A 115,343-nucleotide genomic window follows, 5' to 3' on the forward strand; every position below is an offset into this window, starting at 1 on the left:
ACGGCATCGGCGCCATTTTCTATTTCCGCTAACATGAATCCCATACCGTCACCATCAGGAGGGACATAGGTGTCTGCATCGCTTAAAAAAACCTGCTCACAGGTAGCATAGTTTAATCCATTCATTAAGGCGCCACCTTTCCCGGTATTCTTTTGCGTCACGGTAATCAGGCGTTCTCCCCATTTTTCTTTCACTTTATGCATAATGATTTCGGTATCATCAGTGGAACCATCGTTTACACATATGACTCGATGAAAATAGGGATTTAATAACAAGTTTTCCAGCGATTGTGCCAGGCAAGGACCTTCGTTATAGGCCGGAATAATGGCGTCAATACTGTCGTTACGTAAACTAGGTTTTCGTTTTAAGGTTGTGAGGAACCAAAGTAATATACATAGGCTCATCATAATAAAAAATATTGTTTTCATATAATTAGAGAATCATTTTGTGAACAACAAAACCTTCAGATAATTCACATCCGGCCTGTTGCCCTCGGAATTGAGCTACGGTACGCAGACGTTCTGTACGCATATAATCACGTTGCTGCTGGCTTTGGTGAAATGAAAGCGCACGAAGTTTTTGAATGAAACAGTTTTCACTGACCTTTTCAAAAACTTGGGGAATAAACGTCAGCCAGGTACTGGGGGTTTCATAACCGAGAACCTGGGGAATATTTCGGCAAGCAACGATAGAAGCCTTATGTACCGCGCGATGATCCTGATGCCGGTCAGAATCATGCATAGTATAAGTTCGCACGATGTTGATTTGTTCGGGAATGTGATTTGTGATGACGTCTTCAAGTGATTTGATCATCGTATCAACAAAGTACGGTGTGCGTGTGTCCTCAAAATGAAAATGAAAAATCTGATGGCAGCCTAATGATGTTAATGCCGATTGAGATTCTGCGTGTCGGTCGGCTTTTAAAGCGCACCCTTCAGCCCCTGCGGTCATGACGACGGCAGTAACGTGATAGCCTTCTTTTATTAAGCGGGATAACGAGGCACCACATCCGAGTTCGATATCGTCCGGATGCGCACCGATTGCTAATATCCCTTTTTGGTATGATGTAACCATGATCAAATCCTTCACTTTTCTATGAGAGTGTTATCTGGGTGTTCAATGAATATAAACACAATATCTGTTTTTCAGATATTTTAAGCTCTTGTTGGAAAGACGGGATGGATTAGTGTTTGCCGTAATAAAGATATTACAGTGTGTAATTTGATTAGTCAAAAAATAATATTTATTGAAAGTTAGGATGTTTTTTCTTAATCAATAAAAAAAATGAATGCATTAATTTTTTTACTAGTTTGATTTTTCTGAATGATTTATTTTTTGTAATTAGATAATGAAGTTATTAAATTGTACTGTAACTATACCTTCAAATAGAAGAATGGAATACATATGTCATTTTGGTATTCATTTACGAATAATTGATATTGATTGTAATGATGAATTTCAGATGGGATATTACTTTCAGAATGAATCATAAACAGCAAGACGCTGAGCGCTGGTACTCGTTAGAATCTTTAGGCTGGCGATAAAAGGCCGGATGGTTTACGCCACCCGGCATGGAACAATAAAGTTAGCGCAGGATTTTTTTCTCAGCCAGATCCAGTGCGAAGTAGCTGAAGATCAGATCCGCGCCAGCGCGTTTGATCGAGCCTAAGCTTTCCAGCACCACTTTCTCTTCATCTATGGCACCCGCGAGGGCTGCAAACTTGATCATCGCGTATTCACCGCTGACCTGATAAGCGCCAATCGGCAGCTCGGTGCGCTCGCGGATATCGCGCAGAATATCGAGGTATGCGCCAGCCGGTTTGACCATCAGGCAGTCTGCGCCCTGGGCTTCATCCAGCAGCGATTCGCGGATCGCTTCCCGACGGTTCATCGGGTTCATCTGATAGGTTTTACGATCGCCCTTCAGCGCGGTACCTGCGGCTTCACGGAATGGGCCATAGAAAGAAGAGGCGAATTTGGTGGAGTAGGACATGATCGCGGTATCGGTAAAGCCCGCGGCGTCCAGCGCCTGGCGAATCGCCTGCACCTGGCCGTCCATTGCGGCGGAAGGGGCGATGAAATCTGCGCCCGCAGCGGCGGCAACGACCGCCTGTTTGCCGAGATTGGCAAGGGTTAAATCGTTATCAACGCCGTGCTCGCATAATACGCCGCAGTGACCGTGAGAGGTGTATTCACAGAAGCAGGTGTCGGACATGACGATCATCTCCGGTACGGTCTGCTTACAGATACGCGACATGCGCGCCACCAGACCGTCTTCTTTCCAGGCATCGCTGCCGGTGTCATCGGTGTGATGAGAAATGCCGAAGGTCATAACCGAGCGGATGCCTGCATTAGCAATGCGTTCAATTTCGCGCGCTAGATGCTTCTCTGGAATGCGCATCACGCCGGGCATGGCCTCAATAGCTTTGTAATCGTCGAGTTCTTCTTCAACAAAGATCGGCAACACCAGGTCATTTAAGCTGAGTGTTGTCTCTTCAAACATAGCGCGCAGCGCGGGTGATTTGCGCAGGCGGCGAGGGCGTTGGATTAGGTCTGTCATGGTATGCCTGATGTTTGTGGAATCGAAGGCCGTAGTATACCCGAACCTGAGGGTGGGGGGGTTACGAAAGTTGGCGTTATATATGGATTTTCCATCGTGGAAGGCTGAATCATTAGAGCCATTTATTCATATTTATGGCAAATTATTTATATTCATTATTTTGTTTGTTTCTATTTTTATTATTTTAAATATCGATACGTTTATTTTTGTAGAGCTGGAAATAATTACTGTTCATTTATTGTTTATTTGTTTGGGTGAGTGGTGAGTTATTTATTAATTATATGTTTCAGATATATCCTGTGAGGTATTTAATTGAAAGGATGAGTGTTTTTGTCTTTTGTGTCAGAGGAGGGAGTATTCGTAGTGTTGTCCGGTTTCGGACGATTAGCAAAGAATAATTGAACCTTTCCTTTGTGAAACCGCATAATCGTCCCCGCGAAACATAATATGTTTTCTTTGCATTGATAATTGATGGATCAACTATATTACGTCCCTGAGGAGGGATGACAAATGCACACTTGGAAAAAGAAACTTGTAGTCTCACAATTAGCATTAGCCTGTACTTTGGCAATCACTTCTCAGGCGAATGCTTCTACTGATATTTCTGGAACCACGTACACAACGTTCACCCATTATAATGACGCATCACATGTTGATGACGTTTACTTCGATGGATATGTCGGTTGGAACAATTACGGCACTGATAGGGAAGGTGCGAATAAGCAGGTCATTTCTTCCCAAGCTGACTCGCTGATTAAAATTTCGCGGATCTGGGCCGATTTTTTTCCCGCAAACACATCGAATCAGCCTATTTAGGCTATTTTTTCCACCATTTCTGGCGTTATTTCCGGTTTTTACTGAGATCTCTCCCACTGACGTATCATTTGGTCCACCCGAAACAGGTTGGCCAGGGTGAATAACATCGCCAGTTGGTTATCGTTTTTCAGCAGCCCCTTGTATCTGGCTTTCACGAAGCCGAACTGCCGCTTGATGATGCGAAACGGGTGCTCCACCCTGGCACGGATGCTGGCTTTCATGTATTCGATGTTGATGGCCGTTTTGTTCTTGCGCGGATGCTGCTTCAAGGTTTTTACCTTGCCGGGACGCTCGGCGATCAGCCAGTCCACATCCACCTCGGCCAGCTCCTCGCGCTGTGGCGCTCCTTGGTAGCCGGCATCGGCTGAGACAAATTGCTCCTCTCCATGAAGCAGATTACCCAGCTGATTGAGGTCATGCTCGTTGGCCGCGGTGGTGACCAGGCTGTGGGTCAGGCCACTCTTGGCATCGACACCAATGTGGGCCTTCATGCCAAAGTGCCACTGATTGCCTTTCTTGGTCTGATGCATCTCCGGATCGCGTTGCTGCTCTTTGTTCTTGGTAGAGCTGGGTGCCTCAATGATGGTGGCATCCACCAAAGTGCCTTGGGTCATCATGACGCCTGCTTCGGCCAGCCAGCGATTGATGGTCTTGAACAATTGACGGGCCAGTTGATGCTGCTCGAGCAGGTGGCGGAAATTCATGATGGTGGTGCGATCCGGCAGGGCGCTATCCAGGGATAATCGGGCAAACAGGCGCATGGAGGCGATTTCGTACAGGGCATCTTCCATGGCACCGTCGCTCAGGTTGTACCAATGCTGCATGCAGTGAATACGCAGCATGGTCTCCAGCGGATAGGGCCGTCGGCCATTGCCCGCCTTGGGATAAAACGGCTCGATGACAGCGGTCATATTCTGCCATGGCAAAATCTGCTCCATGCGGGAGAGGAAAATCTCTTTTCGGGTCTGACGGCGCTTAGTGCTGAATTCACTATCGGCGAAGGTGAGTTGATGGCTCATGATGTCCCTCTGGGATGCGCTCCGGATGAATATGATGATCTCATATCAGGAACTTGTTCGCACCTTCCATAGTATTTATAATGGTGATATTTATCCGGTAATCAATAACGCTACTGTCAACGGCGTTATTTCTACTTATTATCTGGATGATGGACTGTCAACTAACGGCAATTATAACAGCCTGACTATTAAAAACAGTACCATTCACGGAATGGTGACATCCGAATGTATGACCACGGATTGTACTAACCGTACGGGTACCGACTATTACTACGACCGTCTGGCAATGAACGTCATCAACTCCACTATCGATGACAACTACGAACATTATACCTACAACGGTACCTATAATGACGTGGCTGATACGCACGTTGTCGACGTTTATAACCTGGGTACGGCTATCACTCTGGATCAAGAAGTTGATCTGTCTATCTCCAACAACTCTCACGTCGCGGGTATTACCCTGACTCAAGGTTATGAGTGGGAAGATATTGACGATAATACCGTCATCACCGGCGTAAACAGCGGCGAAGTGTTTAACAACACTATCGCTGTTACCGACTCGACCCTCACCTCCGGTTCCTGGTCTGATGAAGGAAGATCCGGCTGGTTTGGTAACACCAGCAATGCGAGCGACTACAACGGTAACGGTTGGAACGCGAATGATATCGCATTGGCGGTTATTGCTAATCCCAATGCAGATAACGCGATGCAGACCACCGCCACGTTTGATAACGCTACGCTGATGGGCGATGTGCTGTTCTCCAGCAACTTTGATGAGAACTTCTTCCCGAACGGTGCTGATACTTACCGTGATACCGATGCCGATCTGGATACCAACGGCTGGGATGGTACTGACCGTCTGGATCTGACCCTGAACCACGGCAGCAAGTGGGTTGGTGCAGCAATGTCCGTCCATCAGGTTGACGTTGATGGTGATGGCGTTTACGAAAGCTATGCTGAGGGCACTGACGCCACCGCTACGCTGATTGATATCGCTGCCAACAGCCTGTGGCCTTCTTCAACCTACGGTATCGATAGCGACACAACCTCTTATGACGAAAATGGTCATGTGGTTGGCAATACCGTTTATCAGAGCGGTCTGTTCAACGTGACGCTGAACGGCGCTTCCCAGTGGGATACCACCAAAACTTCTCTGATTGACACTCTGAGCATCAACAGCGGTTCCGTTGTCAACGTGGGTGATTCTGCGCTGGTTTCTGACTCCATCACTCTGACCGGTGCTTCCGCACTGAACATCAATGAAGATGGTCGTGTTGCGACTAATACGCTGTCTATTGACAACAGTACCGTAACGATTGCTGATGATGTCTCTGCTGGCTGGAATGTGCTTAATGCCGCGCTGTATGCCAATACCATTAACGTCACCAACAACGGCGTTCTGGATGTGGGCAACAGCACCGGGAACGCGCTGCAGGTTGATACCCTGAATCTGACCAGCTACACCGACGCTTACAACCATGTTAATGCGGGTGTTTTCGACATCAACAGCGCTAACTATGTATTAAATGCTGACCTGACCAACGATCGTACTAACGATACGCGCCAGGCTAACTACGGTTATGGCGTGATCGCGATGAACTCTGATGGTAATCTGACTATCAACGGTAACGGCGATTCCGACACCTCAGGCGATCAGTCTGAAGTTGATAACTACGGTGATCACGTAGCAGCGGCAACCGGTAACTATAAAGTTCGCATCGATAACGCCACTGGCGCAGGTTCTGTTGCTGATTACAAGGGTAACGAGCTGATCTACGTTAACGACACGAACAGCACCGCAACTTTCTCTGCAGCCAACAAAGCAGACCTGGGTGCTTACACCTATCAGGCTCAGCAGCAGGGTAACACCGTTGTTCTGCAGCAGATGGAGCTGACCGACTACGCGAACATGGCGCTGAGCATTCCGTCTGCCAACACCAATATCTGGAACCTGGAACAAGACACCGTTGGTACTCGTCTGACTAACGCGCGTCATGGTCTGGTAGATAACGGTGGTGCATGGGTGAGCTACTTCGGCGGCAGCTTCGATGCGGATAACGGCAACATTAACTATGATCAGGATGTTAACGGCATCATGGTCGGTGTTGATTCCAAAATCGATGGTAACAACGCTAAGTGGATTGTCGGTGCTGCGGCGGGCTTCGCGAAAGGTGACATGAGTGACCGTACTGGTCAGGTAGATCAGGACAGCCAGACTGCCTATATCTACTCTTCTGCTCGTTTTGCGAACAACATCTTTGTTGACAGTAACTTAAGCTACTCCCACTTCAATAACGATCTGTCTGCCAGCATGAGCAACGGTCAGTATGTTGATGGCAGCACCTCTTCTGATGCCTGGGGCTTTGGCTTGAAACTGGGTTATGACCTGAAGCTGGGTGACGCAGGTTACGTAACCCCTTACGGTAGCGTATCCGGTCTGTTCCAGTCTGGTGATGACTATAAGCTGAGCAACGACATGAAAGTTGACGGTCAGTCTTATGACAGCATGCGTTATGAACTTGGTGTAGATGCGGGTTATACCTTCGCCTACAGCGATGACCAGGCGCTGACCCCGTACTTCAAACTGGCCTACGTTTACGATGACTCTAACAACGATTCTGATGTAAACGGTGATTCTATCGACAACGGCGTAGAAGGTTCTGCGGTACGCGTTGGGCTGGGTACTCAGTTCAGCTTCACCAAGAACTTCAGCGCGTACACCGATGCTAATTACCTCGGTGGCGGTGATGTCGATCAAGACTGGTCTGCAAACGTTGGTGTTAAATATACCTGGTAACAACTTTCTTGCAGAGAAATAAAAGGTAATTTTATTTAGAAATAATGCCCGTCACGGATTTGACGGGCATTTCTTGCAAGGAATACGCACATGCTATCTTCAAATAAACCTCTTCTTGAGTTTGGTAAGCTTGATAAATGTTTAGCGAAATATGGTAAACACTTTGAGTGTGATAACGACAAAGAAATAATTTTTTCCAGCGATATTAATAGTGACGATACTTTTGTTATTTTAAGTGGTGTTGTTTCCCTGCGTAGAGGAGAAAGCGTGCTGGTCGGGATTGCACAGGCGCCTTTTATTATGGGCCTTTCTGATGGCGTGATGAAAACAGATGTACAATACAGATTAATAACCGAAAGTAATTGTACGGGATACCACCTGCCTGCTTCGCAAACGATAAATATAATTGAACAATGCCAGCTTTGGCGTGAAGCCTTTTGCTGGTTAGCATGGCAAAATTCCATGTTTGAGTTGCGCGATCTGCAGCTGATCGGCAATAACTCCTACGATCAGATCCGCGCGACGCTGATATCCATGATGAAATGGGACGACGTACTGCGTTCGCGTATCGGCGTCATGAACTATATTCACCAACGCACGCGAATTTCACGCTCAGTTGTCGCTGAGGTTCTCGCAGCATTGCGTAAAGGTGGTTACATTGAAATGAATAAAGGCAAACTGGTGAGCATTAACCGTTTGCCTTTTGAATATTAAGTCAGGATGCAGGAATAACCTGCGGTTTGTTCCCGCTCAACTCTGCAACCAGATCGTTGATACCGTCGCTCATATTGGTAAATCGGGTTAGCGGAGAGCGGGTCACCACGATAAATGCCCCGACGTTTTGCTGTGGGATCATCGCCATATAGGTAATGAAGCCGCCGCCGCCACCGGTTTTTTGAATAATTCCTGGTCGCCCATTCTTCGGCGCCATATAGACCCAGCCCAAACCCAGCGCATCGGCTCTACCCGGAACATCCATCCCTATCACTTTGGTTAACTGCGTACGCTGATAAATCAGCGTCTGCATACGGTCGGCCTGCTGGCTACGATGGTAAAAATCAGATGAGAGATACTGCTGCATCCAGCGCATCATATCGCCGGGCGTTGAATAAACACCGCCGCTGCCCATTGCCGCCAGGGTATTGTTGCAAGGACTGGCGCCTTTTTCCGCGACCATCAGGCGTCTGCATTGATCGGGGGATGGGGTAAAGGTGGTGTCTTTCATCCCCAGCGGGCGGGTGATTTTTTCTTCAAACAGCTGTGGATAAGGCTTTCCGGATGCGGTTCCCAGCGCATCGGCCAGCAGGTCAAACGCCAGGTTGGAATAAGAAGCCTGCGAACCCGGTGCGGCTTTAAGCGTGGCGGTTGAGAGATAGCTCCAGCGCTGTTCACGGGTTGGCCAGACAAACACCGGGCGCTTCGCCGCGCCGCCAGGCTGTTCGCGCGGCAGCGCGCTGGTATGCGTCGCCAGATTCACCAGCGTAATCGGCGTGCCCTGATAAGTCGGCACGCGCGCGCCAGGCGGCGCATATTTGCTCAATGGATCGTTGAGTTTAACCGTACCCTGATCGAGTAATTTCACCAGCATTTCGCTGGTCATTAATTTAGTAATAGAGGCAATTCGAATAACGGAATCCAGCTGCGGATGAACGTTATTGCCAGGGCGTGTTTCGCCGAAGCTGCGAAATACGCGCTGGTTGCCATCAATCACCACGAGCGCCATCCCCGTAGCACCGCTGCCGTAAAATATATGGTCGGCATAACGATCGACGATATCAGAGGCGAAGACCGGATCGGTTATAGGCTGTGCCGCCTGGACAGATGTCAATGACGCCGCACACAGCGCGGCAGAAAAAAGCAGACTACGTTTCAACGGTGGTGTCCATGAGTTAGAGAAAGTGAAAAAGGATGTCGTGCGTATGCGTATTTATACTACTCATCGGCGTATTGCAAAGCGCTTATCAGCCAATGATAGTGTGAAAAACGTAACGATGAGTAAACGCGAGCGTTTCCCGGATTACGGATGTTCGCTTTTGTGATCTCACGCTGTGATAATCTGCACTTGCTGGAACGTTGTCGAGTGTGAAAATCACAGAAACAATTCTTCATACCCGGGTGCGAACTAAGTGCCGCGGTTTTGGTCACACTTGTCGGTTTCAGCTTGTGTTTTTGGGCGTGAGCCGTCTGGCCGCCGCACTCCACGGTGGCAAATACACAGCAGTCGTCATAACGATAAGAAGTTAGCAGGAGAGCACTATGTTTAAGTCTTTTTTCCCAAAGCCGGGGCCGTTCTTTATTTCGGCATTTATTTGGGCACTGGTCGCCGTTGTATTCTGGCAAGGAGGTGGGGGAGCCTGGGTTGCACATATTACCGGCGCGTCGGGAGACGTACCGATTAGCGCGGCCCGATTCTGGTCACTGGATTACCTGATTTTTTATGCGTATTACATTCTTTGTGTTGGGGTGTTCGCGCTATTCTGGTTTATCCACAGTCCGCACCGCTGGCAGTACTGGTCCATACTGGGCACGTCGCTGATTATTTTCGTGACCTGGTTTCTGGTTGAAGTTGGCGTCGCCGTCAACGCCTGGTATGCGCCATTCTATGATCTGATTCAGTCCGCGTTGAGTGCGCCGCATAAGGTGAAGATTGAGCAGTTCTATCATGAAGTAGGCATCTTTCTTGGCATTGCGCTGATTGCTGTGGTCATTGGGGTGATGAACAACTTCTTCGTCAGCCACTATGTATTCCGCTGGCGTACCGCAATGAACGAACACTATATGGCGCACTGGCAGCATCTGCGTCATATCGAAGGCGCGGCACAGCGTGTGCAGGAAGATACCATGCGTTTTGCCTCCACGCTTGAAGATATGGGGGTCAGCTTTATCAATGCGATTATGACGCTGATTGCCTTCTTACCTGTACTGGTCACACTCTCAGCCCATGTGCCGGACCTGCCCATTGTTGGACATGTTCCTTATGGCCTGGTGATTGCCGCGATTGTCTGGTCGCTGATGGGAACCGGCTTGCTGGCGGTAGTCGGGATCAAACTTCCGGGGCTGGAGTTTAAAAACCAGCGCGTGGAAGCGGCCTACCGTAAAGAACTGGTTTACGGTGAAGATGACGCTAATCGTGCGACCCCGCCGACGGTGCGTGAACTGTTCCATGCGGTGCGCCAGAACTACTTCCGCCTCTATTTTCACTATATGTACTTCAATATCGCCCGCATTCTATACCTGCAGGTTGATAACGTTTTCGGCTTGTTCCTGCTGTTTCCGTCGATTGTTGCCGGTACGATTACGCTCGGCCTGATGACACAAATCACCAACGTGTTTGGCCAGGTGCGCGGCTCGTTCCAGTATTTGATTAACTCCTGGACAACGTTAGTAGAACTGATGTCTATTTATAAGCGTCTGCGCAGCTTTGAACGTGAGCTTGATGGCCAGGATATTCAGGAAGTTACCCATACGCTTAGTTAATAAAAAAGGAGATGTTATGTCGACGGTTTCCCGTCTTTACCCCTTGTCCGGTCTGGCCGCTCTGGTGCTGGTGGGATGTAGTAGCCAACCCGCGCAGCCGCTAAAAAAAGGGGAGAAAGCCGTCGATGTGGCGAGCGTGGTGCGCCAGAAAATGCCCGCCAGCGTGAAAGACCGGGACGCATGGGCGCAGGATTTAGCGAAGACGTTTGAAAGACAGAAGCTGGCACCGACGGTTGAAAATATCTGTTCGGTGCTGGCGGTCGCGCAACAGGAGTCAAACTATCAGGCGGATCCGGCCGTTCCAAACTTAAGTAAAATCGCCTGGAAAGAGATCGACCGGCGCGCCGAGCGTATGCATATCCCGCAGTTTGTGGTGCATACCGCACTGAAGATTAACTCGCCAACGGGGAAAAGCTACAGCGAGCGTCTGGATACGGTGAAAACGGAAAAACAGCTTAGCGCCATTTTTGATGATTTTATCAATATGGTACCGATGGGGCAGACGCTGTTTGGTTCGCTTAATCCGGTACATACCGGTGGGCCAATGCAGGTCAGTATCGCGTTTGCCGAGCAGCACGCCGATGGGTATCCGTGGAAAATGGCGGGAACAGTTCGTCAGGAAGTGTTCAGCCGCCGCGGTGGGTTGTGGTTCGGTACGTATCATCTGCTTAACTACCCGGCGAATTACAGCGCGCCAATCTTCCGTTTCGCCGATTTCAATGCGGGATGGTATGCCAGCCGCAATGCGGCTTTCCAGAATGCGGTCAGTAAAGCCAGCGGAGTGAAACTGGCGATGGATGGTGACTTGATTCTCTACGGCAGCAGCGAGCCGGGCAAAACCGAGCTGGCGGTACGTAAACTGGCCGGGAAGCTGGGGATGAGCGAGAGTGAGATCCACCGTCAACTGCAAAAAGGTGACAGTCTGGCTTTTGAGGATACCGCGCTGTACGAGAAGGTCTATAAGTTGGCAGAAGCGAAGAGCGGGAAAGCGCTACCCCGTGAAATGCTGCCAGGCATTCAGCTGGAAAGCCCGAAGATTACACGTAATCTGACCACCGCGTGGTTTGCGAAACGCGTGGACGATCGTCGAGCGAAATGTATGGGTCAGTCATCATTATGATGACGGCGGCGCCAGCGCACGAATGCCGCGATGGCGCCAAGAATCAGACTTCCGGCAAGGAAAGGGACCAGCCCAAAAAGGGTACCGACGCCTAAGCCAATTTCAACTCGTGGGCGTCCTGTCTCTTGCATTTGCAACTGCATCAGCTGTTCATAGATGCCGGGAGCGTGGGCCAACAGATTTAAAACCTGCGCGCCTGCCCAAAAGCAAAACAGCACAAATACGGCATACGCAATGTTGCCGGGCAGGGAGGAGGTATCCCGATGCTTGCCCTTAAACAGGGATTTTGAGAGCGTAAAATCAGCCATAAAGACCTCCGGAAATAACCTGCTTTTTTTGACGTGATGCCTGGAACTGACTGTGAGTCTGACAGGTGATCGGCAATGTCAATATCAGAATGATGGTAATTTCAGGTAGAGATTATTCCTGGATCTCGGTTTTTTGCTGATTGTCACAATTAAGTAACCTTAAGTGAAATCAAGTTACATTTCAGAAATTCCGCACAGGCCACAGACGCCTATGAGGAAATGTGCGAGGATGCGCTTTCACGTTGTATTTCCACCGGAGCCGTTATGAACCTGCCTGTTAAAATCCGCCGAGACTGGCACTACTATGCCTTCGCTATTGGGCTTATCTTTATTCTGAACGGTGTGGTCGGCTTACTGGGTTTTGAAGCGCAGGGATGGCAGACCTATGCGGTGGGGTTGGTAACGTGGGTGATTAGCTTTTGGCTGTCCGGATTAATTATCCGTCGCCGCGTGGAAGATGAAGAAGAAGCAAAGGATGCCCAATAGCTCTTGATCAGGCATCCAGGCGGGTTTACATACTGGTTTTCAACGCGCTATCCGCCGCATGACGTTCCAGCGCCAGTTCGATCAGGCGAGTGATCAAATCGGTATAGCCTAAGCCGCTCGCCTGCCACAGTTTTGGATACATGCTGATGTTGGTAAAGCCCGGCAGCGTGTTGATCTCATTGATCACAACATCGTTCTCTGCGGTTAAGAAAACGTCCACGCGCGCCATACCGGCGCAGCCCAGCGTCTGATAAGCCTGAATAGCAATGTCGCGTATCTTATCGTTAACTTCCGGTGCGATCGCTGCCGGAACAACCACTTTGGCACCGTTATCGTCAATGTATTTGGTGTCGTAAGCGTAAAAATCACTGCTCAGCACGATCTCGCCACAGGTACTGGCCTGCGGTTGATCGTTGCCCAGCACCGCGCATTCGATCTCGCGGCCCTTGATCCCTTGTTCCACCACGACTTTATGGTCAAATTCAAATGCCAGCGCGACGGCCTGATTGTATTGCGCCTCGCTGGTCACTTTACTGACGCCAACGGACGAGCCCTGGTTGGCTGGTTTCACAAACAGCGGCAGGCCAAGGCGGGATTCCACCTCGGCAAAGCTGATGCGGTTGCGATTGGCGCGAGTGAGCGTAATAAATGGCGCGATGTTTAATCCGGCATCGCGCAGTAGACGTTTGGTCACGTCTTTATCCATACAGGCCGCAGAACCCAGGACATCAGAACCGACGAACGGCAGATTCGCCACGCGCAGCATACCCTGCAGAGAGCCATCTTCACCCAACGTGCCGTGTACGATCGGGAAAATAACATCGACCGTTGGCAGTGGCTGACCGTTTTGCGCATCGATCAACTGGTGCTCTTGTTTACCCGGGACCTGAGCCAGGCTGGTCGCGGAAGGACGCAGCGCAATATGCGCTGGATCATCTGAATTGAGCAGATAGTTACTGGCATCGCTAATGTGCCATTGCCCTTGCTTATCAATACCTAACAGCACAACGTCAAAGCGAGTCTTGTCGATGGCATCGACAATATTTTTTGCCGATTGCAATGACACTTCATGTTCCGCTGATTTACCACCAAATACGATTCCTACCCGCAACTTTGCCATCTTAAAAACCCATTCCATGAATGCAAAGCACATACATTACCACGACAAAACGCAGGTTTCCTCGGCTTCTGGCAGATTGTTTTGGTGGGCAACAGAGGAACAGATAAGCGCAAACGCGCAGAACGGACGCGGAGCATAAACCCCTGCTGATATTGTGGGGTTGATGTGAGGTATATCACAAATATGATGAGCGGGAAGATAAAATCCTAAACTGTGATATATCGCACCTGTGGACCCTTATTTGGCTAAGTAATTTGTTAAGCTAATCACAGTTTTCAGCTACTTATCGTTATGAGTCCCTATGGAATCCTGGAGAGTCAACCTCATTTCCGTATGGTTCGGTTGCTTTTTCACCGGCCTGGCAATCAGCCAAATCCTGCCTTTTTTACCGCTCTATATCTCCCAACTGGGGGTGAGCTCCCATGAAGCACTCTCAATGTGGTCCGGCTTAACGTTTAGCGTCACCTTCCTGATTTCAGCCATCGTCTCTCCGATGTGGGGGAGTTTAGCCGACCGTAAAGGACGCAAGCTAATGTTGCTGCGGGCCTCTTTGGGTATGGCGATTGCGATTTTACTGCAGGCCTTTGCCACTAACGTCTGGCAGCTTTTTCTGCTGCGTGGGGTCATGGGGTTAACGTCTGGCTATATTCCCAATGCGATGGCGCTGGTAGCCTCACAGGTTCCGCGCGAACGCAGCGGGTGGGCGCTGAGTACGCTCTCGACGGCGCAAATTAGCGGCGTAATTGGCGGACCGCTGATGGGGGGCTTTATTGCCGACCACGTTGGCTTACGGGCGGTATTCTGTATTACCGCGGCCTTGCTGGTAGTGAGTTTTCTGGTCACGCTGTTCTTAATCAAAGAAGGTGTGCGCCCGACAATCAAAAAAAGCGAACGCCTGAGCGGGAAGGCCGTCTTTGCCTCGCTGCCTTATCCGGCGCTGGTGATCAGCCTGTTTTTTACTACGATGGTGATCCAGTTATGTAACGGCTCAATTGGGCCGATTCTGGCGCTGTTTATTAAATCAATGGTCCCAGACAGTTCTAATATTGCCTTTCTCAGCGGGCTGATTGCTTCGGTTCCGGGCATCTCGGCGCTGATTTCTGCGCCCCGGCTAGGTAAATTAGGCGATCGTATTGGGACCGAGCGGATTTTAATGGCAACGTTAATCTTCGCCGTCGTGTTGTTTTTCGCCATGTCATGGGTCACTACGCCGTTGCAGTTGGGGATCTTACGTTTTCTGCTCGGCTTTGCCGACGGCGCGATGTTGCCCGCGGTGCAGACGCTGCTGGTAAAATACTCCAGCGACCAGATAACCGGGCGCATTTTTGGTTATAACCAGTCATTTATGTACCTCGGCAACGTAGCCGGGCCATTAATGGGGGCAACAGTTTCGGCAATGGCGGGCTTTCGCTGGGTGTTTATTGCCACGGCGAGCATTGTGCTTATCAACATCTGGCAACTGGCTATCGCGTTGCGACGTCGGCGCTGCGCACGCTGAGTACCTGATTAACAACGCTGCCAGTCAGCGTTGTTAATCCATCATTATGCATTTATATATCCAGGTGATTATTAATCCCCTTACCCTTTTATATGGAATAATTCTGCGCTAAGACTCCTTCTCCCTTATTTTGTGTTGTGATTGTTTTCGCAAAACGTTTTATTTCTTATGAAAATACAACTTTCATCCACTAGGCAGTTGTGAGTCTTAATGATAACGTGGCCTATATTTGGTTAAGGGAATACGTAAATGAAAAATCTCGTTACTGAGTTGTTACTTAAGCTCGCCCAAAAAGAAGAAGAGTCGCAAGAACTGACGGCGCAGGTTGAAACGCTGGAGCAGGTAATCATCGAAATGCTGCGCAATATGACGTGTAACGATCGGCAAATATTTATTCGCCAAATTGAGGGGGCTTTGGCTGGAGAAGGCCGTATGCCTGCGTTTCTGACCAACGTTCATAACGCTGGCGAGAGTGTGCCAAAAGCGTTTTGAGTAATCCGTGGTGCGTCATCCACAAATTATCATAAAAGTGTCACATCAAATACTTATAGTCGCTTTGTTTTAATTTTACCGTATTTATACATGGAGAAAATAAAGTGAAACAAAGCGCACTCGCTATTGCCCTGTTACCTTTGCTGTTTACCCCGGTTATTAATGCAGAAACCTCTGCCATAGCGGTTTTGGATAATCGTGCCGCTCAGGGTGATATCACCACGCCGGGCGGCGCCCGCCGATTGTCTGCCGATCAAACGGCGGCTCTGCGCGAATCTCTGAGCGATAAACCTGCCAAAAATATTATTTTATTGATTGGCGATGGGATGGGTGACTCAGAAATAACGGCCGCGCGAAATTATGCCGAAGGCGCAGGCGGCTTTTTTAAAGGGATTGATGCTTTACCGTTGACCGGACAATATACTCACTATGCGTTGGATAAGAAAACGGGTAAACCCGATTATGTGACGGATTCTGCGGCATCCGCGACGGCGTGGACCACCGGTGTGAAAACCTATAATGGGGCGCTGGGCGTTGATATTCATGAAAAAAATCACGCCACAATTCTTGAAATGGCAAAAGCGGCGGGGCTGGCAACGGGCAACGTTTCTACCGCTGAATTGCAGGATGCTACCCCGGCGGCGCTGGTTGCCCATGTGACTTCGCGTAAGTGCTATGGCCCAGGCGTGACACGTGAAAAATGCCCAACCAATGCGCTGGAAAAAGGCGGTAAAGGGTCAATCACCGAACAATTACTGAATGCCAGGGCTGACGTTACGCTGGGCGGCGGGGCAAAAACGTTTGCGGAAACCGCTGCGGCAGGCGAGTGGCAGGGTAAAACGTTGCGTGAACAAGCCCTGGCCCGCGGTTATCAGATGGTGAGTGATACCGCGACGCTGGCGGCGATTACCGAAGCTAATCAGGATAAACCGCTGCTGGGCCTGTTCTCTGACGGCAATATGCCCGTGCGCTGGGAAGGTCCGAAAGCGTCTTATCATGGCAATCTGGATAAGCCGGTTGTGACCTGTACGCCAAATCCAAAGCGTGACGACAGCGTGCCAACGCTGGCGCAGATGACGGATAAAGCGATTGAGTTGTTAAGCAAAAATGAGAAAGGTTTTTTCCTGCAAGTGGAAGGGGCGTCAATCGATAAACAGGACCACGCCGCCAACCCGTGCGGACAGATTGGCGAAACGGTCGATCTGGACGAAGCGGTACAGCGCGCGCTTGCCTTTGCGAAGAAAGATGGCAACACCCTGGTGGTGGTAACCGCTGACCACGCACATGCCAGCCAGATTGTCGCGCCGGATACCAAAGCACCAGGCCTGACCCAGGCGCTGAACACCAAAGATGGCGCGGTCATGGTCATCAGCTACGGCAACTCTGAAGAGGAATCTCAGGAGCACACCGGCAGCCAGCTACGAATTGCAGCCTATGGCCCGCACGCGGCGAATGTGGTCGGCCTGACCGATCAAACCGACCTGTTTTACACCATGAAAGCGGCGTTAGGACTGAAATAACCCGACGCCCGGCGGCAATACTTTTGCCGCCGGGTGGTATTTTTATCGTTAGCAGCCAAACTTACCTGTGTGTTGTCGTTCAGAAAAGAAGGATGCTATGAAAATTACATTATTAATGACGCTGCTTTTTGGTCTGATTTTTTTAACTACCGTCGGTGCTGCCGAGAAGACTTTAACCCCGCAACAACAGCGTATGACCACCTGCAATCAGCAGGCAACGGCGCAGACCTTAAAAGGGGATGCGCGTAAGACATATATGAGTGATTGCCTGAAAAACAGTAAATCTGCGCCGGAGGAAAAGAGCCTGACGCCGCAGCAGCAAAAAATGCGTGAATGTAACGTTAAGGCGACGGAGCAGTCTCTGAAAGGTGATGATCGTAATAAATTTATGAGCGCTTGCCTGAAGAAATCTGCGTAGCACTTACGGGTGAGCAGGTAAAATCGCTCACCCGAAATATCATACTTCCGCCACCAGACCCCTTCCTATAATTTGGGAAATTTGTTTCAGAATATTCCCAAATACAATGAATGATGAAAACTTTTATCAAAAGAAGGTCGTCCCGAATGAAGCATTTTTATCGCTTCATCAAAATGACCACCAACGTTCCGGTCTGCGATTCGCCCGACGAATCAGGCTGCCGCGAGCGGTGGGATTGGGGGGAATGTTTTTCCCTATCGCGTCGGTATTAGTTGCTCAGCCCATTACCGGTGGCTGGTGGCTATTACTGGTGGGATGGGCGTTTGTCTGGCCGCATTTGGCCTGGCAGTTGGCCAGCAAAGCCGACGATCCTCTGCATAGCGAATTTACCAACTTAAAAGCCGATGCCATTCTTGCCGGTATGTGGATAGGGATTATGGGCGTAAACCTGTTGCCATCCACGGCGCTGCTGATGATTATCTGCATCAACCTGATGGGCGCAGGCGGGATGCGAATATTCATCGCAGGCGCCGTTTTGATGATGGTTTCATGCCTGGTGACGTTACAGTTAACCGATATCTCCGTCGCTTTTAGCAGTACTCAACTTAGCGTGCTATTGACGCTGCCGGTGCTGGTGATTTATCCGCTGCTGTTTGCCTGGGTCAGCTACCAGACGGTCATCAAGCTGGCGGAACATAAACGCCGTTTACAGGTGATGAGTACGCGAGATGGCATGACTGGGGTGTACAACCGCCGCCATTGGGAACTGTTACTGCGTAATGAATTTGATAATTGCCGCCGCTACCAGCGTGACGCCACGTTACTGATTATCGATATCGACCATTTCAAGAGCATCAATGATACCTGGGGTCACGACGTTGGGGACCAGGCGATTGTCGCGCTGACCCGCCAGTTGCAGATGACCTTACGCGGTAGCGACGTGATCGGGCGCTTTGGCGGTGATGAGTTTGCGGTGATTATGTGCGGCACGCCGGCAACCAGCGCGATTGCGGCGATGTCTCGCGTTCACGAACGACTTGGCCAACTGCGCTTATCCTGCGCGCCGCAGGTTGCTCTGCGGATCAGCGTGGGCGTTGCGCCGCTGACCGCAGAAACCGAGCATTATCGAGAATGGTTAAAGTCGGCGGATATGGCGCTCTACAAAGCAAAGAATTCCGGACGTAACCGCACTGAGGCGGCGGCCTGACGTCCGGCGGTGTTAACTCAGGAGCGGCTGAGTTTTTCCGACTGCTCCATGCACTTAATCATCGCTTCAATCACTGATGAACGGAAACCACGTTCTTCCAGGACGCGTACCGCTTCAATGGTGGTTCCGCCAGGCGAGCACACCATATCCTTCAGTTCTCCGGGATGTTTACCCGTATCCAGCACCATCTTTGCCGACCCCATTACTGCCTGCGCCGCGAATTTATAAGCTTGCGCGCGAGGCATGCCACCCTGCACGGCGGCGTCCGCCATTGCTTCAATAAACATAAAGACATAGGCCGGTGCTGAACCACTGACGCCAACGACCGGATGAATCATTGCCTCCGCAATGACTTCCGCTTCGCCAAAGCAGCGGAAGATATTCAGCACGTCGGCCGTGTCTTCTGGCGTGACTAAGGCGTTCGGTGTGACGGAGGTCATTCCGGCATTCACCAGTGACGGCGTGTTTGGCATCGCGCGAATGATTTTACGGTCATGGCCTAGCGCGCGGGCGAGCTGATCGAGGGTGACGCCAGCGGCAATCGAGACGACCAGGGAGTCTTTGTTCAGGCTGGAGGTAATTTCGCTCAGCACTTTAATCATGATGCCTGGTTTTACGGCCCCAAAAACGATGTCAGCGATTTGCGCGACCTCTTGCGCAGACTGCGCCGCATTAATACCGTACTGGTCGTGCAATGCAGCGACTTTATCGGGGGAAGGGGTGTAGACCCAGATTTGTCCGGGGAGAACCTGACCGCTGGCGATCATGCCGCCAAGTATCGCTTTGCCCATATTACCGCAGCCGATAAAACCGATTTTCTTGTCCATTTTGTCACTCCCTATGCGTGATATTCATTGTTTTACCTGGGAAAGCTAAGCTTAGCGCGGATTGAATACGTGCAGAAGGATAAACAGCACTTTGCCTGCAAGTAAAAGCACGCGACAATGTGCAACTGCACATCAGTGGGGAGAAATTATGACAATATGGGTGGATGCCGATGCGTGTCCGAATGTGATTAAAGATATTTTGTACCGCGCTTCTGAACGCATGCAGATGCCGCTTATTTTGGTAGCCAACCAAAGTTTGCGCGTCCCGTCTTCGCGGTTTATCCGCACATTACGTGTTCCCGCCGGGTTTGACGTGGCGGATAACGAGATTGTACGTCAGTGTAGTGCCGGTGATTTAGTGATAACGGCGGATATCCCGCTGGCGGCAGAAGTCATTGAAAAAGGTGCGGCGGCGCTTAATCCGCGCGGTGAACGTTATACCGAAGCCACGATCCGTGAGCGTCTGATGATGCGTGATTTTATGGATACGCTACGCGCCAGCGGTGTTCAGACCGGCGGGCCGGACAGCCTTTCACCACGAGACAGGCAGCATTTTGCTGCTGAGCTTGATAAGTGGTGGCTGGAAGTACAGCGCAGAAAATAAAACGTGTAATTTATTATTTACACTTTATTCATGGTGAATTCTTGTTATAGTAGGGGTTAATAGGTATCTCTACCCTGTATGTAATTTTTTCTTTACGTTTTGGCGATGTACTAGTTTGGTGATATGATTATATCTTTAACCGCATCAGATCCCGCTCGCTCGCGGCTCCCTGGGGAATTTCTGTAATGACGCAACCTCTTTATCTTGTCGGCCCCCGGGGGTGTGGTAAGACAACTACCGGTATGGCGCTGGCGAAGGCTATCGATTTCCAGTTTGTCGATACCGATCGCTGGTTGCAATCGCACGTGCAGATGACCGTGGCGGAGATCGTCGAAAGGGAAGGATGGGAAGGGTTTCGTGCCCAGGAGACGAGCGCTCTGCAGGCCGTCACAGCCCCGGCAACGGTTGTTGCGACCGGCGGCGGTATCATTCTTACCGAATTTAATCGTCATTACATGCGCAGCCACGGCGTGGTTATCTATTTAAGCGCACCGGCATCAGTACTGGTTGATCGTCTGGAGGCCACGCCTGAAGAGGGATTGCGCCCAACCTTAACCGGTAAGCCGCTGACTGAAGAGGTGCAGGAAGTGCTCGCTCAGCGCGATGTTCTGTACCGTGAAGCTGCGCACTACATCGTTGATGCCACCCATAAACCTGCGCAGGTGGTGGAAGACATTCTTGAGATACTGGCGCAGGCAGCGCCACGGTTACAGGGCGGTGTCTATACTTAATGTTCATCCAGTGAAAAGGAAGAACTATGCCGACAAAACCACCTTACCCGCGTCAAGCGACCATTGTTACGGTTGAAAAGGGGACGCCAGGCCAGACGGTAACCTGGTATCAACTTCGAGCCGATCACCCTAAACCGAATACGTTGATCAGTGAGCATCCTTCTGCGCAGGAAGCCATGGATGCCAAAAAACGCTACGAAGACCCCGATAAAACCTGATATTAAGCACCGTCCTGGCACGAGTCTGAAAAGTGCCACGACGGGCGTTCATCACATTTTCTTAAATTTCGCCGTATACCGTTAAAATTGAAAATTAAGCAATAACAATCCAGTACCGGAATGATTTGGAATCTTTACACAATACATCGCCGCTCAGCTGCTACGCTTTTGAGCATTTGTAGCGCAGGTCAGCGCCCGGCACTTGCCCGGGATTTCACAGCAAAGTAAGAAGATGGTGGAGCAACAAATGAGTGCGTCGTTGGCTATCCTCACGATTGGCGTGGTGCCGATGTGTGAGGTGTTACCGCTCCTGACGGAATATATCGATGAACAGCACATTACTCACCACAGTCTGCTTGGACAGATGCGGCGAGAAGATGTGATGGCTGAGTACGGCGTTTCGCCCGGTGACGAGCCTTTATTAACGCTGCTCAGCGACCATCAACTTGCGCATGTCTCACGCCAGAAGGTTGAGCGCTCGCTGCAAAGTATCGTGGAGGTGCTGGATAACCAGGGCTTTGACGTGATCCTGCTGATGAGTACCGCCTCAATCGCTCGCCTGACCGCCCGCAATGGCATTCTGCTGGAGCCGTTACGTATTATCCCCCCGCTGGTGGCCTCGATTGTCGATGGGCATCAGGTCGGGGTTATTGTCCCCGTCACCGAATTGCTCAAAGCCCAGACGCAAAAATGGCAGGTGTTACAAACTCCACCAGTGTATGCCGTGGCGAATCCGATCGAAGGTACCGAACAACAATTGATTGATGCCGGGAAAGAACTGCTGGAGCAAGGCGCGGATGTGATCATGCTGGATTGTCTGGGGTTCAATCAACGCCATCGCGATTTACTGCAAAAATCGCTGGATGTCCCGGTTCTTCTGTCTAATGTGTTGATTGCCCGACTGGCTTCGGAGCTGTTGGCGTAATTTTGCGTGACAGGTGGAACGTCAGCCCCCTATATTGGTTCTCAACTTAATCACGAGATGGGGCCAGTTGTATGCTTCAAAGTAATGAATACTTTTCCGGCAAAGTAAAATCGATCGGTTTTACCAGCAGCAGTACTGGCCGCGCCAGTGTTGGCGTGATGGCTGAAGGCGAATATACCTTTAGTACTGCGGCGCCTGAAGAGATGACTGTCGTTAGCGGCGCACTGAACGTGCTGCTGCCGGGGGAAACTGAGTGGAAGGTGTATGCCGCAGGGGACGTGTTCAACGTACCGGGCAACAGTGAGTTTCATCTGCAGGTGGCAGAGCCAACATCCTATCTTTGCCGCTATCTGTAAGCATAGAAATGACGAATGGCGACATTATGCCGCCATTCGGTAAGTACGGCTTAACGTTGCGCTTCGCCGCCTAATCCTTCCACCAGACTTTTAATCAGCGCCGCCAGTTCACCCGTCATCAGGATGAAATCGGCATCAAAACGCTGAGCATAATCTTCGCGGTCAATATCTTCGTTCTGATCGCGCAGCTCGTCGCTAAACTTCAAACGCTTAATAGAGCCGTCGTCACACATCACGAACTGAATGCGCTGCTGCCAGTCGAGGGCCAGCTTGGTGACCAGTTTGCCCGCTTCGATATGCACGGCGATTTCGTCGCAGACCAGATCCTGCTTTTTCGCGCTGATCACGCCGCCGTCTTCAAGGATCGCTTTTAGTTCGGCTTCATCCAGTAACTGGAATCCCTGTGCCGTTGTACCGGAACGAACCCATTCGGTCAGCGTCAGCTCAATGGGGTTTTCCATCGTCAGCGGAACGACCGGCAGCGAACCGAGACTCTTACGCAGCAGCGCCAGCGTATCTTCGGCTTTCTTCGCACTCGCGCAATCAACCATGATCAGATCGTTGACGGTATCGATCCACATCATCGTCTGGCTGAAACGGCTAAAGGCGCGCGGCAGCAATGAGTGCAGAACTTCATCTTTCAGCGAGTCTTTTTCGGTCTTCTTGAGTTTGCGACCTTGCTCAGCTTCCAGTTTGAAAATTTTGGCTTCCAGCGCCTGTTTAATAACCGGCGACGGCAGAATTTTTTCTTCTTTGCGGGCGCAGATAATAATTTGGCCATTGGCGGTATGCGTTAATGCATCGCTGTGCGATCCCATCGGCGGAACCCAGCCCATTTTTGCCATATCCTGGCTACCGCAAGGGGTGAACGTCATTGATGCCAGCTGTTTTTCCATCTCTTCGGCACGCAAAGAAACATCGCGGCTAAGACGGTAAACCATTAAATTTTTGAACCACAGCATGATAATTTCCACGGCCTTGTCGTTAAATCCAGCGGGCATGATAGCGAATTGTCGCTATGCTTGCATTGTTAATCGGGAAGAGGAGCAAACAGTGCGTATAGGTATCGATTTAGGCGGTACGAAAACGGAAGTTATCGCGCTTGGCGATGCAGGCGAACAGCTTTTTCGCCATCGCCTGCCCACGCCGCGTGATGATTATCGGCAAACGATAGAAACCATCGCCGCGCTGGTGGAGATGGCGGAAAAGGCCACCGGGCAGTCGGGAACCGTCGGGATGGGCATTCCCGGTTCAATTTCGCCCTACACCGGAGTGGTGAAGAATGCCAACTCGACTTGGCTTAACGGGCAACCTTTTGACAAAGACCTGAGTACGCGTCTGAATCGCGAAGTGCGGCTGGCAAATGATGCCAACTGCCTGGCGGTTTCTGAAGCCGTTGATGGTGCAGCGGCGGGGGCGCAAACCGTGTTTGCGGTGATTATCGGTACAGGATGTGGCGCTGGAGTGGCGCTGAACGGCCGGGCGCACGCGGGCGGCAACGGTACTGCGGGCGAGTGGGGGCATAATCCGCTGCCGTGGATGGACGAAGACGAACTGCGTTATCGGCAGGAAGTGCCCTGCTATTGCGGCAAGCAAGGCTGCATTGAAACCTTCATTTCCGGAACCGGTTTTGCCACCGACTACCAGCGTCTGAGCGGTAAGTCGCTCAAGGGCAGTGAAATTATCAGTCTTGTTAATGCCCGGGATGCCCAGGCGGAACAGGCGTTGAGTCGGTACGAGCTGCGTCTGGCGAAATCACTGGCACATGTGGTGAATATTCTCGATCCGGACGTAATCGTGCTGGGCGGCGGAATGAGTAATGTCGACCGACTGTATCAAAACGTGCCAACGTTGATTAAACAGTTTGTCTTTGGCGGCGAGTGCGAAACGCCTCTACGCAAGGCGCTGCACGGTGACTCCAGCGGCGTGCGCGGCGCGGCCTGGTTGTGGCCGCAGGAGTAATGTTCGCGTTGCCGGGTAGCGCAGAGGCTATCCGGCAGCGGGAGTCATCCGGGATACGCTGCGCTTCAGGCGACCGTAGAGCAGCAGCGACGACATTGCAGAAAACGACAGCAGCGCCGCCGGCAACGTCACGTAGTTGTAGGCAAAGCCCAGCGTCAGCATCATACCACCGCACCAGGCGCCAATTGCGCTGCCGAGATTAAAGGCAATTTGCCCTCCTGCCGCACCCAGCAGCTCACCCCCTTTAGCATTTTGCAGCAGCAAAATTTGCAGCGGCGCCGACAGGGCAAACAGGCCCGCGCAGCAAATAAAGGCGAAGATCAGCGACGCGGCTTTGATCCCGCCAAAGGCAAAGAGCAGCAGCAGAGCCAGCACAATTACAAAGTCGGTTATTACCGCAATACGCAGCGGCGTATAGCGGCCAGAAAGACGACCGCTCAGCAGATTTCCCAACACCATTCCCAATCCCACCAGCATCATGATGAAGGTCATCAGCGCTTCGGAAAAGCCGGAGATGAACATCATGTACGGTTTGACGTAGCTGAACCAGGCGAAAACCCCGGCGTTACCAAACATGGTGGCGGAAAAGATGAGCCACGGGGCGGGGGTTTTCAAAAAGTGAAATTGTTCGCGCAGTTTCCCTTTGGCTTCATCGCTGATGTTGGGTATCCAAAAAGTTATCGAGACCATCACGGCGATATTAAAGACGGCTATCAGCAGAAACGTGTAGCGCCAGCTAAATTCCTGGCCCAGCCAGGTGCCGATGGGAATGCCAACCAGATTAGCAACGGTCATACCCGAAACCATGCCCGCGACGGCGGCGGTGACTTTTCCCGGACGGGCCAGCTTCGACAGGATAATCGCGCCAACGCCAAAAAACGCGCCGTGTGGAAAGCCGGAAACCAACCTGCCCACCGCCAGCATTAAATATGAGGAGGAGAGGGTGAAGATGGCGTTGCCGATCACGCACAGCGTGACCAGAAACAGCAGAATATGCTTGAGAGAAAAGCGGTTGGAAAAGAGCGCAATAATAGGCGCGCCCAGCACCACGCCAAAAGCGTAAAACGAAATCATATGGCCAGCGGCAGGGATGGAAATTCCCACGTCCCGCGCCAGCTCGGTGAGTACACCCATGATGCCAAACTCGGCCATGCCCAGCCCAAATGTCCCCAGAGCTAAAGAGAAAATGACTTTTTTCATACCACCTGCCAACAAGAAAGACGCACGATGTGCGCCATAGCGGCGAACGTTCGCCGCCAATAGAGATAGCTTGCGGATAAGCGAAGTGGAATGCCATTTCATATCCGTCTTTGTGTATTCACGATCGTGCTATGTGCTGTGCCGGATGGCGCTGGCGCATATCCGGCCTCCTGGAGCTGAGATGCTATCAGGCATCAACTGCAAACATTTTATCGAGTTTGCTGTAGCCCAGTCCGTTGATTTTTTTGACCTTGATCTGCACCGGAATGCGTTCTTTCATCGCTTCAACGTGGCTGATGACACCAATAGTTTTGCCAGTGGCGTTGAGCGCATCGAGCGCATCCAGGGCGGTATCCAGCGTTTCGCTGTCCAACGTGCCGAAACCTTCGTCGAGGAACAGGGAGTCAATTCGCGTTTTGTGGCTGACCAGGTCGGACAACGCCAGCGCCAGCGCCAGACTCACGAGGAAGCTCTCGCCGCCGGAAAGCGTACGCGTGTCACGCACGGCATCGGCCTGCCAGGTATCAACCACTTCCAGCTCCAGCGCTTCGCTGGCCTTGCGCTGCAACAAATAGCGACCGTGCAGTCGGGTCAACTGGTTGTTGGCAAGCCAGACCAGATTATCCAGCGTCAGCCCCTGGGCAAACTTGCGGAATTTATCTCCCTCTTTCGAGCCGATCAGCGCGTTCAGATAGCCCCAGTCTTCGACCTGCTGTGCGACTTTCGCAATCTCGAGCATCAGCGCCTGCTGCTGCTGGCGGTTTTCTCCATCCTGCTTGAGCTGCTGGCGAATTTCGCCCTGACGAGTGGTGTTCTCCCGTAGCTGCTGGGTGAGTTGCGCCAGCGCGTCGTGAAGATGTTGCACGGTGAGCGTGAGATCCACCCCGGTTGGTAGCTGTTGTTGATGAGTCGCCAGCGCCTGCTGCGCCTGATTAAGCAGCGTTTGCGCCTGCTGTCGCTGGCCTTCCAGTGATTGCTTCAATTGTTCAAGGCGGTTAAAGGTCTCTTCATCCAGCAGGGCGGCAACAAAGGCGTCGCGATCGGTAAAGATGCTGGCCTGCAATGCGGTATCAAACTGCGCCTGAATTTCTGCAGCGCGCTGAACCTCCTGCGCCTCCTGCTGCTGTAAGGTTTGCCACTGCCCCTGTAAAGAGAGGCAATCGTCGTGCACCTGCCGCCAGTTTTCCAGCGACAGATTCTCACTGTTTTCACCAAGCGCATCGGTTTCAGGCAGCGTTTCCAGCACCGGCGCAAGTTGGGCGATTCGAGCCTGTAATTCAGTCAGTTCGTTCTGGCGCTGCTGCCACATTTGCGCTTCGTTCGCCCGTTCGCTCAGCCATGAGGCGACTTCAGCCTCGGTCGGAAGGGACAGACCATGACGGGCCAGCTCGGCGGTTAACGTTGCCTGACGCTGGTCAATATGCTGCTGGAGCTGAGTAATCTGCTCTGTGTGTGCGGTGATTTGCGCTTGCAGGGTATGACGCAGACTTAGTTGGTGAAGCTGCTGCTCGTGCTCTTCCTGGGCGGCAAGCCACGTGGCGATGTCATCCTGCGGTTGCAGCGTCACGTTGAGGCTGGCGGTGACGGTCTGCCACTCTTGAGTAAGTGCTTGCTCTTCCTGAGAAAGCGTTTGTACTTCGCGTTCATCGCGCTGAAGTTGCTGGGTTATCGCCTCAAGTTGACCGCGTAGAGTTGAACCCTCATCGGCCAGCGTTTTGACCTCTTTTTCCAGCGCTTCACGCCGTGTCTGATTCACACTCAGTTCGAGCGTTTGATAGCGCTCAATCGCCGAGTGCGTGGTGGAGCCGCAAAGTGGGCAAGGCATGCCGGATTGCAATAGTGCCCGCTGGCTTTCCAGATCTTTGATCCGGGCTTCCTGCTCGCAAATGATTCTCACATCGGCAAGCTGCTGATTTTTATCTTTATAGCGCTGACGCTTTTCTGTAAGCACCGCATTGCGCTGGGCCAGCTCCTGCTGACGCTGCACAAGCGTGGCGCGTAGCTGCGCCAGTTGCTTTTGCTTCGGGGCGATGTGCCCGTGCAGATTACTCAGCCGCTGGCGTAACGGACGAAGCTGCACATGTTGCGCCAGCGCTTCCGTTACCTGTTGTACCGAAAGGGTCAGCGTGGGAATCGCCAGCGCATCGAGCTTACGCGTGTCGTTCTCCCGCAACTGCTGCCACTGGCGCAGTTGAACGCTGGCGTCGGACTGTTGGGCCAGCAGCGCTTTCCATCCTGCCAGTTCGCTACTCCACAAACGGAAGCGGTCATGTTCCTTCAACCAGTCGGTTAACGTTTGCTGTCCGGCGAGCATAGCGGCCGACTGCGTTTGTGCCTGCTGACGAATACGTCCGCGCAGCGCTAAGCTGCTTTGTAAGCGAGCATTCACTTCCTGAATCTTCTGTCGCGTACGGTCAATCGTAGCCGTTTGTTCCTGGATTCGCTCCCAGTGTGGGCGTAACGCTCTGGCCGGGAGTGCCAGACTCAGCGCCGCCAGTTGCGGCTGCGCCTCTTCCTGCGCCTGAAGTGCAGCCTGTAATGCCTGCTGGTGGCGGTTTATCTCCGCCTGTAGCTCATTTTGCCGCATGAGCCAGTTGAGGTGCTGCTGCTGGGCTTGTTGGCTGGTAAGGTATTGTTTTTCTTCGTCAGTAAGTACCTGCAAACTTTCTGTCAGGGATTGCAATTGCTCTGGCGCTAACAGCGCAACACCGCTGGCCTGGGCCTGCAATTTTTCCAGTTCCGTACGCGCTGATTTGTGCTTTTCAAATACCATGGCGGAGATTTGGCCGTAGATCTCAGTGCCGGTCAGCTCTTCCAGCAGCTCGGCGCGTTCTTTCGGTTTGGCATTGAGAAATGCGGCAAACTGCCCCTGAGACAGCAGCATCGAACGGGTAAAACGTCCGTAATCCAGCCCGGTAAGCTCGGCGGTCATCTCCAGCTTATCTTTGACCTTATCGGCGAGGATTTTACCGTCGGAGCAGCGGGCCAGCTCTACGCGAGGGACCTGCAGATTGCCCTCCGGCTGATTGCGTGCCCGGTTCTGGCTCCAGAATGCGCGGTAGGCTTCGCCCCGCACCTCAAACTCGACCTCGGCCAGACACTCCGCGGTGTCGCGGGTCATCAGGTCGTTTTGCGACTGTGACACGGTATTCAGGCGCGGCGTTTCGTGGTACAGCGCAAGGCAAATTGCGTCCAGCAGGGTCGTTTTCCCCGCACCCGTTGGCCCGGTGATGGCGAATAACCCGTTGCTGGCAAACGGTTCTGCCGTAAAATCGACTTTCCATTCTCCCTTCAGGGAGTTGAGGTTTTTCAGGCGCAGGCTGAGAATTTTCATGCTTCAGCCTCCCCGGCAAGCGTTTGTAAGGTTGCGCTAAACAGCTGGTTAAGCCGCTCACGCTGCGGTTCTTCGAGTTCTTCCAGCGCCAGGCGGCGGTCAAAAACCTCTGCCACGCTCAGCTCGCTTAACGTTTCACGTCGTTCATTGGCCATAATGCGTTCGCGCTGTTCACGACTGCGGCGCACCAGTAGCACTTCTACCGGTAAATCTTCGGTTAAGGCCTGGATCTTACGTTGCATATCATGCAGGTAGTCGTCGGTGGTGATTTCAATATCCAGCCACACCGGTGGCTCTTGCTGCACGCCGCGCCACTGCTCAAGCTGGGTAGTAATGGCGGCTAAATCGCCTTTCAGTACCGCAAGCTGCTGCGTAACCGGCACGGTGAGATTTTCAACGGCGCTGAGTTTCCCCGCGTCAAAGCTCACCAGATGTACACATTTGCTTTTGCCGCACTCGTCAAAACTGAGGGCAATCGGCGAGCCGCAGTAGCGAATATGTTCCGTGCCGCCGATAACCTGCGCCCGGTGAATATGTCCCAGCGCGATGTAGTCTGCCGGTGGGAAGTTTTGCGCCGGGAAGGCGTCCAGCGTACCGATATAAATGTCACGTACGGCGTCGCTTTTACTGGCTCCAACGGTGGTCAAATGCCCGGTCGCAATGATGGGGAGATTGTGGTCGCCGCGCAGCGTGCAGGCATCCTGATACTGCTGCTGATAATAGTCGGTGATTGCGCCCAGTAAATGCTGCTGTTTTTCTTGTCCTGTCAGCCCGGCCTGGCTGGTGATGATGTCGCGCGGACGTAAAAAAGGCACCGGACACAGGATCGCCCCCGGCGTACCGTCGCGTAGCGGCAGTATCTGCGGCCCATGGCCAGCGCTGGCAACCACCGTGGTGTTGAGAAACGCAAGAATATCGCGGGATTCATTGAGCGTGGCGACGGAGTCGTGGTTGCCTGCCAGCACCACCAGATGACAGCCGGTTTGCTGCAGATTGACGACAAAACGGTTATACAGCTCACGGGCATAGCTAGGCGGTGAGCCGGTATCGAAAATATCGCCTGCCACAATAATGGCATCCACCTGCTGGGATTGTGCCGTTTCCAGCAGCCAGTCGAGAAAGGCCTGATGCTCGGCGGCGCGGCTCTTGCTGTAGAAATTTTGGCCCAGATGCCAGTCAGACGTGTGAAGGATGCGCATAAGAGTTCCATGACGGTAAAACAATGGCGGGGATTATAACCCTTCACGAGTGGGAATATCTTGTCTCCGGGCTGTCATAATTCGCCGGGCTGCGTTAAACCTGGACTATCTTTTCATAAATCTGTCATAAAACTGACGCATAATGGCACTGTATTGATGGCAAACGATTTAATTACAAACAGGGCAAATCATGGCGAGACGTATTCTGGTCGTAGAAGATGAAGCTCCAATTCGTGAAATGGTCTGCTTCGTGCTCGAGCAAAACGGATTTCAACCCGTTGAAGCCGAAGACTATGACAGTGCTGTGAACCAACTCAATGAACCCTGGCCGGATCTCGTCCTGCTTGATTGGATGCTTCCCGGCGGCTCGGGTCTACAGTTTATTAAACATCTTAAGCGCGAAGCGATGACGCGGGATATCCCGGTGATGATGCTGACGGCGAGGGGGGAAGAGGAAGATCGCGTCCGGGGGCTGGAAACCGGTGCGGATGACTATATTACCAAGCCCTTTTCTCCCAAGGAGCTGGTGGCGCGTATTAAAGCAGTTCTGCGTCGTATTTCACCGATGGCGGTGGAAGAGGTTATAGAAATGCAGGGGCTAAGCCTTGATCCCACCTCGCATCGCGTGATGACCGGCGAGGATCCGCTGGATATGGGGCCGACCGAATTCAAACTGTTGCACTTCTTTATGACTCATCCCGAGCGTGTCTACAGTCGCGAGCAACTCCTCAATCATGTCTGGGGAACCAATGTGTACGTGGAAGACCGGACAGTGGATGTGCACATCCGCCGCTTACGTAAGGCGCTGGAGCACAGCGGACACGATCGTATGGTGCAGACGGTTCGCGGGACGGGATATCGTTTTTCAACCCGCTTCTGACTGACAAGAATCAGGGCCTGAAGGATTAGGCCGTATAGGGAGTAAGACGTTTGCTAGAACGATTGTCATGGAAAAGGTTGGTACTGGAGCTGATCCTGTGCTGCATACCGGCATTTATCCTTAGCGCTTTTTTCGGTTACCTGCCCTGGTTTTTACTGGCGTCGGTAACGGGCCTGCTTATCTGGCATTTCTGGAATTTATTACGTTTGTCCTGGTGGCTATGGGTCGACAGAAGCATGACGCCGCCGCCGGGGCGAGGCAGTTGGGAGCCGTTGCTGTACGGGCTGCATCAAATGCAACTGCGTAACAAAAAGCGCCGTCGTGAACTGGGTAATCTGATTAAACGTTTTCGCAGCGGGGCGGAATCGCTACCCGACGCGGTGGTGCTGACCACTGAAGAAGGCGGTATCTTCTGGTGTAACGGACTGGCCCAGCAGGTTCTGGGACTGCGCTGGCCGGACGATAGCGGGCAAAATATTCTTAACCTGTTGCGCTACCCGGAATTTACACAATATCTGAAAACGCGCGATTTTAGCCGACCGATCAATCTGGTACTCAATACCGGACGGCATCTGGAAATTCGCGTGATGCCCTATACCGATAAGCAACTGCTGATGGTGGCGCGCGACGTTACCCAGATGCATCAACTGGAAGGTTCACGACGTAACTTTTTCGCCAACGCCAGCCATGAACTGCGTACGCCTCTGACGGTGTTACAAGGGTACCTGGAAATGATGCAGGAGCATCCGCTGGAAGGGACGACGCGTGAAAAAGCGCTGCATACCATGCGTGAACAAACGTATCGCATGGAAGGGCTGGTGAAACAGCTGCTGACGCTGTCAAAAATTGAGGCTGCGCCGACGCTACTGCTGAATGAGAAGGTCGATGTGCCCATGATGCTGCGCGTGCTCGAACACGAAGCGCAAACGCTGAGCCAGCAAAAACATACGTTTACCTTTGATGTTGATAACAGCCTGAACGTGCGGGGTAACGAGGAGCAGTTGCGTAGCGCTATCTCGAATCTTGTCTACAACGCGGTGAACCATACGCCAGCGGGAACGCACATTACCGTACGCTGGCAGCATGTGGCGTCGGGGGCGGAGTTTTGCGTGGAAGACAACGGTCCAGGCATTGCCGCCGAGCATATTCCACGCTTAACCGAACGTTTTTATCGTGTGGATAAGGCGCGATCGCGACAAACGGGCGGCAGCGGACTTGGCCTGGCCATCGTTAAGCATGCGCTGCATCATCACGACAGTCGCTTGAATATCGAAAGCGAACCAGGCGTTGGGACGCGATTTAGTTTCGTGCTCCCGGAACGTTTAATTGCCAAAATTAACGGTTAAGGCGCATTCGTAAGATAATCTTTCCAAAAGCCAGCGCAAGCTGGCTTTTTCTATGCGGTCAATATAACCATCCTGAATTTTACGACGTTTGGTTGTTTTTTGTTCGAACTATTGCCCATACCTTTTTCCATGAAATGGTGTTTTGTGCTAACCCCATTTTTCATATCGCTATATTGTTCTGGTTTTTGGATCCCACCTTGCTTTAAAACGTTATAAGCGTTTAAATTGCGCTCCAGGTGCTGTCATACCGACTGCATTTACGCGGTAAATCGAAAAACTATTCTTCGCCGCGCCAGTCTGGGAGTGTTTCCCGCTGGAATTGAGCAAAAATGCCGCTGTATTGTCCCCCAGGGAAAGGCAAAAATTTATTATTTTCAACACCACATCCACAGGCAGTAAGACTTTATGACCCATCAGTTAAAATCGCGCGATATTATCGCTTTGGGATTTATGACATTTGCACTGTTCGTTGGTGCAGGTAACATCATCTTCCCTCCAATGGTTGGTTTGCAGGCAGGTGAACACGTCTGGACTGCGGCTTTTGGCTTTTTGATTACCGCCGTTGGCCTGCCGGTACTTACCGTTGTCGCGCTGGCGAAAGTCGGTGGTGGTGTGGACCGACTGAGCACGCCTATCGGTAAAGTCGCTGGTTTGCTGCTGGCGACCGTGTGCTATCTGGCTGTTGGTCCGTTATTTGCTACGCCGCGTACCGCAACGGTCTCTTTCGAAGTCGGGATTGCACCGCTGACCGGTGACTCCGCGCTGCCACTGCTTATCTACAGCGTGGTCTATTTCGCGATTGTGATTCTGGTTTCGCTGTATCCGGGCAAACTGCTGGATACGGTTGGTAATTTCCTGGCCCCGCTGAAAATCCTGGCGCTGGTGGTCCTGTCTGTCGCCGCAATCGTCTGGCCAGCAGGCCCGATCAGCAATGCGATGGAAGCCTATCAAACTGCTGCGTTTTCTAATGGCTTCGTGAACGGGTATCTGACCATGGATACGCTGGGCGCGATGGTATTTGGTATTGTTATCGTCAACGCCGCTCGCTCGCGTGGCGTTACTGAAGCGCGTCTGCTGACCCGTTATACCGTTTGGGCGGGTTTGATGGCGGGTGTGGGCTTAACGCTGCTGTATCTCGCGCTGTTCCGTCTGGGTTCAGATAGCGCAATTCTGGTCGATCAATCTGCTAACGGCGCGGCAATTCTGCATGCGTATGTTCAGCACACCTTTGGTGGCGCAGGGAGCTTCCTGCTGGCGGCGTTGATTTTCATCGCCTGTCTGGTCACCGCGGTTGGCCTGACCTGCGCGTGCGCAGAGTTCTTTGCCCAGTACGTTCCACTGTCTTATCGTACGCTGGTATTTATCCTCGGCGGCTTCTCGATGGTGGTCTCTAACCTGGGGCTGAGCCATCTGATTCAGATCTCTATTCCGGTGCTGACGGCTATCTATCCGCCATGTATCGCACTGGTTGTATTAAGTTTTACCCGCTCATGGTGGCATAATTCTTCCCGCGTCATTGCACCTGCGATGTTTATCAGCCTGATTTTTGGTATCCTTGATGGCATTAAAGCTTCTGCAATTGGCGACGTGTTACCGGCCTGGACCCAGCGTTTACCGCTGGCGGAGCAGGGGCTGGCGTGGTTGATGCCAACAGTCGTGATGGTGGTCCTGGCAGTTATCTGGGATCGTGCAGCGGGTCGACAAGTGACCTCCAGCGCACACTAATATCACTGACAATAAGTTTTAACCACGGGGCTATTAACATGGCCCCGTGGTTTTTTATTGTGTTAACAGGTTAGGAATCGATGGAAAGTAATAACAAGCTAAAGCGTGGGCTGAGCACCCGGCACATTCGCTTTATGGCATTAGGTTCAGCAATTGGTACCGGGCTGTTCTACGGCTCGGCCGATGCCATCAAAATGGCGGGGCCAAGCGTGTTGTTGGCCTATATTATCGGCGGCGTAGCGGCGTATATCATTATGCGCGCGCTGGGCGAAATGTCCGTTCATAACCCTGCAGCCAGCTCCTTCTCGCGCTATGCGCAGGAAAACCTCGGACCGCTGGCAGGCTACATAACCGGCTGGACCTACTGTTTTGAAATCCTGATTGTCGCCATTGCCGATGTTACTGCCTTTGGTATTTACATGGGCGTCTGGTTCCCGGCCGTACCGCACTGGATTTGGGTACTCAGCGTGGTATTGATTATCTGCGCCATCAATCTGATGAGCGTGAAGGTGTTTGGCGAGCTGGAATTTTGGTTCTCGTTCTTTAAAGTCGCCACCATTATCATCATGATTGTCGCCGGTTTTGGCATCATCATTTGGGGGATTGGTAACGGCGGACAGCCTACCGGTATCCATAATCTGTGGAGCAACGGCGGTTTCTTCAGCAACGGCTGGCTCGGCATGGTGATGTCGCTACAAATGGTGATGTTCGCCTACGGCGGGATTGAGATTATCGGGATTACCGCTGGCGAAGCCAAAGACCCGGAAAAATCTATTCCGCGCGCCATCAATTCCGTACCGATGCGTATCCTCGTGTTTTACGTGGGGACGCTGTTCGTCATCATGTCTATTTACCCGTGGAACCAGGTCGGCACTGACGGTAGCCCGTTCGTTCTGACGTTCCAGCATATGGGGATTACCTTTGCCGCCGGGATCCTCAACTTCGTAGTCCTGACCGCGTCGCTGTCGGCCATCAACTCTGACGTCTTTGGCGTGGGGCGTATGCTGCACGGTATGGCGGAGCAGGGCAGTGCGCCGAAAATGTTCGCCAAGACGTCGCGTCGTGGCGTGCCATGGGTGACGGTGATGGTGATGACCATCGCGCTGCTGTTTGCGGTGTATCTTAACTACATCATGCCGGAAAACGTCTTCCTGGTGATCGCCTCTCTGGCGACCTTCGCAACGGTATGGGTGTGGATTATGATCCTGCTGTCACAAATTGCCTTCCGTCGTCGTCTGCCGCCGGAAGAGGTTAAGGCGCTGAAATTTAAAGTGCCGGGTGGGGTTGTGACGACCGTCATTGGCCTGATTTTCCTGGTCTTTATCATCGCGCTTATCGGCTATCATCCGGATACCCGCATTTCGCTATACGTCGGCTTTGCGTGGATTATCCTGCTGCTTGCCGGCTGGGTTTTCAAGCGCCGTCGCGAGCGCCAACTGGCTGAAGCGCAGTAATATTTTTGCCGGGTAGCTTAATGTTACCCGGCAATTTTCTCCTCCCCCGTACTCCTCCCCCAATAAACGTTAAGATGATGAGTGATCCTGCACTTCGCTATGGCAAGGTGACGTCATTATCATCAAAGGGGATACGTGATGTTGAACGCCTGGCACCTTCCGGTTGCCCCATTTGTTAAGCAAAACAAAGATCAACTGACGATTACATTATGGCTGGCGGGGGAAAATCCACCCCAGCGGGTGACGCTACGCGCAGAAAACGATAACGAAGAGATTTCGCTGGGTATGCACAAGCAACGCAGCCAGCCACAGCCGGGCGTGACCGCGTGGAGAGCGGCGATCGATCTCTCCAGCGGACAGCCTCGTCGACGCTATAGTTTTAAATTACTTTGGCTCGATCGTCAGCTGTGGTTCACCCCGCAGGGATTCAGCCGTTTTCCGCCTGCGCGTCTGGAGCAGTTTGCTGTTGATGTGCCGGATAACGGTCCGCAGTGGGCCGCCGATCAGATTTTTTACCAAATTTTCCCGGACCGTTTTGCCCGCAGCCAGTCGCGTGAAGCGACTCAGGATAACGTCTATTACCACCACGCTGCCGGACACGATATTGTGCGGCGCGAGTGGGATGAACCGCTTACGGCCCAGGCCGGTGGCTCCACGTTTTATGGCGGCGATTTGGACGGCATCAGCGAAAAGCTGCCGTATCTGAAAACGTTAGGCGTCACGGCGCTGTACCTGAATCCGGTATTTACCGCGCCGAGCGTGCATAAATACGATACCGAAGATTACCGTCATGTTGATCCGCAGTTTGGCGGCGACAGGGCGCTGCTGCGCCTGCGTCACACCACCCAACAGCAGGGGATGCGCCTGATTCTCGACGGTGTTTTTAACCATAGCGGCGATTCACACGCCTGGTTTGACCGACATAATCGGGGAACGGATGGCGCGTGTCATAATCCGCAATCCCCCTGGCGCGACTGGTATCATTTCTCAGCCGACGGCGTCGCGCTCGACTGGCTGGGGTATTCCAGCCTGCCCAAGCTGGACTTTTCCTCTGAAAGCCTGGTGAATGAAATTTATCGCGGCGAAGACAGTATCGTTCGCCACTGGCTGAAAGCGCCGTGGAGTATGGACGGCTGGCGTCTTGACGTGGTGCATATGCTGGGAGAGGCCGGTGGTGCGCACAACAACCTGCAGCACGTGGCCGGAATTACGCAGGCGGCGAAAGAGACCCAGTCAGAGGCGTATGTGGTGGGCGAGCATTTTGGCGACGCGCGCCAATGGTTGCAGGCCGACGCGGAAGATGCCGCCATGAACTATCGCGGTTTTACCTTCCCTGTATGGGGATTCCTCGCCAATACCGATATCTCATACGATCCGCAATTCATTGACGCCCAGACCTGTATGGCGTGGATGGATAACTATCGCGCGGGTTTGTCGCATCAGCAGCAGTTGCGGATGTTCAACCAGCTCGACAGCCACGATACCGCCCGTTTTAAATCTCTGCTCGGTAAAGACGTCGCACGTTTACCGTTGGCGGTGGTGTGGCTGTTTACCTGGCCTGGTGTGCCCTGTATTTACTACGGTGACGAAGTGGGACTGGATGGGAACAACGATCCGTTTTGTCGCAAACCATTCCCGTGGCAGCCTGAAAAACAGGACGCTAACCTGCTGGCGTTGTATCAGCGACTGGCAACATTACGCCACCAGAGCCAGGCGCTGCGCCATGGTGGTTGTCAGGTGATTTACGCCGAGGATAACGTGGTGGTGTTTGTACGCGTGCTAAACCGCCAGCGCGTATTGGTGGCGATTAACCGTGGCCACGCCTGTGAAGTGGTCCTGCCAGCCTCGCCATTACTGAGCGTCAGTCAATGGCAGCACCAGGAGGGCAAAGGCGTGCTTGCCGAGGATATCCTGACGCTGCCGGCGATTTCCGCCTCGGTGTGGATGGGTCATTGATATAAGCGCGTAACATCCGGGCTCGCCAGCAGCGTTTCCCGCCACCAGCGCTGCGCCAGTCCATCGCGGTTATTGCGCCAGGCCATATAGGCCACGTCTTTTTGGCGAAATGAGATGACCGTTTTTTCCACCAGCTCGCCCGTGGCAAGCCACGGGTTAGCAATATGGCGGGGGAGAAATCCGCAGCCCAAGCCGGCCCGCAGTAGCATCACCTTACTGTGGAAATCATCAACGCGAATCTGCGCCTGCTCCTCCATCAGATTGGTTTGTAACGGATGACAAAAGCGGGCGCTGTCGCTAATGACAATCGCCCGGTGCAGGCACAGCTGTTCGTTAGTCAGGCCATCCGGTGCTGCGGCCAGCGGATGCTCAGGCGCAACGACAAACACATTGTCCAGCGTGCCAAGCATTTTGTAGGACCAGGCCGCTGACGTAGGCGGTTCATTAATCGCCCCCAAAATAATATCTGCTCCATTATGCGTCAGTTCCTCCCAGGAGCCCGCCAGCGTATGGTGGGTGAAGTTAAGGCGGGTTTGCTTATTCAGCGCGTGAAATTCATCGATAATGGGCAACAGCGAGGCGAAAGGGAAGGAGTCGTCCAGCGCAATCGCCAGCTCTTTTTCCCAGCCTGAACTCAACTGCACCGCCTGCTTTTCGAGATCTTTTGCCGCACTCAGCAGCAAACGTCCCTTTTCAAGCATCATCTGACCGGTGTCGGTAAATTTTGCCCGGTGACCGGAACGGTCAAGCAACTCGATATTCAAATCACTTTCCAGCTTTTGAATCATATAGCTGAGTGCTGCAGGGGTTTTAAACAACGATTCGGCCGCCGCGGCAAATGAACCCTGTTTATCGAGTGCGTCGAGAATTAGCAAAACATCCAGATTGATGCGCATAAGCAGAAAATATCCTGAAAATTAAACCCCTCTGTTGTACCGAATGGAGAAAAACAATGCCAGTGAATAAATTAGATGAGTCATGCGCATTTTTTTGATGTTGTTTAGGATATATCGCAACACAAAATTAATAGTTTCACTGGATGGTAAGTTTTCTTTAATAACTCGTTAGAAATTTCCCGCTATACTCAACAAGCTTTCTGATTCAGGATCCTGCTGCTGACGGCAGATACAGACCGTTGCCTTTTAACTTATTGATTAAGAAGGTGTGCTATGTCTATTCGGGAACTGATTGACCCTCAAAACTCAACGCTTATTTTTATTGATCATCAGCCGCAAATGTCATTTGGTGTGGCGAATATTGACCGCCAGACTTTGAAAAATAATACCGTGGCATTAGCGAAGGCCGGGAAAATATTTAATGTTCCGGTGATTTATACTTCTGTGGAAACGAAAAGTTTTAGCGGTTATATCTGGCCGGAATTGTTAGCGGTTCATCCTGATGTGAAACCAATTGAACGCACCTCGATGAACTCCTGGGAAGATGCGGCGTTTGTGAAAGCCGTGGCAGCGACCGGGCGTAAAAAATTGATTATCTCCGCGCTGTGGACCGAAGTATGCCTGACTTTCCCGGCGCTGATGGCGCTGGAAGCGGGTTACGAAGTTTATGTGGTAACTGACACTTCTGGCGGCACGTCCGTGGATGCCCACGAGCGTTCTATCGACCGCATGGTACAGGCGGGTGCCGTACCTGTGACCTGGCAACAGGTTCTTCTCGAGTACCAGCGCGACTGGTCCCGCAAAGAAACCTACGACGCCGTCATGGATCTGGTACGTGAGCGCAGCGGCGCCTACGGTATGGGCGTGGATTACGCCTACACCATGGTGCATGGCGCGCCGGAACGTAAAGCCTAAATACACTTCATCCTTCATGTTGCCTCTTTGTTGGCTCCGTTTGCGTACCCCGGTCACTAACTTTTGTCAGCCTCCGGGGATACACAATCTTGCCGCTTCGATGCGCCATGAATGATTTTGTGTATTGCTTCCGTGGCCTAAGCGGGCCTGTTTCCTCTCCACAAGGAACCCTTTATGGCGCAGAACAAACATGTGACGTTGGTGATTTCCCACACCCTGCTGCCTGAACAAGCGCAGCGGTATGAGCAGTGGCTGGGGAAAATCATGCCGGTGGCGGCGGAGTTTCCCGGTCATCTGGGGGCGAATGTGATTCGTCCTGCAGATGGCAACAATCTGTGGAACATCATTATCCGCTTCGACACGCTTGAGCATCTGTATAACTGGACCCAGTCCGATACGCGCCGCGTGCTGGTCGAAGAGATTGCCCCGCTGCTGGCGGAAGGGGATAAAACTGAAATCCGCACCGAAGCGGCGTTCTGGTTTACACCGCCCGCGCCCCATGTACGTCAGCCCAGGCGCTGGAAACAGTTTCTGATAACCCTGCTGGTGATTTTTCCCAGCACCAATCTGGTGCCGTGGTTGACCGGCATTGTGCTGCCTGCCATGAAGGGCTCGTTACTCCTGCATCTGATCAATGATGCCTGTGTGGTTGCGCTGGTGGTCTGGTTCTGGATGCCCATCGTAACCCGTCTGTTTGCCGGATGGCTGAAAAAAGCCTGACCGGTTTCTCAGGAGATTGTTATGTCTCAAACTGCCACACTGATTCTGACTCACGGAAAAATTCATACTCTCGAAAGACAAAACCCGCAGGTCGAGGCGGTGGCGATCGCCAATGGTAAGATCCTGGCGACCGGTAGCCACGATCGAATCATGAGTTTTGCCACCGACGGGACGCAGGTTGTCGATCTGCAGGGACATACGGTGATCCCGGGCCTGAACGATTCGCACCTGCACCTCATTCGCGGCGGTCTGAATTACAACCTGGAATTGCGTTGGGAAGGCGTACCGTCGCTGGCGGACGCGCTGCGCATGCTCAAAGAGCAGGCTGACAGAACGCCATCGCCGCAATGGGTGCGCGTGGTGGGCGGCTGGAGCGAATTCCAGTTTGCCGAACGTCGCATGCCAACCCTCGAAGAACTGAATGAAGCTGCCCCGGATACCCCAGTTTTTGTTCTGCACCTCTACGACAGAGCTTTGCTGAACCGTGCCGCACTGAAAGCAGTCGGCTACACCAAGGCGACGCCGGACCCGGCGGGCGGTGAGATTGTGCGTGATAGCAACGGTAACCCAACCGGGATGCTGATCGCCAAACCCAACGCCATGATCCTTTATTCGACGCTGGCAAAAGGACCAAAACTGCCGCTGGAAATGCAGGTCAACTCGACCCGGCAGTTTATGCGCGAGCTGAACCGTCTCGGGCTGACCAGCGCCATCGATGCAGGCGGTGGTTTTCAGAACTACCCGGAAGATTACGAGATAATTGAGCAGTTACACGCCAACAAACAGATGACGGTGCGCATCGCCTACAACTTGTTTACCCAGCGTCCGCAGCAGGAACTGGAAGACTTTGAACGCTGGACCGATATGCTCAAACCAGGGCAGGGGACCGACTTCTACCGTGCCAATGGGGCAGGGGGAAATGCTGGTCTTCTCGGCCGCGGATTTTGAAGACTTCCTCCAGCCACGCCCGGATCTGCCGGAAGGTATGGAAGATGAGCTGGAGCGCGTGGTGCGCCACCTCGTGGAGCACCGCTGGCCGTTCCGCCTGCACGCCACCTACGATGAATCCATCAGCCGAATGCTCGACGTATTCGAGAAGGTGAATCGCGATATCCCGTTCAATGGGCTGCACTGGTTCTTCGATCACGCTGAAACGATTACCGAACGGAATATCGAGCGCGTAAAAGCGCTGGGGGGCGGGATCGCTGTTCAGCACCGTATGGCGTTCCAGGGCGAATATTTTGTCGATCGCTACGGCAAAGATGCGGTCAAACATACCCCGCCGGTGGCGAAAATGCTGGCGGCTGAAGTTCCGGTAGGGCTGGGGACTGATGCCACCCGCGTGGCCAGCTACAACCCGTGGACAGCGCTCTACTGGCTGGTTTCGGGACGTACTGTGGGAGGGCTGGCAATGTACGATGATAACAATCGTCTGCCGCGCGATGTGGCGCTGGAACTGTGGACGGCCGGTAGCGCCTGGTTCTCCAGCGAACAGGGTAAGAAAGGGCGCATCGAGAAAGACCAACTGGCCGACCTGGTGGTGCTGTCTAAAGATTACTTCAGTGTGCCGGAAGAGGAGATCAAACGCATAGAGTCGGTAATGACCATTGTCGATGGCAAAGTGGTGTATGCGGCCGGGCATTTCACTCCGCTGGCGCCGCCGGCCATCCCGGTTGTACCTGACTGGTCGCCGGTGGTAAAAGTGCCGGGGCACTATCGCTCAGCGCCGCCTGTTGCGGCAAAAATTGGCGCAATGGTGCAGATGCACCAGTGCTGCGGCAGCTGCGGCGTACACGGTCATCAACATGATATAGCGCGTAAATCGGCAATTCCGGTGTCAGATGACCGGGCTTTCTGGGGCGCGCTTGGCTGCTCCTGCTTCGCGTTTTAATCCCTCATCACAGCCCCTGGCCAAACGCAGGGGCTGATTGTCTATTCTGAAAAGCGGTTCATCGTGTTAACCGATATGGCGCAACTGCAACAATTTGTGTCATTCTGGTCTGTCTTTATACAGTGAAGGTGGAAACATGGATGAGCTGCTAACCCTTGGCTGCATTGTATTATTCTTCGCGCTGGTGGTGGTTCCTGGCCTCGCGATCGTGGCATTCAGACGCAGTGCGGCTGTACGTTCTGAGCTGATGGTCTTGCGCCGTCGGGTAGAGGAGCTGGAGCTGCGCGGTGTGGTGCAGACCAGCGCCGTTGAGCCAACGGCAGCAAAAGATATTGTTCCTGCCGATGCGCCAACGGCTGCGATGAGCAGCGTATCGCCGGAGCCTGTAACTGAGCCGCCGCCTGAGCCCGTTAACCCGTGGGCTTCACAGCCGAAGCCGGATAATGCGGCGGTATCTACGCCCGACGTCGAGCGGCCTTCTGCTTTTGGCGGGGTAATGTCATCGCTGGTGCGCTGGTTTATGCAGGGTAACCCGTTGGCAAAGCTCGGTATTTTGCTCCTGTTTTTGGGGCTTTCTTTCCTGCTGCGTTATACGGTCGAACATTCTCTGTTTCCGCTGGAGCTGCGTCTGGTGGCGGCCGCGCTGTTCGCTATTGTGCTGTTGGCGTTGGGCTGGCGGCTGCGGCATAAGCAACCGATTTATGCGCTGATATTACAGGGGGGAGCTACCGGAGCACTCTATCTCACCGTCTTTGGCGCGTTCCGGCTGTGGCAAATGCTGCCAATGACGCTGGCATTTGCGCTGCTGGTGGTGATTTGTGCGGCGAGTGTGGGGCTGGCTATTCTGCAAAAGGCGCTCAGCCTGGCGATGCTGGCAAGTCTTGGCGGTTATCTCGCGCCGCTGTTGCTTTCCACCGGCGGCGGCAGTCATGTCGCGCTCTTCTCATTCTATCTTCTGCTCTCGGTCGGCATTCTCGCCATCAGCATCTGGCAGCACTGGCGGGAGCTTAATCTGCTTGGCCTGCTGTTCACCTTCGGCGTTGGCGGGGTATGGGGCCTGGAGGACTATCGACCAGAGTATTACCTGAGTTGCCAACTGTTCCTGATCGCCAACACGATTATTTTTGGCGTGCTGAGCGTGGCGTTGTCGCTCCGGGCGCAGGAAAAAGGCAAACAGATTATTGACGGCGTACTGCTGTTTGCCCCACCGCTGATCGGTTTTGGAATGCAGTATGCCATTACCCGGCATATGGCTTATGGTCCGGCGCTTAGTGCGCTGGGCTACGGTGGTTTCTATCTGGTGTTAGCAAAGTTTGCGTTGCGGCGTTCCTCTTCTCTGGGGAGACCTCTGGTATTGTCCGCCCTGGCGCTCGGTGGTGCGTTTACCACTCTTGCTATCCCGTTGGCGCTTTCAGCCCGTTGGACGGCGATGGCCTGGTCGCTGGAGGGGCTTGGGATCCTCTGGCTGGGCGTGCAACAACAGCAACGACGCATGAGTTATAGCGGTACGGCGCTGCTCGTGCTGGCCGTGGGGAGCGCGCTATGGGCGCTGGCGAACGAAACAACCGCGCTCTCAGTCATGCTGATTTTTGCCGTGCTCAGCCTCAGTTGGCTGGTTGCTGCATGGCTATGGCGCAATATTTGGATGCCGGGCAGTTGGGCGCTACTCGCTGGTGGTTTGGTTTTCTGGATTGTTGCGCTCGTTGCGGCATCGCAACTCGTTCTGAAACAGGATCGGTGGGTACTGTCTGGCGTGCTGGCATTAATGGCGGTATCGAGCTGGGGCTGGCGAAGTATCGCGGGTCGCCTGGCGTGGCGGGAGCTGGATGCCAGTAAATGGCTGCTGTGGCCGATGATGCTGGTGATGCTGATCTATCAGATCTCTGTACAGCAGATTTTTGCGGCGGGCTGGCCGAATCTGGCCTGGTGCGCGGCGCTAATTGTTGCGGTAGCGCTGCTCTGGCGTGACGCACCAATATTACCGCCAATGCTTTCCAGACTGGCGCATTTATCGTTCTTCTGGATGATTTTACTGGCGCTCGCGGTTGAGCTGTTCTGGTTCGCGCAGGGGCTGCCGTGGGGAAGGGCTGCGTGGGGTAGCGGCCTGATGATGGCGGCTGGCGGGCTGCTTATTTTCCTGATTTATCAGTCTGTTCATCGACAAATCTGGCCGTTTCGCATCTGGCCGGCCCTCTATTCTGTTCAGGCGATGGTTCCCGTTGTGCTGGTGCTGGTAGGTCTGCTCGTGCTGACGAATTTACAAGATGGCGTGGTTTATCGTCAGACTTATCTGCCGTTGCTCAACCCGCTGGAAGAGGGCGCAGCTTTTGCCCTGCTGGGCTTGGTGGTGTTTTATCGCGCGTCTGAACGCTATTTCCCGGCGCAGCTTTCGGTATGTCGCCCATGGCCGGTTGTGGCGCTGATGGCGCTCAGCTTTTGGTGGCTCAATGGTGTGCTGCTGCGCGCATTGTCCTGGTATGGCGAGGTTGCGTGGCGTGTAGACGCACTATGGGATTCACGGCTGATTCAAACCTGTTTTGCTCTGTTCTGGATGCTGGCGGCATTGGTGGTGATGCTATGGGCGACCCGGCGTCGCTCGCGTCGGGAATGGCTGTGTGGCGCGGTATTGTTGGGGATAGTCATTGTGAAACTGATGCTGGTGGACAGCGCAGGAGGCGGCGGCCTGGCGCGCGCGGTTGCGTTTATCGGTGTGGCCATTCTGGTGTTGATTATCGGGTATTTTTCACCATTACCGCCCAAAGCTGGAGAAGAAAAATGAAATGGATGAAAGCGGTGTTATGCAGCGTACTGCTGGGCGTGACAGGCGCGGCGGTAAGCAGCGATGAAGTGAAAGAGTCTCCGGCGGACTACGTAACGGGGGTGACGCTGGAAACTACGGGCACATCGCCGTGGTATCGCCTTTCGCTACCTCCGGCGGTGTATCCGGGTACCGCCTGGGCGGATTTGCGCGATGTCCGGGTCTTTAACCATCTGGGGGAGACGGTGCCGTTTACTCTGGTGGCGCAGAAAACCCAGCCCGTTACGCCAGAGGCAGTGGCGCTGCGTTTTTTCCCGCTTGATATGTCACCGGTTGCGCCGCGTGAGGAGGGGCAACGAGGCGGAGACGCTATTGTTTTACGCTCGAAGAGCGGCATTGAAATTCATTTGCAAAGTGATGATGTCAAAGCGCTCGGCCAGAGCTATTTACTGACGCTCCCGGAAGAGACGAAAGATGCCTTTTCACTGGCGCAGTTACGCCTGAACTGGGACTCGCAGGCGGGCAACTGGCAGGGGAAAGCCTCGGTTTATGCAAGCAGTGATTTGCGCTACTGGCGACCCGTGCAGGAAGATGCGCCGTTAATGGATCTGACGCGTGATAACGATCGCCTGAAAATGGACACCATCAGCGCCAGCCTCACGCTTTCTGTGGAGGCGACTCGCTACCTGCTGGTGATCCTCGACTCGCAAAGTCCGGCGCTGACGTTAAACAGCGTGAGCGCGATAGCGGCCAGCAGCGAGCCGGAATCCGAGCGTATCGTGATTGAAGCCCAGGGGATTAAGGTTTCGGATGACGAAGCCGTCTGGCGATGGGCGCAGCCCCAGCCGCTGACCTCGCTTCGCATCGATCTGGAAAGTGAAGGTGTTTTACCGGTGGAACTGGCCTGGCGCAGCGCTGAAAAAGAGCCCTGGCAGCCGCTGACAAAAACCATGCTTTACAATCTGGACTGGAGGAGTGCGGAAGATATTCGTCTTTCCGGTCAGTTGGTTGAGGCCGTCCGGATGACGACCATTAACGCCCGGTTGCCAGAGAGGCTGCCTGAGTTGAGCGGCATGCGCGACAGTTATCAACTGGTGTTTAATACGCAGGGCAAAGGGCCTTATATGCTGGCGTGGGGAAACCGGGCGGCGAAAAAGGCAGATGTTGGTCTCGATATGCTGATCCCGGCGTCGCTGCGTAAATCGCAGGAGATAGATTATCTACCGTGGGCGACTCTTCAGGAGAGCGTGGCGCTTGGTGGTGAAGCGCGATTGACGGCAACGTCAGTAGCTGAGCAACAAAGCCAGTGGAAAACGCTGATGGTGTGGGGGGCGTTAATTCTTGGGGTCGCCGTACTGGTGCTTATGGCGTGGCGAATCTGGCGTGAAGTGAAAAAGGATAATCCGACATAGACCAATGAAAAAGGCCCGCATTTGCGGGCCTCTTACGATTCATGCCAATTACAGGCTGGAAACGTTCTCGGTCAGGTATTTTGCTACGCCGTCCGGAGACGCGTTCATACCTTCTTTACCTTTTTCCCACTGTGCCGGGCAAACGTCGCCGTGCTCTTCGTGGAACTGCAGCGCGTCAACCATGCGCAGCATTTCGTCGATGTTACGACCCAGCGGCAGATCGTTAACCACCTGGTGGCGAACAACGCCGTTAGCGTCGATCAGGAAAGAACCGCGCAGAGCAACGCCCGCTTCCGGGTGCTCGATGCCGTAGGCTTTCTGGATTTCGCGTTTGATGTCAGCAACCATTGCGTATTTCACTGCACCGATGCCGCCTTTGTCGACAGGGGTGTTACGCCATGCGTTGTGGACAAATTCAGAGTCGAAGGAAACGCCAACAACTTCCACGCCGCGCTTCTGGAATTCTTCGTAACGTTTGTCGAAAGCGATCAGTTCAGACGGGCAAACGAAGGTGAAGTCCATCGGCCAGAAGAACAGAACGGTAGTTTTACCGTTGGTATGCTGTTTGAAGTTGAAGTTTTCAACGATCTCACCGCTACCCAGTACCGCAGCTGCTGTGAAATCCGGAGCCTGACGAGTTACCAGTACCATATAATTCTCCTGCAATGTTAAGGGGTTTTTGGAACGCAACGCGGGCCAGTATAGAGAGTGTTCGGGAATAAGACAAAGAGGCGCTGGCAATCAATGAGACAGGTTTCGTCTATCAATCTTTTGCCGGATGGCGGCTACTGCTTATCCGGCGGCTAATACGGGCTGTAGTCAAAGGGTTTTACGCTGCGCCTGTTCCATCATTTGCGGATAAAACTGCCAGAACCGTTCCTCTAACGCATCGTAATGCGTATCCAGGTCATACCATGAGTCACGCAAGGCATCGAGTCGTGGGCGGCGGCTGGCCATGCCATTCAGGACGTTCTGGATAAAATCCATGTCCCGATAGCGCTCAAGCCATTTCTCTGACCATATATAGTTGTTTAAATTGATAAAGCGCGGTGGCGATTCAGGCAAAATAGTGGTCACCTGGGTGCGAGCATAGCGGACAAAGTCCGCCAGCGGGAAGTCGGGGGATATTTCCGACCAGTGGCGCGACAGAAAATGATCCCACATTACGTCCAGCGTAATCGGCGCGACACGGCGCGTTTCGCTGCGAAACCACTCTTTGGCTTCACGCACCTGCGGCAGGTTATCGGTCATCACGTCGATACGACGGTGCATGAAGATGCCTTCCACCACGTCAGGCGAATAGTGCGTTTCCGGATTGCCCCGGACAAAGTCGGCCAACAAATTGCCGGAAAGCGAGCTGTCGGCAAGGTGAGCCAGATGCAAATGTGCAAGAAAATTCATATCCACTTCATCCTTCAAACTGCCTCTTTGTTGGCTGCCTTCACTCACCCCAGTCACTTACTTGAGTAAGCTCCCGGGGACTCATTCAGTTGCCGCCTCGATGCATCTTGAATGATTTTGTGTATAGATTATGTCTTTTAACTTGAGGGGTAAAGGTTGCAGGGAGGACGCCCCGGCACTAGACTACCCGCCTCTTATTTTAGTCTGAGTCAGTGTCATGCGCGTTACCGATTTCACCTTTGAACTACCCGAATCCCTGATTGCCCACTATCCGCAAGCTGAGCGCAGTAGTTGCCGCTTGCTGTCTTTGGACGGGCCGACGGGCGCGCTGACGCACGGTACTTTCACCGATTTGCTCGATAAGCTCAACCCTGGCGATTTGCTGGTCTTTAACAACACCCGCGTTATTCCGGCGCGTCTGTTTGGCCGTAAAGCCAGCGGCGGCAAGATTGAAGTGCTGGTCGAGCGTATGCTGGATGACAAACGTATTCTGGCGCATATTCGCGCCTCGAAAGCGCCGAAACCGGGGGCCGAGCTGCTGCTGGGCGACGACGAAAGTATTAAAGCAACGATGGTGGCACGCCATGACGCGCTGTTTGAAGTCGAGTTTAACGACGAGCGCAGCGTACTGGATATCCTTAACGCCATCGGCCATATGCCGCTGCCACCGTATATTGACCGTCCGGATGAAGACGCCGATCGCGAGCTGTATCAGACCGTGTATAGCGAAAAACCGGGTGCGGTCGCCGCGCCGACTGCGGGTCTGCACTTTGACGATCCGCTGCTGGCTAAGCTGCGCGATAAAGGCATTGAAATGGCGTTCGTCACGCTGCACGTGGGCGCGGGGACTTTCCAGCCGGTGCGCGTAGACACCATCGAAGATCACATCATGCACTCCGAATATGCGGAAGTGCCGCAGGATGTCGTTGATGCTGTGCTGGCGGCAAAAGCGCGCGGCAACCGCGTGATTGCGGTGGGCACCACCTCCGTACGTTCACTGGAAAGCGCGGCACAGGCGGCCAAAAACGACCTTATCGAGCCGTTTTTCGGCGATACGCAAATATTCATTTATCCTGGCTATAAATATCAGGTGATTGATGCCCTGGTAACCAACTTCCACCTGCCGGAATCAACGCTGATCATGCTGGTTTCCGCGTTTGCTGGTTATAAAAACACCATGCACGCCTATCATGAAGCGGTAAAAGCGGAATATCGCTTTTTTAGTTACGGTGATGCGATGTTTATCACGTACAATCCGCAGGCTATTTCTGAGCGTGTCGGGGAATAAATCCGCGATATGAGTATTTAAAACGTCGGACTGTTTTTCTGACGCAGGAGTTAAGATGAAATTTGAACTGGATACCACAGACGGTCGCGCTCGCCGCGGCCGCCTGGTTTTTGATCGTGGCGTAGTAGAAACACCTGCTTTTATGCCGGTCGGTACTTACGGCACCGTGAAAGGCATGACGCCGGAAGAAGTTGAAGCAACTGGCGCGCAGATTATCCTCGGTAACACCTTCCACCTGTGGCTGCGCCCGGGGCAGGAAATCATGAAACTGCATGGCGATCTGCACGATTTTATGCAGTGGAAAGGGCCAATCCTCACCGATTCCGGCGGCTTCCAGGTTTTCAGCCTGGGTGATATCCGTAAGATTACCGAGCAGGGCGTGCATTTCCGTAACCCGATCAACGGCGATCCGATTTTCCTCGATCCCGAGAAATCAATGGAGATTCAATACGATCTCGGTTCCGATATCGTCATGATCTTCGACGAATGTACACCGTATCCGGCCGACTGGGACTATGCTAAACGCTCGATGGAGATGTCTCTGCGTTGGGCGAAGCGCAGTCGGGATCGTTTTGATAGCCTCGGCAACAAAAATGCGCTTTTTGGCATCATTCAGGGCAGTGTTTACGAAGATTTACGTGATATCTCCGTTAAAGGTCTGGTAGACATCGGTTTTGATGGCTACGCTGTCGGCGGTTTGGCTGTCGGTGAGCCGAAGGAAGATATGCACCGCATCCTGGAGCATGTATGCCCACAGATTCCGGCAGATAAACCTCGTTACCTGATGGGCGTCGGCAAACCAGAAGATCTGGTTGAAGGCGTACGTCGCGGTATCGATATGTTTGACTGCGTGATGCCAACGCGAAATGCCCGTAATGGTCATTTGTTTGTGACTGACGGCGTGGTAAAAATTCGTAACGCGAAACATAAAAGCGACACCAGTCCGCTCGATGCTGAGTGTGATTGCTACACCTGTCGCAATTATTCGCGCGCTTACTTGCATCATCTCGACCGTTGCAACGAAATATTGGGCGCGCGACTCAACACGATTCATAACCTTCGCTACTACCAGCGTTTGATGGCGGGTTTACGCAAGGCTATTGAAGAGGGTAAATTAGAGAGCTTCGTGACCGATTTTTACCAACGTCAGGGTAGACCAGTTCCACCTGTGAACGTTGATTAATTTTAATAATGAGGGAATTTGAATGAGCTTTTTTATTTCTGATGCGGTAGCGGCAACAGGTGCTCCGGCGCAGGGCAGCCCGATGTCTCTGATTCTGATGCTGGTGGTGTTTGGTCTGATTTTCTACTTCATGATCCTGCGCCCGCAGCAAAAGCGCACCAAAGAACACAAAAATCTGATGAACTCCATTGCGAAAGGCGATGAAGTGCTGACTAACGGTGGTCTGGTGGGTCGCGTGACCAAAGTAGCAGAATCTGGCTACATCGCTATCGCGCTGAACGACACCACTGAAGTGGTTATTAAACGTGATTTCGTAGCTGCCGTTCTGCCGAAAGGCACCATGAAGGCGCTGTAATTTATTGTTTTCCCAAAGGGAACTGCCGTGTTAAACCGTTATCCTTTGTGGAAGTATGTCATGCTGATCGTCGTTATTGTCGTCGGTCTGCTCTATGCGCTTCCCAACCTGTATGGTGAGGATCCGGCTGTTCAAATCACTGGCGTGCGCGGTGCCGCCGCCAGTGAGCAAACGCTGATCCAGGTCCAGAAAACGTTACAAGAAGATAAAATCACACCTAAGTCTGTGGCTCTGGAAGAGGGTGCTATTCTTGCGCGCTTCGACTCCACTGATACCCAACTGCGCGCTCGTGAAGTGTTAATGGGCGTATTGGGCGATCAATACGTCGTGGCGCTTAACCTTGCACCGGCAACTCCACGCTGGCTGGCAGCCATTCACGCAGAACCGATGAAACTCGGTCTTGACCTGCGTGGCGGCGTTCACTTCCTGATGGAAGTGGATATGGACACCGCGCTAAGTAAGTTGCAGGAACAAAATATCGATAGCCTGCGCAGCGATCTGCGTGAAAAAGGCATTCCTTATACTACTGTTCGCAAAGAAGATAACTACGGTCTGAGCATCACCTTCCGTGATAGCAGCGCCCGTGATGAAGCTATCTCTTACCTGAGCAAGCGTCACCAGGATCTGGTTATTTCCAGCCAGGGCAGCAATGCTCTGCGTGCGGTGATGACCGATGCGCGCCTGAGCGAAGCCCGTGAATACGCGGTACAGCAGAACATCAACATTCTGCGTAATCGTGTTAACCAACTGGGTGTTGCTGAGCCGGTGGTCCAACGTCAGGGTGCTGACCGCATTGTGGTCGAACTGCCAGGCATTCAGGATACCGCGCGTGCGAAAGAAATTCTGGGCGCTACCGCGACGCTGGAATTCCGTCTGGTGAACACCAACGTTGACCAGTCTGCTGCGGCATCCGGGCGTGTACCGGGTGATTCGGAAGTGAAACAGTCTCGTGAAGGTCAGCCGGTTGTGCTGTACAAACGCGTGATCCTGACCGGTGATCATATCACCGACTCCACTTCCAGCCAGGACGAATACAATCAGCCGCAGGTTAACATCTCGCTGGATAGCGCGGGTGGTAACATCATGTCCAACTTCACCAAGGACAACATCGGTAAGCCGATGGCGACCCTGTTCGTGGAGTACAAAGACAGCGGTAAAAAAGATGCCAACGGTCGCGCAGTGCTGGTGAAACAGGAAGAGGTGATTAACATCGCCAATATCCAGTCTCGCCTGGGCAACAGCTTCCGTATCACCGGTATTAACAACCCGAACGAAGCGCGTCAGCTTTCTCTGCTGTTACGTGCCGGTGCGTTGATTGCGCCGATTCAGATTGTTGAAGAACGTACCATCGGTCCTACCCTGGGTATGCAGAACATTAAACAGGGTCTGGAAGCGTGTCTGGCCGGTCTGGTGGTGTCTATTCTGTTCATGATCTTCTTCTATAAGAAGTTCGGTCTGATCGCGACCAGTGCGCTGATTGCTAACCTGGTACTGATTGTCGGTATTATGTCGCTGCTGCCGGGCGCTACGCTGAGTATGCCGGGGATTGCGGGGATCGTCTTAACCCTAGCCGTCGCGGTCGATGCGAACGTACTGATTAACGAACGTATCAAAGAAGAGTTGAGTAACGGGCGTTCGGTGCAGCAGGCCATCAATGAAGGTTATGCGGGTGCATTTAGCTCCATCTTTGATGCGAACATTACGACGCTGATTAAGGTCATTATCCTGTACGCAGTTGGCACCGGGGCAATTAAAGGGTTCGCGATTACTACCGGTATTGGTGTGGCGACGTCGATGTTTACCGCGATTGTCGGTACACGTGCCATCGTAAACCTGTTGTATGGCGGCAAGCGCGTCAAAAAGCTGTCAATCTGAGGAGTGCGAAGTGGCACAGGAATATACTGTTGAACAATTGAACCACGGCCGTAAAGTCTGGGACTTTATGCGCTGGGACTACTGGGCTTTCGGCATTTCAGGTTTCCTGCTGATTGCGGCCATCGTGGTGATGGGCGTACGCGGGTTTAACTGGGGTCTCGATTTCACCGGTGGTACGGTAATTGAAATCACGCTGGAAAAACCGGCCGATATGGACGTGATGCGCGATGCGCTGGAGAAAGCGGGCTTTGTTGATCCGCTTCTGCAGAACTTCGGCAGCAGCCACGACATTATGGTGCGTATGCCGCCAACTGAAGGCGCAGACGGCGGTCAGGTGCTGGGCAGCAAAGTGTTGAGTGTGATTAACGAATCCACCAACCAAAACGCCGCGGTGAAGCGAATTGAATTCGTGGGTCCGAGCGTGGGTGCAGATCTGGCGCAAACCGGTGCAATGGCGCTGATGGCGGCGTTAATATCCATCCTGGTGTACGTCGGTTTCCGCTTTGAGTGGCGACTGGCGGCAGGGGTAGTTATCGCTCTGGCGCACGACGTGATTATCACACTTGGGATCCTGTCGTTGTTCCATATCGAGATTGATCTGACTATCGTCGCATCGTTGATGTCGGTAATCGGTTACTCGCTGAACGACAGTATCGTCGTATCTGACCGTATTCGTGAAAACTTCCGCAAAATTCGTCGCGGTACGCCTTACGAAATCTTTAACGTGTCATTGACTCAGACGCTGCACCGTACGTTGATTACGTCCGGTACGACGTTGATGGTTATTCTGATGCTGTTCCTGTTCGGTGGTCCGGTACTGGAAGGCTTCTCGCTGACGATGCTGATCGGTGTTTCCATCGGTACTGCATCTTCTATCTACGTAGCATCGGCGCTGGCGCTGAAGCTGGGTATGAAGCGTGAGCACATGCTGCAGCAGAAGGTTGAGAAAGAAGGGGCGGATCAACCGTCAATTCTGCCTTAAACTATTAAGAGTGAAGATACTGGAATCCCGATCGCAAGGTCGGGATTTTTTTTGCCTGTGATTTGGTAGCAGTCCATTATCTTTTCCGGTCGCCATACTACTGACAGTATGCTGTCAGTAGCCCTGTCTTATAGTCCTTCTGAGATTACCCACACAGGCAGGAGGAAGTATGAATAACGTAATTAGCTGGTTTGAAATCCCCGTGGCACAAATGGAGCGCGCCATTGCTTTTTATGAGCCAGTGATGCAGGTTTCTTTGCGTCGTGAGAATATGGACAGCGCGGAGCTGGCCGTATTTCCACATCAGGATCCTGCTCCCGGCGGGGCGCTGGCTAAATTTGACGGTATTACGCCTTCAGCGCAGGGCGCTATTATTTATCTGCATACGGACGATTTGGCTGCAACGCTTAAACGCGTCGCCACCGCTGGCGGTCAGTGCGTGTTTGGTCCGCTCGAACTGGGGCAGGATATTGGCACTATTGCGCTGTTTACTGACAGCGAAGGCAATCGTGTTGGTTTACATCAACCCGCGTAATATTTTCAGGACTGAGGATTAAAATGACCAGACGCGCCGACCGCTTGTTTCAGATTGTACAAATCCTGCGTGGCAGGCGAGTGACAACGGCGGCGCTGCTGGCAGAACGTCTTGAGGTTTCTGAACGGACGATTTATCGCGATATCCGCGATCTCTCTTTATCCGGCGTGCCCATTGAAGGTGAAGTGGGCAGTGGATACCGCTTAATGGCGGGGTTTGATCTGCCGCCGTTGATGTTAACGCATCGCGAATCAGAAGCGTTAATGGTAGCGATTCGGTTGCTGAAAACATGGGGCGGGGATTCACTCTCACAGGCGCTGGAATCCGCGCAGGAAAAAGTGCTGGCGATATTGCCGCCAGAGTGTCGGCGCAGAGCCGAGCAAACGCGGGTTTTCGCGCCAGATTTTGGCAATCAGCCGCATTCACGCAGTGCTTTTGATCTCATACATCGCGCGGTTTCGGCGCAGCAGGTGCTGGCGCTGCATTATCGCGACGAGTCCGGGAATCTCTCCTGGCGCGACGTTCAGCCGCTGGGGTTATTTTTCTGGGGTGAGCACTGGTTGCTGGTTGCCTGGTGCGAGAAACGTAACGATTATCGCTGCTTTCGCGTTGATCGGTGTCTGAAGATCACGCCGCTCGACAGGCATTTTCGTGAATCTGCAGATCGCTCGCTAAGTGATTTTTTACGTAAAGTACGCTGTGAAGACCAGCTATAAAAAAGCCAGCGGTTAAGCTGGCTTGTCTGCGATAAATTGGCAGGATTAGAAGTTGTAACCTACGACCAGGTAACCACCCCAACCGGTAGAACGGACGTTAAAGTTGCCTTTATTGAAGTTCAGCTCTGCATCATCATTCCATTGACCCCCGTTGTGCCAGTAACGAGCGACGACGGAATAATGCCAGTGATCGTAATTCAGCGCCAGAATATGGCTGGAAGCGATAGAGTTGTTAGTACGCGCTTTATTGCCATTAAGATCGGAGAAATCATCGTCGCCCAGATCGGATCCCCAATCGAAGTTGGTAAAGCCAATGTAGCTAAGATTACCGCCCCACAGTTCAGTGATTGGTACAAAATATTTCACTTTGAAACGATAGCCGTCCCACTCGTTTTCGTTGGCTGCACCGTAGTTCTGCCACTGATATTTGGCATACACGTTAAGAGACAGGCTCATCGGCAGACCGGTATCGATATCGGTACCCAGACCCATATACCAGGTGCTCTGGCGGCCATCTTTGTTACGACCCATATCGTAGATGTAGTTATTGGCGAAGTACCACTCTTTGAATGGACCGAAGCTCAGGTCGGTGCCGGTCAGTTTATCGATGGAGAAGCGCGGTTCAATTTCCATAAACAGCGGAGAACCGTGGTTCCAGATACCTTTCGCATCAGTGTTACCACCAAAGAAGACAGGTGCATCCATGTAACCATAGAAATCGAACCAATCTTTTTTCGCAAAAGCTTCATATTCCAGGTAGGTATCGTTGCGAATCTGCGGTCCGAAACGGGTGTGGTAGCTTCCCACTACGTTGACGCTCTGGTGCCACCAGTCGGACAGATATTGCGGTTTGTCATTTTCTGCAGCGTTGGCAGTAAAAGACGAGGAGAGCGCCAGCACTGCACCGGCTGCAAGTAATGTTTTTTTCATATGTATGCCACTGTTTGAAATCCCTTTCGGGAGTGAAAAAGGCGCAAATTGCGTTTCTAAATATTTCGTGTTTCTTCGGAGCCTATTATAAAAATCATTGTTCACAAAAATATGTGTTGTTTCACAGTTCTATCATTTACGTAATCGATTGCGTTCACGTTTGCTTACTTTAGGCGGCGAATTGTACTGGCTCCCATGAATGTTGCCAAGTTTTACCAGAAATATCGGTTATGTCAGGTGAGTAACAAAACGGGCCGGAGTGATGTTGCGGAACGCACAAAACGTCCCGCAAAAAAGTTTATTGATTAACAGGCTGGATGTCGTGGATACGAACAAATCTTAACTGGTCCGGAGAGAGGCCATTTATCTGCAGCGGAATGTCTACGTCGCTGGGAGCAAGGATACTTGCCGGGGCCGTTACCAATTGGTTCTGAACGTTCGTTTCCTGATAGTTATCCGTGGTGCCCTGAATTTGTCCATACTCGACGGTGGCGCTAAAGGCGGGTAAAGGCGTAGTGGATTCACCCTGAATACGTAATGTAAGCCGCGTGCCGTCGGCGTTCGGCGCAATATTGACAAGTGACATCCGTAACATGCCAATCTGGCTGTCCAGTCGGGCTGGTGTATTGGAACCCGGCAGCAGATAGGCTCCGCTGGTTGATTTGGCATTCAACATATTTTGTTGTGTAATTTTTACCGTTTCCTGATTTAGCTGTGTCATCTCTTTATTCAACGTGCTAACGCTTTGACGCATCTGGCGTACTTCGCTTTGCTGTGCGCATGCGCTAAGACTAAAGAGACTTCCCACCAGGAGAATTCTTAGGTAACGTCTTGTCATTGTGATTACTTCCTTCATTGTCGCGATAGCATAATGGTAGTGCGCACCGAGCACGAAGGCATCGATCCTTTGTCTCAAAAGCGCTGCGCCTTTGTTGTCACGCCAGTTCAGGGTAAAATAGATTTCTGTTAACCACTGAGGACAGGACGCCGTATGCATTGCCCATTCTGTTTCGCCGTAGACACTAAGGTAATTGACTCTCGTCTTGTAGGCGAGGGCTCCTCAGTACGCCGCCGTCGGCAGTGTCTGGTCTGTAACGAACGTTTCACCACTTTTGAAGTGGCTGAACTTGTCATGCCACGCGTTGTGAAAAGCAACGATGTGCGTGAACCCTTTAATGAAGATAAGCTGCGCAGCGGCATGCTCAGAGCGCTTGAGAAACGTCCGGTCAGCTCAGATGACGTCGAAATGGCGTTGAACCATATCAAATCACAACTGCGTGCGACTGGCGAGCGTGAGGTGCCGAGCAAGATGATCGGCAACCTGGTGATGGAGCAGTTGAAAAAACTCGATAAAGTCGCCTACATCCGCTTTGCCTCGGTTTACCGGAGTTTCGAAGATATCAAAGAATTTGGCGAAGAGATTGCTCGCCTACAGGACTAAGCCATGCAGGATGAATTGTACATGGCGCGCGCGCTGAAGCTTGCTGCGCGCGGACGTTTTACCACTCACCCCAATCCCAACGTGGGCTGCGTGATTGTCAAAGATGGGGAGATCGTCGGTGAAGGGTATCATCACCGCGCGGGTGAACCGCATGCCGAAGTCCACGCTCTGCGCATGGCTGGAGAAAAAGCGCAAGGGGCGACTGCCTATGTAACGCTTGAACCCTGCAGCCATCATGGTCGTACCCCCCCGTGCTGCGATGCGCTGATTGCCGCAGGCGTGTCACGTGTGGTTGCAGCGATGCAGGATCCCAATCCGCAGGTAGCAGGTCGTGGTCTCTACCGTTTGCAACAGGCGGGCATTGACGTCAGTCACGGGCTGATGATGAGCGAGGTTGAGCAGCTTAATAAAGGCTTTCTCAAGCGTATGCGTACGGGATTCCCCTACGTGCAGCTTAAACTTGGTGCGTCGCTTGATGGGCGTACGGCGATGGCCAGTGGTGAAAGCCAGTGGATAACCTCGCCACAGGCGCGTCGCGATGTGCAACGATTACGGGCGCAAAGCCACGCCATCTTAACCAGCAGCGCTACGGTGTTGGCTGACGACCCTCAGCTTACCGTGCGTTGGTCGGAACTTGGGGAGTCAACCCAGGCGAGTTACCCGCAGGAAAATCTGCGCCAGCCTATCCGCATTGTTGTTGATAGCCAGAATCAGGTCACGCCGGAACACCGTATTGTGCAACAGCCTGGAGAAACCTGGATTGCCCGGACAAAAGATGATCCTCGTAGTTGGCCGGAGACGGTGCGCAGCCTGAAGGTGCCGGAACATAACGGGCACCTGGATCTGGTGGTGCTGATGATGCAACTGGGCAAGCAGCAAATTAACAGCATTTGGGTTGAAGCAGGTCCAACGCTTGCGGGCGCGTTATTACAGGCCGGACTGGTCGATGAGCTAATCGTGTATGTTGCGCCTAAACTGTTAGGCAGCGATGCACGAGGATTATGTGTGCTTCCAGGCCTTGAGAAACTGGCTGACGCCCCCCATTTCAAATTCAACGAAATACGCCATGTAGGTCCGGACCTTTGCCTGCATTTAGTGGGCGCATGATCTCCCGGTTCGAAAGGGAAGCAGCGCACAGATTATTATGATAAAATCCGCCCCCCTGCGGGGTCTAGTGAATCCGAAGGAAGAATATGAACATTATTGAAGCTAACGTTGCTACCCCGGACGCTCGCGTCGCCATCACCATTGCGCGTTTCAACAACTTTATCAATGACAGCCTGCTGGAAGGTGCGATCGACGCCCTGAAACGTATTGGTCAGGTTAAAGATGAAAACATTACCGTCGTTTGGGTTCCGGGCGCGTATGAGCTGCCGCTGGCAGCCTCAGTACTTGCAAAATCCGGTAAATACGACGCGGTGATTGCGTTAGGTACGGTGATTCGTGGTGGCACCGCGCACTTCGAATATGTGGCTGGCGGTGCAAGCAATGGCCTGGCGCATGTCGCTCAGGACAGTGGCATTCCGGTAGCCTTCGGTGTTCTGACCACCGAAAGTATTGAACAAGCCATCGAACGTGCTGGCACTAAAGCTGGCAACAAAGGCGCAGAAGCTGCACTGACTGCACTTGAAATGATTAATGTATTGAAAGCCATCAAGGCCTGATTTTTGTAAGGGGAAATCCGTGAAACCTGCTGCTCGTCGCCGCGCCCGTGAGTGTGCCGTCCAGGCGCTCTACTCCTGGCAGTTGTCCCAGAACGACATCGCTGATGTTGAATACCAGTTCCTGGCGGAACAGGACGTAAAAGATGTCGACGTTCTGTATTTCCGTGAACTGCTGTCCGGGGTGGCGACTAACAGCGCGTACCTGGATGGATTAATGAAGCCTTATCTGTCTCGTCTGTTGGAAGAGCTGGGTCAGGTAGAAAAAGCCGTGCTGCGTATTGCGCTGTTTGAACTGTCTAAACGTAGTGATGTGCCGTACAAAGTGGCCATCAACGAAGCGATTGAACTGGCGAAAACCTTCGGCGCTGAAGACAGCCATAAATTCGTGAACGGCGTACTGGATAAAGCAGCACCTGTGATTCGCCCCAACAAAAAGTAATCCCGAGGCCGGCTGGATGGTGGAACTTGTTTCCGCTGCCCCCGGCTTTTTCTTTTTTTTCTGCTGAGGCATAACGTATGGCATGCGGCGAATTTTCCCTGATTGCCCGTTATTTTGACCGCGTAAGAACGTCTCGTCTTGATGTCGAAACCGGTATTGGTGACGATTGCGCACTTCTGAACATCCCTGAAAAACAAACGCTGGCGATCAGCACCGATACGCTGGTGGCAGGCAACCACTTCCTCCCCGACATTGATCCCACCGATCTCGCCTGGAAAGCGCTGGCGGTGAATTTGAGCGATCTGGCGGCGATGGGAGCCGATCCTGCGTGGCTGACGCTGGCGCTCACACTGCCTGACGTCGATGAAGTCTGGCTTGAAGCCTTCAGCGATGGCCTGTTTGAACTCCTTAATTACTATGATATGCAGCTGATAGGTGGTGACACCACGCGTGGGCCACTGTCGATGACGCTGGGTATCCACGGCTACGTCCCTGTTGGACGGGCCTTAAAACGCTCCGGTGCGAAACCGGGGGACTGGATTTATGTGACCGGTACGCCGGGCGACAGCGCGGCCGGGCTGGCGATTTTGCAGGATCGCTTGCAGGTGGCAGATGCAAAAGACGCAGACTATCTGCTTAAACGTCATCTGCGTCCAACACCGCGTATTTTGCAGGGACAAGCCCTGCGCGATCTGGCCAGTGCGGCTATCGATATTTCCGACGGCCTGATTTCCGATCTGGGGCATATCGTCAATGCCTGCGGCTGTGGGGCGCGGGTTAACGTCGATGCGTTGCCATACTCTACGGCATTTGCCCAACACGTTGAGCCGGAACAAGCCCTGCGCTGGGCGCTTTCGGGTGGTGAAGATTATGAGTTATGCTTTACCGTACCGGAAATTAACCGTGGCGCACTGGACGTGGCGCTGGGGAATCTCGGCGCATCGTTTACCTGCATTGGGCAGATGAGCGCGGACGTGGAAGGCATTCACTTTACGCGCGACGGAAAACCCGTCACGTTCGACTGGAAAGGATATGACCATTTTGCCGCGCCTTAAAAAAGATGTCGCCAAAAGTCGCCTGAGTATGCGCAATCCGTGGCACCTGTTGGCCACCGGTTTTGGCAGCGGGCTGAGCCCAATTGTTCCAGGCACGATGGGATCGCTGGCGGCGATCCCTTTTTGGTATTTAATGACGTTTCTGCCGTGGCAGCTGTATTCACTGGTGGTCATGTTGTCTATCTGTATCGGCGTTTATCTGTGCCATCAAACGGCGAAAGATATGGGCGTGCACGATCACGGTAGCATTGTCTGGGACGAGTTTGTCGGGATGTGGATAACCCTGATGGCGCTGCCGACCCACGACTGGCAGTGGGTCGCCGCCGGATTTGTGATTTTCCGTATTCTGGATATGTGGAAGCCGTGGCCGATCCGTTGGTTCGATCGCAACGTGCATGGCGGTACGGGGATCATGATTGATGATATTGTGGCCGGAATACTCTCCGCCGGAATTTTGTATTTTATCGGCCATCACTGGCCGGTAGGTATCATTTAAATGGGCTTGCCGGATGGCAGCGTAAACGCCTTATCCGGCCTGGAAACACGATGGCGGTTTCGTAGGCCCGATAAGCGTAGCGCCATCGGGCAATGCCAGATTATTTAAATCCGACCACCGGATGCTGTTTGTACGGCGTTTCCAGCTCGGCAATCTGCTCTGGCTTCAGCGTCAAATCCACCGCATTAAGTAACTCATCCAACTGTTCCTCGCGCGAAGTGCCGATAATCGGCGCTGCCACCCCCGGTTTGCTCAGCAGCCAGGCCAGCGCAACCTGCGCACGCGTTACGCCTAATTCCTCACTGACACCGGTCAGCCGCGCGGCAATTTGCGCGTCGTTTTCATCGCTCTCACGGTATAAATTTTTACCGACTTCATCAGAAACCAGACGTGCGGTCGTTTCTCCCCAGGGGCGCGTCAGGCGACCACGCGCCAGCGGACTCCATGGGATCACCGCGACGCCTTCCTGATAGCAAAGCGGCAGCATTTCGCGTTCTTCCTCACGGTAGATCAGGTTGTAGTGATCCTGCATGCTAACGAACTGCGCCCAGCCGTGTTGTTTCTGTAAGGCCAGCGCCTGAGCAAACTGAGACGCGTGCATGGATGAGGCGCCAATATAGCGAGCTTTACCGGCTTTCACTACGTCGTTAAGGGTTTCCAGCGTTTCTTCGATAGGCGTATTGTAATCCCAGCGGTGAATTTGCAGGATGTCCACATAGTCCATACCCAGGCGTCTGAGGCTATCGTCGATTGAGCGCAAGATTTGTGCGCGGGATAATCCTTCCGCTAAATCATCAACCTGGTGAAAAACCTTGGTGGCGACCACGACATCTTCGCGGCGGGCGAAATCACGCAGTGCGCGGCCGACAATCTCTTCGCTGCTGCCAGCGGAGTAGCTGTTGGCGGTATCAAAAAAGTTAATGCCGCCTTCAAGAGCGTGTTTGATTATCGGGCGGCTGCTTTCTTCTGGTAGCGTCCAGGCGTGATTGCCGCGATTGGGCTCGCCAAACGTCATGCAACCCAGGCAAAGGCGGGAGACCCGTAGGTCGGTTTTTCCTAAGGTGTTGTATTTCATTAATCCACTCCTGCTATGCTCGTGATGAGTTAAGCATAGCAGGAGCGGGGAGGGGATTATGCCAGCCAGGCCTTGATTTTGGCCTCAATTCCGGCGGCATTAAGTCCCAGTTCGGCGCGAGCCTCGTCCTGAGTCCCCTGCGGGATGAAGAAGTCAGGCAGGCCAATGTTCAGCACCGGAACAGGCTTGCGATGGGCCATTAGCACTTCGTTTACGCCGCTACCAGCGCCGCCCATAATGGCATTCTCTTCAAGGGTGACCAGCACCTCGTGTTGGGCTGCCATTTCGAGGATCACCGTTTCATCCAACGGTTTCACAAAGCGCATATCAACCAGCGTGGCGTTCAGTGATTCTGCGACCTGAGCGGCTTCCGGCATTAGGGTGCCGAAGTTGAGGATCGCCACTTTCTCCCCGTGACGCTTCACGATGCCTTTGCCGATTGGCAGATGTTCCAGCGGCGCCAGCTCAACACCCACCGCGTTACCGCGCGGATAACGTACGACCGTTGGACCGTCGTTGTAATGATAGCCGGTGAACAGCATCTGGCGACATTCGTTCTCATCGCTTGGGGTCATAATGACCATTTCCGGGATGCAGCGCAGGAAAGAGAGGTCGAACGCCCCTTGGTGGGTTTGTCCATCTGCGCCAACGATACCTGCCCGGTCGACGGCGAACAGGACCGGCAGTTTCTGGATGGCGACATCATGCAGTACCTGATCGTAAGCGCGTTGCAGGAAGGTGGAGTAAATAGCCACGACCGGCTTATAACCGCCAATCGCCAGACCGGCCGCAAACGTCACCGCGTGCTGCTCGGCAATCGCCACATCAAAGTAGCGGTCCGGGAACTTACGTGAGAACTCCACCATACCGGAGCCTTCGCGCATCGCCGGGGTGATCGCCATCAGCTTATTGTCTTTCGCCGCGGTCTCACACAGCCAGTCACCGAAGATTTTTGAATAGCTCGGCAGGCCGCCGCTGCTTTTCGGCAGACATCCGCTGGATGGATCGAATTTTGGTACCGCGTGGAACGTAATCGGATCTTTTTCCGCAGGCTCGTAGCCACGACCTTTTTTGGTCATGATGTGCAGGAACTGTGGACCTTTGAGATCGCGCATGTTCTTAAGCGTGGTGATAAGCCCCAGCACGTCGTGACCGTCCACCGGACCAATATAGTTAAAGCCCAGCTCTTCAAACAGCGTACCCGGCACAACCATGCCTTTGATGTGCTCTTCGGTACGTTTGAGCAGTTCTTTAATCGGTGGCACACCGGAGAACACTTTCTTCCCGCCTTCGCGCAGCGAGGAGTAGAGTTTGCCAGAGAGCAGTTGCGCCAGGTGATTGTTCAGCGCGCCGACGTTCTCTGAAATCGACATTTCGTTGTCGTTGAGGATAACCAGCATGTCGGGCTTAATATCACCCGCGTGGTTCATCGCTTCAAACGCCATGCCTGCGGTGATCGCACCGTCCCCAATCACACAAACGGTACGGCGTTCCTTGCCTTCTTTCTCGGCGGCAACCGCAATACCGATACCTGCGCTGATGGAGGTTGAGGAGTGCCCTACGCTCAGTACGTCATATTCGCTCTCACCGCGCCATGGGAATGGATGCAAACCGCCTTTCTGCCGAATGGTGCCGATTTTATCGCGGCGGCCGGTCAGAATTTTGTGCGGGTAAGCCTGATGTCCCACATCCCAGATTAACTGGTCAAACGGGGTGTTGTAGACGTAGTGCAGCGCTACGGTGAGTTCCACCGTGCCCAGACCAGAGGCGAAGTGCCCGCTGGAACGGCTTACGCTGTCGAGCAAATAGCGGCGCAGTTCGTCGCAAAGCTTTGGCAGGCTCTCTTTTGGCAGCAGGCGTAACTCCTGAGTGGAGTCGACCAGCGCCAGGGTCGGGTATTTGGCTATATCAAAACTCATCGCAAGCTCATGGGATATGTTGGTTTATTTATCACGCTGGATTATGTAGTCCGCTAGCGCTTCCAGTGCCGAGGTATCGAGTGACTGTGCGGCCAGCAAACTTAGCGACTGGCGGGCATCCTCAATTAAATCCCGGGCTTTATTCTGGGCTTGCTCAAGACCCAGAAGTGCAGGATAGGTACTTTTGCCAAGCTGCTGGTCAGCACCCTGACGTTTACCCAATGTTGCAGTATCGCCTACCACATCCAGGATGTCATCCTGAACCTGGAAGGCCAGACCGATGCTTTCTGCGTACTTGTCGAGTATTGCCAGGCATTCTCGCCCTTTATCGCCTGCGCTTAACGCACCCAGACGCACGGCGGCGCGAATCAATGCCCCGGTTTTATGGCGGTGAATACGCTCCAGCGCATCCAGTTCTACCTGATGGCCTTCAGCGTCCAGATCCAACGCCTGACCGCCGCACATACCGGCGATACCGCTGGCCTGGGCCAGTTCAGAGATCATCGCGATGCGGTCACGATCAGAAACTTCCGGCATCGGGGCGTCGCTGATAATGGAGAACGCCAGCGTTTGTAGCGCATCTCCGGCCAGGATCGCATTAGCCTCGCCAAATTTTACGTGGCAGGTCGGCAGACCGCGGCGCAGGTCATCGTCGTCCATCGCGGGTAAGTCATCGTGCATCAGCGAATAGGCATGGATACACTCGACGGCGGCAGCGGGAGCATCAAGCGTACTCAGGCTGACGCCAAACATCTGACCGGTCGCATACACCAGAAACGGGCGCAGACGTTTACCGCCTAATAATGCGCCATATTGCATGGTTTCGACCACGGGAGTGTTCTGAAAGGGCAATGGCGCGATAAAACGGCTCAGTGCCTGGTTGGCCTGCTCAACGCAAGCCTGTAGCTGCTGCGTAAAATCCATTTACTCATTATCCGGTGTGAAAGGCGTAAGGGCGGCGTCTTCAGTATCTGACAGCAGGATTTGTACGCGCTGTTCAGCCTGCTGCAACTTGACCTGTCCCTGACGTGCTAACTGTACGCCACGTTCAAATTCGTTCAGCGCTTCTTCCAGCGGCAGGTCGCCGCTTTCCAGACGGGTAACAATCTGTTCCAGGTCGCTCAGCGCTGTTTCAAAACTGGCTGGCGCTTCATTTTTCTTCGGCATAATGAATGTCTGACTCTCTGTATTGGCAGCACAAGGCTATGGTAACGGACTCGCACTGATAAGCAAATAACGCACAATGGTAAGGCGATGTGCACAGGATGACCATGATGGTGGTATACTTGCGCGCCTGGATGCAGCCGCAGGGTATGGGCTGCTGTATTTTTTTCCATTACAAGTCATTCAGACTTGCCAAAGAACCATTGCCGCCATGAAGTTTATCATTAAATTGTTCCCAGAAATCACCATCAAAAGCCAATCTGTGCGTTTGCGCTTTATAAAAATTCTGACAGGGAACATTCGTAACGTTTTAAAGCACTATGATGAAGACCTTGCCGTGGTCCGCCACTGGGATCACGTTGAGGTTCGCGCTAAAGATGAAAGCCAGCGCCTGGATATTCGCGACGCGCTGACCCGTATTCCGGGGATCCACCATATTCTCGAAGTTGAAGACGTGCCGTTTACCGATATGCACGATATTTTCGAGAAAGCGCTGGTGCAGTATCGCGATCAACTGGAAGGCAAAACATTCTGCGTACGCGTTAAGCGTCGCGGTAAGCATGAGTTTAGCTCTATTGAAGTGGAACGCTATGTTGGCGGTGGACTGAACCAGCATATTGAATCCGCGCGCGTGAAGCTGACGAAGCCGGACGTGACGGTTAATCTTGAAATCGAAAACGACCGTCTGCTGCTGGTTAAAGGCCGCTATGAAGGTATTGGCGGTTTCCCGATCGGGACGCAGGAAGATGTACTGTCGCTGATTTCCGGTGGTTTCGACTCCGGCGTGTCCAGCTATATGCTGATGCGTCGCGGCTGCCGCGTGCACTACTGCTTCTTTAATCTCGGCGGCGCAGCGCATGAAATCGGCGTTCGTCAGGTGGCGCATTATCTGTGGAACCGCTTTGGTAGCTCGCATCGCGTGCGTTTTGTCGCGATCAACTTTGAGCCGGTGGTTGGCGAGATCCTGGAGAAAGTCGACGACGGTCAGATGGGCGTGGTCCTTAAACGTATGATGGTTCGTGCAGCGTCGAAAGTCGCTGAGCGCTACGGCGTACAGGCGCTGGTAACCGGTGAAGCGCTGGGCCAGGTGTCCAGCCAGACGCTGACCAACCTGCGCCTGATCGATAACGTTTCTGACACCCTGATCCTGCGCCCGCTTATCTCCCATGATAAGGAGCACATCATTAATCTGGCGCGTGAAATTGGTACTGAGGACTTTGCCCGTACCATGCCGGAATACTGCGGTGTGATTTCAAAAAGCCCGACGGTGAAAGCGATTAAAGCGAAGATTGAGGCCGAAGAAGAAAACTTCGATTTCTCTATCCTCGATAAAGTGGTTGAAGAAGCGAACAATATCGATATTCGTGATATCGCCCAGCAGACGCAGCAGACCGTGGTGGAAGTGGAAACCGTGAGCGGCTTCGGCCCGAACGATGTGATTCTGGATATCCGCTCTGTGGATGAACAGGATGACAAACCGCTGAAGGTTGACGGTGTGGACGTCGTTTCTCTGCCGTTCTACAAACTGAGCACCAAATTCGGCGATCTGGACCAGAGTAAAACCTGGCTGCTGTGGTGTGAACGCGGAGTGATGAGCCGTCTGCAGGCGCTGTATCTGCGCGAGCAGGGCTTTGAAAACGTGAAGGTATATCGCCCGTAGTGACTTTTGCCTGAGGGTGCTGCGCTTATCAGGCCTGCAAGCGGTATGTTGTGTAGGCCTGATAAATTGTTTACGCTGCCATCCGGCAATATAACAATATTATTCAAAACGGATGGGGAGCTTTTTCCCGTTCGACTCCCAGACACCCTGATAGACGCCGTCTTTTAACTCCAGCGTTATCTTCTCTTCCGATTGTTCAGCGGCAGAGGTCTTCAGTACATAATGTTGATTGTCGGCTGTGTCGCATTTACCGTTTAATTCAATCGGTGCGCCAAATTTCTGGTAAAAGTAAGCCCCTTCAAAAAAATCACCGTATTTGCAGTCGACCTTCAACACAATACGCATGCTTTTTCCCAACGTGCCGTACATGACCTTGCCGTCAATGCCGGGCGCTGGCGAAACCGGTGTAGATCTCTTTGCGGCAGTCAGATACTGGCCGTAAGGCGTGAGCTGATTATGCAGTTCAACGGTCGGGATTTTCGTGGTGAAATCGCTCAGTTCGTCACCCGCGCGATTGGCGTGGTTGCTACAACGTCCGTTCAGGAAAGCCAGATGGTCTTTTTGCAGGGAGAATTTGTCGATGTAGTACAGACCGTCGGTGTAGGTTGCACACGATGCGTAGAATTCGGCAAAGCCAGAATCTCCACCGTCTTCTTTTATTTGCTCCGGCTTTTGTGATTTCTGTGCGGCAACAAAGGTATCAATTTGGCTGCGGATATCTTTTCTGATACGGGTGTTTAATTCGGTCATCGTGGAGCGGGAAAAGAGGTCGTTAAGGGTAATTGTCGCGCCGTTGGCTAAATCGAAGCTGATCGGTACATTGTACGACTCGCAATACGCCCCGCAGCCTTCGACAAACATGTTGAGGGTCAACACTTTGGCGTCGCGATACTCAACCGTGTAGTCAAGGTTTGCGGTGGGATTCATCTCTGATTTCGCAAACTGATTCACGGTCGCTCGTGGATTATTTCCCGGTAGCTGATTGATAAAGCTTGTGAAAATATAATCGTTAATGCGTTTTGCAACCTGTGGGTTATCCGTTGAGGTAAACCACGGCACGCGATATTGCATCTCAGTGCTTGCGGGATAGCGATACTCAAGGCTCTCAATTTCAAGTTGAGTCGCACTGGCGTAGCCGGAAAGGAGCAGTAAAGCCACTCCGCTCAGATATCCTTTCATCATAATTCCTTGAATGCGAGTGGCCTGAAGATTACTCGTAGTAGTTATAAATTCCCGCTGCCATAACCAGTTGTGATGCCACTTCGTAAGCTTTTTCGCGACTCACCAGGAGATCAATGATTTTTAAACCGAAATCGATTGAGGTTCCCGGTCCCTGGCTGGTTAACAGATTGACGCGCGGATCCCATACGACGCGCTTATCCTGCCACTGGTCAGTGGGAATATTGTCTTTCAGCGCCGGAAAACCGGTCATGTTACCGATGGGAAAAATATCGTGTGGGACGAGGACTGTGGCGGCAGCGGCGCAAATTGCCGCGACAATGCGCCCGGAGCGATGAAACTGTTTCACGGTTTCGACAAGCAGAGGGCTGTCGCGAAAACACTCGGCGCCTTTAATACCGCCGGGCAGCACGATAATGTCGAAATCCCCGTCAGCAACTTCCACTAATGGTGCATCCGCCAGTAGTTTTACTCCGCGTGAGCACACGATCGTCAGGCCGCCATCGCTGGCAACGCTTGCGGTCGTGACCTTAATTCCGCCGCGAACCAGCAGATCGATAGTGGTGACCGCTTCGGTCTCTTCACTACCAGGGGCGAGACATACCAGTGCTTGAGCGCTCATACTCACTTTCCTTTCTCTTAACCATTTCAAACAGGCGGGCATTTTCCGGTACGGCGATGCCGTGCGCGCGGGCGCGTTTTAACAAATAACCAGTAATGTAGTCGATCTCAGTATGGCGCAGGGCATGTATGTCTTGCAGCATTGATGAGATATTTTCCGCCGTACTGTCAATCACTTGCTCAACATAATAGCGTAAATCATCTGCTGATGTGTGGTGGCCTTCGCGTTCAATGACCGCCGCCACCTCCTCGCAGATGAGCGCTATTTTTTCAGGATGATGGCGTAACTCTCCATTTGAGCAATCCCATAATGCGGTCAGCGGGTTAATGACGCAGTTGACGGCCAGCTTGCGCCACAACTCAGCGCGAATATTGTTGTGCCAGGCGACGTCCGGCAGCACCTCTTGCAGGACTTCAGCCAGATAACTGAAATCACCGTCTTGTTCACGCGCCGGACCAATCCTTGTTGTTCCCTGAGCGACATGAATGATCACGTTCCCGTCACGGCGTGCCGCGTGGGTTGTGGTGCCCATCAATAGAGGTTGCTTAATGTTATGCAACTCTTCAATCGTCCCCATACCGTTGTGAATCAGCAGAATGGGAGTGGTGTCAGGCAGAATGGCGGCCAGGCCTTTGACCGCATCAGAAACCTGCCAGGCTTTCAGAGTGACAAGCAACAGGTCGCTTTTCGCCAAAAAATCGGGGGCGTTTGCCGTCAGGGATTCATTGAATACTGACCCATCCGTGTCGATCAGGTTAACGCTGCAATAGGGTTGCGGTACGCGTAGCCACCCCTGAACCTCATGTCCATGTTTGCACAGCGTGGTTAGCCAAAGCTGTCCTAACGCTCCACATCCCAGTACGGTAATTTTCATTCTTCCTCCTCACCTGCAACATCACCAGGTGTTAATCCATATCGGCCGTACCCCATTATTGTTCGCAGGTATCAGTACCACGTACAATTAAAGGATACAGCCTAGTATAGCGCTGTCTGTTGTGTAACTTTGCAGGTATTATGCTTCGCATCAAAAATGAAGGGAGAGGAAAAGATGCCATCTTTCGATATTGTTTCTGAAGTTGATCTTCAGGAAGCCCGTAACGCGGTAGATAACGCCAGCCGCGAAGTGGAGTCACGCTTTGATTTTCGTGGCGTTGAAGCGACTTTTGAGCTGAACGAGTCGAATAAGACGATTAAGGTGCTAAGCGAGTCTGATTTCCAGGTCAATCAGCTGCTGGATATTTTACGTGCCAAGCTGCTGAAACGTGGTATTGAAGGCACTTCGTTGGACGTACCAGAAACCTTCGTGCACAGCGGTAAAACCTGGTTTGTTGAAGCTAAGCTGAAACAGGGCATTGAAAGCGCGGTGCAAAAGAAAATCGTTAAGCTGATCAAAGACAGCAAACTGAAGGTGCAGGCGCAGATTCAGGGCGAAGAAATCCGCGTGACCGGCAAGGCGCGTGACGATCTGCAATCCGTTATGGCGCTGGTTCGCGGCGGCGATCTCGGCCAGCCGTTCCAGTTTAAGAACTTCCGCGATTAAGCCGTAATGCCTGATGGCGCTACGCTTATCCGGCCTACAGGTTGCACACGCTATTTGTAGGCCGGATCAAACGATAGTCGCCATCTGGCACTCTTCACGCCTGGCTGATGGCCTGTTCAACCTCAAATCGATTCGTCACTTTGCTGTCGATTTTCACGTAAGCCGAATGCTCTTTCGCAACAATTAACACTTCGCTTATCCCTTCTTTAGCCAGCAGACGCTGCTTTAGGGTGTCATCTGCGGCAATCTCAGGCGGGATTTCCACTCGCAGGCTGCTGACATACGGCGGCTCTTTCATTGTGCTTGCCACCAACAACCAAACTGCCGCCAGAAGCGCGCCGGCCAGGAATACCGCCTGACCATCAAACATTTCGACCACCCAACCGCCGAGCGAACCGCCAATCGCCACGCCAAGAAACTGGCTGGTGGAGTAAACGCCCATCGCTGTGCCTTTATAGCCAGCCGGAGACTCTTTGCTGATAAGCGAGGGGAGGAGGGCCTCCATCAGGTTGAAGGCGAGGAAGAATATCTGAACGCCCGCAATCAGCCCCCAAAAACGCACGTTAGCGCTCCACAATACAATCTCTGCGATAAGGATCAGTAACACGCAGGCGAGGAATACGCGCTTCATCCGCCGCTTCACTTCTGCGTAAATGATGAACGGCACCACGGAAACAAAGGACAGCAGCATCGTCACCAGATAAATTTTCCAGTGCTCTGCGGCGGGGAAACCGGCTTTCGCCAGTTGGCCCGGTAAGGCGACGAAAGTGGACATCAACAAAATGTGCAGACACATGATGCCAAAGTTGAGCTTGAGCAGTTTGGGCTCCGCCAGCACTTTGCTGAAGCTGCCTTTTACCATGCCAGATTCGCGGTTCAGCACGTGGCTGGTGCTATTGGGAACGACCCAAATGGTTAGCACGATGCCGGTGGTTGCAAGAGCTGCAATCATCCAGAACAGCGCGTGTAGTCCCAGCGCATGGGTAACGATCGGTCCTAGCACCATCGCAATGGCGAAGGTGATACCAAAGCTGACGCCGATAAACGCCATCGCTTTGGTACGGTTTTGCTCACGGGTTAAGTCGGAAAGCAGCGCCATCACGGCGGCGGCAATCGCGCCAGAGCCTTGCAAAGCGCGACCGAGAATAATGCCCCAGATTGAATCGGAGAGGGCGGCAATCACGCTGCCGAGAACGAATACCGCCAGCCCGCCGACGATAAGCGGCTTACGACCGATGCGGTCAGAAAGCAGACCAAAGGGGATCTGGAAAACGGCTTGCGCCAGACCATAAATGCCAATGGCAAGGCCAATCAGCGCTTCACTGGCCCCCTGTAGCGCCATACCGTACGTGGTCAGAACCGGCAGAACCATAAACATGCCAAGCATGCGCAACGAGAATACGGTCCCTAAACCCCAGGTGGCGCGCAACTCACCGGGCGTCATTTTGTAATCGTTCATTCCCACCTCTGTATTAATTTCGCGCCTAGTGTAAAGCGGGGAAGGAGTGCGGTAAACCTCTACGATATGTGGAATTGTGTAGTGGGAAAATCGTAATAATTACAGCTGCAACTAATTTACTTGCGATAATTACAGGTGTAGTCTTTTTGTGGTTATTTCTAATGGAAAGAGGGAAAAGGAAAATGGCGATTCCGGGCAATATGTGGATTTATGACGATGGTGGCGCGCTGATTAAGGGCGGGTGTGATGTAGAGGGAAGAGAATACAGTATTGAATTTAAAGGCTTTCATCACAATTTGTCTATTCCCACTGATAACGGTACAGGCAAGCCAACAGGCACACGCCAACATTCACCGATGATGATCATCAAAGAGTTTGACTACTCTAGCCCGTATTTATACAAAGCTGTCGCTTCTGGTCAGAATCTTAAGTCTGCAGAGATTCGTTGGTACAAAATCAATGATGCCGGTCAGGAAGTTGAATACTTCAATATGTTTCTGGAAGGGGTGCGGATTGTCTCCGTTTCTCCCTCGATGGCTGGTCCAGAGGACATGAATAATAACCATCTTGAAACCATAGAATTACGCTACGAAAAAATCACCTGGAAGCATTGCGACGGGAACATTATCTATACCGACGCATGGAATGACCGGCAGACGGTATAATGGGGGATTGAATGGACACAACTGAAGAGGCGAATGGAACCTATTGGTATCATGGTCACGCTAACGTAACGTCGGGTGAACTGTTTGATTTGATATTCATTGAGCAGTTGGCAGATTCATTAGGTATCACCACGGAAGCTGTTATGCTGGTTTTGATCGGTCAACCATTTATTCCTGTCAAAGGAAAACTATCAGCAGCCACGAACACTCCGGGCACTAGTATTGCATCAATTCTATGTAGAAAACTTCTGAAAGGGGCTCGGTTCCCGTTTGGTTTAAGACTACACGCTCCTATGGGGAAGTTTTCCAAATTGAAGATGGTTCCAACAAACCAAATAGCAACTTACATAGGCCGTTGGGTTCCTTTTGTCGGGCATGCTCAGTTAATCGTGCTTTTGTTCGCGGTGACAAAACATACCCGCGATAAATACAACCTCATCGCACGACCCAAAGATCGCATACAGTGGACATCTTTCTGATGAGAAATTATGAAGCTGAAGTTATTGAGTACATCATGAAGAATTACCCAATCAGGGAACGTTGGTTTAGGCCTGGTCTTAAGCAGGTCACGAAAGAATGGACCCTGGAGGATGATTTTCAGTTTATTCCGGAAGATGCATATGATTTTTTAGCTGATTTATTTGAGCATTTTGATATTGAATATTCGAACTTTGATGGAAGGAATTATATTGAACAAGAATACCCTTTCTGGAAAAAAGATCCTCCTGAAATTGAATTAAAGCCTTTGACAGTAGAGATGATTATAGAGTCAGCAAAGGCGGGGAAATGGCTTTATGACTGAATAACATCCCTGCCAATAAAAAAGGGTGCCGGAGGCACCCTTTTCGTATCAGCAGATCGTTACCAGACGTAAGTCAGCAGGTTCTGCGAGTTTGGCACCATAAAGTCAACGGACATCATCACGGAAAGCGCGGTAATGGCGATGATGGAGAAACCGAACAGCTTGCGTGCCCAGACCCTGTCATCTTCCACTTTATAACCGCGCAGCGCCATGCCCAACCACCAGACGCTCACCGCCGCAGCAACAATCAGGTATTTATAACCAGCATAGCCGCCCAGGGTGAGCATCAGCGTGGCGATAGCAAACGCCACGATGTACAGCGTGATATGGTTCTTCGCGACCGAAATACCTTTCACCACCGGCAGTACCGGGATGTTGGCTGCCTGATAATCCTTAAAGCGGAAAATCGCAATCGCGTAAGAGTGCGGCATCTGCCACAGGCTGAAAATAGCCAGCAGAATCAGCGCACCGCTATCGAACTCACCGGTTACGGCGCAGTAGCCAATCACCGGCGGCGCAGCACCGGAGAGTGAGCCAATCAGCGTGCCATAAACGGAATGGCGCTTCATGTACAGGCTATAGACGCCCACATAGACCACGAAGCCCATTACCCCCAGCCAGCAGGCCAGAGGGTTCGCGCCAAACCACAGCAGCATAAAGCCAGCAATACCCAGCAGGGTGGCGTATACCAGCGAGACCGCAGGGGAAATCAGACCTTTAACCAGCACGCGGTTTTTGGTCCTCTCCATCTTCCTGTCGATATCCCTGTCGATGTAGTTGTTAAATACACAACCCGACGCCACAACCAGTGACACCCCAACCAACGTGTAGATAAACAGGGGATAATCAATGCTGCCTTTCGAGGCCAGCAGGAATCCCCCAATCACCGAGATCAGGTTGCCAAAGATGATGCCTGGTTTTGTTACTTGCAGGTATTGCTTAAACATCATAATCGCCGCTCTTAGTGCATCATCATGTTGTAGTTAAGGTTCCACATAATCCAGATGGAGCCCACAACCAGGATGGCGATGATTAGCACAGTAAAGACAAAGGCTGTCATGTTCCAACCTTCATCAGATTTGCTATTCATGTGCAGGAAGCACACCAGGTGCACCAGAATCTGTACCACTGCCATTGCCAGAATAGTTCCCAGAATGACGGCAGGAGAGGCAGAACCTGTCATGACCATCCAGAACGGAATAACCGTCAGGATTATCGACAGGATAAAACCTGTCATGTAGGTTTTTACGCTGCCATGGGATGCGCCGCCGCTCTCGTTAGAATGACTCATTACATCGCCCCCATCAGATAAACAACAGTGAACACACAGATCCACACCACATCCAGGAAGTGCCAGAACAGGCTCAGGCACATGATGCGGGTACGGTTAGTACTGGTCAGGCCGCGACGAGCAACTTGCACCATCAGCACCGCCATCCAGATAAGACCGGAGGTGACGTGCAGACCGTGCGTGCCGACCAGCGCGAAGAATGCAGACAGGAAGCCGCTGCGATCCGGGCCCATACCGTTAACAATCAGGTGATGGAATTCATAGAGTTCCATCCCGATGAATCCGGCACCGAACAAGAAGGTCAACGCCAGCCAGGAGATAACCTGGCTCTTGTTGTTCTTGTACATGGCGATCGCCGCCATGCCGTAAGTAATAGAGCTGAATAACAGCAGGAATGTTTCAACCAGAACGAACGGCAGTTCAAAAATGTCCTTACCTGTTGGGCCACCAGCGGTGCCGTTCACCAGAACGGCATAGGTTGCAAACAGAATAGAGAACAGAATGCAGTCGCTCATCAGGTAGACCCAGAATCCGAAGATCTTGGTCTGGCCTGCATCGTGGTGCCCGTGTTCGTGCGCGTGGGCAGTCGCGTGCGTTAAAGTATCAGTTGCCATTTTTCAGCCCTGCCTTAGTAATCTCATCGAAATGCTGGTTTTCCAGTTTTTCGACTTCCGGGACCGGCACGTAGTAATCCACGTCTTCATCAAAGCTTTTCACAATCCAGCTGATGATCATGCCTGCGAAGCTTGCAATCGCCAGCCACCAGATATGCCAGATCATGGCGAAACCAAACAGTGTTGCGAAGGCGGTAATGACGATACCGGCACCGCTGTTTTTCGGCATATGAATTTCTTCATAGTGCGCAGGCTGCTTGTACGCTTCACCTTTTTCTTTCATTTCCCAGAAGGCATCACGCTCATGAACGTGCGGCACAACGGCAAAGTTGTAGAACGGAGGCGGGGAAGAGGTTGCCCACTCCAGCGTACGACCACCCCATGGGTCACCGGTCAGGTCGCGGTTCTGCTCGCGGTCGCGAATAGAAACGAAGATCTGAATCAGCTGGCACAGGATACCCAATGCAATCAGCGCGGCACCGCAGGCGGCAACGACCAGCATCGGATGGAACTGCGGGTCAATCTGCTGGCTGAGGCGACGGGTCATCCCCATAAAGCCCAGCACATACAGCGGCATAAACGCCACGAAGAAGCCGATGATCCAGAACCAGAATGCGCGTTTACCCCAGGTTTCGTTCAGCGTGAAGCCAAACGCTTTTGGCCACCAGTAGGTCATACCTGCGAAGCATCCAAATACGACGCCGCCGATGATAACGTTATGGAAGTGCGCAATCAGGAACAGACTGTTGTGCAGCACGAAGTCCGCACCCGGAACCGCCAGCAGTACGCCGGTCATGCCGCCGACTGAGAAGGTAACGATAAAGCCAATCGTCCACAGCATCGCTGAGTGGAATACGATACGACCCTGGTACATGGTGAACAGCCAGTTGAAGATCTTCACCCCGGTCGGGATGGCGATAATCATGGTGGTAATACCGAAGAAGGCGTTTACGTTAGCGCCTGCACCCATGGTGAAGAAGTGGTGCAGCCAAACAACGAACGACAGCACGGTGATACAGACGGTTGCCCACACCAGTGAGGTGTAACCAAACAGACGTTTACGTGAGAAGGTTGCAGCGATTTCGGAGAACACACCGAAGACCGGCAGAACCAGAATGTACACTTCCGGATGGCCCCAGGCCCAAATCAGGTTGATGTACATCATCATGTTGCCGCCCATATCGTTGGTAAAGAAATGGGTGCCCAGATAGCGATCCAGGGTCAGCAACGCGACGGTAACCGTCAGGATTGGGAAAGACGCGATAATCAGGATGTTCGCACACAGCGATGCCCAGCTAAATACCGGCATCTTGAACATGGTCATTCCTGGCGCACGCATCTTAATGATGGTCACAAAGAAGTTGATCCCGGTTAGGGTTGTACCAATACCGGACAACTGGACTGCCCATATCCAATAATCGACCCCGACGCTTGGACTGTACTCTATTCCCGAGAGTGGCGGGTACGCCAGCCAACCGGTCTGTGCGAATTCACCCACGCCCAGAGACAGGTTAACCAGGATTACGCCGACAACGGTGAACCAGAAGCTCAGGTTGTTCAGGAACGGGAATGCAACGTCACGTGCGCCGATCTGCAGCGGAACCACCAGGTTCATCAGACCGATAACAAATGGCATTGCCACGAAGAAGATCATAATCACGCCGTGAGCCGTGAAGATCTGGTCGTAGTGGTGAGGTGGCAGGAAGCCCGCTTCACCTGCAGAAGCCAGCGCTTGCTGACTACGCATCATGATGGCGTCGGCAAAGCCACGAATCAACATGACGATTGCGACAATGACATACATGATGCCAAGGCGTTTGTGGTCAACCGAAGTTAGCCACTCTTTCCACAGGTAGGTCCACTTACCGAAGTAAGTGATTAGGCCCAGTAAGGCCGCACCACCGATGATAATGGCAGCGATCGTAACCATGACAATTGGTTCATGGAACGGCACTGCATCCAGCGTCAATTTTCCGAACATCGTATTCTTCCTCGGCCCCTTAGTGAGCGGATTCCGCGTGGCTCATGTCCATGCCTTCCATTCCTTCGTGTGCGCTGTGCTCACCTTCGGGTTGGGTCATGTCCATGCTCTTACCGTGAGCCATAAATTTGTTAATAACGTCTTTAAACAAATCTGGTTTCACGTTGGAGAAGTATTCCACCTGGTTGTATTCGCTTGGCACAGCCACTTTTTCGAACGCAGCCATGTCGCTCATGGTGTTCGTGGACTGTTTAGCTTTAGCAACCCATTGGTCGAATTCGGCGCGGTCCTTTGTTGCGATAGCCTTGAACTTCATACCGGAGAAGCCTGGTCCGCTATAGCTTGCGGAGATACCATCATAAGTACCGACTTCGTTGGCGATCAGATGCAGTCGAGTCTGCATACCGGCCATGGCATAAATCTGGCTACCCAGACGCGGGATAAAGAAGGAGTTCATCACGGAGTTGGACGTCACTTTGAACTCAACCGGAGTATTCGCCGGGAAGGCGATTTCATTCACGGTAGCGATACCTTGTTCCGGATAGATGAAGAACCATTTCCAGTCCATGGAAACCACTTCAATGGTAATGGGCTTCTCGTCATGCGCCAGCGGTTTGCTTGGCTCAAGAGCATGAGTGGTTTTCCAGGTCAGTACGGCAAGGAAAATGATGATTAAGATCGGCACCGTCCAGACCACAGCTTCCACTTTATTGGAGTGTGACCAGTTCGGGCTGTACTTCGCATCTTTATTGCTTGCACGATACTTCCAGGCGAAACCAACAGCCATCAAGATGGCAGGAATAACGACAATCAACATCAGGCCAAATGCCGTCAGTATCAGAGAACGTTGTTCCAGTCCAATCTGTCCTTTAGGGTCAAGCAGCGCAGAATTACAGCCACTGAGTAATGCAGTGCCTGCAATTAATGACAACCATCCCAAACTTTTATTGTATTTCCTGAGTCTCATTTAACGACCTCAATTCCACGGGACCGGGTGGCGTTTAAAGTGTGAGGGCATTTTACGGGAAGGTTACATTACTGTAAACATCCTTGGATCTGTGTTACTGGGTTCTGCCGGGCATGTCACATATGTTGCAATATATGTCGTTTTGACTTTAAGAACCTGTTGCAACATCACGTTATAACGAAAGCGGGCAAGCGGGAGACGTGCTGAGGGCAATTGGTATAACCAATGCGAAAATAAAACAATTGTTTAACAATAAAAAGACAATTCAAAAACAAAAAATAAATCTGTAGTGGCTGAATCGAGTAAGGGAAATAGTATATATAAAAGGCGTCAATAATTTCCAAATTCTTTGGCGCACAAAATAACAAATAATATTTTTAGTAATTGTTGTTTATTTAGCCGTTATAATTACGCAGGGTGATTACAACGGCGATATTAATGTGGATTTTTACGCCAGGCGGGTTTTGCGCAGTGCCAGATAATCCAGCAATCCACCAAAAACGACCCCACAGACCGCGACCACCACCGAGATTTCCAGCAGTTCCGGCAGGAAGGAGAAGTTGGTGTAATCCAGCGCGTTCATGGTTAACAGCAGCAGCCAAACCACCAGCAGACAGCAGCCCGCAACCAACGTCATTAATGCCAGGCTGTACGCGCCACGAAATTCCGTGCGCGGAATGAAGCTCTCATTTTGCCAGCTATGTTCCAGAGTCTGACGACAAACCAGCAGCAGTATGAGGCCGGGGATAGCGGCAAACACAGAGAACAAATAAAACGTTGGCCACCCGTGCGCTTCAACAAACCAACCTGCTACCGGGCCAACGTAAACGCGACCAACGGCGGAAAGCGCGGAGAGCAGAGCGAACTGGGTCGCTGAGAAGGACTTATTGCACAGCGTCATTAATAAGGCGACAAACGCTGCCGTACCCATGCCACCACACAGGTTTTCAAAGAAGACGGCGGCGGCCATACTGAACATGTGTTTGTCAGTGATGGACAATAACCAGTAGCCCGCATTCGACGCCCCCTGCAGGATGCCGAAAATCAGCAATGCGCGAAACAGCGAAAGGCGTTGCATCAGGATCCCGCCGTACAGCGCGCCAACGATGGTTGCCAGCAGTCCGAGCGTTTTATTCACCACGCCAACTTCACCCGCATCAAATCCGACGCCGCGGATTAAAAAGGTTGTAGTCAGGCTCATGGCAAAGGCATCCCCGAGCTTATACAGAACGATAAGCAGCAGAATTAGCCAGGCGTTGTTACGACCAAAGAAGTCGCGCAGCGGGGCCACAACCGCCTGCTCCAGCGTTTTGGGCACCGGAATGGCATCAGTCGGTTCGGGCGCTAGCAGGGTAGCGATGATGCAAGGTATCAGCAGCGCCGCCATCAGCCAGTACATTCCTTGCCAGCCCAGCCAGCGGTCGGCCATCCACAGAGCCAGCCCACCGGAAACCAGCATCCCTAAACGATAGCCCAGCACGCTGATAGCCGCGCCGGTGCCGCGTTCTTCGGCGGGTAGCACGTCGGTTTTCCATGCGTCAAAGACGATATCCTGCGATGCCGAGCAAAACGCGATCACCACCGCAAGCGCGGCCATCCAGCGTAGCTGCGTGCCAGGCTCCAGAAAGCCCATCGCGGCGATAGAAATCAGTAACAGCACCTGAGTTGCCAGCAGCCAACCACGGCGTCGACCTAAAAACGGCGGCGTGTAGCGGTCCATTAGCGGAGACCAGAGGAACTTAAACACGTAGGCCTGGCCGACCAGAGAAAAGAAACCGATGGTTTTAAGATCGATATTCTCGACTGTCATCCATGCCTGAAGCGTACCCGAGGTCAGTGCGAGTGGTAAACCGGAGGCGAATCCCAGTATGAGCAGGATAGCTGAACGTGGTTGCTGAAAAATACGTAAGTAATGACTGGACATGGGCTTCTATAGGCCCGACGAACGCCGGGCCATATGGGCAGAAATTAACGAGCGTTCTGCTTGATGAAATCGTGAACGCTGGTGTCCTGAGACATATCAGCGATGGTATCGGTCAGCACGCTGTTAACGGCGTCAGCGATATTTTTGTTAGAGGCCTGCAGTGCGCCTTCAACAGAATAGCTTGCGCGGTAGTTTTTGGTCATCTTGTTGCCGTTAGCAGCGGTCGCAATGATGGCGATGTCTGCCTTGGTGGCGATGTTATAGCGCACGCTACCCTGGGACACGTCTGCATACAGCTGGCTAACAATGATTTGCAGGTTAACAGCACCGTTTGGCCCAATCATATAACCGCGTGCGGTCATCTGTTTTTCCAGTACTTCTTGCAGCAGGAAGCGCAGATCGCGGGACGCGGTCAGGGTAACAAGCTGGTTGTCACGGGTAACTTTTGCCAGCGCCTGATCCTGACGCTGGTCGGCACCATTGATGCTAACGGTCACACCCATCAGGCTCGGGTCCTGCTGTGGCAGGGTAATTTTCGGGGAAACTTCAATAGTGGTCGGCGGCGTTGCGCATCCAGCTAACATAAACAGCGCGACAAACGGGACGAGGATTTTTTTAAACATGCCAGGGCTCTCAGCGAATCTAAATTGTATGGTTGGAGAAAATTCCCGCCATCATAACATCGCCAACGATGAGGGGAAGTGGGTAACGCATGTAAATTCATTGTGTTGTCAGTTTTATGTCTTTGTGGAGACCATAAACGGACTTTTTGCAATAAATCGAAGTGAGGATTTAGTGAACTTCATCCATTTGGCTGAGAAAATCAGACAAACGCTAATTTTTTGTTGCTAAGGTGTAATGAAAGCGGTAAAAGCGGCTAGTATTTAAAGGGATGGGTGACATCTCAGCGTTGTCGGAGGAAAAACTTCATGATGATTCGTGAGCAAATAGAAGAAAAATTAAGGGCAGCGTTCCAACCCGTGTTCCTCGAAGTTGTGGATGAAAGCTATCGTCACAATGTCCCGGCAGGTTCTGAAAGCCACTTTAAGGTTGTGCTGGTTAGCGATCGCTTTACAGGTGAGCGTTTTCTGAATCGTCATCGGATGATTTACAGCACCTTAACGGTGGAGCTTTCCACAACCGTTCATGCACTTGCCCTGCATACCTACACCATTAAGGAGTGGGAAGCGTTGCAGGATACGATTTTTGCATCGCCTCCGTGTCGTGGGGCGGGAAGCATCGCGTAAAAACGGATTTGCAACAACCGACGCTTTTCCAGTATGTTGCTACAGATTATGTGAAAACGGCCTGCGGGCCGTTTTGTTTTGTCTGAATTCTGGGGCAGTCGTACAGTATTCAGACAAAAATTAGCCGGGAATTGTGAAAAAAGCCGCAGCAACGCGCGATAACCGTTCTCGACTCATAAAAGTGATGCCGCTATAATGCGCGTCTTATTTTTCGGAATGTCTTCGGGATGATTCTGACGACAGGGAATGTGATTGCTTATGAGAACATCCCAGTTCCGCGAAGCCAACAACCTGTGCTTGCGGAGAAGAGTTGACCGAGCACTGTGATTTTTTGAGGTAACAAGATGCAAGTTTCAGTTGAAACCACTCAAGGCCTTGGCCGCCGTGTAACGATTACTATCGCTGCTGACAGCATCGAGACCGCTGTGAAAAGCGAGCTGGTCAACGTAGCGAAGAAAGTGCGTATTGACGGTTTCCGCAAAGGAAAAGTACCGATGAATGTTGTTGCTCAGCGTTATGGCGCGTCTGTTCGCCAGGACGTTCTGGGCGACCTGATGAGCCGCAACTTCGTTGACGCGATCATCAAAGAAAAAATCAATCCGGCTGGCGCACCGAACTACGTTCCGGGCGAATACAAACTGGGTGAAGATTTTACTTACGCGGTAGAGTTCGAAGTTTACCCGGAAGTTGAGCTGACTGGCCTGGAAGCAATCGAAGTTGAAAAACCGGTTGTTGAAGTCACCGACGCTGACGTTGACGTGATGCTGGACACCCTGCGTAAGCAGCAGGCTACCTGGAAAGACAAAGACGGCGCTGCAGATGCAGAAGACCGTGTAACCATCGACTTCACCGGCTCTGTAGACGGCGAAGAGTTCGAAGGCGGCAAAGCGTCTGACTTCGTACTGGCGATGGGCCAGGGTCGTATGATCCCAGGCTTTGAAGAAGGCGTTAAAGGCCACAAAGCTGGCGAAGAGTTCACTATCGATGTGACCTTCCCGGAAGAGTACCACGCTGAAAACCTGAAAGGTAAAGCCGCTAAGTTCGTTATCAACCTGAAGAAAGTTGAAGAGCGCGAACTGCCGGAACTGACTGAAGAATTCATCAAACGTTTCGGCGTTGAAGATGGTTCCGTAGCGGGTCTGCGCGCTGAAGTACGTAAAAACATGGAACGCGAGCTGAAAGGCGCTGTGCGTAACCGCGTTAAATCTCAGGCGATCGAAGGTCTGGTAAAAGCTAACGACATCGATGTTCCGGCTGCTCTGATCGACAGCGAAATCGACGTTCTGCGTCGTCAGGCTGCACAGCGTTTTGGCGGCAACGAAAAACAAGCTCTGGAACTGCCGCGTGAACTGTTCGAAGAACAGGCTAAGCGTCGCGTAGTTGTAGGTCTGCTGCTGGGCGAAGTGATTCGTACCAACGAGCTGAAAGCTGACGAAGATCGCGTTAAAGGCCTGATCGAAGAGATGGCTTCTGCTTACGAAGATCCGAAAGAAGTTGTTGAGTTCTACAGCAAAAATAAAGAGCTGATGGACAACATGCGTAACGTCGCTCTGGAAGAGCAGGCTGTTGAAGCTGTTCTGGCGAAAGCGAAAGTGACTGAAAAAGCCACTTCCTTCAACGAGCTGATGAACCAGCAGGCGTAATTCGTCGCTTATTTAGCACGAATTTCGTACGCAAGCCCGTCACCTTTTGGTGGCGGGTTTTTTTTTGTCACGGATTTTGCATGGGAAGAGTGCGAAAACAGCGTTTCAGTGTTAGCGTTACAACAAAAGATTGTTATGCTTGAATTATGGCGATGTCGTACCCATTACTGAGGGACTAGCTGATAATCCGTCCATAAGGTTACAATCAGCACAGCAGGTTTTTTCAAATTTTATCCAGGAGACGGAAATGTCATACAGCGGCGAACGAGATAACTTTGCACCCCATATGGCGCTGGTGCCGATGGTCATTGAACAGACCTCACGTGGTGAGCGCTCTTTTGATATCTATTCTCGTCTACTTAAGGAACGCGTCATTTTTCTGACCGGCCAGGTCGAAGACCATATGGCTAACCTGATCGTGGCGCAGATGCTGTTCCTGGAAGCAGAAAACCCAGAAAAAGATATCTACCTGTACATCAACTCCCCTGGTGGAGTGATCACTGCCGGGATGTCTATCTATGACACCATGCAGTTTATTAAGCCGGACGTCAGCACCATTTGTATGGGCCAGGCGGCCTCAATGGGCGCGTTCCTGCTGACTGCCGGGGCGAAAGGTAAACGTTTTTGCCTGCCTAACTCTCGCGTCATGATCCACCAGCCTCTGGGCGGTTACCAGGGCCAGGCAACGGATATTGAAATTCATGCCCGTGAAATCCTGAAGGTAAAAGGGCGCATGAACGAACTTATGGCGCATCATACGGGTCAATCTCTTGAGCAGATTGAACGTGATACCGAGCGCGATCGCTTCCTCTCCGCTTCTGAAGCGGTAGAGTACGGTCTGGTCGACTCGATTTTGACCCATCGTAATTAATGCCCAGCGCGCAGGTGTACCGCTATAATTACCTGGAGCGGCACAACGCTGACTAGCGTCTTGCGCCTGAGAATGGCATTTGCGTCGTCGTGTGCGGCACAAAGAACAAAGAAGAGGTTTTGACCCATGACAGATAAACGCAAAGATGGCTCGGGCAAATTGTTGTACTGCTCTTTTTGCGGCAAAAGCCAGCATGAAGTGCGTAAGCTGATTGCCGGACCATCCGTGTATATCTGCGACGAATGTGTTGATTTATGTAACGACATCATTCGCGAAGAGATTAAGGAAGTAGCACCGCACCGTGAACGCAGTGCGCTGCCGACGCCACATGAAATTCGCAACCACCTGGACGATTACGTCATCGGTCAGGAGCAGGCGAAGAAAGTGCTGGCGGTCGCGGTATACAACCATTACAAACGTCTGCGCAACGGCGACACCAGCAATGGCGTCGAGTTGGGCAAAAGTAACATCCTGCTGATTGGCCCGACGGGTTCCGGTAAAACGCTGCTGGCTGAAACGCTGGCACGCCTGCTGGACGTTCCGTTCACTATGGCCGATGCCACCACGCTGACCGAAGCTGGTTATGTGGGTGAAGATGTTGAAAATATTATTCAGAAACTGCTGCAGAAGTGCGATTACGACGTGCAGAAAGCACAGCGCGGGATCGTCTATATCGATGAAATCGACAAGATTTCTCGTAAGTCTGACAACCCGTCCATTACCCGTGACGTTTCCGGCGAAGGCGTACAGCAGGCGCTGTTGAAACTGATCGAAGGTACGGTTGCTGCCGTTCCACCGCAGGGGGGGCGTAAACATCCTCAGCAGGAATTCCTGCAGGTTGATACCTCCAAGATCCTGTTTATCTGCGGCGGTGCCTTTGCCGGTCTGGATAAAGTCATTGCTAACCGTGTTGAAACGGGCTCCGGCATTGGTTTTGGCGCAACGGTAAAAGCGCAGTCTGATAAAGCCAGCGAAGGTGAACTGCTGTCGCAGGTGGAGCCGGAAGATCTGATCAAATTTGGTCTGATCCCTGAGTTCATCGGGCGTCTGCCGGTTGTAGCGACGCTGAGCGAACTGAGCGAAGAAGCGCTGATCCAGATCCTGAAAGAGCCGAAAAACGCCCTGACCAAGCAGTACCAGGCGCTGTTCAATCTTGAAGGTGTCGATCTGGAATTCCGTGAGGAAGCGCTGGATGCTATCGCCAAAAAAGCGATGGCACGTAAAACCGGTGCTCGTGGTCTGCGTTCTATCGTCGAAGCCGCACTGCTTGACACTATGTACGATCTGCCTTCTATGGAAGACGTCGAAAAAGTGGTGATCGATGAGTCGGTGATTGGCGGCCAGAGCAAGCCATTGCTGATTTACGGTAAGCCGGAAGCGCAGCAGGCATCTGGCGAATAATTCATCAATTCATACAGACATTTAATTAATAAGGGGGGATTTTATCTCCCCTTTTATTTTTCCGTAAACATGGCGTTGAATGTGTGGGAAACATCCCCATATACTGACATACATGTTAAAGGTGGTGTGGAGCACAGTCGTACCACCTGATTACCTGGCGGAAACTAAACTAAGAGAGAGCTCTATGAATCCTGAGCGTTCTGAACGCATTGAAATCCCCGTATTGCCGTTGCGCGATGTGGTGGTTTATCCGCACATGGTCATACCCTTATTTGTAGGGCGGGAAAAATCTATCCGTTGTCTGGAAGCGGCTATGGACCATGATAAAAAAATCATGCTGGTTGCCCAGAAAGAAGCGTCAACGGATGAGCCGGGTGTAAACGATCTTTTCACCGTCGGGACCGTGGCCTCTATTTTGCAGATGCTGAAACTGCCTGACGGCACCGTAAAAGTGCTGGTCGAGGGGTTACAGCGCGCGCGTATTTCAGCGCTGTCTGACAACGGCGAGCACTTCTCTGCGAAAGCGGAGTACCTCGACTCGCCTGCTATTGATGAGCGCGAACAGGAAGTGCTGGTGCGTACCGCTATCAGCCAGTTCGAAGGCTATATCAAGCTGAACAAGAAAATCCCGCCCGAAGTGCTGACGTCGCTGAACAGCATTGACGATCCTGCACGTCTGGCGGACACCATCGCTGCGCACATGCCGCTGAAGCTTGCTGACAAGCAGTCCGTACTGGAGATGTCCGACGTTAACGAACGTCTGGAATATCTGATGGCGATGATGGAGTCTGAAATCGATCTGCTGCAGGTTGAGAAACGCATTCGCAACCGCGTGAAAAAGCAGATGGAAAAATCCCAGCGTGAGTACTATCTGAACGAGCAGATGAAAGCCATTCAGAAAGAGCTCGGCGAGATGGACGATGCGCCGGACGAAAACGAAGCGTTGAAGCGTAAAATCGACGCGGCGAAAATGCCGAAAGAGGCAAAAGAGAAAGCGGAAGCAGAACTGCAGAAGCTGAAAATGATGTCTCCGATGTCAGCGGAAGCGACCGTAGTCCGTGGCTACATCGACTGGATGGTTCAGGTGCCGTGGAATGCGCGTAGCAAGGTCAAAAAAGATCTGCGTCAGGCTCAGGAAATCCTCGATACTGACCATTACGGTCTGGAACGCGTCAAAGACCGTATTCTTGAGTATCTCGCGGTTCAAAGCCGTGTGAATAAAATCAAGGGGCCGATCCTGTGCCTGGTTGGGCCGCCGGGGGTAGGTAAAACTTCTCTGGGACAGTCCATCGCTAAAGCAACCGGACGTAAATACATCCGTATGGCGCTGGGCGGCGTGCGTGATGAAGCTGAAATTCGCGGTCACCGCCGGACCTATATTGGTTCGATGCCGGGTAAACTGATCCAGAAAATGGCTAAAGTGGGCGTTAAAAACCCGCTGTTCCTGCTTGATGAGATCGACAAAATGTCTTCCGACATGCGTGGCGATCCGGCTTCCGCACTGCTTGAGGTGCTGGATCCAGAGCAGAACGTGGCGTTCAGCGATCACTACCTGGAAGTGGACTACGATCTCAGCGACGTGATGTTCGTTGCGACCTCTAACTCCATGAATATTCCCGCACCGTTGCTGGATCGTATGGAAGTGATCCGTCTGTCCGGGTATACCGAAGACGAGAAGCTGAACATTGCTAAACGTCACCTGTTGCCGAAACAGATTGAGCGTAACGCGCTGAAAAAAGGCGAGCTGACGGTCGACGATAGCGCCATTGTGGGCATTATTCGTTATTACACCCGTGAAGCTGGCGTGCGTAGTCTGGAGCGTGAAATTTCCAAACTGTGCCGTAAAGCGGTGAAACAGTTGCTGCTCGACAAGTCGCTGAAACATATTGAGATCAATGGCGACAACCTGCACGACTACCTGGGCGTACAGCGCTTTGACTATGGCCGCGCGGACAACGAAAACCGCGTAGGTCAGGTAACCGGTCTGGCATGGACGGAAGTGGGCGGCGATCTGCTGACCATCGAAACCGCTTGCGTACCGGGTAAAGGTAAGCTGACCTACACCGGTTCTCTGGGTGAAGTCATGCAGGAATCCATTCAGGCTGCGCTGACCGTGGTGCGCGCGCGTGCGGAAAAACTGGGTATTAATCCGGACTTTTACGAAAAACGCGACATCCACGTTCACGTACCTGAAGGGGCGACGCCGAAAGACGGTCCAAGTGCAGGTATTGCCATGTGTACCGCGCTGGTTTCTTGTCTGACCGGTAACCCGGTTCGCGCCGACGTCGCGATGACCGGCGAGATCACCCTGCGTGGCCAGGTTCTGCCTATTGGTGGTTTGAAAGAAAAACTGCTGGCAGCACACCGTGGTGGTATTAAAACGGTCTTAATTCCAGACGAAAACAAACGCGACCTGGAAGAGATTCCGGACAACGTAATTGCCGATCTGGACATCCATCCGGTGAAACGCATTGAGGAGGTTCTGACGCTCGCGTTGCAAAATGAGCCCTCCGGAATGCAGGTTGTGACCGCAAAATAGTGACCTCGCGCAAAGAGCACTAATAAAAACAGGGCTGGCAGGCCATTTCGGACTTGCCAGCCTTTTTTTGTATAGCTAATTTAGATGACGGATTGGGCTTGCCATCATTAACGGGTGTTGTAAGGGCATGGCAGGCCTGATATAACTGCTGCGCGTTCGCACTTTGAAGGATTCAGGTGCGATATAAATTATAAAGAGGAAGAGAAGAGTGAATAAATCTCAACTGATCGACAAAATTGCTGCAGGGGCTGATATCTCTAAAGCTGCGGCTGGACGTGCGTTAGATGCAATTATTGCTTCTGTTACCGAATCTCTGAAAGAAGGTGATGACGTAGCGCTGGTAGGTTTTGGTACTTTTGCCGTTAAAGAGCGTGCTGCCCGTACTGGTCGCAACCCGCAAACAGGTAAAGAGATCACCATCGCCGCGGCTAAAGTACCGGGCTTCCGTGCAGGTAAAGCACTGAAAGACGCGGTAAACTAAGTGATTTCCCCTTTGGGGATGTGACGAAGTACAAGGGCGCATCGACTGATGTGCCTTTTTTATTTGTAATTCCGGTACTTTCTACGCGTTGTGGGCTGACAATTGCCCCTGTTTCTTGTCACAATAGGCCTTTGTACGCAGCGTTCAGGAAACGCTATGCTGCGTGAAGCATATATACTCAAAATCCTTGCCGCCGCTGTGGTGACAACGCGCAGGCGGCTTGAGAGATAACGCGTATAGTCATCTACAGCGGAGTGTGGTTACACCATGATGGACAGCTTACGCACGGCTGCTAACAGTCTCGTGCTCAAGATTATTTTCGGTATCATTATCGTGTCGTTCATTTTGACCGGCGTGAGTGGTTACCTGATTGGCGGGGGCAATAACTTCGCCGCCAAAGTGAATGGCCAGGAGATTAGCCGCGGGCAGTTCGAGAATGCGTTCAACAGCGAACGTAACCGCATGCAGCAACAGCTGGGCGATCAATACTCCGAACTGGCTGCGAACGAAGGCTACATGAAAACGCTGCGTCAGCAGGTGCTGAATCGTCTTATTGACGAAGCGCTGCTGGATCAGTACTCCCGCGAGCTTAATCTCAACATCAGCGACGATCAGGTTAAACAGGCTATTTTCGCCACGCCTGCGTTCCAGGTGGACGGTAAATTTGATAACAATCGCTACAACGCGATTGTTAATCAGATGGGAATGACCGCAGACCAGTACGCTCAGGCATTACGTAATCAGCTTACTACCCAGCAACTGATTAACGGCGTTGCCGGTACGGACTTCATGCTGAAAGGCGAAACGGACGAGCTGGCGGCGCTGGTCGCACAGCAGCGTATCGTTCGCGAGGCGACAATTGACGTTAACGCACTGGCCGCGAAGCAGTCTGTTACCGAGCAGGAAGTTGCCAGCTACTACGAGCAGAATAAAAACAACTTTATGACGCCGGAACAGTTCCGCGTGAGCTACATCAAGCTGGATGCTGCTGCTATGCAGGAGACGGCCAGCGATGCGGATATTCAGGCTTATTATGACCAGCATCAGGATCAGTTCACTCAGCCGCAGCGTAACCGCTACAGCATCATTCAGACCAAAACGGAAGATGAAGCCAAAGCGGTACTGGACGAGCTGAACAAAGGCGGTGATTTCGCTGCGCTGGCAAAAGAAAAATCTGCTGACATCATCTCTGCCCGTAAAGGCGGCGATATGGGATGGCTGGAAGATTCCACCACCCCGGATGAGCTGAAGAATGCCGGTCTGAAAGAGAAAGGCCAGCTGTCAGGTGTGATTAAGTCTTCCGTTGGTTTCCTCGTTGCGCGTCTTGACGACGTGCAGCCTGCGCAGGTTAAACCGCTGAGCGAAGCGCGTGACGACATTGCGGCGAAAGTGAAGCAGGAAAAAGCGCTGGATGCCTACTATGCGCTGCAGCAGAAAGTGAGCGATGCCGCCAGCAACGATAACGAATCCCTGGCGGGCGCGGAGCAGGCGGCGGGTATGAAAGCGGTTGAAACGGGCTGGTTTAGCCGTGACAGCCTGCCGGAAGAGCTGAACTTCAAACCGGTCGCTGACATCATTTTCAATGGTGGTTTGGTTGGTGAGAACGGTACGCCTGGCAGTAACTCTGACATCATCACCGTGGATGGCGATCGCGCGTTTGTACTGCGTATTGCAGAGCACAAAGCTGAAGCCGTTAAACCACTGGCTGAAGTGAAAGATCAGGTAACTGCGCTTGTTAAGCACAATAAAGCAGAGCAGCAGGCGAAGCTTGATGCCGATAAACTGCTGGCGGATCTGAAAGCTGGTAAAGGCGATGAAGCCATGAAAGCGGCGGGTCTGAGCTTTGGCGAGGCGAAAACGCTGAGCCGTACGGGTCAGGATCCGCTGAGTCAGGCGGCCTTTGGCCTGAGCCTGCCGGCGAAAGACAAACCGAGCTACGGCGTGGCGAACGACATGCAGGGTAACGTTGTACTGCTGGCGCTGGACGAGGTGAAAGCCGGTTCTATGCCTGAAGAGCAGAAGAAAGCGATGGTTCAGGGGATTACCCAGAACAATGCGCAGATTGTCTTTGAAGCGCTGATGAGCAACCTGCGTAAAGCCGCAAAAATTAAAGTCGGTGACGCGCTGGAACAGCAGCAATAACCGAGGCTACTCGCAAAAAATTGCAAAAAATTGTATCAACCAAAGGCCGCTTTCGCGGCCTTTTCCATTTCTGATATTTGCCGTTTGTCTGCCGTTCTGCACCTCGCTATCGTGATTCCACTGTTAACAAACAAGGAGAAAACAGTATGAAACATGGAATCAAAGCCCTGCTTATTACCCTTTCATTGACCTGCGCCGGTATGGCTCAAAGCGCACTGGCTGCAGAGCCAGTCGCCAAAAGCCAGGCGACTCAAGTCAAAGCGGATGCTACGGGGGTAGCACAAAGCAAAGCCACGCAACCGGCTAAAGCGAGCGATGATGAAGGCACCAGGGTAAGCATCAACAGCGCTTCTGCGGAGGATTTAGCGCGAGTCATGAATGGCGTAGGTCTGAAGAAAGCACAGGCGATTGTCAGCTATCGTGAGGAGTACGGGCCGTTTAAAACGGTGGAGGACTTAAAGCAGGTGCCGGGCATGGGGAGTTCGCTGGTAGAGCGCAATCTGGCAGTTTTAACACTTTAATAACTTGCAGAGTGCTGAAAGTTTGCCAGACTGTAGAGGTCATACCAGTTATGACCTCTTACCCTAAAGTGTGTTCCTATAAAAACAACGTAAGGCTCCTGCGCTATGCAAACACAAATCAAAGTTCGTGGTTTTCATCTTGATGTCTATCAGCACGTTAACAATGCTCGCTATCTTGAGTTTCTGGAAGAAGCCCGCTGGGATGGCCTGGAAAACAGCGACAGCTTTCAGTGGATGACCGCACACAACATCGCTTTTGTGGTCGTGAATATTAACATTAACTACCGCCGCCCTGCGGTGCTGAGCGACCTGCTGACCATTACCAGTCAGGTGCAACAGCTAAATGGCAAAAGCGGTGTGTTGAACCAGACTATCACCCTGGAGCCGGAAGGACAGGTGGTGGCAGACGCGTTGATTACCTTCGTCTGTATTGATTTGAAAACGCAAAAGGCGCTACCGCTGGAAGGGGAGTTGCGCGAAAAACTGGAGCAGATGGTGAAGTGATGGAAGGAAGCCTGACGGCGCTTCGCTTATCAGGCTTACGGGCGATATTGACCACGGTGAATGTCGAAAGCCGGATAAGGTGCGTGCACCGCCATCCGGCAAAACGATCACTTTAGTCCTGTTTTCTGCTTCATTGCCGCCATCACTGCCGGTTTATCTGCCAGATAATGGTTCAGGCCGTTGGCGCGCAGATTACAGGCCGCGCAGTGACCGCAACCGTCACCTTTGATGCCGTTATAACAGGTCAGCGTTTCTTCGCGTACCAGGTCCAGCTTGCCCCAGTAATCGGCCAGAGCCCAGGTTTCGGCTTTATCGATCCACATCAGCGGGGTTTCAAAGCGGATATCTTTCGCCATTCCCAGGCTTACGGCATGGTTCAGGGCTTTGACGAACTCATCGCGGCAGTCCGGATATCCAGAGAAATCCGTTTCACAAACGCCGGTAATGACCGCCTCCGCCTGCACCTGATACGCGTAAATCGCCGCCAACGTTAAAAACAGAATATTGCGTCCTGGCACAAAGGTATTAGGAATGCCGTTCGCATCCGGTTCGTAATCGGGTACCGGAATGTTATCGCGGGTCAGGCTGCTGACGGCCAGTTCGCTGAGCAGCGTTACATCAAGTACCTTGTGCGCACGCGCGCCAAGTTTTAAGGCCAGGTCACGTGCGACATCAATCTCAGCGCGATGGCGCTGACCATAATCAAAGGTCACGCAGTGCACTTCATCATACTGATGCAGCGCTTGCGCCAGACAGGTTGTGGAGTCCTGACCCCCACTGAATACAACAACGGCACGTTTCATGGTTTTTCCTGACAAATAACGAAACCCTTATGGTAGCGCCTGGGCGTGTCGCCGACCAGCTTCTTCACGCCGACGGGGGCGGTAGCCAGGCTTCGGTAAATTCAAACCAGCCGCGAGGATTCAGGCGTACGCCGTTCACGCCCGGCGGAGCGCTAATACGATAGTGATAATTGAACAGCGGTGTCAGGGTCGCGTCATGCATCAGCGAGGCGAAAACGTGTTGTAAAGCCGCATGACGATCGTCCTCATCGGCCTGGATTTGCAGGGCATCCAGGGTGGTTTGCAGATGAGTATATGCCGGCGAGCTCAATACATGTGACCAGAGCTGATCGCAGCGCAGCCACTGTTCGAGGGTATATTCAGGTGCTTCGCCAATCAGCCTGTCGCCCATCATCAGGTCGGCCTGGGCTAAAGGATGGTCGCCATCCCAGTTTTTAGCATTATGAAAAATAAGCGTTAATTCACAGCCGAGTAGCGCCAGCGCCTGGCGAAGCTGTTCAGCCATGGCGTGCAATTCTACCGGCAGGTGATAGGCCAGCGTAAGTTTTTCCGGTAGCGGCACGTCGTCCAGTTCATCCCATTGGGGGATCGTCCATCCCGGCAGCAGCGCATTGCTTGGCGTGATCAGGTTTTCATCCACGTCAAGCGTTTGTAGCAGGGAAGAGCGGTGGATAATATTGACCAGGCGACGGGCCTGCTGCGTATTCAGCCGCGCGCTTTTTCTGAGCGTGAGATAGCAGAAACCGAGGCTGATCCCGCTGCTTACCTGGCTTAGCATGGGAAGCTCTTCGGGTTTACCAATTGCAATTTGAACCGGATGGCGACAGCTGGTGCCCAAATCCTGGGAGAAAAGCTGCGGGGTTATCCAGTATTCAATGGCTTTTAGTAGCGGATGACTCAGGTGGTAGTGATCGTGACTCTCGATGCGCACCAGGTCAGGGGTAAACAGCGTCAACCGGAACGGACCGGTACCAACAAACGGGAGTTCGGGATGTGCCAGGTGACTGCTGTAGCTTGCCAGACGATGCGCCAGCCAGAAGTCGGGGCGATGCAAAATAAAGGTTAGGCACTGGGGATGCGTCACCTCAATGCGCTTTACGCTGATAAACAGCTTGTTTAACGCGGGTAGCTCTAACAGCTTCAGCAACTGTTGATGTAGCTGTGTGCTGCTGACCGCATCGCCGTTATGCCAGTACAGGGTGGAGCGAATATAGAAATCCCAGCGCTGGCCGTCGGCGGAGATATTCCAGTGGTGGGCTAAATCTCCGCAGGGGCGTTGCGTAACACTGTCGAACCGGGTCAGGCCCGAGAATATTTGTCCGGCGAGGTGTTGTTCTGCGCGACCGGGGAGAAATCCAGGGTGCAAAGGGTCGAGCTGGCGGTAATAGGGGATGCGCAGGGTTGGCGTGTCGTTTTGCCACTGACCGCCCATAAACGGCTGGAGCAGCGTTCTTAATTCTCCCGGCGCCAACTGAGCCAGCTCCAGTACGCTAAGTTGCTCCCCCTTTTGCAGCGCTTGTTCCATCATAATGCTGCGTAACGAATCTGGCGTCACCAAAAAGCGCAGTTGCCCGCGTTTCCCACGCCCCGACTGGGCGTGCCACTCCAGCCAGCCAGCATCCTGCGCTTGCTTCAGCAGGGTACGCACGTGGCGCTCGCTACAAAAACAGCGTTCTGCCAGCTCCCCGACGGTCACCGACTGCGGTTCTCCCGCCGACGGCTGCCACAGGCGTTGGTACTGATTCAGGCGATTCAACAATCTCATGTACACGTCATCCTTCAAGCTGCCTCTTTGTTGGCGTGTTAATTCACCCCAGTCACTGCATGCTCCTGGACGTTCATTCACTTGCCGCCTGGATGCAACTTGAATGATTTTGTGTAATAAACCCGGAACAATTCATTTTATCTATTCACTATTACTTCCGTATATCTCAGGTGATACTGAATCACAAGTTAACCGCGTCACAGTGTGGAGAAAGAAATGGCTCGTCTGGCTGCATTTGATATGGATGGCACCCTTTTGATGCCGAATCACCATTTAGGTGACGAAACGCTTTCAACGCTGGCGCGCCTGCGTGAACGCGAGATCACCCTGACATTTGCCACCGGCCGCCATGTGCTGGAGATGCGCCATATTTTGGGTTCTATCTCACTGGACGCCTTTTTGATCACGGGTAACGGCACGCGCATTCACTCTGTTGAGGGCGATGTATTGCACCGTCAGGATCTGGATCCGACTGTGGCGGATATTGTGTTACATCAGAAGTGGGATACTACAGCCAGCATGCATGTCTTTAATGACAACGGTTGGTTCACCGGACAAGAGATCCCATCGCTGCTACAGGCGCATGTGTATAGCGGATTTCGCTACCAGATCGTCGATGTGAAACGTATTCCGGCTCATCAGGTAACGAAAGTCTGTTTCTGTGGGGATCATGACTCCCTGATCCAATTACGCATTCAACTGAATGAGGCGCTGGGTGAGCAGGCAAATCTCTGTTTTTCCGCGGTTGATTGCCTTGAGGTGCTGCCGGTGGGCTGTAACAAAGGATCGGCGCTGGCGGTACTAAGCGACCACTTAGGTTATTCAATGGCCGAATGTATGGCATTTGGCGATGCCATGAACGATCGCGAAATGTTAGGCAGCGTTGGGCGCGGCCTGATTATGGGCAACGCGATGCCACAACTGATTGCTGAACTGCCGCATTTGTCGGTGATTGGGCATTGCCGCAATCAGGCGGTGTCACACTTTTTGACGCATTGGCTGGACAATCCGCATCTACCTTATTCCCCCGAATGAGAGATCCCTTCCAGCAAGCCAGACTTCGCGTCTGGCTTTTTTTTATCCCATTAATGGGTGTTCAGAAGCCGGGTGAGTTCCGCTTTCCACGGCGTTAAATCACCGATGTGTGTGTCGATCCACTGCGGGTTGTAGTAGGTTTCAAGATAGCGTTCGCCGCTGTCGCACAGCAGCGTGACCAGTGAACCGCTTTCTCCGGCATCGCGCATACGGGCGGCAAGTTGCAGCGTTCCCCACATGTTGGTGCCGGTTGAAGCGCCGACTTTGCGGCCCAACTGCGTTTCCAGCCAGTGTGCGGTGGCCACGCTTGCGGCATCCGGTACGCGCAGCATTTCATCGACTACGTCAGGAATGAAGGAGGGTTCGACACGTGGGCGGCCGATGCCTTCGATTTTGCTTCCTACCGGGCTGCGTAACGTTGCATCGCGATCCTGCCAGAAGGGCAGAAAGACTGAGTTTTCCGGATCCACCACCATCAGGCGAGTATCGTAGCCCTGACAACGAATATAGCGGCCAATGGTTGCAGAGGTGCCGCCGGTTCCGGCGCTCATTACAATATGGCGGGGGACGGGGTTGGGCTCGCACTGCATCTGACGGAAGATGCTGTCAGCAATATTGTTATTGCCACGCCAGTCGGTAGCGCGCTCAGCATAAGTGAACTGGTCCATGTAATGACCGTTCAGCTCACGCGCCAGCTGTTCAGAGGCCGCATAGATTTCACAGGCGCTTTCCACGAAATGACAGCGACCACCGTAAAACTCAATCTGTTCAATTTTACGCTTCGCCGTACAGGAAGGCATGACGGCAATAAACGGCAGCCCTAACAGTCGGGCGAAATAAGCCTCGGAGACCGCCGTTGAACCGGACGATGATTCAATGATGGTGGTGCCTTCTTTAATCCAGCCATTGCACAATCCGTACAGAAACAGTGAACGCGCCAGACGATGCTTCAGGCTCCCGGTGGGATGCGTGCTCTCATCTTTTAAATAGATCTGAATGCCCGGGAACGCCGGTAGCGACAGACGAATGAGATGCGTATCCGCAGAACGCTGATAATCCGCGTTGATTTCATTGATGGCGTTTTTAACCCAGGAGCTATTCATAATTAATAGATATCCATTTGTCATTTTGTGCCAAGAATAGCGAAAAGCACGGAAAAAATTGTTGCCATTTAGCCTTTAAAATAGAATGTAAGGAGAAAATTCTTCTCTGTGGAGTGGATATGTTAGACAAAATTGACCGTAAGCTGCTTAGCTTACTGCAACAGGACTGCACCCTTTCTTTGCAGGCGTTAGCAGATGCCGTTAATCTGACTACCACCCCCTGCTGGAAACGCCTCAAACGGCTTGAAGATGACGGTATCCTGCTGGGTAGAGTCGCCCTGTTAGATCCAGAAAAACTGGGGCTGGGGCTGACCGCGTTTGTGCTGATTAAGACTCAGCATCACAGCAGTGAATGGTATTGCCGCTTTGTCACCGAAGTCACCGGTATGCCGGAGGTTCTGGGGTTCTGGCGTATGGCAGGGGAATATGATTACCTGATGCGAGTGCAGGTCGCCGATATGAAAAGCTACGATGAATTTTATAAGCGCCTGGTGAACAGCGTACCGGGCCTGTCTGACGTCACCTCCAGCTTTGCGATGGAACAGATTAAATACACAACTGCTCTCCCTATTGAATAACTCTCCCGGCGCTTATTGCCGGAAATCTTGTCAGGACATAACGCGTGCGATTATTTGCTCAATTAAGCTGGTACTTCCGCCGGGAGTGGCGTCGCTACCTCGGGGCGGTGGCCCTGCTTATCATCATCGCTATCCTTCAGCTTATTCCGCCGAAAGTGGTCGGGATCATTGTGGATGGCGTGACGACTCAACGCTTCACCACCGAGTGGCTGCTGATGGGGGTGGGAACAATTGCCCTGATTGCAGTGGTGGTTTATTTGCTGCGCTATGTCTGGCGCGTGCTGCTGTTTGGCGCATCCTACCAACTGGCGGTTGAGCTGCGGGAAGATTATTACCGTCAGTTGAGTCGCCAGCATCCAGAATTTTATCTGCGTCACCGCACGGGCGATCTGATGGCGCGTGCGACCAACGATGTTGATCGGGTCGTATTTGCCGCCGGAGAAGGCGTGCTGACGCTGGTAGATTCGCTGGTAATGGGATGTGCGGTGCTGATCGTGATGTCAACGCAGATAAGCTGGCAGCTGACGTTAATTGCGCTGCTGCCGATGCCGGTGATGGCGTTGATGATCAAACGTTACGGCGATCGACTCCATAATCGCTTTAAGCTGGCGCAGGCGGCGTTTTCCAGTCTCAACGACCGTACTCAGGAAAGCCTGACCAGTATTCGTATGATCAAGGCCTTCGGTCTGGAGGATCGGCAATCGGCATTATTTGCCGCCGATGCCGAAGATACCGGTAAGAAAAACCTGCGCGTGGCGCGCATTGACGCCCGCTTTGATCCCACGATTTATATCGCCATTGGCATGGCTAACCTACTGGCGATTGCCGGGGGAAGCTGGATGGTGGTGCACGGCTCGCTGACGCTCGGCCAGCTCACCAGCTTTATGATGTATCTCGGTTTGATGATTTGGCCGATGCTGGCGCTGGCATGGATGTTTAACATCGTCGAACGTGGCAGCGCGGCGTACAGCCGTATTCGCGCCATGCTGTCTGAAGCGCCGGTGGTGGATGACGGCACTGAACCGGTACCGGAAGGGCGTGGGGAGCTGGCGGTGGCGATTCGCGAATTTTGCTACCCGCAAACGGCACACCCGGCGCTGGAAAATGTGAACTTCCAGCTTAAACCTGGGCAGATGTTGGGCATTTGTGGGCCTACCGGCGCGGGGAAAAGTACGGTGCTGTCGCTGATTCAGCGTCATTTTGATATCACCCACGGCGATGTGCGCTTTCATGATATCCCCTTAACGCGATTACAACTGGATAGCTGGCGCAGCCGGCTGGCAGTTGTCAGCCAGACGCCATTCCTGTTTTCGGATACCGTTGGCAATAACATCGCGTTAGGACGCCCTCAGGCCACGCAGGAAGAGATCGAGTATGTGGCACGCCTTGCCAGCGTTCATGAGGATATTTTACGTCTTCCGCAGGGCTACGACACCGAAGTGGGCGAACGTGGGGTGATGTTGTCTGGTGGGCAAAAACAGCGTATTTCTATCGCTCGAGCGCTACTCCTGAACGCTGAAATCCTGATTCTGGATGATGCGCTGTCGGCGGTAGATGGTCGTACCGAGCATCAGATCCTGCATAACCTGCGCCAGTGGGGCGAAAGCAGAACCGTCATTATTAGCGCCCACCGTTTATCGGCCCTGACGGAAGCCAGCGAGATTATCGTGATGCAGCATGGGCATATTGCCCAGCGCGGCGAGCATGATGCGTTAGTGCAGCAGCCTGGCTGGTATCGCGATATGTACCGCTATCAGCAACTGGAAGCGGCGCTGACTGATGCACCAGAGATAAACGAGGAGGCGGCTAATGCGTAGTTTTGGGCAATTATGGCCGACCCTGAAAAGATTGCTGGCGTATGGCTCTCCATGGCGAAAACAGCTGGCTATTGCGGTAGTCATGCTGTGGGTGGCGGCTGCGGCGGAAGTCAGCGGTCCGCTGCTGATTAGCTATTTTATCGATAACATGGTGGCGAAGAATAATCTGCCGCTGGCGATGGTCGCCGGGCTGGTTGCGGCATATATCGGTCTGCAACTGCTGGCGGCTGGCCTGCATTACGCGCAGTCATTGCTGTTTAACCAGGCGGCAGTTGGCGTAGTACAACAGTTGCGCACCGACGTAATGGACGCTGCGCTGCGCCAGCCGCTCAGCGCCTTTGATACTCAACCCGTCGGGCAGCTAATCTCCCGCGTGACCAACGACACCGAAGTTATTCGCGACCTGTACGTGACGGTGGTAGCAACAGTCCTGCGCAGTGCGGCATTAATTGGCGCCATGCTGGTAGCGATGTTCAGCCTTGAGTGGCGTATGGCGTTAGTGGCGATGGCCATTTTCCCGGCCGTGCTGGTGGTGATGGTGATTTATCAACGCTACAGCACCCCGATTGTGCGCCGGGTTCGCGCTTATCTGGCGGATATTAACGATGGCTTTAACGAAGTCATCAACGGCATGAGTGTTATCCAGCAGTTCCGCCAGCAGGCGCGATTTGGCGAGAGAATGGGCGAAGCAAGCCGCTCGCACTATATGGCGCGTATGCAAACCCTGCGACTGGATGGTTTTTTGTTGCGCCCGCTGCTTAGCCTTTTCTCGGCGCTGATCCTCTGCGGATTGCTGATGCTGTTCAGTTTTACCTCTGGCAGCTCGATCGAGGTTGGCGTGCTGTACGCGTTTATCAGCTACCTCGGCCGTTTGAATGAACCGCTGATCGAGTTGACCACTCAGCAATCAATGCTGCAGCAGGCGGTTGTCGCCGGTGAGCGAGTGTTCGAACTGATGGATGGGCCACGTCAGCGCTATGGTGAAGATGAGCGACCGCTAAAGAGCGGGGACATTGAGGTGGATAACGTTTCATTTGCCTATCGCGACGACAATCTGGTGCTGCAAAATATCAGTTTGTCCGTGCCTTCGCGCAGCTTTGTGGCTTTGGTCGGACACACCGGCAGTGGTAAAAGCACGCTCGCCAGCCTGTTGATGGGTTACTACCCGCTGACGCAGGGGGAAATCCGCCTTGATGGACGGCCGCTGTCTTCACTGAGCCACGGTGCGTTACGTCAGGGCATCGCCATGGTGCAGCAGGATCCGGTGGTGATGGCAGATACCTTCCTGGCGAACGTTACGCTGGGCCGCGATATCTCAGAAGAGCGGGTATGGCAGGCGCTGGAGACCGTGCAACTGGCAGAACTGGCGCGAGGTCTGAGCGAGGGGATTCATACCCGGCTGGGCGAGCAGGGCAATAATCTCTCCGTTGGTCAAAAACAGCTGCTGGCGTTGGCGCGGGTGTTGGTTGAAACGCCACAGGTGTTGATCCTCGACGAAGCGACGGCCAGTATTGACTCCGGTACTGAACAGGCCATTCAGCAAGCTCTGGCGGCGGTACGTGAACACACCACGCTGGTGGTGATTGCGCATCGGTTATCGACGATTGTCGATGCTGACACCATTCTGGTGCTGCATCGCGGTCAGGCGGTTGAGCGTGGTACGCACCAGCAATTACTGGCGGCGCAAGGCCGTTACTGGCAGATGTATCAGCTGCAGCTGGCGGGTGAAGAGTTAGCCGCCAGTACGCAAGACGATTCTGTTATCGCCTGATGGCGCGGCGCTTATCCGGTCTGGGGCCAGCACGGTCTCGTAGGCCGGATAAGGCGTTTACGCTGCCATCCGGCAATCAACAATCTGGTGCAAAAATGTAACGCACTATGCACCGTTATAGTGCGTTTTTTCTTTTTCTCTCCCGGAAGTACCCTGAGAACCTGAATCATCCCGCCTTTTTCATTTCTGGCACATCCCTTGCAATATCCCTCTCGTGTATCTGCAGCCACTACTGAATTCTGACTGGAGGGGATCTATGAAGCTGGTTACCGTGGTAATCAAACCGTTCAAACTGGAAGACGTCCGTGAAGCATTGTCGTCTATTGGTATTCAGGGGCTGACCGTCACCGAAGTGAAGGGGTTTGGCCGACAGAAAGGTCATGCTGAGCTGTACCGTGGGGCTGAATATAGCGTCAATTTTCTGCCGAAGGTGAAGATTGATGTGGCGATTGCCGACGACCAACTGGATGGCGTGATTGATGTCATCAGTAAGGCGGCATACACCGGAAAAATTGGCGACGGCAAAATCTTCGTCGCCGAGCTGCAACGTGTGATTCGTATTCGTACCGGCGAAGCCGACGAAGCCGCACTGTAACGTCTGGCACACAGTGATAGGAAACCAAAAAATGAAGATAGCAACGATGAAAACAGGTATTGCTTCACTGGCGCTGCTGCCGGGACTGGCGATGGCGGCACCGGCGGTTGCGGATAAAGCGGATAACGCTTTTATGATGATCTGTACCGCGCTGGTGTTGTTTATGACCATCCCTGGCATTGCGCTGTTCTACGGCGGTTTGATTCGCGGTAAGAACGTGCTGTCGATGCTGACTCAGGTTACGGTGACATTTGCTCTGGTTTGTATTTTATGGGTGGTTTATGGCTACTCACTGGCCTTTGGCGAAGGAAATAATTTCTTCGGCAACTTCAACTGGGTATTGCTGAAGAATATTGCGCTGACGGCGGTAACGGGGAGCTTCTACCAGTACATTCACGTTGCTTTTCAGGGCTCGTTCGCCTGCATCACCGTTGGGCTAATCGTCGGTGCGCTGGCTGAACGTATTCGCTTCTCCGCGGTGCTGATTTTTGTGGTGGTATGGTTAACGCTGTCGTACATCCCCATTGCGCATATGGTCTGGGGCGGCGGCTTGCTGGCTTCCCACGGCGCGCTGGATTTTGCCGGCGGAACGGTTGTGCACATCAACGCGGCGATTGCCGGTCTGGTAGGCGCGTATCTGATTGGCAAACGTGTCGGTTTTGGCAAAGAAGCTTTTAAACCGCATAACCTGCCGATGGTTTTCACCGGTACCGCTATTCTCTACATTGGTTGGTTTGGCTTTAACGCTGGTTCAGCGGGTACGGCAAATGAAATCGCCGCACTGGCCTTCGTTAATACCGTGGTCGCCACCGCTGCAGCCATCCTCGGATGGATCTTCGGTGAATGGGCGCTGCGTGGTAAACCGTCTCTGCTGGGCGCCTGCTCTGGTGCCATTGCGGGTCTGGTGGGCGTAACACCTGCATGTGGCTACATCGGTGTCGGCGGCGCGCTGATAATCGGTGTCGTTGCGGGTCTGGCAGGCCTGTGGGGCGTGACCATGCTGAAGCGTTTTCTGCGTGTGGACGATCCGTGTGACGTGTTTGGCGTTCACGGCGTGTGCGGCATTGTCGGCTGTATCCTGACCGGAGTTTTCGCTGCCAGCTCTTTGGGAGGCGTGGGCTTTGCCGAGGGCGTGACCATGGGGCATCAGCTGCTGGTGCAACTGGAAAGCGTGGCGATCACCATCGTCTGGTCTGGCGTGGTGGCTTTCATTGGCTATAAGCTGGCGGATATGACGGTTGGTTTGCGTGTACCGGAAGAGCAGGAGCGCGAAGGTCTGGATGTAAACAGTCACGGCGAGAACGCTTACAACGCCTGATTCTCAATTTGCCGGATGGCAACGCTTTTGCGCCACCATCCGGTAATTCTCAATTGCGATTACGCATTACCCCTTCCTGAACGGTAGAAGCGACCAGCACGCCATCCTGGGTATAAAACTCTCCGCGTACAAAGCCCCGGGCACCGGATGCCGAAGTACTCTCGACGTTATACAGCAGCCATTCATTGATATTAAACGGACGGTGGAACCACATGGAATGGTCAATGGTGGCGATCTGAATCCCTTTTTCCAGGAAGCCAATCCCATACGGTTGCAGCGCAACAGGCAGGAAGTTCAGGTCTGAGGCATAACCCAGCAGATACTGATGGACGCGCAGATCGTCCTGCAGCACGCCGTTAGCTCGGATCCATACCTGGCGCGTCGGAGGTGCGACGTGACCTTTTAGGGGGTTATGAAACTCGACAGGGCGTACTTCCAACGGACGATCGTTGATAAATTTTTCTTTCAACAGCGGCGGCAGCAAATGCGCCACTGAGCGGGCAATTTCCGTTTCTGATTTCAGCTCATCGGGACCCGGCGCATCTGGCATGGTTTTCTGATGTTCAAATCCGTCTTCCGGTGCCTGAAAAGAGGCGGTCATGTAAAAAATGGGTTTACCATTCTGGATCGCGGCAACGCGGCGCGCGCTGAAGCTGTTACCATCACGCAGGACCTCCACATCATAGATGATGGGCTTTTGGCTATCGCCGGGGCGTAAAAAGTAGCTGTGAAAAGAGTGTACCAGACGCTCTTCCGGTACGGTTTCTTTTGCGGCATATAGCGCCTGACCGACAACCTGTCCCCCAAAAACCTGACGTAACCCTAAGTCTTCACTTTGGCCCCGAAAGAGTCCTTCTTCAATTTTTTCCAGATTTAACAATGTCAGCAAATTTTTCAGTGCCAGACTCATACGTGCTCTCCAGGTGATATCGATGTCGCAGCGAGGTAGGCAGAGTATAACGCAATTTTAAAAGTGGTCCGATGGGTGCAATTGTCTGAATTACTGGCCTATTACAGGCAAAAATAGCTGTCCTGTGCCACACTTAGTCACGTTATGTTTTTGTTAACCACTCTTCTGGCGAGGAAAGTTCTCGCTGGTGCATAGATGATAAGGAGAATTTAATGAAACTCGTGCACATGGTAAGTGGTTTAGCGGTTGCAGTCGCTCTGGCGGCCTGTGCCGATAAAAGCGCTGATATTCAGACACCTGCGCCAAGCCCTAATACGTCAATTTCTGACACACAGTCTAAAATTCAGCAGCCAAATGTCTCCGGTACAGTATGGATCCGTCAGAAAGTGGCCTTGCCACCCGATGCGGTACTAACTGTTACGCTGTCAGATGCTTCACTGGCCGATGCGCCGTCAAAAGTGCTGTCGCAAAAAGCGGTTCGTACTGAAGGTAAACAAGCGCCATTCAGCTTTGTATTACCGTTCAACCCGGCAGATATTCAACCTAACGCCCGTATTCTGCTGAGTGCGGCTATTACGGTAAATGATAAACTGGTCTTTATTACTGATACCGTTCAGACGGTCATCAATCAGGGGGGGACTAAAGCCGACCTGACGCTGGTCCCTGTACAGCAAACAGCAGTACCGGTTCAGGCGAGCGGTGGGGCTACTACCACGGTTCCGTCAACGTCACCAACCCAGGTGAATCCGTCATCTGCGGTTCCGGCTCCCACGCAGTACTAAGGTCGTTGTAACCCTCTCCGCCTGGAGAGGGTTAGTACACCCAGCGATAGCGCTGTAAATCGATCTGTCCGCTTCCTGAAACCACTATTCCTTCTGCCAGCAACGCCTGACGTTGTCGTTGCAGGTCGGGACCTGTCAGCGAAATGGCCCCATGGCGATTGACCACCCGATGCCAGGGCAGGGTACTGCCTTCGGGGAGACGCTTAAGCACGCCGCCTACCTGACGCGCAGCACGCGGAGATCCCGCAAGCCGGGCAACATCGCCATACGTGGTGACGAAACCTTCGGGGATTGAAGCGACGATTTGCCAGACGCGTTGGGGGAAAGAGTCCTGTATATCCATCATTTATTCCTGCGCTAATCCTCCAGCATAATGCTGAATGGCGAAGGAGTGAAGCCGCATTGCACAAGAAAACAGCATCCGATGCTGGATGGGTTGCAATTACAGGGTGCAGCAGTGATAATGCGCCTGCGCGTTGGTTAACAACGCTCTCAATGGGGGCTCTGTTGGTTCTCCCGCAACACTACTCTGTTTACCAGGTCAGGTCCGGAAGGAAGCAGCCAAGGCAGATGACGTGTGTGCCGGGATGTAGCTGGCAGGGCCCCCACCCATTTCAGCCGTCCGGCAATTTCTCTTCTGTTTATCTTCTTTTCTTTGTCATCGTATCGTCATTTTATTGTCATCAAATACTGTCACTGTGTTTTGGGGATGTTATTTGAGCTTTTGCCGCCGCCATTGCGCTGTAATGACATGGTCTTACATCCGGTGTGTTGTGGCTGACCACAAGGATTTTCTACGATGTCGACCGCTGTATTGAATGTCAAAGTTGATGAGGCCCTAAAAGAAAAGCTTCGCCATTATGCTGAAGTGCATAATGAAAATTTGAGTATCGCCACGGAAAAACTGCTACTAATCGCGTTTTCCGCCATTGAAGAGGTGGGAGTCTCCGCTGAGGATATCGATAGCCAGCATACGGAAGAATCCGTAGTTGACGCACTGACTCCTAAAGAAATCAAAGCATTGCGAAGATTACTGAAGAAGAAAAAATGAAACAACAATCGCTCTCAACCGCCTGTAATTATGGCGAAGCCTGTGAAATGCTGCGCTCCGGTTATGTGAAACACGTTCGTCTGAGCTGGAATGTCGGCAGCGATGAGTTCTTCCGTATTGCCTCCGACTGGTGTGATGCCGGGGCAAAAATTAAGAAAGACGGTGAGAATTTCGTGATTTCCCTGAAGGGTTTTCCGGTTCCTCCTCAGCGGTAGTATTGCCAGGACCTCCTCGTCCATCACGGCATTCAAGAGCGAGTCCTTTAACTCGTCGTTTAGATTATTTTACGCATTTTCCCGCTGCTGGCCTGCAAACGCAGGCTATCCCAAATAGGTTGCAACACTCTGAAGGCGGCACACGCTGTGTCATCCGGCAACGTGAAGGGCATACGCAAAAAGCGGTCGAATGCGCCATCAAGGCCGAACCGTGTACCGGTTCCCAACTGAATGCCTGCACTTTCGGCGCGCGTGGCAAAGAGCGTCGCCAGCGTATCAGGCAGTTCAACCCAGAAAGAGAGTCCTCCTTGTGGCTGGGTAAATTGCCATTCCGGAAAATGTGAGTTCATCAGGCGCGAGCACAGGTCTCGCTGTGATGTGAGTCGGCGTCTTCTGTCAGGAAGAAAGTCCTCGGCGTTATCCAGCAGCCAGCTGGTGGCGAGTTGCTCAAGCACCGGGGAGCCCAAATCGAAGGTGTCGCGGGTTTGGACCAGCGCGGCAATGGTACGCGCCGACGCCCGAATCCAGCCCAGACGTAATCCGCCCCAAAAGCTTTTCCCTGCTGAACCGAGCAGGATGATTGGGGCATCGCGATTGAATGTGGCAAGCGGCGGTGGCGGTGGGGCGTCATACCACAGGTTCACCATGGTCTCATCGACTACCAACGTCGTGTGGGTTCTTTCAGCAATATCCGCCACGACCTGGCGAGTAGCTGTGTCCATACAGCGCCCGGTCGGGTTGTGAAAATCCGGCATCAGATAGGCCATTCTCGGTGCAGTTTGCGCGATGGTGGCGACCAGACCCGCCGTATCCCAACCGTGCTCGGGCAGCGACACGCCGACGGGGCGACATGACGCCCCTTGTATTGCTGCAATGGCCAGCGGATAAGTGGGGTGATCTACCACTACGCGATCGCCGGGGCCGGTGAGTAAACGCAGGATCAACGCCAGACCGCTGACCGCGCCGTTCACGACCATTATTTCGTCGGGCTGCGTCGGGAGTCCGCGTTCGCAATAATGCCGGGCGATGGATTCACGCAAAACCGACAGTCCCTGCGGTAGATACCCGGAGCTCAGCAGATGCTGCGGCATTGCGAACAGTGCCTGCTGGTAAGCCTGATGAATTTCAGGACCGGCACTCAGCGCTGCCGTGGACAAATCAAGCGCTGTTCCAGTGCTGGTCCGCGTTGGCACATGGCGAATGTGCTCCGGCAGGATCACCCGTGAACCGCTACCATGTCGGCTTTCCAGATATCCCTCCTCACGCAGTTGTGCCATGGCGCTGGCGACGGTGGTTCGGCTGACTTGCAGAACGGCAGCGAGCTCGCGCTCACCGGGCAAGCGGCTATCCAGCGCCAGTCGCCCATCGAGGATCAGCAAACGTAACGCTTCTGCCAACTGTCGCCAGATGGGCGTTCGCGAGGGTCTTTCCTGCCAGTGTCCGAGCAGGCGTTGCAAAGACTGGCTTCCGTAACGGCGAGATGACATAGCAGTCCACTTTTTGAAAACTGGACATTAATCATAGTGCCAATTGCGGTGAAGATGAAAGTTATCTGAGAGTAAGAGGGGAAGAACATGCTGCGTCGTTTATTTCAGCTGTTTATCGGGCTGACGCTGTATGGTGTGTCGACGGCGATGTTTGTCCGTGCCGATTTAGGGGCCGATCCGTGGAACGTGTTCCACCTGGGGGTGGCAAATTTACTGTCGATGAATATCGGCGTGGTGATTATTGCCGTGGGTGTGTTGGTGCTTCTGGCGTGGATACCGCTACGCCAGCGCCCAGGGTTTGGCACGTTGAGCAACGTGATTATGATTGGACTGGCGGCAGATGTCGCGCTGCTGGTGATTCCGGGATTTGAATCCCTGCTGGCGCGCAGCGGGCTACTGGTGTCAGCGGTGATACTGAATGCGTTAGCAACCGCTCTGTACATTGGTGCCGGTTTTGGCGCGGGCCCGCGTGACGGTCTGATGACTGGAATTCACGCGCGTACCGGCTGGCCAGTACGACGAATTCGAACCGCAATTGAAGTGTCGGTGCTGCTTATTGGTTGGCTGTTGGGTGGAACCGTTGGGTTTGGAACGGTGCTGTATGCACTGGCTATTGGGCCGCTGATTCAAATTTGCCTGCCATGGTTTTGCCATCAGCCGCAGGCGCGTATTCGTATCAGGAATGCGCCTGGGGCACGATCGCCTGCTGGCGACTAAACTTAACCTCGACTGACGCGGCCGGAATCGGCTTGTCGCGCAGTACACTTCGGAGGTTTTTCTCATGAAGTATGTTGATGGCTTTGTGGTTGCCGTACCCGCTGAAAACAAGGAGGCGTACATTGCGATGGCGGCAAAAGCAGCTCCGCTTTTCAAGGAGTTCGGTGCATTGCGCGTGGTGGAGTGCTGGGCAGATGATGTCCCCGACGGCAAACTGACCGATTTTCGCATGGCTGTGAAAGCGCAGGATCATGAGGAAGTGGTATTCAGCTGGATTGAATACCCTTCCAAAGAGGTCCGCGATGCGGCGAATCAGAAGATGATGTCCGATCCCCGTATGAAGGAATTCGGTGAATCTATGCCATTTGATGGCAAGCGAATGATCTACGGTGGATTTGCGCCCATTATGGAAGAGTGATGTGACTGGCTGTGCGGCGTGCCGCCAGCCATCTCACCATCAACAGCCATGCTAAAGCCGTTTTTCTGTCCACAGAATAAATTCCGCTTTCGGCAGCGCTTTACTGTAGAGCCAGCCCTGACCGTACTGCACGCCGTGCTGGCGTAGCCAGGCTTCCTGATTCTCGGTTTCAATACCTTCTGCCACCATCTCCAGCTTCAGCGTTTTCGCGATCTCGATGATATGCGGCGTGACGTTGTTGTACTCCAGCGCATCGACGAACGATTTGTCGATCTTCAGGATATCCACATCCAGATCCTGCAAATAGCTAAGACTTGAATAGCCGGTACCAAAGTCATCAATATAGATCGAATGGCCTGCCTGTCGGTATTTAGCAATAAACGGCGCGCTGTTTTTTGGGTCGGCAAATTCGCGTTCGGTCAGTTCCAACGCGATTTGTGCAGGCTTAAGTTGCCAGTGGTTCACCTTCTGGCTTAACAGAGCAGGAAGCGTTTCGGAGGTCAGATCGGCTGACTCAAGGTTAATGGATATATGCTGGTGGGGATATTGACGCAACCATTTTCCTAAATCGTCAAATACGCTTTCAATAATCAAACGGGTGAGCGGCTCTGAAAGCCCGGTCTCTTGCGCCAGTGCGACGAAAATCTCAGGCGACAGATAGCTCCCGTCGGCCTGTGGCCAGCGAGCCAGCGCCTCTGCCCCGACCACTTTCCCTGTTTTGAGCGAGATAATCGGCTGGTAGTAGACCTTGATATCCCGATGCTGGATAGCGTTCTGCAACTGGTGATGAGGGGACTGTAAACGGCGCAAAATACGCAGAATAAAGGCTGCGGTGAGTAAGCCGAGGAAGATCCCTGCCGGCAGCCAGATGAGCGCTTGTCGGTGCCAGCTCTTTTGCAAAGGTACAGTGGATGCCCAGGTTACAACCGTAATGCCCAGTTCGGGGAAGGGGCGGGCGTTATAAATACTGCCGTCTTTCTGCAGATGGGTAATCGAATGCTCTAGTTGCACATGTTGTAAAACATCCGGTGGCAGATCGGTGCTACTGGCTACCACCGTGTTACGCGCGGTACCAATGATAGCGACTTCAATCGGCCATGAGCCAAACGGGATGACATCAATAAAAGAACCGGGATCGATCATCACGACGTAATGCTTGCTACCTAATGCCGCCATAAAACGCTTGATGCCCAAATCGTTTTGCATGGTCAACCATGCGTGGTAGCCATCGGGCGTGATTTTCATTGCTGGAGGAAACGCGGCTGCCCGGCTTCTTTTTTCCAGGGATGAGCATTGTGGAACGTTATCTTTGAGGTACAGCACTTCCTGAATATAGCGATAGCTATATGACAAACGACGCATTTCAAGCAGATGCTCTTCACTACAAGGTTCACCCTGAAAAGCTTCAATATGGCGCAACGCTTTTTTGGCCTGTTCACCTACGCGTTCCGTACGTAATGCGACTCGGGTTGAGAACATATCGAGTTCATCGATAAATTTCGTTTCGACCTGACGATGCGCCAGCCACAGGCTTAAACCTACGGGCGCGAGGATGGAAAGAAACAGCACCCCAGTCACCAGGCTTATCAGATGTCGTGTTATCACAGTGATATCCTTATTAACACAGCGTAGGGAAAGTATATCCGAAAGCCGAAAAAGCTATTCGATTGGCATCATATATTTACGGCCACTTATCATCCCGTTTAACTCTTAATCGCGTAAACCAGGTTGTGATTTATACAAGAGTGGTGTATTTTGATAGTTATGTTATAACGTAACAAATTGAGGTTGCCATGAAGCCGGATATTCATCCTTTTTACCGTACTGTGGTGTTTCACGATACCAGCGCCAATGAATTTTTTAAGGTCGGCTCGACCATTAAAACGGAACGTGAGATTGAGTTTGAGGGGAAAATGTACCCGTACGTGACCCTGGATATCTCTTCCAAATCGCATCCGTACTATACCGGGAAACAAAAAACCTTTGATAACGAAGGTAGTGCAGCACGTTTCCAGAAACGTTTTGGTCATTTTATTGGCACTAAGCGAGGTTAAGATGCAGGTACTCAATTCACTTCGTAGTGCAAAACAGCGTCATCCTGACTGCCAGATAGTGAAACGCAAAGGACGTTTGTACGTAATCTGCAAAACGAATCCGCGCTTTAAAGCTGTTCAGGGTCGTAAAAAAAGACGTTAGCTTCTTTACCAACATTTCAGGGATTAAAGTGCGTTTCCTTCATCGGGACGCACTTTTTTTATCTGCGTTGAGATGTCGTTACTGGCTGGTCTGGGGACGGGTTAGCGTAAAGACATCGTAAAACGAGAGTTCACCCTTACGCGATATCATCTTTTGCAGCTGCGCTTTATGTTCGCTATCGACGGAAGGTGAGTGCAGGATGGTATCGATAAGTGAAGGGGGGACAAAGCGCGTGTTATACCATTCCCCGTTATAGCAAACTCTGAAATCCAGTACGTCGATATCTTCAAAGCGGTATCGCGGCGCAACGTCGAAAAAGAAAAACGCGTTGAGTATGACGAACAGAACCACCAGCAGCCATACTGAATCGACTAAAGTTTCTGACTGCAGCATCACCGCCAGCGTGGCAAACCACGCAACATACATGCCGATGAACAGGCCGGGATGTTTGCGAATAAAGCTGATGCTAAAGCGCGGTTTGTTGTCGCGCTTTTCGCGAATATTTAAGTCGTCGATGGTTTCGGTAAGCAGGCGCTGTATTTCTGTCATCTCTTGCCTTTGTAGTGTCTGCGATATTCAGATGCGATCGCCTTATTTTAAAAGGGGATACCTTTTGAAGAAAGTAACAGATTAACCACAATTTAGCATAACAGTTACATTTAAGATCACAGCGTTTTGATAATCCTGGCGGGATTGCCCCCAACCACGCAGTTTGCCGGAACGCTTTTCGTGACCACCGCGCCCGAGGCCACAACCACGTTATCACCCAACGTTACGCCAGGGTTTATCACTGCGCGTCCACCTATCCAGACGTTGTTGCCAATAGTCACGGGTTTGCCGAGCTCCATGCCACTGTTTCGCTCGGTGGCATCCAGCGGGTGGGTGGCGGTATAAATATGGACTCCTGGGGCTAACATGCAGTTGTCGCCAATATGGATCGGGCAGACGTCGAGCATAACGCAGTCGAAGTTGGCGTAAAATTCTTTACCGAGATAAATGTTATAGCCGTAATCACAACGAAAAGAGGGTTCAATATAAGCCCCTTCGCTCTGGCCCAACAGCTCATGCAGGATAGCTTGTCGCGCATTTTTTTCATCGGGAGCGGTGAGGTTGTAGCGATGGGTCAACTGACGAGCGCGTAGTCGGTCGTGGCGCAATGTTTCATCCGCCGGGCGATAAAGTTCACCGGCGATCATTTTTTGCTTTTCATTACTCATTACGAATTTCCTGTGTACTGGAGGTCATTTCAACACAGTAAAACGCAATGCAAACAAGGGGAACGTTCCCACTTCTTCGCTGTGATCGTAGTCACGTGATTTGATTTAAATAACCATTGTAAATACGAAAATGGTCAGCCAGACAAATGTACCGCTATACCTGACTTAACCCGTGAGCAATTAGCGAATGAATTTCCAAACAGAAGTTGGAATCTTGTCGTAGAGCTTATTCATGGTCAATTCAGCAAGGCGGTGATCTGCTGCTGAGTAAAATACAGCCAGTTCGTTGTCGGACAATTCATATTTATTTTTTTCAATAACGCGCTCAAGTGTGTCAATTGTCTGACAACGTCGCAGGCGCATCAAATAATCAGTTTTAGTTAATGGTTTATCGGACATAAATCTTACCTATGATTGTAATAATTTTTAACAAGACAAACTAACAGGATTAGCCCTGGTGGCATTGACAAAACAGCGAAACAGTCGATTACCTGACTTCCGCCATTTCTGCAGATCCTGCGTATTAATACCATAACTGCTGAACAACATAAAAGTGTCATCCAGGTATTCATCTATCTGCGCGATCAGCTTATTGTCCTCATTGTACTTAATTTTATAATTAAGTGCGAAGGTTGCAATATGCTCTATCAGTTCATTGAGCTGCAAGCTGGTGGCAGAGGTAGGGTCATTAACCCAGCCATGGTTACTTTGTTCAAGGTTTGCAAGACAGTCATGATACAGGGTTTCGCAGAGAAATTTAAGCTGCGCGATATCATGTCTTTTGGGTGAGTATTCATCCATAACGCATCCCCTTCTTCGTGGCTTAAACTAACCGAACACCTTCGGGATGGATACAACAGACTACCTGGAACTTGCCCGCGACTCCTGATGATTTAACTATAATCTAGTCTAAAAAAGATTTCATCGTCATATCACGAAAAATTACAATTATGCAAACTTATGATGTCAGGTCATTTTTACATTTTAACAGATAAATGCGGTTATTCGGAATCGGACAATTTCTTTATTCTTCGGGCAATCATCGAGTTATCTTGATTAGGTTTAGCAACGAAAGGTAACAATCGACAATGTGAACCGCTTACCAGGAATAATCTTAATATTTATTAAAGTAAATAAGAACTCTCAATGATTTTTAAGAATAGCCTTTAAGGCTACAGGGATTATATCGCTTATTTACCCTGGAGAAAATAAACGAAATAGCAATAAGTGATTTTTATGATTTTTCCAGAAAAAAGGCCGCTTGCGCGGCCTTATCTATAGAGATCTATCAATGATGGTCTACTGAGTGGCTATGCTCAAGATCTTCACTTTTGCGGCTAAAGCGGCGGCGTACCACCACAAAGAACACCGGAACAAAGAAGATAGCCAACACGGTTGCCGTCACCATCCCGCCCATTACGCCAGTACCAACGGCGTTCTGCGCGCCGGAGCCTGCGCCGGAGCTGATAACCAGCGGCATTACGCCCAGAATAAAGGCCAGCGATGTCATCAGGATCGGACGTAAACGCATGCGGACCGCATCCAGCGTCGCCTCTATCAGACCTTTACCCTCTTTATCCATCAAGTCTTTGGCGAATTCGACGATAAGTATCGCGTTCTTCGCCGACAACCCAATGGTTGTGAGCAGGCCTACCTGGAAGTAAACGTCGTTGGTCAGGCCGCGGAACGTTGCCGCCAGCAATGCACCGATAACACCTAACGGTACCACCAGCATGACGGAGAACGGAATTGACCAGCTCTCGTACAATGCCGCCAGACACAGGAATACGACAATCAGTGAAATGGCATACAGAGCAGGGGCCTGGTTGCCGGACAGTCGTTCCTGGTAGGACATACCGGTCCAGTCATAGCCGATACCGGATGGCAGTTTGCTGGCCAGTTCCTCCATCATTGCCATGGCTTCACCGGTACTTTTACCCGGTGCGGCCTGGCCTAAGATTTCCATGGAAGGCAGACCGTTATAGCGTTCCAGACGCGGTGAACCATATTCCCAACGTGAGGTAGAGAAGGCGGAGAACGGTACCATCTGTCCATCGCTGCCGCGGACATACCAGTTTCCAATATCTTCCGGCAACATACGGTATTTCGCTTCAGACATGATGTAAACTTTCTTCACACGACCACGGTCGATGAAGTCATTTACGTAGCTTCCGCCCCATGCTGCACCCAGCGTTGTATTAATATCACTAATGGATACACCCAGAGCCTGCGCTTTTTCCTGATCGATATCGATCTTGAACTGCGGCGTATCTTCCAGACCGTTAGGACGTACGCCGACTAACAGATCAGGATGTTTCGCAACTTCACCAAACAGCTGGTTACGCGCCTGGGTTAGCTTCTCATGACCTAAACCTGCCTGGTCAATCAGCTGGAAGTCGAAACCGGTCGCGGTCCCTAACTCCACAATCGCTGGCAGGTTAAAAGCAAAGACCATCGCGTCTTTAATCTGCGAGAATGCGCCCATCGCACGTTGAGTAATTGCCTCAACCTTGTTCTCCTCGCCTGGACGTTCACTCCAGTCTTTCAGAGACACGAACGCGATACCGGTGTTCTGACCACGTCCTGCAAAACCGAAGCCGTTAACGGCAAACACCGATTCAACGTTCGCTTTTTCTTTGGTCAGATAGTAATCCGTCATTTCGTCCAGCACCTTCTGGGTACGCTCTTGCGTTGCACCCGCTGGCAGCTGAGCCATTGACAGGAATACCCCCTGGTCTTCATCCGGCAGGAACGAGCTTGGCAGACGAACAAACAGATAGGCCATACCCACGACGATGATCAGATACAGCGCCAGATAACGACCGGTGCTGCGCAGAATTCCGCCCACGCTGTCGGTGTAATGGTGCGTGCTCTTATCGAACATGCGGTTAAACCAGCCGAAGAAACCTTTTTTGCCTTCTCCGTGATCGCCTTTAGCAACCGGTTTGAGCATGGTCGCACACAGGGCAGGGGTCAGAATCAATGCCACCAGGACTGATAACGCCATCGCCGAAACAATGGTGATGGAGAACTGACGGTAAATTGCACCGGTAGATCCCCCGAAGAAGGCCATCGGAATAAATACCGCTGACAGCACCATAGCGATACCAACCAGTGCGCCCTGAATCTGGCCCATCGATTTACGTGTTGCTTCCTTCGGCGGTAGCCCTTCCTCAGCCATTACACGTTCAACGTTCTCGACCACAACGATGGCGTCATCCACCAACAGGCCGATGGCGAGCACCATCCCGAACATCGTCAGCGTGTTTATCGAGAAACCGAAAATCGCAAGGACGGCAAACGTACCCAATAGCACCACCGGCACGGCGATAGTCGGAATCAGCGTCGCGCGGAAGTTCTGCAGGAACAGATACATTACCAGGAACACGAGGATGATGGCTTCCGCCAGCGTTTTCACTACTTCGTGAATAGAGATTTTCACGAACGGCGTAGTGTCATACGGGTAAACGATCTTCAGACCTGACGGGAAGAACGGTTCCATCTTCTTCAGTTCATCGCGGATAGCGTTTGCGGTGTCCAGGGCGTTAGCGCCTGTCGCCAGCTTGATACCCAGACCGGATGCCGGTTTACCGTTGAACTTCGCAATGATGTCGTAGTTTTCGCCACCCAGTTCTACTTTCGCTACGTCACGCAGACGCACCTGGGAACCGTCCTGATTCACTTTCAGCAGAATTTTGCTGAACTCATCGGCGGAGGTCAGACGGGTTTGCGCGATGATCGAAGCGTTAAGCTGCTGGCCTTTCACCGGCGGCGTACCACCTAACTGACCGGCTGCAACCTGGGCGTTCTGCGCTTTGATGGCGCTGATCACATCAACCGGCGTCAGTTGGAAGTTATTCAGTTTGTTCGGATCCATCCAGATGCGCATCGCGTACTGGGAACCGAACAGCTGAACATCACCCACACCTGAAGTACGGCTGATGGCGTCCTTCATGTTGGCGCCCACGTAGTCGGAAATATCCTCCTGCGTCATGGTGCCGTTGGTGTTGATTACGCCGACAACCATCAGGAAGCTACTGGATGATTTCTCAACGCTCACACCCTGTTGTTGTACTTCCTGCGGCAGAAGCGGCATTGCCAGCTGCAGTTTGTTCTGCACCTGTACCTGCGCGATATCCGCATCAGTACCAGACTGAAAGGTAAGCGTGATCTGCACGGTACCCGTGGAGTCACTGTTTGAGGACATGTACATCAGGTTATCGATACCGTTCATATTCTGTTCGATAACCTGCGTAACAGTATCCTGTACTGTTTTGGCATCAGCGCCAGGGTAGGTCGCGGAGATCGTCACTGCTGGCGGTGCAATAGTCGGATATTGCGCTACCGGCAATTTGAGGATCGCGAGCCCCCCTGCCAACATGATGATAATGGCGATCACCCACGCAAATATTGGGCGATCGATAAAGAAATTAGGCATGTCTTAACGGCTCCTGTTTAAGTTAAGACTTGGACTGTTCAGGCTGGCTACCGCTTGCAGCTTGCTGGTTGTTATCAGCGGTGATTTCCTGCGCTTTTACCTGCGCGCCAGGACGTACTTTTTGCAGCCCAGTGACAATCACGCGGTCGCCCGGTTTAAGTCCATCAGTGACTAACCATTTGTCGCCAATCGCTTGTGCGGCGACAATTTGACGGGTTTCAACTTTGTTGTCTGCACCGATAACCAATGCACTGGCATCGCCACGCGGTGTGCGGGTAACGCCTTGCTGTGGAACCAGTAATGCAGTTGGGTTAGTCCCTTCTTCCAGACGAGCACGGACGAACATACCCGGCAGTAAGGTGTGATCCGGGTTAGGGAAGATTGCGCGCAACGTAATCGACCCGGT

At 52.5% G+C, this 115,343-nt stretch carries 110 protein-coding genes, 1 other RNA gene and 3 pseudogenes (2 of these 114 running past the window's edge); 68 read left to right on the plus strand and 46 right to left on the minus strand.

Annotated features, from left to right (window positions below; genetic code table 11):
- The 3 genes from WC7_RS20195 to hemB form a co-directional block, all read right to left on the minus strand.
- Positions 1 to 428 carry the 5' portion of a glycosyltransferase family 2 protein gene (locus WC7_RS20195; RefSeq protein ID WP_016151989.1) on the minus strand. The gene continues 769 nt to the left of window position 1, outside the view, so only the first 428 of its 1,197 coding nucleotides appear in the window; it begins with the start codon at positions 426 to 428; its stop codon lies beyond the left edge, outside the window.
- 4 nt (positions 429 to 432) lie between these two features.
- Complete coding sequence (locus WC7_RS20190; RefSeq protein WP_016151990.1) at positions 433 to 1,074, minus strand: PIG-L deacetylase family protein; 642 nt, start codon at positions 1,072 to 1,074, stop codon at positions 433 to 435.
- 511 nt (positions 1,075 to 1,585) lie between these two features.
- Complete coding sequence (gene hemB, locus WC7_RS20185) at positions 1,586 to 2,560, minus strand: porphobilinogen synthase (protein ID WP_016151991.1); 975 nt, start codon at positions 2,558 to 2,560, stop codon at positions 1,586 to 1,588.
- Positions 2,561 to 3,070: 510 nt separating this feature from the next.
- On the opposite strand from hemB, the pseudogene WC7_RS26580 reads away from it, so the two are divergent.
- Positions 3,071 to 3,265 (plus strand): annotated as a pseudogene (locus WC7_RS26580) (hypothetical protein); the annotation flags it as partial.
- Here WC7_RS26580 and WC7_RS27310 read toward each other — a convergent pair.
- Complete coding sequence (locus tag WC7_RS27310) at positions 3,206 to 3,433, minus strand: hypothetical protein (protein ID WP_369707886.1); 228 nt, start codon at positions 3,431 to 3,433, stop codon at positions 3,206 to 3,208. The pseudogene WC7_RS26580 and the gene WC7_RS27310 overlap by 60 nt on opposite strands.
- The gene (locus WC7_RS20180; RefSeq protein WP_000019445.1) at positions 3,415 to 4,395 is read right to left on the minus strand and encodes an IS5-like element ISKpn26 family transposase; all 981 of its coding nucleotides are present in this window, start codon (positions 4,393 to 4,395) and stop codon (positions 3,415 to 3,417) included. Before WC7_RS20180 ends, WC7_RS27310 begins: the two co-directional genes overlap by 19 nt.
- 25 nt (positions 4,396 to 4,420) lie before the next feature.
- On the opposite strand from WC7_RS20180, the gene ehaB reads away from it, so the two are divergent.
- Both ehaB and iprA read left to right on the plus strand, forming a co-directional pair.
- Complete coding sequence (gene ehaB / locus WC7_RS20175) at positions 4,421 to 7,195, plus strand: autotransporter adhesin EhaB (protein WP_016151993.1); 2,775 nt, start codon at positions 4,421 to 4,423, stop codon at positions 7,193 to 7,195.
- Between the two features lie 90 nt (positions 7,196 to 7,285).
- Entirely contained in the window at positions 7,286 to 7,909 is a 624-nt protein-coding gene (gene iprA, locus WC7_RS20170) for a hydrogen peroxide resistance inhibitor IprA (protein ID WP_016151994.1), read from the plus strand.
- Position 7,910: 1 nt separating this feature from the next.
- On the opposite strand, the gene ampH is transcribed toward iprA, so the two are convergent.
- Positions 7,911 to 9,068, minus strand: coding sequence for a D-alanyl-D-alanine-carboxypeptidase/endopeptidase AmpH (gene ampH / locus WC7_RS20165; RefSeq protein WP_016151995.1), 1,158 nt, complete (start codon positions 9,066 to 9,068; stop codon positions 7,911 to 7,913).
- 383 nt (positions 9,069 to 9,451) lie between these two features.
- Here ampH and sbmA point away from each other — a divergent pair, with 383 nt between their 5' ends.
- Positions 9,452 to 10,672 carry a peptide antibiotic transporter SbmA gene (gene sbmA, locus WC7_RS20160; RefSeq protein ID WP_016151996.1) on the plus strand — a complete coding sequence of 407 codons (1,221 nt, stop codon included), beginning with the start codon at positions 9,452 to 9,454 and terminating at the stop codon, positions 10,670 to 10,672.
- Positions 10,673 to 10,688: 16 nt separating this feature from the next.
- The gene (locus WC7_RS20155; RefSeq protein WP_016151997.1) at positions 10,689 to 11,792 is read left to right on the plus strand and encodes a DUF1615 domain-containing protein; all 1,104 of its coding nucleotides are present in this window, start codon (positions 10,689 to 10,691) and stop codon (positions 11,790 to 11,792) included.
- Here WC7_RS20155 and WC7_RS20150 read toward each other — a convergent pair.
- Positions 11,777 to 12,100, minus strand: coding sequence for a DUF2755 family protein (locus WC7_RS20150; protein ID WP_016151998.1), 324 nt, complete (start codon positions 12,098 to 12,100; stop codon positions 11,777 to 11,779). The genes WC7_RS20155 and WC7_RS20150 overlap by 16 nt on opposite strands.
- 264 nt (positions 12,101 to 12,364) lie before the next feature.
- Between WC7_RS20150 and WC7_RS20145 the strand changes: the two genes are divergently transcribed.
- On the plus strand, positions 12,365 to 12,586 hold the full coding sequence (locus tag WC7_RS20145; protein WP_016151999.1) for a DUF2754 domain-containing protein: 222 nt from the start codon (positions 12,365 to 12,367) through the stop codon (positions 12,584 to 12,586).
- A 25-nt stretch (positions 12,587 to 12,611) separates the two neighbouring features.
- On the opposite strand, the gene ddlA is transcribed toward WC7_RS20145, so the two are convergent.
- Complete coding sequence (gene ddlA / locus WC7_RS20140; protein ID WP_032947051.1) at positions 12,612 to 13,706, minus strand: D-alanine--D-alanine ligase; 1,095 nt, start codon at positions 13,704 to 13,706, stop codon at positions 12,612 to 12,614.
- Between the two features lie 301 nt (positions 13,707 to 14,007).
- Between ddlA and WC7_RS20135 the strand changes: the two genes are divergently transcribed.
- The 5 genes from WC7_RS20135 to adrA all read left to right on the plus strand — a co-directional run bounded on the left by WC7_RS20135 (position 14,008) and on the right by adrA (position 18,841).
- Entirely contained in the window at positions 14,008 to 15,204 is a 1,197-nt protein-coding gene (locus tag WC7_RS20135; RefSeq protein ID WP_016152001.1) for a multidrug efflux MFS transporter, read from the plus strand.
- Between the two features lie 249 nt (positions 15,205 to 15,453).
- A complete protein-coding gene (locus WC7_RS20130) occupies positions 15,454 to 15,696 on the plus strand; it encodes a sigma-S stabilization anti-adapter protein IraP (RefSeq protein ID WP_016152002.1) in 243 nt (80 codons plus the stop codon).
- Positions 15,697 to 15,800: 104 nt separating this feature from the next.
- Entirely contained in the window at positions 15,801 to 17,216 is a 1,416-nt protein-coding gene (phoA, locus tag WC7_RS20125; RefSeq protein WP_016152003.1) for an alkaline phosphatase, read from the plus strand.
- A 97-nt stretch (positions 17,217 to 17,313) separates the two neighbouring features.
- The gene (gene psiF, locus WC7_RS20120) at positions 17,314 to 17,634 is read left to right on the plus strand and encodes a phosphate starvation-inducible protein PsiF (RefSeq protein ID WP_003830956.1); all 321 of its coding nucleotides are present in this window, start codon (positions 17,314 to 17,316) and stop codon (positions 17,632 to 17,634) included.
- Positions 17,635 to 17,725: 91 nt separating this feature from the next.
- Complete coding sequence (gene adrA / locus WC7_RS20115) at positions 17,726 to 18,841, plus strand: diguanylate cyclase AdrA (protein ID WP_088583121.1); 1,116 nt, start codon at positions 17,726 to 17,728, stop codon at positions 18,839 to 18,841.
- A 17-nt stretch (positions 18,842 to 18,858) separates the two neighbouring features.
- Here adrA and proC read toward each other — a convergent pair whose 3' ends face one another.
- Positions 18,859 to 19,668, minus strand: a complete 810-nt coding sequence (gene proC / locus WC7_RS20110) for a pyrroline-5-carboxylate reductase (protein ID WP_016152005.1) — start codon at positions 19,666 to 19,668, stop codon at positions 18,859 to 18,861.
- Between the two features lie 148 nt (positions 19,669 to 19,816).
- On the opposite strand from proC, the gene WC7_RS20105 reads away from it, so the two are divergent.
- From WC7_RS20105 to ppnP, 5 genes are all read left to right on the plus strand, one after another.
- Complete coding sequence (locus WC7_RS20105) at positions 19,817 to 20,272, plus strand: YaiI/YqxD family protein (protein WP_016152006.1); 456 nt, start codon at positions 19,817 to 19,819, stop codon at positions 20,270 to 20,272.
- Positions 20,273 to 20,457: 185 nt separating this feature from the next.
- On the plus strand, positions 20,458 to 21,003 hold the full coding sequence (gene aroL / locus WC7_RS20100; RefSeq protein WP_016152007.1) for a shikimate kinase AroL: 546 nt from the start codon (positions 20,458 to 20,460) through the stop codon (positions 21,001 to 21,003).
- A 26-nt stretch (positions 21,004 to 21,029) separates the two neighbouring features.
- Entirely contained in the window at positions 21,030 to 21,221 is a 192-nt protein-coding gene (yaiA, locus tag WC7_RS20095; RefSeq protein WP_016152008.1) for a protein YaiA, read from the plus strand.
- Between the two features lie 247 nt (positions 21,222 to 21,468).
- On the plus strand, positions 21,469 to 22,146 hold the full coding sequence (locus WC7_RS20090) for an AroM family protein (RefSeq protein ID WP_016152009.1): 678 nt from the start codon (positions 21,469 to 21,471) through the stop codon (positions 22,144 to 22,146).
- A gap of 71 nt (positions 22,147 to 22,217) precedes the next feature.
- A complete protein-coding gene (ppnP, locus tag WC7_RS20085) occupies positions 22,218 to 22,502 on the plus strand; it encodes a pyrimidine/purine nucleoside phosphorylase (protein WP_016152010.1) in 285 nt (94 codons plus the stop codon).
- Between the two features lie 50 nt (positions 22,503 to 22,552).
- Here the strand turns inward: ppnP and rdgC are convergent, their stop codons facing one another.
- Positions 22,553 to 23,464 (minus strand): recombination-associated protein RdgC, encoded by a 912-nt coding sequence (gene rdgC, locus WC7_RS20080; RefSeq protein WP_016152011.1) that lies wholly within the window; start codon positions 23,462 to 23,464, stop codon positions 22,553 to 22,555.
- 91 nt (positions 23,465 to 23,555) lie between these two features.
- Here rdgC and mak point away from each other — a divergent pair, with 91 nt between their 5' ends.
- A complete protein-coding gene (gene mak, locus WC7_RS20075; RefSeq protein ID WP_016152012.1) occupies positions 23,556 to 24,464 on the plus strand; it encodes a fructokinase in 909 nt (302 codons plus the stop codon).
- Between the two features lie 27 nt (positions 24,465 to 24,491).
- On the opposite strand, the gene araJ is transcribed toward mak, so the two are convergent.
- From araJ to sbcD, 3 genes are all read right to left on the minus strand, one after another.
- On the minus strand, positions 24,492 to 25,664 hold the full coding sequence (gene araJ, locus WC7_RS20070; RefSeq protein ID WP_032946974.1) for an MFS transporter AraJ: 1,173 nt from the start codon (positions 25,662 to 25,664) through the stop codon (positions 24,492 to 24,494).
- A gap of 187 nt (positions 25,665 to 25,851) precedes the next feature.
- Positions 25,852 to 28,998: an exonuclease subunit SbcC gene (gene sbcC / locus WC7_RS20065; RefSeq protein ID WP_016152014.1), complete on the minus strand. Its 3,147-nt coding sequence runs from the start codon at positions 28,996 to 28,998 to the stop codon at positions 25,852 to 25,854.
- Positions 28,995 to 30,197 (minus strand): exonuclease subunit SbcD, encoded by a 1,203-nt coding sequence (gene sbcD, locus WC7_RS20060; protein ID WP_016152015.1) that lies wholly within the window; start codon positions 30,195 to 30,197, stop codon positions 28,995 to 28,997. Before sbcD ends, sbcC begins: the two co-directional genes overlap by 4 nt.
- A gap of 190 nt (positions 30,198 to 30,387) precedes the next feature.
- On the opposite strand from sbcD, the gene phoB reads away from it, so the two are divergent.
- From phoB to malZ, 5 genes are all read left to right on the plus strand, one after another.
- Positions 30,388 to 31,077 (plus strand): phosphate response regulator transcription factor PhoB, encoded by a 690-nt coding sequence (phoB, locus tag WC7_RS20055; RefSeq protein ID WP_003021496.1) that lies wholly within the window; start codon positions 30,388 to 30,390, stop codon positions 31,075 to 31,077.
- Positions 31,078 to 31,127: 50 nt separating this feature from the next.
- On the plus strand, positions 31,128 to 32,423 hold the full coding sequence (gene phoR, locus WC7_RS20050) for a phosphate regulon sensor histidine kinase PhoR (protein WP_016152016.1): 1,296 nt from the start codon (positions 31,128 to 31,130) through the stop codon (positions 32,421 to 32,423).
- Positions 32,424 to 32,828: 405 nt separating this feature from the next.
- A complete protein-coding gene (brnQ, locus tag WC7_RS20045; protein WP_016152017.1) occupies positions 32,829 to 34,148 on the plus strand; it encodes a branched-chain amino acid transporter carrier protein BrnQ in 1,320 nt (439 codons plus the stop codon).
- Between the two features lie 80 nt (positions 34,149 to 34,228).
- On the plus strand, positions 34,229 to 35,602 hold the full coding sequence (gene proY, locus WC7_RS20040) for a proline-specific permease ProY (RefSeq protein ID WP_016152018.1): 1,374 nt from the start codon (positions 34,229 to 34,231) through the stop codon (positions 35,600 to 35,602).
- A gap of 138 nt (positions 35,603 to 35,740) precedes the next feature.
- Positions 35,741 to 37,558, plus strand: coding sequence for a maltodextrin glucosidase (malZ, locus tag WC7_RS20035; protein ID WP_016152019.1), 1,818 nt, complete (start codon positions 35,741 to 35,743; stop codon positions 37,556 to 37,558).
- On the opposite strand, the gene WC7_RS20030 is transcribed toward malZ, so the two are convergent.
- Positions 37,552 to 38,454 carry a LysR family transcriptional regulator gene (locus WC7_RS20030; protein ID WP_016152020.1) on the minus strand — a complete coding sequence of 301 codons (903 nt, stop codon included), beginning with the start codon at positions 38,452 to 38,454 and terminating at the stop codon, positions 37,552 to 37,554. The genes malZ and WC7_RS20030 overlap by 7 nt on opposite strands.
- Positions 38,455 to 38,727: 273 nt before the next feature.
- Here WC7_RS20030 and WC7_RS20025 point away from each other — a divergent pair, with 273 nt between their 5' ends.
- From WC7_RS20025 to WC7_RS20010, 5 genes and pseudogenes are all read left to right on the plus strand, one after another.
- Positions 38,728 to 39,369 carry a hydrolase gene (locus WC7_RS20025; RefSeq protein WP_016152021.1) on the plus strand — a complete coding sequence of 214 codons (642 nt, stop codon included), beginning with the start codon at positions 38,728 to 38,730 and terminating at the stop codon, positions 39,367 to 39,369.
- Between the two features lie 174 nt (positions 39,370 to 39,543).
- Entirely contained in the window at positions 39,544 to 40,089 is a 546-nt protein-coding gene (locus WC7_RS20020) for an antibiotic biosynthesis monooxygenase (protein WP_016152022.1), read from the plus strand.
- 21 nt (positions 40,090 to 40,110) lie between these two features.
- Positions 40,111 to 41,980: pseudogene (locus WC7_RS0124375) on the plus strand (amidohydrolase).
- 136 nt (positions 41,981 to 42,116) lie between these two features.
- The gene (locus WC7_RS20015; RefSeq protein WP_016152025.1) at positions 42,117 to 44,759 is read left to right on the plus strand and encodes a DUF2339 domain-containing protein; all 2,643 of its coding nucleotides are present in this window, start codon (positions 42,117 to 42,119) and stop codon (positions 44,757 to 44,759) included.
- Positions 44,756 to 46,150, plus strand: coding sequence for a DUF3999 domain-containing protein (locus WC7_RS20010; RefSeq protein WP_016152026.1), 1,395 nt, complete (start codon positions 44,756 to 44,758; stop codon positions 46,148 to 46,150). Before WC7_RS20015 ends, WC7_RS20010 begins: the two co-directional genes overlap by 4 nt.
- A 48-nt stretch (positions 46,151 to 46,198) precedes the next feature.
- Here WC7_RS20010 and WC7_RS20005 read toward each other — a convergent pair whose 3' ends face one another.
- Both WC7_RS20005 and acpH read right to left on the minus strand, forming a co-directional pair.
- Positions 46,199 to 46,801, minus strand: coding sequence for a peroxiredoxin (locus WC7_RS20005; RefSeq protein WP_003021524.1), 603 nt, complete (start codon positions 46,799 to 46,801; stop codon positions 46,199 to 46,201).
- A gap of 168 nt (positions 46,802 to 46,969) precedes the next feature.
- On the minus strand, positions 46,970 to 47,551 hold the full coding sequence (gene acpH, locus WC7_RS20000; RefSeq protein ID WP_016152027.1) for an ACP phosphodiesterase: 582 nt from the start codon (positions 47,549 to 47,551) through the stop codon (positions 46,970 to 46,972).
- A gap of 217 nt (positions 47,552 to 47,768) precedes the next feature.
- Here acpH and queA point away from each other — a divergent pair, with 217 nt between their 5' ends.
- The 7 genes from queA to WC7_RS19965 all read left to right on the plus strand — a co-directional run bounded on the left by queA (position 47,769) and on the right by WC7_RS19965 (position 54,485).
- On the plus strand, positions 47,769 to 48,839 hold the full coding sequence (gene queA / locus WC7_RS19995; RefSeq protein ID WP_003021529.1) for a tRNA preQ1(34) S-adenosylmethionine ribosyltransferase-isomerase QueA: 1,071 nt from the start codon (positions 47,769 to 47,771) through the stop codon (positions 48,837 to 48,839).
- 55 nt (positions 48,840 to 48,894) lie between these two features.
- On the plus strand, positions 48,895 to 50,022 hold the full coding sequence (gene tgt / locus WC7_RS19990) for a tRNA guanosine(34) transglycosylase Tgt (protein WP_003021535.1): 1,128 nt from the start codon (positions 48,895 to 48,897) through the stop codon (positions 50,020 to 50,022).
- 22 nt (positions 50,023 to 50,044) lie between these two features.
- Entirely contained in the window at positions 50,045 to 50,377 is a 333-nt protein-coding gene (yajC, locus tag WC7_RS19985; RefSeq protein ID WP_003021544.1) for a preprotein translocase subunit YajC, read from the plus strand.
- Positions 50,378 to 50,404: 27 nt separating this feature from the next.
- On the plus strand, positions 50,405 to 52,252 hold the full coding sequence (secD, locus tag WC7_RS19980) for a protein translocase subunit SecD (protein ID WP_003021547.1): 1,848 nt from the start codon (positions 50,405 to 50,407) through the stop codon (positions 52,250 to 52,252).
- Between the two features lie 10 nt (positions 52,253 to 52,262).
- Positions 52,263 to 53,234: a protein translocase subunit SecF gene (gene secF / locus WC7_RS19975; RefSeq protein WP_003021550.1), complete on the plus strand. Its 972-nt coding sequence runs from the start codon at positions 52,263 to 52,265 to the stop codon at positions 53,232 to 53,234.
- A 169-nt stretch (positions 53,235 to 53,403) separates the two neighbouring features.
- On the plus strand, positions 53,404 to 53,769 hold the full coding sequence (locus WC7_RS19970) for a VOC family protein (RefSeq protein WP_016152028.1): 366 nt from the start codon (positions 53,404 to 53,406) through the stop codon (positions 53,767 to 53,769).
- A 23-nt stretch (positions 53,770 to 53,792) separates the two neighbouring features.
- Entirely contained in the window at positions 53,793 to 54,485 is a 693-nt protein-coding gene (locus WC7_RS19965) for a helix-turn-helix transcriptional regulator (protein ID WP_016152029.1), read from the plus strand.
- A gap of 45 nt (positions 54,486 to 54,530) precedes the next feature.
- Here WC7_RS19965 and WC7_RS19960 read toward each other — a convergent pair whose 3' ends face one another.
- Positions 54,531 to 55,415 (minus strand): nucleoside-specific channel-forming protein Tsx, encoded by an 885-nt coding sequence (locus WC7_RS19960; RefSeq protein ID WP_016152030.1) that lies wholly within the window; start codon positions 55,413 to 55,415, stop codon positions 54,531 to 54,533.
- A gap of 298 nt (positions 55,416 to 55,713) precedes the next feature.
- Positions 55,714 to 56,253 carry a SadB/YajI family lipoprotein gene (locus WC7_RS19955; protein WP_016152031.1) on the minus strand — a complete coding sequence of 180 codons (540 nt, stop codon included), beginning with the start codon at positions 56,251 to 56,253 and terminating at the stop codon, positions 55,714 to 55,716.
- Between the two features lie 153 nt (positions 56,254 to 56,406).
- Here WC7_RS19955 and nrdR point away from each other — a divergent pair, with 153 nt between their 5' ends.
- From nrdR to pgpA, 6 genes are all read left to right on the plus strand, one after another.
- Positions 56,407 to 56,856: a transcriptional regulator NrdR gene (nrdR, locus tag WC7_RS19950; protein WP_016152032.1), complete on the plus strand. Its 450-nt coding sequence runs from the start codon at positions 56,407 to 56,409 to the stop codon at positions 56,854 to 56,856.
- 3 nt (positions 56,857 to 56,859) lie between these two features.
- Positions 56,860 to 57,963 carry a bifunctional diaminohydroxyphosphoribosylaminopyrimidine deaminase/5-amino-6-(5-phosphoribosylamino)uracil reductase RibD gene (ribD, locus tag WC7_RS19945; RefSeq protein WP_016152033.1) on the plus strand — a complete coding sequence of 368 codons (1,104 nt, stop codon included), beginning with the start codon at positions 56,860 to 56,862 and terminating at the stop codon, positions 57,961 to 57,963.
- Positions 57,964 to 58,049: 86 nt separating this feature from the next.
- A complete protein-coding gene (ribE, locus tag WC7_RS19940) occupies positions 58,050 to 58,520 on the plus strand; it encodes a 6,7-dimethyl-8-ribityllumazine synthase (protein ID WP_016152034.1) in 471 nt (156 codons plus the stop codon).
- A gap of 19 nt (positions 58,521 to 58,539) precedes the next feature.
- Entirely contained in the window at positions 58,540 to 58,959 is a 420-nt protein-coding gene (gene nusB / locus WC7_RS19935; RefSeq protein ID WP_000801129.1) for a transcription antitermination factor NusB, read from the plus strand.
- A gap of 77 nt (positions 58,960 to 59,036) precedes the next feature.
- Complete coding sequence (gene thiL / locus WC7_RS19930; RefSeq protein WP_016152035.1) at positions 59,037 to 60,014, plus strand: thiamine-phosphate kinase; 978 nt, start codon at positions 59,037 to 59,039, stop codon at positions 60,012 to 60,014.
- Positions 59,992 to 60,510 (plus strand): phosphatidylglycerophosphatase A, encoded by a 519-nt coding sequence (gene pgpA, locus WC7_RS19925; protein WP_016152036.1) that lies wholly within the window; start codon positions 59,992 to 59,994, stop codon positions 60,508 to 60,510. Before thiL ends, pgpA begins: the two co-directional genes overlap by 23 nt.
- A 100-nt stretch (positions 60,511 to 60,610) precedes the next feature.
- Here pgpA and yajO read toward each other — a convergent pair whose 3' ends face one another.
- Genes yajO through xseB form a run of 4 tightly spaced genes read right to left on the minus strand, consistent with a single transcriptional unit; the run spans position 60,611 to position 64,671 of the window.
- The gene (yajO, locus tag WC7_RS19920; protein ID WP_016152037.1) at positions 60,611 to 61,585 is read right to left on the minus strand and encodes a 1-deoxyxylulose-5-phosphate synthase YajO; all 975 of its coding nucleotides are present in this window, start codon (positions 61,583 to 61,585) and stop codon (positions 60,611 to 60,613) included.
- Positions 61,586 to 61,641: 56 nt separating this feature from the next.
- On the minus strand, positions 61,642 to 63,504 hold the full coding sequence (dxs, locus tag WC7_RS19915; RefSeq protein ID WP_016152038.1) for a 1-deoxy-D-xylulose-5-phosphate synthase: 1,863 nt from the start codon (positions 63,502 to 63,504) through the stop codon (positions 61,642 to 61,644).
- A gap of 24 nt (positions 63,505 to 63,528) precedes the next feature.
- Positions 63,529 to 64,428 carry a (2E,6E)-farnesyl diphosphate synthase gene (ispA, locus tag WC7_RS19910; protein ID WP_016152039.1) on the minus strand — a complete coding sequence of 300 codons (900 nt, stop codon included), beginning with the start codon at positions 64,426 to 64,428 and terminating at the stop codon, positions 63,529 to 63,531.
- Positions 64,429 to 64,671 (minus strand): exodeoxyribonuclease VII small subunit, encoded by a 243-nt coding sequence (gene xseB, locus WC7_RS19905; RefSeq protein ID WP_016152040.1) that lies wholly within the window; start codon positions 64,669 to 64,671, stop codon positions 64,429 to 64,431.
- A gap of 208 nt (positions 64,672 to 64,879) precedes the next feature.
- Here xseB and thiI point away from each other — a divergent pair, with 208 nt between their 5' ends.
- Complete coding sequence (thiI, locus tag WC7_RS19895; protein WP_005125147.1) at positions 64,880 to 66,328, plus strand: tRNA uracil 4-sulfurtransferase ThiI; 1,449 nt, start codon at positions 64,880 to 64,882, stop codon at positions 66,326 to 66,328.
- Positions 66,329 to 66,427: 99 nt separating this feature from the next.
- Here the strand turns inward: thiI and WC7_RS19890 are convergent, their stop codons facing one another.
- Genes WC7_RS19890 through panE form a run of 3 tightly spaced genes read right to left on the minus strand, consistent with a single transcriptional unit; the run spans position 66,428 to position 69,003 of the window.
- Entirely contained in the window at positions 66,428 to 67,507 is a 1,080-nt protein-coding gene (locus WC7_RS19890) for a hypothetical protein (RefSeq protein WP_016152042.1), read from the minus strand.
- A 31-nt stretch (positions 67,508 to 67,538) separates the two neighbouring features.
- Positions 67,539 to 68,129 (minus strand): protein deglycase YajL, encoded by a 591-nt coding sequence (gene yajL, locus WC7_RS19885; RefSeq protein ID WP_016152043.1) that lies wholly within the window; start codon positions 68,127 to 68,129, stop codon positions 67,539 to 67,541.
- Positions 68,092 to 69,003: a 2-dehydropantoate 2-reductase gene (gene panE / locus WC7_RS19880; protein ID WP_016152044.1), complete on the minus strand. Its 912-nt coding sequence runs from the start codon at positions 69,001 to 69,003 to the stop codon at positions 68,092 to 68,094. Before panE ends, yajL begins: the two co-directional genes overlap by 38 nt.
- A 174-nt stretch (positions 69,004 to 69,177) precedes the next feature.
- Between panE and WC7_RS19875 the strand changes: the two genes are divergently transcribed.
- Positions 69,178 to 69,669, plus strand: coding sequence for a YajQ family cyclic di-GMP-binding protein (locus tag WC7_RS19875; protein ID WP_003831002.1), 492 nt, complete (start codon positions 69,178 to 69,180; stop codon positions 69,667 to 69,669).
- A 94-nt stretch (positions 69,670 to 69,763) separates the two neighbouring features.
- On the opposite strand, the gene WC7_RS19870 is transcribed toward WC7_RS19875, so the two are convergent.
- Positions 69,764 to 71,128 (minus strand): MFS transporter, encoded by a 1,365-nt coding sequence (locus WC7_RS19870; RefSeq protein ID WP_016152045.1) that lies wholly within the window; start codon positions 71,126 to 71,128, stop codon positions 69,764 to 69,766.
- 182 nt (positions 71,129 to 71,310) lie between these two features.
- Between WC7_RS19870 and WC7_RS19865 the strand changes: the two genes are divergently transcribed.
- Genes WC7_RS19865 through WC7_RS19855 form a run of 3 tightly spaced genes read left to right on the plus strand, consistent with a single transcriptional unit; the run spans position 71,311 to position 72,595 of the window.
- A complete protein-coding gene (locus tag WC7_RS19865) occupies positions 71,311 to 71,793 on the plus strand; it encodes an Hcp family type VI secretion system effector (RefSeq protein WP_016152046.1) in 483 nt (160 codons plus the stop codon).
- An 11-nt stretch (positions 71,794 to 71,804) separates the two neighbouring features.
- Complete coding sequence (locus WC7_RS19860; protein WP_016152047.1) at positions 71,805 to 72,272, plus strand: STM2901 family protein; 468 nt, start codon at positions 71,805 to 71,807, stop codon at positions 72,270 to 72,272.
- Positions 72,272 to 72,595 carry a DUF1493 family protein gene (locus WC7_RS19855; RefSeq protein WP_016152048.1) on the plus strand — a complete coding sequence of 108 codons (324 nt, stop codon included), beginning with the start codon at positions 72,272 to 72,274 and terminating at the stop codon, positions 72,593 to 72,595. Before WC7_RS19860 ends, WC7_RS19855 begins: the two co-directional genes overlap by 1 nt.
- Positions 72,596 to 72,654: 59 nt before the next feature.
- Here the strand turns inward: WC7_RS19855 and cyoE are convergent, their stop codons facing one another.
- From cyoE to WC7_RS19820, 7 genes are all read right to left on the minus strand, one after another.
- Positions 72,655 to 73,545: a heme o synthase gene (gene cyoE, locus WC7_RS19850; protein ID WP_003831005.1), complete on the minus strand. Its 891-nt coding sequence runs from the start codon at positions 73,543 to 73,545 to the stop codon at positions 72,655 to 72,657.
- A gap of 11 nt (positions 73,546 to 73,556) precedes the next feature.
- A complete protein-coding gene (locus tag WC7_RS19845) occupies positions 73,557 to 73,886 on the minus strand; it encodes a cytochrome o ubiquinol oxidase subunit IV (protein ID WP_003831006.1) in 330 nt (109 codons plus the stop codon).
- Entirely contained in the window at positions 73,886 to 74,500 is a 615-nt protein-coding gene (locus WC7_RS19840) for a cytochrome o ubiquinol oxidase subunit III (protein ID WP_003831007.1), read from the minus strand. The genes WC7_RS19845 and WC7_RS19840 overlap by 1 nt, the downstream gene beginning before the upstream one ends.
- On the minus strand, positions 74,490 to 76,481 hold the full coding sequence (gene cyoB, locus WC7_RS19835) for a cytochrome o ubiquinol oxidase subunit I (protein WP_003831008.1): 1,992 nt from the start codon (positions 76,479 to 76,481) through the stop codon (positions 74,490 to 74,492). Before cyoB ends, WC7_RS19840 begins: the two co-directional genes overlap by 11 nt.
- A 19-nt stretch (positions 76,482 to 76,500) precedes the next feature.
- Entirely contained in the window at positions 76,501 to 77,448 is a 948-nt protein-coding gene (cyoA, locus tag WC7_RS19830; protein WP_003847580.1) for a cytochrome o ubiquinol oxidase subunit II, read from the minus strand.
- A 448-nt stretch (positions 77,449 to 77,896) separates the two neighbouring features.
- Positions 77,897 to 79,372 (minus strand): muropeptide MFS transporter AmpG, encoded by a 1,476-nt coding sequence (ampG, locus tag WC7_RS19825; RefSeq protein ID WP_032946977.1) that lies wholly within the window; start codon positions 79,370 to 79,372, stop codon positions 77,897 to 77,899.
- A gap of 44 nt (positions 79,373 to 79,416) precedes the next feature.
- The gene (locus WC7_RS19820) at positions 79,417 to 79,995 is read right to left on the minus strand and encodes a lipoprotein (RefSeq protein WP_016152050.1); all 579 of its coding nucleotides are present in this window, start codon (positions 79,993 to 79,995) and stop codon (positions 79,417 to 79,419) included.
- 306 nt (positions 79,996 to 80,301) lie between these two features.
- Here WC7_RS19820 and bolA point away from each other — a divergent pair, with 306 nt between their 5' ends.
- The 9 genes from bolA (at position 80,302) to fadM (ending at position 90,721) form a co-directional block, all read left to right on the plus strand.
- Positions 80,302 to 80,619: a transcriptional regulator BolA gene (bolA, locus tag WC7_RS19815; protein WP_016152051.1), complete on the plus strand. Its 318-nt coding sequence runs from the start codon at positions 80,302 to 80,304 to the stop codon at positions 80,617 to 80,619.
- A gap of 344 nt (positions 80,620 to 80,963) precedes the next feature.
- Positions 80,964 to 82,262, plus strand: a complete 1,299-nt coding sequence (gene tig / locus WC7_RS19810; RefSeq protein ID WP_003021622.1) for a trigger factor — start codon at positions 80,964 to 80,966, stop codon at positions 82,260 to 82,262.
- 247 nt (positions 82,263 to 82,509) lie between these two features.
- Entirely contained in the window at positions 82,510 to 83,133 is a 624-nt protein-coding gene (gene clpP, locus WC7_RS19805; RefSeq protein WP_003021624.1) for an ATP-dependent Clp endopeptidase proteolytic subunit ClpP, read from the plus strand.
- A 126-nt stretch (positions 83,134 to 83,259) separates the two neighbouring features.
- Positions 83,260 to 84,534 carry an ATP-dependent protease ATP-binding subunit ClpX gene (clpX, locus tag WC7_RS19800; protein WP_003831013.1) on the plus strand — a complete coding sequence of 425 codons (1,275 nt, stop codon included), beginning with the start codon at positions 83,260 to 83,262 and terminating at the stop codon, positions 84,532 to 84,534.
- Positions 84,535 to 84,718: 184 nt separating this feature from the next.
- On the plus strand, positions 84,719 to 87,073 hold the full coding sequence (gene lon / locus WC7_RS19795) for an endopeptidase La (protein ID WP_016152052.1): 2,355 nt from the start codon (positions 84,719 to 84,721) through the stop codon (positions 87,071 to 87,073).
- A gap of 190 nt (positions 87,074 to 87,263) precedes the next feature.
- Complete coding sequence (gene hupB, locus WC7_RS19790; protein ID WP_219352570.1) at positions 87,264 to 87,554, plus strand: nucleoid-associated protein HU-beta; 291 nt, start codon at positions 87,264 to 87,266, stop codon at positions 87,552 to 87,554.
- Between the two features lie 267 nt (positions 87,555 to 87,821).
- Positions 87,822 to 89,696: a peptidylprolyl isomerase gene (gene ppiD / locus WC7_RS19785; protein ID WP_016152053.1), complete on the plus strand. Its 1,875-nt coding sequence runs from the start codon at positions 87,822 to 87,824 to the stop codon at positions 89,694 to 89,696.
- Between the two features lie 146 nt (positions 89,697 to 89,842).
- Entirely contained in the window at positions 89,843 to 90,217 is a 375-nt protein-coding gene (locus WC7_RS19780; RefSeq protein ID WP_016152054.1) for a helix-hairpin-helix domain-containing protein, read from the plus strand.
- 105 nt (positions 90,218 to 90,322) lie between these two features.
- A complete protein-coding gene (gene fadM, locus WC7_RS19775) occupies positions 90,323 to 90,721 on the plus strand; it encodes a long-chain acyl-CoA thioesterase FadM (protein ID WP_016152055.1) in 399 nt (132 codons plus the stop codon).
- A 107-nt stretch (positions 90,722 to 90,828) separates the two neighbouring features.
- Here fadM and queC read toward each other — a convergent pair whose 3' ends face one another.
- Both queC and WC7_RS19765 read right to left on the minus strand, forming a co-directional pair.
- Entirely contained in the window at positions 90,829 to 91,524 is a 696-nt protein-coding gene (gene queC, locus WC7_RS19770; RefSeq protein WP_003021638.1) for a 7-cyano-7-deazaguanine synthase QueC, read from the minus strand.
- 64 nt (positions 91,525 to 91,588) lie between these two features.
- On the minus strand, positions 91,589 to 93,289 hold the full coding sequence (locus tag WC7_RS19765; protein WP_016152056.1) for an SgrR family transcriptional regulator: 1,701 nt from the start codon (positions 93,287 to 93,289) through the stop codon (positions 91,589 to 91,591).
- Between the two features lie 216 nt (positions 93,290 to 93,505).
- Here WC7_RS19765 and cof point away from each other — a divergent pair, with 216 nt between their 5' ends.
- Positions 93,506 to 94,324, plus strand: a complete 819-nt coding sequence (gene cof / locus WC7_RS19760) for an HMP-PP phosphatase (RefSeq protein WP_016152057.1) — start codon at positions 93,506 to 93,508, stop codon at positions 94,322 to 94,324.
- Between the two features lie 50 nt (positions 94,325 to 94,374).
- Here cof and WC7_RS19755 read toward each other — a convergent pair whose 3' ends face one another.
- A complete protein-coding gene (locus WC7_RS19755) occupies positions 94,375 to 95,430 on the minus strand; it encodes a PLP-dependent cysteine synthase family protein (RefSeq protein ID WP_094168793.1) in 1,056 nt (351 codons plus the stop codon).
- A gap of 116 nt (positions 95,431 to 95,546) precedes the next feature.
- Between WC7_RS19755 and decR the strand changes: the two genes are divergently transcribed.
- The 5 genes from decR to amtB all read left to right on the plus strand — a co-directional run bounded on the left by decR (position 95,547) and on the right by amtB (position 101,506).
- A complete protein-coding gene (gene decR, locus WC7_RS19750) occupies positions 95,547 to 96,005 on the plus strand; it encodes a DNA-binding transcriptional regulator DecR (protein WP_016152059.1) in 459 nt (152 codons plus the stop codon).
- A gap of 44 nt (positions 96,006 to 96,049) precedes the next feature.
- Complete coding sequence (locus WC7_RS19745; RefSeq protein WP_016152060.1) at positions 96,050 to 97,822, plus strand: SmdA family multidrug ABC transporter permease/ATP-binding protein; 1,773 nt, start codon at positions 96,050 to 96,052, stop codon at positions 97,820 to 97,822.
- Positions 97,815 to 99,593: a SmdB family multidrug efflux ABC transporter permease/ATP-binding protein gene (locus tag WC7_RS19740; RefSeq protein ID WP_016152061.1), complete on the plus strand. Its 1,779-nt coding sequence runs from the start codon at positions 97,815 to 97,817 to the stop codon at positions 99,591 to 99,593. Before WC7_RS19745 ends, WC7_RS19740 begins: the two co-directional genes overlap by 8 nt.
- A gap of 256 nt (positions 99,594 to 99,849) precedes the next feature.
- Complete coding sequence (gene glnK, locus WC7_RS19735; protein WP_003021657.1) at positions 99,850 to 100,188, plus strand: P-II family nitrogen regulator; 339 nt, start codon at positions 99,850 to 99,852, stop codon at positions 100,186 to 100,188.
- 31 nt (positions 100,189 to 100,219) lie between these two features.
- Positions 100,220 to 101,506 carry an ammonium transporter AmtB gene (amtB, locus tag WC7_RS19730; RefSeq protein WP_008783954.1) on the plus strand — a complete coding sequence of 429 codons (1,287 nt, stop codon included), beginning with the start codon at positions 100,220 to 100,222 and terminating at the stop codon, positions 101,504 to 101,506.
- A gap of 49 nt (positions 101,507 to 101,555) precedes the next feature.
- On the opposite strand, the gene tesB is transcribed toward amtB, so the two are convergent.
- The gene (gene tesB / locus WC7_RS19725; protein WP_016152062.1) at positions 101,556 to 102,416 is read right to left on the minus strand and encodes an acyl-CoA thioesterase II; all 861 of its coding nucleotides are present in this window, start codon (positions 102,414 to 102,416) and stop codon (positions 101,556 to 101,558) included.
- 212 nt (positions 102,417 to 102,628) lie between these two features.
- On the opposite strand from tesB, the gene WC7_RS19720 reads away from it, so the two are divergent.
- Positions 102,629 to 103,198, plus strand: coding sequence for a YbaY family lipoprotein (locus tag WC7_RS19720; RefSeq protein ID WP_016152063.1), 570 nt, complete (start codon positions 102,629 to 102,631; stop codon positions 103,196 to 103,198).
- Positions 103,199 to 103,229: 31 nt separating this feature from the next.
- On the opposite strand, the pseudogene WC7_RS19715 reads toward WC7_RS19720, so the two are convergent.
- Positions 103,230 to 103,619: pseudogene (locus WC7_RS19715) on the minus strand (MGMT family protein).
- Between the two features lie 84 nt (positions 103,620 to 103,703).
- Between WC7_RS19715 and ffs the strand changes: the two are divergent.
- The 3 genes from ffs to WC7_RS19705 all read left to right on the plus strand — a co-directional run bounded on the left by ffs (position 103,704) and on the right by WC7_RS19705 (position 104,464).
- Positions 103,704 to 103,800: signal recognition particle sRNA small type (gene ffs / locus WC7_RS25165), an RNA gene on the plus strand.
- 197 nt (positions 103,801 to 103,997) lie between these two features.
- A complete protein-coding gene (locus WC7_RS19710) occupies positions 103,998 to 104,249 on the plus strand; it encodes a hypothetical protein (protein ID WP_016152065.1) in 252 nt (83 codons plus the stop codon).
- Positions 104,246 to 104,464 (plus strand): hypothetical protein, encoded by a 219-nt coding sequence (locus WC7_RS19705; protein WP_016152066.1) that lies wholly within the window; start codon positions 104,246 to 104,248, stop codon positions 104,462 to 104,464. Before WC7_RS19710 ends, WC7_RS19705 begins: the two co-directional genes overlap by 4 nt.
- A 59-nt stretch (positions 104,465 to 104,523) precedes the next feature.
- Here WC7_RS19705 and WC7_RS19700 read toward each other — a convergent pair whose 3' ends face one another.
- On the minus strand, positions 104,524 to 105,951 hold the full coding sequence (locus tag WC7_RS19700; protein ID WP_016152067.1) for a MocR-like transcription factor YczR: 1,428 nt from the start codon (positions 105,949 to 105,951) through the stop codon (positions 104,524 to 104,526).
- 87 nt (positions 105,952 to 106,038) lie between these two features.
- On the opposite strand from WC7_RS19700, the gene WC7_RS19695 reads away from it, so the two are divergent.
- Both WC7_RS19695 and WC7_RS19690 read left to right on the plus strand, forming a co-directional pair.
- Positions 106,039 to 106,668, plus strand: coding sequence for a membrane protein YczE (locus WC7_RS19695; protein ID WP_016152068.1), 630 nt, complete (start codon positions 106,039 to 106,041; stop codon positions 106,666 to 106,668).
- 64 nt (positions 106,669 to 106,732) lie between these two features.
- Positions 106,733 to 107,086, plus strand: coding sequence for a DUF1428 domain-containing protein (locus tag WC7_RS19690; RefSeq protein ID WP_003831033.1), 354 nt, complete (start codon positions 106,733 to 106,735; stop codon positions 107,084 to 107,086).
- 51 nt (positions 107,087 to 107,137) lie between these two features.
- On the opposite strand, the gene WC7_RS19685 is transcribed toward WC7_RS19690, so the two are convergent.
- Positions 107,138 to 108,691 (minus strand): EAL domain-containing protein, encoded by a 1,554-nt coding sequence (locus WC7_RS19685; protein ID WP_016152069.1) that lies wholly within the window; start codon positions 108,689 to 108,691, stop codon positions 107,138 to 107,140.
- A 188-nt stretch (positions 108,692 to 108,879) separates the two neighbouring features.
- Here WC7_RS19685 and WC7_RS19680 point away from each other — a divergent pair, with 188 nt between their 5' ends.
- Both WC7_RS19680 and ykgO read left to right on the plus strand, forming a co-directional pair.
- A complete protein-coding gene (locus WC7_RS19680; RefSeq protein WP_016152070.1) occupies positions 108,880 to 109,140 on the plus strand; it encodes a type B 50S ribosomal protein L31 in 261 nt (86 codons plus the stop codon).
- A 1-nt stretch (position 109,141) separates the two neighbouring features.
- The gene (gene ykgO, locus WC7_RS25170) at positions 109,142 to 109,282 is read left to right on the plus strand and encodes a type B 50S ribosomal protein L36 (protein WP_005125190.1); all 141 of its coding nucleotides are present in this window, start codon (positions 109,142 to 109,144) and stop codon (positions 109,280 to 109,282) included.
- A 78-nt stretch (positions 109,283 to 109,360) separates the two neighbouring features.
- Here the strand turns inward: ykgO and WC7_RS19675 are convergent, their stop codons facing one another.
- The 6 genes from WC7_RS19675 to acrA form a co-directional block, all read right to left on the minus strand.
- A complete protein-coding gene (locus WC7_RS19675; RefSeq protein ID WP_016152071.1) occupies positions 109,361 to 109,831 on the minus strand; it encodes a YlaC family protein in 471 nt (156 codons plus the stop codon).
- A 116-nt stretch (positions 109,832 to 109,947) separates the two neighbouring features.
- Complete coding sequence (maa, locus tag WC7_RS19670) at positions 109,948 to 110,499, minus strand: maltose O-acetyltransferase (protein ID WP_016152072.1); 552 nt, start codon at positions 110,497 to 110,499, stop codon at positions 109,948 to 109,950.
- Positions 110,500 to 110,679: 180 nt separating this feature from the next.
- Entirely contained in the window at positions 110,680 to 110,898 is a 219-nt protein-coding gene (locus tag WC7_RS19665; protein WP_002892050.1) for an HHA domain-containing protein, read from the minus strand.
- Positions 110,899 to 110,925: 27 nt separating this feature from the next.
- On the minus strand, positions 110,926 to 111,300 hold the full coding sequence (tomB, locus tag WC7_RS19660) for an Hha toxicity modulator TomB (protein WP_003021733.1): 375 nt from the start codon (positions 111,298 to 111,300) through the stop codon (positions 110,926 to 110,928).
- Between the two features lie 487 nt (positions 111,301 to 111,787).
- Positions 111,788 to 114,937: an efflux RND transporter permease AcrB gene (gene acrB / locus WC7_RS19655; protein WP_016152073.1), complete on the minus strand. Its 3,150-nt coding sequence runs from the start codon at positions 114,935 to 114,937 to the stop codon at positions 111,788 to 111,790.
- A 22-nt stretch (positions 114,938 to 114,959) separates the two neighbouring features.
- Positions 114,960 to 115,343 carry the 3' portion of a multidrug efflux RND transporter periplasmic adaptor subunit AcrA gene (gene acrA / locus WC7_RS19650; protein WP_016152074.1) on the minus strand. 810 nt of this gene lie beyond the right edge of the window, so only the last 384 of its 1,194 coding nucleotides appear in the window; its start codon lies beyond the right edge, outside the window; it ends in the stop codon at positions 114,960 to 114,962.

Source organism: Citrobacter sp. KTE151 (assembly GCF_000398845.1).
GTDB classification, from domain to species: Bacteria; Pseudomonadota; Gammaproteobacteria; order Enterobacterales; family Enterobacteriaceae; genus Citrobacter; species Citrobacter braakii.

Bases quoted from the DNA above. Each gene is read 5' to 3' on its own strand.
- WC7_RS20015 (WP_016152025.1), top strand. From the start codon at position 42,117: ATGGATGAGCTGCTAACCCTTGGCTGCATTGTATTATTCTTCGCGCTG.
- ampG (WP_032946977.1), bottom strand. From the start codon at position 79,372: ATGTCCAGTCATTACTTACGTATTTTTCAGCAACCACGTTCAGCTATC.
- nrdR (WP_016152032.1), top strand. From the start codon at position 56,407: ATGCATTGCCCATTCTGTTTCGCCGTAGACACTAAGGTAATTGACTCT.
- queA (WP_003021529.1), top strand. From the start codon at position 47,769: ATGCGCGTTACCGATTTCACCTTTGAACTACCCGAATCCCTGATTGCC.
- fadM (WP_016152055.1), top strand. From the start codon at position 90,323: ATGCAAACACAAATCAAAGTTCGTGGTTTTCATCTTGATGTCTATCAG.
- WC7_RS20090 (WP_016152009.1), top strand. From the start codon at position 21,469: ATGAGTGCGTCGTTGGCTATCCTCACGATTGGCGTGGTGCCGATGTGT.
- proY (WP_016152018.1), top strand. From the start codon at position 34,229: ATGGAAAGTAATAACAAGCTAAAGCGTGGGCTGAGCACCCGGCACATT.
- sbcC (WP_016152014.1), bottom strand. From the start codon at position 28,998: ATGAAAATTCTCAGCCTGCGCCTGAAAAACCTCAACTCCCTGAAGGGA.
- WC7_RS19970 (WP_016152028.1), top strand. From the start codon at position 53,404: ATGAATAACGTAATTAGCTGGTTTGAAATCCCCGTGGCACAAATGGAG.
- hemB (WP_016151991.1), bottom strand. From the start codon at position 2,560: ATGACAGACCTAATCCAACGCCCTCGCCGCCTGCGCAAATCACCCGCG.
- cyoA (WP_003847580.1), bottom strand. From the start codon at position 77,448: ATGAGACTCAGGAAATACAATAAAAGTTTGGGATGGTTGTCATTAATT.
- WC7_RS20025 (WP_016152021.1), top strand. From the start codon at position 38,728: ATGTCTATTCGGGAACTGATTGACCCTCAAAACTCAACGCTTATTTTT.
- WC7_RS19765 (WP_016152056.1), bottom strand. From the start codon at position 93,289: ATGAGATTGTTGAATCGCCTGAATCAGTACCAACGCCTGTGGCAGCCG.
- WC7_RS20005 (WP_003021524.1), bottom strand. From the start codon at position 46,801: ATGGTACTGGTAACTCGTCAGGCTCCGGATTTCACAGCAGCTGCGGTA.
- WC7_RS19780 (WP_016152054.1), top strand. From the start codon at position 89,843: ATGAAACATGGAATCAAAGCCCTGCTTATTACCCTTTCATTGACCTGC.
- WC7_RS19705 (WP_016152066.1), top strand. From the start codon at position 104,246: ATGAAACAACAATCGCTCTCAACCGCCTGTAATTATGGCGAAGCCTGT.
- cyoB (WP_003831008.1), bottom strand. From the start codon at position 76,481: ATGTTCGGAAAATTGACGCTGGATGCAGTGCCGTTCCATGAACCAATT.
- ppiD (WP_016152053.1), top strand. From the start codon at position 87,822: ATGATGGACAGCTTACGCACGGCTGCTAACAGTCTCGTGCTCAAGATT.
- brnQ (WP_016152017.1), top strand. From the start codon at position 32,829: ATGACCCATCAGTTAAAATCGCGCGATATTATCGCTTTGGGATTTATG.
- WC7_RS20010 (WP_016152026.1), top strand. From the start codon at position 44,756: ATGAAATGGATGAAAGCGGTGTTATGCAGCGTACTGCTGGGCGTGACA.
- ppnP (WP_016152010.1), top strand. From the start codon at position 22,218: ATGCTTCAAAGTAATGAATACTTTTCCGGCAAAGTAAAATCGATCGGT.
- decR (WP_016152059.1), top strand. From the start codon at position 95,547: ATGTTAGACAAAATTGACCGTAAGCTGCTTAGCTTACTGCAACAGGAC.
- ribD (WP_016152033.1), top strand. From the start codon at position 56,860: ATGCAGGATGAATTGTACATGGCGCGCGCGCTGAAGCTTGCTGCGCGC.
- WC7_RS20130 (WP_016152002.1), top strand. From the start codon at position 15,454: ATGAAAAATCTCGTTACTGAGTTGTTACTTAAGCTCGCCCAAAAAGAA.
- WC7_RS19865 (WP_016152046.1), top strand. From the start codon at position 71,311: ATGGCGATTCCGGGCAATATGTGGATTTATGACGATGGTGGCGCGCTG.
- thiI (WP_005125147.1), top strand. From the start codon at position 64,880: ATGAAGTTTATCATTAAATTGTTCCCAGAAATCACCATCAAAAGCCAA.
- clpP (WP_003021624.1), top strand. From the start codon at position 82,510: ATGTCATACAGCGGCGAACGAGATAACTTTGCACCCCATATGGCGCTG.
- yaiA (WP_016152008.1), top strand. From the start codon at position 21,030: ATGCCGACAAAACCACCTTACCCGCGTCAAGCGACCATTGTTACGGTT.
- WC7_RS19855 (WP_016152048.1), top strand. From the start codon at position 72,272: ATGAGAAATTATGAAGCTGAAGTTATTGAGTACATCATGAAGAATTAC.
- tgt (WP_003021535.1), top strand. From the start codon at position 48,895: ATGAAATTTGAACTGGATACCACAGACGGTCGCGCTCGCCGCGGCCGC.
- WC7_RS19680 (WP_016152070.1), top strand. From the start codon at position 108,880: ATGAAGCCGGATATTCATCCTTTTTACCGTACTGTGGTGTTTCACGAT.
- WC7_RS20020 (WP_016152022.1), top strand. From the start codon at position 39,544: ATGGCGCAGAACAAACATGTGACGTTGGTGATTTCCCACACCCTGCTG.
- WC7_RS19720 (WP_016152063.1), top strand. From the start codon at position 102,629: ATGAAACTCGTGCACATGGTAAGTGGTTTAGCGGTTGCAGTCGCTCTG.
- proC (WP_016152005.1), bottom strand. From the start codon at position 19,668: ATGGACAAGAAAATCGGTTTTATCGGCTGCGGTAATATGGGCAAAGCG.
- yajO (WP_016152037.1), bottom strand. From the start codon at position 61,585: ATGAAATACAACACCTTAGGAAAAACCGACCTACGGGTCTCCCGCCTT.
- WC7_RS20180 (WP_000019445.1), bottom strand. From the start codon at position 4,395: ATGAGCCATCAACTCACCTTCGCCGATAGTGAATTCAGCACTAAGCGC.
- WC7_RS19665 (WP_002892050.1), bottom strand. From the start codon at position 110,898: ATGTCCGATAAACCATTAACTAAAACTGATTATTTGATGCGCCTGCGA.
- WC7_RS19675 (WP_016152071.1), bottom strand. From the start codon at position 109,831: ATGACAGAAATACAGCGCCTGCTTACCGAAACCATCGACGACTTAAAT.
- WC7_RS19740 (WP_016152061.1), top strand. From the start codon at position 97,815: ATGCGTAGTTTTGGGCAATTATGGCCGACCCTGAAAAGATTGCTGGCG.
- WC7_RS19890 (WP_016152042.1), bottom strand. From the start codon at position 67,507: ATGAAAGGATATCTGAGCGGAGTGGCTTTACTGCTCCTTTCCGGCTAC.
- rdgC (WP_016152011.1), bottom strand. From the start codon at position 23,464: ATGCTGTGGTTCAAAAATTTAATGGTTTACCGTCTTAGCCGCGATGTT.
- thiL (WP_016152035.1), top strand. From the start codon at position 59,037: ATGGCATGCGGCGAATTTTCCCTGATTGCCCGTTATTTTGACCGCGTA.
- glnK (WP_003021657.1), top strand. From the start codon at position 99,850: ATGAAGCTGGTTACCGTGGTAATCAAACCGTTCAAACTGGAAGACGTC.
- WC7_RS20155 (WP_016151997.1), top strand. From the start codon at position 10,689: ATGTCGACGGTTTCCCGTCTTTACCCCTTGTCCGGTCTGGCCGCTCTG.
- ehaB (WP_016151993.1), top strand. From the start codon at position 4,421: ATGAATATGATGATCTCATATCAGGAACTTGTTCGCACCTTCCATAGT.
- ddlA (WP_032947051.1), bottom strand. From the start codon at position 13,706: ATGGCAAAGTTGCGGGTAGGAATCGTATTTGGTGGTAAATCAGCGGAA.
- WC7_RS19965 (WP_016152029.1), top strand. From the start codon at position 53,793: ATGACCAGACGCGCCGACCGCTTGTTTCAGATTGTACAAATCCTGCGT.
- WC7_RS20190 (WP_016151990.1), bottom strand. From the start codon at position 1,074: ATGGTTACATCATACCAAAAAGGGATATTAGCAATCGGTGCGCATCCG.
- WC7_RS19695 (WP_016152068.1), top strand. From the start codon at position 106,039: ATGCTGCGTCGTTTATTTCAGCTGTTTATCGGGCTGACGCTGTATGGT.
- WC7_RS19710 (WP_016152065.1), top strand. From the start codon at position 103,998: ATGTCGACCGCTGTATTGAATGTCAAAGTTGATGAGGCCCTAAAAGAA.
- ispA (WP_016152039.1), bottom strand. From the start codon at position 64,428: ATGGATTTTACGCAGCAGCTACAGGCTTGCGTTGAGCAGGCCAACCAG.
- WC7_RS19820 (WP_016152050.1), bottom strand. From the start codon at position 79,995: ATGTTTAAAAAAATCCTCGTCCCGTTTGTCGCGCTGTTTATGTTAGCT.
- queC (WP_003021638.1), bottom strand. From the start codon at position 91,524: ATGAAACGTGCCGTTGTTGTATTCAGTGGGGGTCAGGACTCCACAACC.
- psiF (WP_003830956.1), top strand. From the start codon at position 17,314: ATGAAAATTACATTATTAATGACGCTGCTTTTTGGTCTGATTTTTTTA.
- amtB (WP_008783954.1), top strand. From the start codon at position 100,220: ATGAAGATAGCAACGATGAAAACAGGTATTGCTTCACTGGCGCTGCTG.
- iprA (WP_016151994.1), top strand. From the start codon at position 7,286: ATGCTATCTTCAAATAAACCTCTTCTTGAGTTTGGTAAGCTTGATAAA.
- yajC (WP_003021544.1), top strand. From the start codon at position 50,045: ATGAGCTTTTTTATTTCTGATGCGGTAGCGGCAACAGGTGCTCCGGCG.
- WC7_RS20105 (WP_016152006.1), top strand. From the start codon at position 19,817: ATGACAATATGGGTGGATGCCGATGCGTGTCCGAATGTGATTAAAGAT.
- clpX (WP_003831013.1), top strand. From the start codon at position 83,260: ATGACAGATAAACGCAAAGATGGCTCGGGCAAATTGTTGTACTGCTCT.
- WC7_RS19840 (WP_003831007.1), bottom strand. From the start codon at position 74,500: ATGGCAACTGATACTTTAACGCACGCGACTGCCCACGCGCACGAACAC.
- bolA (WP_016152051.1), top strand. From the start codon at position 80,302: ATGATGATTCGTGAGCAAATAGAAGAAAAATTAAGGGCAGCGTTCCAA.
- WC7_RS20145 (WP_016151999.1), top strand. From the start codon at position 12,365: ATGAACCTGCCTGTTAAAATCCGCCGAGACTGGCACTACTATGCCTTC.
- WC7_RS19860 (WP_016152047.1), top strand. From the start codon at position 71,805: ATGGACACAACTGAAGAGGCGAATGGAACCTATTGGTATCATGGTCAC.
- sbmA (WP_016151996.1), top strand. From the start codon at position 9,452: ATGTTTAAGTCTTTTTTCCCAAAGCCGGGGCCGTTCTTTATTTCGGCA.
- WC7_RS19870 (WP_016152045.1), bottom strand. From the start codon at position 71,128: ATGAACGATTACAAAATGACGCCCGGTGAGTTGCGCGCCACCTGGGGT.
- WC7_RS20135 (WP_016152001.1), top strand. From the start codon at position 14,008: ATGGAATCCTGGAGAGTCAACCTCATTTCCGTATGGTTCGGTTGCTTT.
- WC7_RS19875 (WP_003831002.1), top strand. From the start codon at position 69,178: ATGCCATCTTTCGATATTGTTTCTGAAGTTGATCTTCAGGAAGCCCGT.
- tesB (WP_016152062.1), bottom strand. From the start codon at position 102,416: ATGAGTCTGGCACTGAAAAATTTGCTGACATTGTTAAATCTGGAAAAA.
- WC7_RS19955 (WP_016152031.1), bottom strand. From the start codon at position 56,253: ATGACAAGACGTTACCTAAGAATTCTCCTGGTGGGAAGTCTCTTTAGT.
- araJ (WP_032946974.1), bottom strand. From the start codon at position 25,664: ATGAAAAAAGTCATTTTCTCTTTAGCTCTGGGGACATTTGGGCTGGGC.
- xseB (WP_016152040.1), bottom strand. From the start codon at position 64,671: ATGCCGAAGAAAAATGAAGCGCCAGCCAGTTTTGAAACAGCGCTGAGC.
- lon (WP_016152052.1), top strand. From the start codon at position 84,719: ATGAATCCTGAGCGTTCTGAACGCATTGAAATCCCCGTATTGCCGTTG.
- tig (WP_003021622.1), top strand. From the start codon at position 80,964: ATGCAAGTTTCAGTTGAAACCACTCAAGGCCTTGGCCGCCGTGTAACG.
- yajL (WP_016152043.1), bottom strand. From the start codon at position 68,129: ATGAGCGCTCAAGCACTGGTATGTCTCGCCCCTGGTAGTGAAGAGACC.
- ykgO (WP_005125190.1), top strand. From the start codon at position 109,142: ATGCAGGTACTCAATTCACTTCGTAGTGCAAAACAGCGTCATCCTGAC.
- sbcD (WP_016152015.1), bottom strand. From the start codon at position 30,197: ATGCGCATCCTTCACACGTCTGACTGGCATCTGGGCCAAAATTTCTAC.
- dxs (WP_016152038.1), bottom strand. From the start codon at position 63,504: ATGAGTTTTGATATAGCCAAATACCCGACCCTGGCGCTGGTCGACTCC.
- cof (WP_016152057.1), top strand. From the start codon at position 93,506: ATGGCTCGTCTGGCTGCATTTGATATGGATGGCACCCTTTTGATGCCG.
- cyoE (WP_003831005.1), bottom strand. From the start codon at position 73,545: ATGATGTTTAAGCAATACCTGCAAGTAACAAAACCAGGCATCATCTTT.
- WC7_RS19690 (WP_003831033.1), top strand. From the start codon at position 106,733: ATGAAGTATGTTGATGGCTTTGTGGTTGCCGTACCCGCTGAAAACAAG.
- tomB (WP_003021733.1), bottom strand. From the start codon at position 111,300: ATGGATGAATACTCACCCAAAAGACATGATATCGCGCAGCTTAAATTT.
- acpH (WP_016152027.1), bottom strand. From the start codon at position 47,551: ATGAATTTTCTTGCACATTTGCATCTGGCTCACCTTGCCGACAGCTCG.
- maa (WP_016152072.1), bottom strand. From the start codon at position 110,499: ATGAGTAATGAAAAGCAAAAAATGATCGCCGGTGAACTTTATCGCCCG.
- panE (WP_016152044.1), bottom strand. From the start codon at position 69,003: ATGAAAATTACCGTACTGGGATGTGGAGCGTTAGGACAGCTTTGGCTA.
- phoB (WP_003021496.1), top strand. From the start codon at position 30,388: ATGGCGAGACGTATTCTGGTCGTAGAAGATGAAGCTCCAATTCGTGAA.
- pgpA (WP_016152036.1), top strand. From the start codon at position 59,992: ATGACCATTTTGCCGCGCCTTAAAAAAGATGTCGCCAAAAGTCGCCTG.
- aroL (WP_016152007.1), top strand. From the start codon at position 20,458: ATGACGCAACCTCTTTATCTTGTCGGCCCCCGGGGGTGTGGTAAGACA.
- WC7_RS20030 (WP_016152020.1), bottom strand. From the start codon at position 38,454: ATGCGCATCAATCTGGATGTTTTGCTAATTCTCGACGCACTCGATAAA.
- WC7_RS19700 (WP_016152067.1), bottom strand. From the start codon at position 105,951: ATGTCATCTCGCCGTTACGGAAGCCAGTCTTTGCAACGCCTGCTCGGA.
- acrB (WP_016152073.1), bottom strand. From the start codon at position 114,937: ATGCCTAATTTCTTTATCGATCGCCCAATATTTGCGTGGGTGATCGCC.
- WC7_RS19845 (WP_003831006.1), bottom strand. From the start codon at position 73,886: ATGAGTCATTCTAACGAGAGCGGCGGCGCATCCCATGGCAGCGTAAAA.
- WC7_RS19960 (WP_016152030.1), bottom strand. From the start codon at position 55,415: ATGAAAAAAACATTACTTGCAGCCGGTGCAGTGCTGGCGCTCTCCTCG.
- ribE (WP_016152034.1), top strand. From the start codon at position 58,050: ATGAACATTATTGAAGCTAACGTTGCTACCCCGGACGCTCGCGTCGCC.
- WC7_RS20150 (WP_016151998.1), bottom strand. From the start codon at position 12,100: ATGGCTGATTTTACGCTCTCAAAATCCCTGTTTAAGGGCAAGCATCGG.
- malZ (WP_016152019.1), top strand. From the start codon at position 35,741: ATGTTGAACGCCTGGCACCTTCCGGTTGCCCCATTTGTTAAGCAAAAC.